We start from the raw sequence: 115,343 nt of genomic DNA on the forward strand, positions 1-115,343 counted from the left end.
TGTAGCCGTGCTCCGACAGCCGCTCGGCGAGCGTGGGAGCATCGAGCGACAGCGAGCCCCGGTAGCCGTTCGGCCGATGATCGGTCGTCAGGACGCCGATCCCGACCGAATGCGGGTGGCGGCCGGTCAGCAGCGCCGCACGTGACGGGCTGCAGCGCGGGGTGACGTAGAACGAGCTCATGCGGACGCCGCGCGAGGCCAGGCGGTCGAGGTTGGGGGTGTCCATCTCGCCCCCGAACGGCGCGATGTCGGAGTACCCGAGGTCATCTGCGAGTATGACGATCACATTGGGCTTCGTCATGAGAGGCCCTCTTCTCGAAGATCGTCTCTCAGATACGGCCGAAGCAGGATCATGATCTTCGACACCGCCTCGTGTCGTGAGAACGCCGAGGTGTCGATGAGCCACTGCGCACCCAACCCGTGCGAGAGCGCCATGATCCATCTGGCGAGGGTCTCCGCGTCCAGCCCCTCGGGCAGCCGATCCACGTCGACGACCTCGGTGACGTAGCCGATCATGCGCTCGACGAGCGACTTGTTCCGCTGCACGAACCAGTCGTGGCCCGGATGGTCCTCCGCCAGAGCCTCCGCCGACAGAATCACGAAGAGCTGGACGAGGGCGGGGTTGTCGTCGTTGAGCTCGAGCGTTCGGAAGTACGCCGACAGACCGTCGACGCCGTTCGCACGGCCAGCCGCGCTCAACCGCTCGTTGCCCGCCTCCCGCTCCTGCAGCACCGCGATCAGGAGCGCGGCCTTCGTCGGGAAGTAGTGGAAGATGCCGGCCTGAGTGATACCGACCGTCGCGGCGATGTCGGCCAGACTCACACTGTTGAAGCCCCCACCGGCGAACAGTTCGGCCGCGACGTCGAGGATCTCCTTGCGACGTGCGACGCCGCGAGCCTGCGGCGCGCGTCCGCTCGTACCTGGCTGACTCATCGAGGCCCCTTTCGAGGTTTTCTGGGCGGGAGGAATCATGCGATGGCCTTGTCCAGATCCGGCGTCGCAGCCAGCAACGTCCGAGTGTACTCGTCGCTCGGAGAGCCGAACACCTGAGCGGCCGTGCCCTGCTCGACGAGGCGGCCCTTGTGCATGACCGCGACGCGATGGCTGATCTCTCGCACCACGGCGAGGTCGTGCGAGATGAAGAGGTAGGCGAGCTTCAAGTCGCGCTGCAGCTCCTTCAGCAGCTCCAGGATCTGCGCCTGGATGGACACGTCGAGGGCGGAGACGGGCTCGTCGAGGATCAGCAGCTGCGGATCGGTGGCGAGAGCCCGCGCGATCCCGATGCGCTGGCGCTGCCCACCTGAGAAGGCCCACGGGTAGCGGTCCAGGTACTCCGCTCCGAGGCTGACGCGCTCGAGCAGCTCGACGGCGCGCCCACGCAGGTCCTTCCGCGGCACCCCGGCGACCTGCAGCGCTTCCTCGATCGACTGGCCGGCGGTTCGACGCGGATTCAGGGACGAGTACGGGTCCTGGAAGACGTACTGCACAGCGCGGATGTTCTCGTTCCGCTGCTCCGAGCCCACATTCAGGATCGAACGACCAGAAATCAGGATGTCGCCCTCGGCGAGATCGTTGATACCGACGATCGTGCGCGACAACGTGGACTTTCCGCAGCCCGACTCTCCCACGAGCGCCAGAGTCTCGCCCTCCCCGATCCGCAACGAGACGCCGTCGACGGCATAGAACGCAGTGGCGCGTCGGAGCAGCCCCCGTCGCTGCGTGCTGACGTCGACCCGCAGATCCCGCACCTCGAGGACCGAGGTCGTCGCCGGTTCGGGGCTGTCGTCCCGCAGCGGAGCATCCATCTTGGGGATCGCCGCCATGAGCCCGACAGTGTACGGGTCGGCGGGCCTCCTCAGCACCTGGGCGACCGGACCGCGCTCGACGATGCGGCCTCGGTACATGACCACGACGTCGTCGCACAGCTCGGCCACGACGCCCATGTCGTGCGTGATGAAGACGATGCCGATTCCGAGGTCATCGCGGAGGTCGCGCAGCAGGTCCAGTATCTGGGCTTGGACCGTCACATCCAGCGCCGTGGTCGGCTCGTCGGCGATCAGGATCTCTGGATCGTTGGCAAGTGCGATCGCGATCACGACCCGCTGGCGCATCCCACCGGAGAACTGGTGCGGATACCTCTCCGCTGCTGCTTCCGGGTCGGGGATCCCCACCTTGTGGAGCAGCTCGATGGCGCGCCTTTCGGCATCCGCTCGGCTGACGCCGTGGATGCGCATCGCCTCGGCGACCTGCTCCTTGACCCGGAGAACCGGATTCAGCGCCGATTGAGGGTCCTGGAAGATCATCGCGACGCGTGTCCCGCGGATGGTCTGCATCTCCTTGTCGGGCAGCGACACGACATCGCGTCCAGCGAGCTCGATCCGTCCGCGGGAGACGCGTCCGGGGTGCCGGACCATCCGCATGATCGCGCGGGACGTGACGGACTTGCCGGATCCGGACTCTCCGACGATGCCGAGGATCTGACCGGGTCGGAGCTCGAACGAGACGCCATCGACCGCAAGAAGGGTGCCGGAGGGCAGGTCGAAGGTCACCTGAAGGTCATCGACGACGAGAATCGGCGCGGCGCTGCTCTCATTGCTCATTTGCGGTTCACCGTTTCATTGAGTGCGTCGGATATGAGACTGAACGACATCGCCAGCAGGATGAGCACGATCGTCGGACCCAGGATGTACATCGGCGCCTGTTCGATGAAGCGCATCCCGACGTTCAGAAGCGAGCCGAGCGAGGGCTCTGGTGGCTGGATACCCAGACCGATGATGCTGAGGCCCGACTCTATGAAGATCGCGACGACGACGAACAGTGCCCCACTCACCAGGATCGGGTCGATGGAGTTGGGCAGGATGTGACGCACCAGGATCGTGCCCTTGCGAATGCCGAGCGCTCGGGCCGCGATGACGTACTCGCGGTTCATCTGCTCCAGCAGCGCCGCGCGCGCCTGGCGCCCGAAGAACGGCAGCCCCCCGATCGTGATCGCGACGACCAGCGCACCCCAGCCGGCCCCCATGATCAGCGCGATGCAGATTCCGAGCACGATGCCGGGGAAACCGAGGATGATGTCGAGCAGACGCTGCACGAGCGATCCGGCCAGCCTCGACAGGGCGCCGATGAGCCCCAGCGTCGTCCCCAGGACCATGCTCAGCGGCACGGCCACGAGGATGATGGTGAAGTCGGTGCGAAGACCGTAGATCGTGCGCACGAGCAGATCGCGACCGAGATCATCGGTGCCGAAAGCGTGCGCCAGGCTCGGGCCTGCGAGCGAGTTCGCGCTCTGCTGGTCGTACCCATCGGGAAAGATCAGCGGAGCAAGCAGAGCCAGGGCGGCGAGAAGGGCCAAGACGATGAGTCCGCTCATCCCGCGTGGCGAGCGGAACCCGGCGAGGTAGCGACGCAGAGTCGCATTCGGGGTCAGTCGTCGTTGGAGTCCCTCGATCGTGCGGACGGCGTGCGTCGACGGAACGGTCGACTTCTCCGTCTTGCGGAGGCGGGGAGGAAGCTCTGACATGTCACGCGTCCAATCTGACTCGCGGATCGAGGGCAGCGAGCACCATCTCCGTGACGAGCTGCGAGATCACGGCGATGAGCACCGCACCGATGATCAGCACCTGAAGGAGCTGATAGTCACGGCTGTTGACGGCTTGGAGGGCGAGCTGGCCCAGCCCATCGCGGGCGAAGATCGCCTCGATGATCACGGAGCCGCCCAGGAGATCACCGATGCGGACGCCGATGGCCACGACCGCGGCACCCAGGCTCGTCCGCAGCACGTGCCGGTAGGTGATCCGCTGGGAGGACGCGCCCTTGGCGCGGGCCAGATCGACGAACTCCTCACCACGAGTGGTCAGCAGCGTCGTCTGGAGAAGGCGCGCGATCCCCGGGGCCTGGGTGAGCCCGAGGGCGAACGCCGGAAGCAGGAGGTACTGAAGGCCGATGCCGAAGTCTTCGAGCAGTCCGACCTCGCCGCTGACTGGCAGGATGCGCCATGCGACGCCGAAGAGCACGATGAGCAGCAGACCCGCCAGGAATGCGGGCGTTGCTATCAGCAGGGTGTTCGTCGAGTCGACCGCGAAGCGCCCGACCTTCGAACGAACCGATCCGCCGAGGATGCCGAGACCGAGACCGATGACGACCATGAAGAGGGCGGCGAGCAGTGCGAGCTCGATCGTGCTCTCGGCCCTGGCCAGAATGAGCTCACCGACCGGACGGTTGAAGATGTACGACATGCCGAGGTCTCCGCGGAGGAGACCGCCGAACCACGTCAAGTACTGCATGACCGGATGCTGGTTGAGACCCAGCCGCTCCCTGACCTCGTCGATCTGCTCGGCACTGGCGTCCGGCCCCGCGATCGTGGACGCGGGGTCGCCTGGTACGAAGCGGGGCAGGAGGAAGGCGATGACCGAAGTCGCGAACAGGACGAGGATGACGGATGGCAGCTTGCGGAGCAGGAATCTGATCACGATCGATCACGTCCTCGGCTGTGCACGATGCGACGTCGACCGGCGGAACGGCGGCCGTCGACAGGCAGGAGCAGCACGTCAGCAGTGCGGGCCACGAGGGGTCCTTTCTTGAATCGGGGCGGCCGCGAAGAGCAACTGCCCCGATATGTCACTCGGAGAGGAAGGCAGTGCCCGCGCGGAGATATGCACGGTTGGACCATTCGAGGTCGTGAACATCGGTCGAGACCACGTTCTCGCCGTCGACGCGCACGAGATTCGCCGTGAACGCCTCGTCGACCATGTACTCGGTCAGCTCCAGCAGGGCGCCCGATCGCGCCTCGTCGTCCTGAGCGTCCGCGAGCGCATCGCGAAGCTGCGCATACTCATCGGTCCAGAAGTGCGAGGAGTTGCCCTCGCGCAGCGACGGCAGGACGTTGATCAGCGACACGGGGCTCAGTCCGTTGAGGCCGTGGAGAGGAAGGAAAGCCGCGCCGAGCTCCCCCGCGATCTGCTGCTCGCCGAACGCCGCGTTCTCGACCACGTTGATCGAAGGCTTCAGCCCGACCTCTTCAAGGTTGCTGCGCACGACCTCGGCAACGCTCGTGTTGGCGGGAAGCGAGATCACGGTGATCTCGACCGTCGCTCCCTTCGCCCCAGCGGACTCGATCATCTCGGTCGCCTTGTCTGGGTCATACGCGTACGCGTCGTCGAACTCCTCCGGATATCCGGGTGTGTCCGGAGCCCAGAAGAGGTTGGTCGGGGTGGCAGAGCCGCCGAAGACCTGATCGGCGATCCGTTCACGATCGATCGCGAACTGAACCGCCTGGCGCACGTCCTTGGATTCGAACGGCGCCTCATCGATGTTCAACCCGAGGGGATACACCGCTCCGCTGGTCGGCGTGGTCGTGAACCCGGCGTTCGACGACATCGTGCGCACGTCCTGAGTGTTCATGCCGATGGCGAGCTGGCTGCGCTCGCTGCGGACGGCGTTCAGCATCGCGGTGCTGTCGGTGATGACGGAGATGTCGATTCCGTCGACGTATGCCGGCTCACCCCAGTAGTCTTCGTAGCGCTTCAGGGTGATCTCAGAACCGGGCGACCAGTTCTCGAACGTGAAGGGTCCGGTTCCGATGACGGCCGAGCCGTCGTCGAGACCCGACTCCGCAGTCTCGCTGTCCATGATGAACGCGTACTCGAACAGGTCGAACAGGCTCGGGCTGGGCTCATCGAACGTCAGCGTGAGAGTCGTGTCGCCGGTCACCTCGATGGCCGAGATGCCCTCCGAGACGAACGCGACCTGGGAGCTGGACGCCGCGTTGTACTCCAGTGAGTACTTCACATCCTCGGCCGTCAGCGCCCTTCCGCTGTGAAAGGTGACGTCGTCGCGCAGCACGATGTCGATCGAGAGCCCGTCATCGGCGATCGTCCAGTCCTCGGCGAGGAGCGGCTGCGGCTCGCGGTTCTCGTCATAGGCCGTCAGCGTCTCGAAGACGTTCGCCGCCCACGAGGCGTTGCCCTGCCGACCCGCCTGGAGGTTGTTCGGCTGGGCGTCCTGCGCCTGCGCGACGGTCAGGATTCCCCCAGCGACGGGCTCGGCCGCGCTCTCGGTCTCGTTCTGCTGCTGAACGGCGGACGCGCAGCCTGTGACTCCCAGGGCAAGGGCTGTCAGTCCCGCCAGAAAGATCGCTGCGCGGTGGTGTGTGCTGTGACTGGTCATAGTCGGCAGTGCTCCTCATCATTGAGAACGGATGCCGAAAACTTACCAACCACTTAGTAAGTTATCAACCCGGCGCACGATGGATCGACCGTTTGGCCTCCTCTGTGACTCAGATTCGTGCGTTGCGGCTCGCGAGCATCGCCTCGAACGCCTCGATTCGCGGGTCCCCGGTCTCGCGCATCCACTCCGCCAGCGCCTTCCGCTTGGCATCGAGCTCCCCGCCGAAGCCGGACTCACCCGCCAGGTTCTCGAGGCTGTGCGGATCGAGGCGGAGATCGTAGAGCTCCTCCTGGGCACGGTGCTCGTAGAAGTCCGTGCGCGCAGCCATCACGGGGTCGCTTCCCGCAGCCTCGAGCATCGCGGGCCAGGTGCGACCGAGCATGTTCTCGGCCCGGTACGACTCCCCGGACTCCGCCCATCCGTTCCAGATGTATCCGAAGCGATCGTCCTGGACGCAGCGCATCTCGTACCGACGCTTTCCGGCGGTCTCGTGGAAGACGGTCACGATGTGATCGCGCGCCGGCTCATCGCCTTCGCGAAGGAGCGGAAGAAGGCTTCTGCCGTCCACTTCGCCGCTGTCGATTCCGGCGGCATCGCAGAAAGTCGGGAAGAGGTCGAGCGAGGACACGAAGGGCGCGTCGAGCCGGATGCCGGGGCGCACCTCCCCCGGCCATCGCACGATGAGCGGGGTGTGCGTCGACTGCAGGTAGCAGTTCGCCTTCGCGAAGGGGAACGCCATGCCGTTGTCCGAGAGGAAGACGACGAGCGTCGATTCCGCCGCCCCGGATGCTTCCAGCTCCCCGAGCACCGCCCTCACCACGTCGTCGCACCGCCGCGACGAGCTGAGGTACTCCGCGTACTCACGGCGCACGTCGGGAAGATCCGGCAGGAAGCCCGGGACCGGGCCTGCGTCATCCGCCGAGTACACCCGCGAAGGAGCGGGGATGGTCGCGGCCTGCTCCTCGTCGAAGTACCGCCCAGCGCTGTCCGCGCCGTGAAACGGCCGGTGCGGGTCGTGCGCGTTCACCATCAGGAACCACGGCCGCTCGCCCGCATCGGCGAGGAAGGCCGCCGTCTCCTGTGCGTATCGCTGTGGGTCGCGTCCCATCCCGAGAGCCGCCATATCCACCGCAGTGTCCCAGCCGAACCGCTCGATCGGCTGCAGGTGCTTCACTTTGCCGAAGATGCCCGTCACGTACCCCGCGTCGGCGAGCAGCGTCGTGAGAAGAGTGACGGAGTCGTCGATCGGTTCGAAGCCCTCGGCCCCGTTCCGATGCGGCCAGAGCCCCGTCATGATGGCGGATCGGCTGGGTTGGCAGACCGCAACGGCGACGTGAGCACGACCGAAGACGGCGCCTTCCTCCGCAAGGCCGTCGAGGGAGGGCGTCACTCCTGACGGGCCCCCGAACGCACCAGGGGTCGTGCCCTCCATGTCGTCGGCAGTGATGAACAAGATGTTTGCCATTGCGCTCTCCTCATCTTCGAAGCAGTGCACTCACCCGATCTCGCCGGGAGACCGGAAGCTCGAGATCGACGAATACCACTATGTGATTAGTACCGTACTGAACACGGGACACTGCTGCACCTTTGTCGGGCTGGACTATGTGACTAGTAGTACCGACGCAGCGACGATCGATCAAGGCCGTCGCACGCAGGACAACGGGGGTGCGCGACGAATCGCACGCGCGCACCGACGTCGTCCGCGTGTCCGACATCGTCCCACCGTGCTCACGCCAGCGGGACCGGAGGTGCCGGAGCATCTGCGCCGCACGGAGAACCACGACACGCGCATGAGGCGGAGGCACCGGACCTGCATGCGCGACCGCCCTCAGTGCATGGTGCGGTGATCGTGCTCGCCCTCAGCGCACTGCGCTGATCCCATGCGGTCCGCGCTCGCGAGCGGGCGACCGCCAGCCATCTCCCAGAACGCCGCGACCGTGTCGAACATGTTCACCGAGGTCGGGTCGACGTCCCAGCGCACTTGGAGACCGTCGAGGAGGGCGATAAGCATGTCCGCCACGGTGTCTGCATCAGCGGTCGGCGCGAACCCGCCTTCCGCCTGCCTTACGGCGATGTCGCGGGCGACTCGCTGGCGCACCTGTGCGTTGCGCTGGCGAAAGTACTCGTGCGCCGGGTGCGCGGGCTCAGTCGCAGCCGCGGCGAGATTCACGTACAGGTGCACGAGGCCCGGAACGCTCTGGTTGTGACGGGCGAGGATCAGCACCCCAGGCAGCTCCCCCTCCCCCGGGGAGCCCACATGGTTCGCATCGATGGCATCACGTCGGCGCAGTATCTCGACGTAGAGCCTCTCCTTCGACCCGAAATGGTGCAGGAGACCCGCTGGGGTCATCTGCACCGCGGCGGCGATGTCGATCAGGGTCGTGGCACCGAATCTCTTCGTCGACACGACTTCCAGGGCGATGTCGAGGATGCGCTCCTGCGACTCGCCCCTCCGACGGCGGGGTCCGCGCGTCATCGCGACATCGGCTCCTCCTCCGCGCCGTTCCTCAGGGGCACGCGGTGTCCGAACCCGTAGAGCTTCTCGAAACCGCCTGCGACATCGGGCATCGAGGCCTCAACGTCCGCCATGCTTCGCGGCAGGTCGAACGGCAGGCGCCCCTCCGGCATGATCCGGCCGGTGAGCGCCTCGAGCAGGGCCGCGTCCGAGGTGCCGTAGACGCCCACCAATGCGCTGGCGAGAGGAACCAGTGGAGTCAGCACCGCCGGTCGATCCAGATGGACCGCCACCACGACAGGCGCGAAGGCGGCGAGGTCAGCGAGTCGGAGAATCACCGCCTCGTCGAACTCCAGCGAGCCGGCGTGGAAGCTCGCTTCCAGCATGTACTGGTCGCGCGGCTGATAGGGCGCGGACAGGCGGACAAGAACGACGTCGGCGGCCTCCGGCGATGAGACTGCGCGGAGGCCCGCAGCCTCGATGTCGTCTTCGCTGATCCCCTCTGCGAACACGGAGGTCTCCGGCCGAAGCGGCAGCAGGGCATCCCGTCCCGCGGCTGCGCCGTCGTTCTCGAGCACCGTGACGGAACGCGCCTGCGTGCGGCGTCCGAGGGCGCGGGCCTCATCCGTCCCGACTCGAGCGTCCGCTCGCGCCTCGTCGACGAACGGATCGTCGAACAGCCCGAGCGCGAACTTCACCCGCAGGAGGCGGCGCACAGACTGGTCGATCCGCTCCTCCCTGATCGTCCCTTCTCTGACGAGCTCCACGATCACCTCAGGGCTCTCCTCACCGCCGAACTGATCGCAGCCCGCTTCGACGACCTTCGCCATCCGCTCCTTCTTCGAGAGGTGCTCGACGCCCCAGGCGCGTGCAGGGAGCGACCGTCCCGCGAGGTGCGACTCGGTGATCAGCCCCCAATCCGTGCAGACGACGCCGTCATAGCCGAGCTCCTCCCGCAAGATGCCGGTGATGATCTGCCTGTTGAATCCGAAGCCGACCGATTCGACCGACTCGCCGTTGCGCACCAGTCCGATCGGCATGCCGTAGTACGGCATGATCGCGCTGACTCCTCTCCGGATGATCTCCCGGAAGGGACGCAGATGCTCCTCGAATGCGCCGCCGGGGTAGACCTGCTCTCGGCCATAGGGATAGTGGGGGTCCTCGCCGTCGCGCTGGGGGCCACCGCCTGGGAAGTGCTTCGCCATGCAGGCAACCGACTCGGAGCCGAGCTCCGCCCCTTCGAAGCCGTCGAGGTAGGCCTTGGCGAGACGCGCCGTGAGGTCGGCGTCCTGTCCGAACGTCCCATACTGTCGGGCCCACCGAGGCTCCGTCGCGAGATCGATCGTCGGATGCAGCGCAGCACGCAGGCCCACCGCCCGGTACTCATCCCTGGCGATCCGCGCGAAGACGCGCACCACGTCCTCATCGCCGAGGGCCGCGAACCCCAACGGCTCCGGCCAGGCGGAGAAGTTGTCGGCAGTGAACGACGCGCCGAAGTTCTCCGCGAACGAATGCCGCGGGTCTGTTGCAATCGTGACGGGAATGCCATGCGGTGTCCGCGTCCGCGCATACTGCTGGACCTCATTGACCCAGGCTGCCGTCTGCGCCGGGTCGGGCAGCACGTGGACGTTGAGATGGTTCACGTACTTGTCGCCGAGGATCTCCTCGATTCCATGCTGCCCGTCGCGAGGCGTGTCGTCGCTCATCGAGCCGCTCGAGGGGACAGGTGTCACCCTCTGGAACATCAATCCGGCCTTCTCTTCGAGGGAGAGTCGCCCCACCAGATCCTCGACGCGCGCATCGACGTCCAGTCGTGCATCCATATAGGGGGCTGATACGCCGCTCGAGTTCGCATCGGGTGCGGTCATAGGTGGGCTCCTCCAGCGATCGGCAGGGTCGTTCTCGGTTCGGCGAACCTCACGAGAAGCTTACTGAATCCGATTCAGTAAGCGACCCCGAGGACGCCTCGCCGTCCCGGATCGGCGACACGAACGAGACGCCGACAATCGGGTTCTGCGGTTCTGACAGCAGATGCCGCCCGAACGTGACGCCTTCCTCGCCGCCCCCTCCGACCCGGTACAGGAACGATCGATCGCGTCCGCACCGCGTCCGGCGAACACGCGAAGAAGGGCCCGACCATTCGGCCGGGCCCTTCTTCATTCCTGTGCGCGAGGGGGGACTTGAACCCCCACGTCCGTAAGGACACTGGCACCTGAAGCCAGCGCGTCTACCAATTCCGCCACTCGCGCGAGCCGAGCGCATGCGCTCGTTCTCAACCTGAAGATCCTAACACGGCGCGAGGTCTGCGAACGAAACCGCCGCGTCGTACGGGACACCTCCGCCGCGGTGGCTCGGAGCCCACAGGTCACCGGCGAGGACGCGGCGCTCGGAGATCGGCCTCCGAGGCACTGCAGAATCCCCGGGGCACTGCAGAATCGGCGCGGAAACGCAGCGCCTCGGAGATTCTGCCGCGACTCAGCGCCCCGAAGGCGCCACCAGGATCGCTGCCGCGGCCTGCGCGCGCAGCGATCTGCGCCTCTTCAGGCTGGTTGACACCGGCCATGGCTACGATGGGCCAAACGCGGCCCGACGAAGGAGAAAGCGCTTGGGACTTCTGGACAGCTTTGAGAAGGGGCTCGAACGCGCCGTCAACGGCGCATTCGCGAAGACCTTCCGCAGCGGCGTTCAGCCCGTTGAGATCGCTTCCGCTCTGCGCGGCGAGCTCGACAGCAGTGCTGCCGTGGTCAGTCGCGACCGCATTCTCGCGCCGAACGACCTCACCGTCTGCCTCAACCCGACGGACGCCGACCGGATGAACCGCGTCGGCCCCGCGCTGAACAGCGAACTCGACGAGATCGTCAGCAAGCACGCGGCCAAGCAGGGCTACAGCTTCGCAGGTCCCGTGCGCATCGCGATCCGGCCGGATGACGACATCCCCGCGGGCACGATCCGGATCGAGTCGGGGACCGCCGAGGGCGCGCAGGTGTCGTGGCAGGCCGTAGTCGAGATCGCCGGCCGCCAGCACGTGCTCACCGCCGCCCGCACCGTGATCGGGCGCGGCAGCGATGCCGACATCACGATCGCCGACACCGGAACGAGCCGCAAGCATGTCGAGATCCTCTGGGACGGCACCAGCGCAATGGTGCGCGATCTCGGCTCGACGAACGGCTCGAAGCTCGACGGGGCGCCTGTGAAGAAGGCTCCGCTGGCATCCGGGTCTGTCATTCGCATCGGTCGCACCGATATCGTCTTCCGTGTGGTCCCCCGCGCAGCTTCCCCTCGCCGATCTGCGCACGACGCGGCGACCCGGATATTCGACGCACAGGAGCGGCCATCGACATGAGCGACCTCACCCTCCTCCTGCTGCGCGGCGGCTTCCTGCTCGTCATGTGGCTGTTCGTGCTGGCTGTGGTGTTCGCACTGCGCGCCGATCTGTTCGGATCCCGCGCCCGAAAGCTCCCGGAGCCGCAGGCGGCGCGCGCGGCGGCGCCCGCCGCGCCGTCCACTCCCCCGACTCCGACACCCAGTGTGGCGACGTCCGGCCCTGCCACGACATCGACGGTCAGCCGCATCGTGATCACCTCCGGCCCGAAGGCGGGCCTCGAGGTTCCCCTCGGAACCGACCCTCTCACGATCGGCCGATCGAGCGAGGCCGGACTGGTCATCCGCGACGACTACACCTCGGGTCACCACGCGCGGCTCGTGCTGTGGGGCGAGCAGTGGATGATCCAGGACCTCGATTCGACGAACGGCACCATGCACGACGGTGTGCGAGTGGCGTCGTCTGCGCCCGTTGCGGTGCAGACGGGTGCGCCGATCAAGGTCGGGGCGACAACCTTCGAGTTGCGGAAGTAGCCCCACCCGCATGGTCTTCGAGGGCTCCAGCGCCGCGATCTCCCACACGGGCAAGGTCAGGTCGAACAATCAGGACTCCGGCTATTCCGGGTCCAACCTCTTCGTCGTCGCCGACGGCATGGGCGGGCACGCGGGCGGCGACGTCGCCTCGAGCGTCGCCGTGCACAAGCTCGAGCCCCTCGACCACGCCTACGAGTCGCCCCAGCAGGCCGAGATCGCCCTGCGCGAGACCGTCGCCTCCACGGCGGGCGACCTGATCGAGATCGCCAAGCGCCGCCCTGAGCTCGCGGGTCTGGGCACCACGGTCAGCGCGATCGCGATGGTCGACGACTACGCCGTGATCGCGCACATCGGCGACTCGCGCATCTACCTGTGGCGCAACGACTCCCTCACCCAGGTGACCACCGACCACAGCTTCGTGCAGCGCCTGGTCGACTCCGGTCGGATCACTCCGGAAGAGGCGCGCTACCACCCGCGCCGCTCGGTGCTGATGCGCGTGCTCGGCGACATGGATGCCCACCCAGAGGTCGACACGATCATCATGCCGACCCAGCAGGGCGACAGGTTCGTGCTGTGCTCGGACGGCCTCTCCGGCGTCGTCGACGAACCGCATATCAACCGCACGCTGCGGCGCGACGACACCCCTGGCCGCACGGCGGACGCCCTGCTCAAACAGGCACTCGACGGCGGCGCGCCGGACAACGTCACGGTCGTGATCGTCGACGTCGGCGGGCGCCATCCGGTGCTCATGGGCGCCCCATCCGTCGTCGGCTCCGCCTCGAATCCGCAGGGAATCAAGGTGCCGTCCGCTCGCCGCCCGACGATCGGCACCGGATGGCTGCACCCTCGCAGCCAGGCGGCGAACGAGCCGAGCCACTTCGAGCCCGACTCCGACTATCTCGAGGAGCTCATCGAGGAGGACAAGCGCCGCGCCAGGCGTCGGCGCATCGTCGGCGTCTCGGCGATCGTACTGATCGCGGCCGCCATCGCCGTGGCGTTCTGGGGCTTCACCCAGTGGACGCAGACGCGCTACTACGTCGGAACCGACGAGAACAGCGTCGTGATCTACCAGGGCATCCAGGCCACCGCCGGCCCGATCTCGTTCTCCTCGACGTACGAAGACACCGACGTGCCGCTTGACGGGCTCTCCCCGGCGAACCTGCGCATCGTCGAGCAGACGATCACGGCGCACTCGCTCGAGCACGCGGAGGAGATCGTCGAACGCCTGCGCGCGAACCTGCCGGCCGACGACGACTCCGCCGAAGTGGATCCGGAGCCGAACGACACACCGGATCCGGATGGCAGCTCGACGCCCGAACCGACCGAGACCCCGGGAGGTGAGGACGAATGAGCGAAGACGTCGCCGCCGACACGGCCGTGCTGAAGGCCCTGCGCCGCGTACGCAGGCCGGCGCCGCGCCGCAACCGGGAGCTGCTCCTGCTGCTGTTCTCGATCGTGCTCTCCACCGGAGCGATGGCGCTGGTTCAGCTGGGTGCGCTCGGCGAGCTGGTGTACGGCGAGCTCATCCTCTCCGGCCTGCTCGGGCTGCTGGCGCTCGCTCTGCACGTGGTGCTGCGCATCAAAGCCTCCAACGCCGATCCGCTCGTGCTGCCGATCGCATTCCTGCTCACGGGTCTGGGCATCGCAGAGATCTACCGCATCAGCCTCTCGGGCACGAACCCGAGCGCCGGCACCAGTCAGATCGTCTACGCGGCCGTCTCGATGGTGCTCGCGGGGGCGCTCGTCTGGCTGCTGTCGAACTACCGCCTCCTGTTCCGCTACACCTACCTGTTCGGCCTGGCCGGCATCGTTCTCCTGCTGCTGCCGTTCATCCCCTTCCTCAACGGCGGCGGCAACGCCAAGGTGTGGATCTCGATCGCGGGCGTCAACTTCCAGCCGGGAGAGATCGCGAAGATCTGCCTCGCGATCTTCTTCGCCGGCTACCTGGTGCGCACCCGCGAGAGCCTCGCCACGACGGGCAGGCGCGTACTGGGCTTCACGTTCCCCCGTGCCCGAGAGCTGGGACCCGTGCTCGTGATCTGGCTCGTCTCGCTCGGCATCATCGTGATCCAGCGCGACCTCGGCACGGGCATCCTGATCTTCGGCATGTTCGTCGCCACCCTGTACGTCGCGACGGGCAAGACCGGATGGATGCTGATCGGTGTCTTCCTCGCCTTCGGCGGCGCGTTCGTCGCCTCGCGATTCATGACGTACGTCGGCTGGCGCTTCGACAACTGGCTGAACGCGTTCGACCAGGAGATCTACGACCGCGAGGGCGGCAGCTATCAGCTCGTGCAGGGCATCTTCGGTCTCGCGCACGGCGGCTTCTTCGGCACCGGCCTCGGCCAGGGCCGCCCATGGCTGACGCCGGTTTCGCAGAGCGACTACATCATCCCGTCGCTGGGCGAGGAACTGGGCCTGGTGGGCATCTTCGCGATCCTGTCCATGTACCTCGTGCTGGTCGGCAGGGGCCTGCGCATCGGCATCGCCGGGCAGGATGACTTCGGCAAGCTCCTCACCACGGCACTTTCCTTCACACTGGCGCTGCAGGTGTTCATCATGGTCGGCGGCGTCACGCGCGTCCTGCCGCTGACCGGTCTGACGACGCCGTTCCTCGCGGCCGGCGGTTCGTCGCTGCTGGCGAACTGGATCATCCTGGCGCTGATCCTGCGCATCAGCGATGCCGTACGCCAACAGCCGAAAGCGGTGATCGGGTGATGCGTCGAACGACGATCCGGATGGAGGCGACTGCATGACCAAGGAACTCCGCCGCCTCACGACCATCGTGATCCTGATGTTCATCACGCTGTTCGTGTCGACCAGCGTGATCCAGGCGGTCACATCCGACAGCCTCGCCGCTCACTCGGAGAACAAGCGCACGCTCTACGACAGCTTCGAGGTGCAGCGAGGGTCGATCATCGCGGGAGGCGAGGAGATCGCCTCGTCCGTGCCCAGCGACGATCTGTACGCATGGCAGCGCCGGTACGAGCAGTCGCAGATGTGGTCGACGGCCACGGGGTATCTCAACCCGGTGCTGCGCTCGGCGACGGGTCTCGAGAGCGCGATGACGCAGGAGCTCTCCGGAACCGGCGCATCGGCGGCTTTCGCCCGTTTGGAGCGCGTGCTCACCGGGCAGGACCCGCGGGGCTCGTCCATCAAGCTGAGCCTCGACCCCGCCGCGCAGCGCGCAGCGTACGACGCGATGACGAACGCCGGGTACACGGGCGGCGTCGTTGCGATCGAACCGGACACCGGCCGCGTTCTCGCGATGGTGTCGACGCCGGGGTACGACGCGAACCAGCTGGCCGTGCACGACGACGCGGCGACGAACGAGGCGTACGACGCGCTCGTCGAAGATCCGTCGCGTCCCCTGCTCAACCGGGCCATCGGCGGCGATCTGAACCCGCCCGGATCGACATTCAAGCTCGTGATCGCCTCGGCGGCGCTCGCCTCCGGCGACTACACGCCGGACTCGAAGCTGCCGAACCCGGCGTCCTACGAGCTTCCTGGCACGTCGACGACGATCAGCAACGCCAGCCGCGGAACGTGCGGTCCAGGCGACAAGGTGACGATCGCCGACGCGCTGCGGCTGAGCTGCAACATCCCGATGGCCGAGCTCGCCGCGAAGCTGGGCGATGAGGCGATCCGGGAGCAGGCGGAGAAGTTCGGCTTCAATGCCGACTTCGAGATCCCGCTCGCAGTGACGCCGTCGGTGTACTCGACCGAGGACCTCAGCCCCGACCGCACGGCGCAGACGGGCTACGGCCAGCGCGACGTGAGCGCGACGCCGCTGCAGATCGCGATGGTCACGGCGGGCATCGCGAACGAGGGGAAGGTCATGAACCCGACGTTGGTCGACGAGGTCGTCGGCCCGGACCTGTCCGCGCAGCAGACGACGCAGCCGACGGAGTTCGGCGAGGCGCTCGCTCCGGACCTCGCCGCGGAGATGGTGGAGATGATGACGGCGAACGTGAGCAGCGGCGTCGCTTCGAATGCAAGAATAGACGGGGTCGACGTGGGCGGTAAGACGGGCACTGCGGAGAACGGCGAAGGCGAGCCGTACAGTCTGTGGTTCACCGGATTCGCGCCATCGGACGACCCGGAGGTTGCAGTCGCGGTCGTTGTCGAAGACGGCGGCGGTCAGGGGCAATCAGGTTCAGGAAATGCGATCGCGGCGCCTATCGCGAAACAGGTCATGGAGGCGGTGCTGGGCAGATGAGGCCAACACAGGGTGTGACGTTCGGCGGTCGCTATGAACTGAGCTCGCGCGTCGCGATCGGCGGCATGGGCGAAGTCTGGGAGGCGACCGATCACGTCATCGGGCGCACCGTGGCGATCAAGATCCTCAAAGACGAGTACATGGGGGATCCCGGCTTCCTCGAGCGCTTCCGCGCCGAAGCCAGGCACGCCGCACTCGTCAACCACGAGGGCATCGCGAGTGTGTTCGACTACGGCGAGGAGGACGGCTCCGCGTTCCTGGTGATGGAACTTGTGCCCGGTGAGGCTCTCTCGACGATTCTCGAGCGCGAGACGTCGATCGAGCCGAATCGCGCGCTCGACGTCATCGCACAGACCGCTTCCGCCCTGCAGGCCGCGCACGCGGCGGGCCTCGTGCACCGCGACATCAAGCCGGGCAATCTTCTGATCACCCCGGACGGCCGGGTCAAGATCACCGACTTCGGCATCGCTCGCATCGCCGATCAGGTGCCGCTGACCGCGACCGGTCAGGTGATGGGCACCGTGCAGTACCTCTCGCCCGAGCAGGCGTCGGGGCATCCGGCGAGCCCGGCGACGGACATCTACTCGCTCGGCATCGTCGCGTACGAGTCGGTGGCGGGCAAGCGCCCGTTCACCGGCGAGTCGCAGGTCGCCATCGCGATGGCGCAGATCAACGACCAGGCGCCGCCGCTGCCTGCGGAGATCCCGCAGCCGGTGAGGAACCTCATCTTCGCGATGATCGCCAAGAAGCCGGAGGATCGTCCGTCGTCGGCGGCCGCCGTCTCACGCGCCTGCACGGCTCTGCGCAGAGGCGACATCTCCGCGGCTGCGGCCGCCGTTCCGGCGATCGCAGACTCCGCGGCGCTGGACGACGACAGCTTCACGCAGCTGCTCGACACGTCGGACGGCGAGAAGACCCAGCTGCTCCCGGCGACCAACCCGCTGCCCGCGCCCGTGAACGGCGCCGAGGACGAGGGTGCCGAGGACGAAGACGAGTCGGAGGAGCCGAAGAAGAAGCGCAGCCCGTGGACGTGGCCGCTGATCGCGCTGATCGCGCTGCTGGTCATCGCAGTCGGCGGCACGATCTGGGCGCTGGTGTCGAACGCGCTGAACGCGGACCCCGCACCGACATCGCCGAGCGCCACGACGACCGAGACGACTCCGCCCGACGTCGACGTGGCCGCTCTGGATCTGATCGGCAAGACGTGCGATGAGGCCACCGGCATCATCGAAGTCGAGGAAGCCGATATCGAGCTGACGTGCACGACAGGCGACGCAGCGACCGAAGAGGGCCAGGCGGGCACCATCTACCAGCTCTCCGACGACGGCAGCGTGCCGGCCGGATCGCAGGTCGAAGCAACGGTGTACGGCGAGATGGCGACCGTGGACGTCGACGCGCTGGGCCTGGTCGGTCAGTCCTGCGACGCAGCCACCGGGATCGCCGAGGACGCAGGCATCACGCTGACCTGCGCCACCGGTGATCCGGCGAGCGAGGAGAGCGAGGTCGGGAACGTCTACCGGCTCTCCGAGAGCGGCAGCGTGCCGACGGGAACGACCGTTCAGGCGACGGTGTACGACGATGTCGAGGTCGTGGACCTCGGCGCGCCGGCGAACGCGCCGGCGCTGAGCGCGACTCAGTTCGAGAACGGCGAGACCGGAACGGTCAGCTGGACGGAGTACCGTCCGGATGGCGCCACCCTGACCGGGTACATCGTGACGCTGACGAACGCCCAGTTCAGCAACGGGCAGTCGACCCAGAGCTTCGACCCAGGCGAGCTGAGCGCGGACTTCACCGTCACGGGCTCCGCCGGGCGCAGCATCGAGGTCTCGTACGTCGCCGTCTTCGAGGAGAGGGAGTCCGGTTCCTCGCCGAGCAGCCGCGCCGACATCGTCGCTCCGGCCGATACCGACACGGATGGCGACGATCTCGGGCTGTGACCCTGACGGGTCCTCTCCCCCTGCACTCTCACAGGGGCAGTCGCGTGCGCTCGGTTAGTCTGTGAGCTGGTCGTCGAAGGGGGGAGCCTTCTGTGTCGCCTGAGAATCGTGTTCTCGCCGGTCGTTACCGCGTCGAAGACGTCATCGGCGAGGGCGGGATGGCCACAGTCCACCGCGGCACGGATGAGAAGCTCGGCCGGACCGTCGCGATCAAGATCCTGAAGCGCGAGCACGCCGGTGACAAGGTGTTCCGCCACCGCTTCCGCCTGGAGGCCCAGTCAGCCTCGCGCATGGCTCATCCGTCGATCGTCCGCGTCTATGACACCGGAGAGGTCACCGAACGGATCGGATCGCGCGACGTCACCACGCCCTTCATCGTCATGGAGTACGTGCAGGGAACGCGGCTGTCGGATGTGATCGCCCGGGGCCCCGTTCCCAGCGCGGATGCCGTGACCTATGTCGACGGTGTTCTCGAGGCGCTCGCCTACGCGCACCGCGCCGGCGTCGTGCACCGCGACGTCAAGCCCGCGAACATCATGGTCACCGACTCCGGCGTGAAGGTGATGGACTTCGGCATCTCGCGCGCTGTCTCGGACAACGCGGCGACGGTCGCCGAGGCGGCCGCCGTGCTCGGCACCGCGAACTACTTCTCACCGGAACAGGCCAAGAGCGAGACCGTCGACGCTCGCACCGATATCTATTCGGTCGGCGTCGTGCTCTACGAACTGCTCACGGGCCATCCGCCGTTCCAGGGCGAATCCCCGGTGGCGGTCGCCTACCAGCACGTCAGCGAGACTCCGGCCGTACCGAGCCACGAGAGCCCGGACTCACCCGGTGCGCTCGACGCCGTAGTGCTGCGCGCACTCGCGAAGGACCCGTTCCAGCGCTTTCCCGACGCCGCATCGTTCCGCGAGGCCCTCGACGCGGCCGCCGCAGGGCGCGAACCGTCCAAGCGTGCGATCGGCAAGCTCACCGACGCGCTGTACGGTGCGAATCCGCGGCATGCGCAGGAGACGCAGCGCTCTCTGCGCCAGCTCTCCTCCGATACCACCATGGTCCGCACCCAGTCCGGCCCGCCGGTGGCCTGGGTCTGGGCCGCCGTGGCGTTCATCGCGGTGATCGTGATCTCGATGTTGATCTGGGTGATCAGCCTGCAGCCGTTCTCCGCGGAGCCCACCAACGCCGTGGTCGTGCCCGAGCTCGTCGAGATGCAGCGCGATGAGGCCGTCGACGAGCTCGGCGAGCTCGGCCTCGCCGTCGCGGCGGTGGCGGAGCCGAGTCGAGAAGTCGAGGAGGGCTTCGTCATCCGCACCGACCCTGTCGCAGGCACCTCGCTGCGGCCGGGCACCCGCGTCACGGTCGTCGTCTCGGGCGGCCACGAGGTCGTGGCCGTGCCCGAGCTGGTCGGCATATCGCAGAAGGCCGCCCAGCAGGAGCTGAAGGACGCCGGGCTGAAGGTCGGCATCGTCTCTCCGCGCAACGACCCCGAGGCGGAGAAGGGCCAAGTGCTCTCGGCAAGCTTCGGCGCAGGTGATGAGGTGCTGATCGGTTCGGCGGTCAACCTCGTCGTGGCCACGGGTGAGGTGGCGATCAACGACTACACCGGCTTCACCGTCGACAGCGCCACCAGCGACCTGGAGGCCCTCGGGCTCACCGTCACAGCGACCGCCGACGACTCGTGCGCTGCCGCCGACCCGACGACCGTCGTCGCGCAGTCGATCAGCCCCGGAGACACGAAGATCGCTTCGGAGATCAGCCTGCGCTACTGCTCGGGCGAATAGCGCCGGTGGCGGCTCAGGATCCGGGCCGCATGAGCGGACTCCCCGGCAGTCGGCGCTGCGCGTCGTCGACGCCGATCACGTGCTGAGACAGCCGAGGTGCGCATGGGCCCCGTGGACGCCCTAAGTCAGATACCCGGAGATGACCGCGGAGGCCTCGTCGATCACGCCGTTGTCCGGCACGTAGTTCGAGGCGATCCACGGGAACGCATAGAAGAACAGCCCGTACAGCACCGCAGCGATCAGAAGGAGCAGGATCAGCAGCCGCACCCACCACGGACCGGGAAGCACACGCCACAGCGCACCGTACATCAGCCCGTACCTTCCGTCAGCGATTCCGGCTCGCCTTCCGAGCGCGGCTGGAACGAGTCGAACACACCGTAGGCGACGATGCGCTCGGCGAGCGAGTACTTGGGTGAGCACGCCGTCAGCGTGATGTAGCGCTCGTTCGCAGGCACCTCGGGGCTCTGCGGCACGTCGAGCAGCACGTCGGTCTCGTCCGGACGCACGTACTCGAGGGTGCGGAAGCGATAGGTGTACCAGCCGGCTTTGGTCTCGACGACGATCGCATCACCTGCGTGCAGCGTGGCGATCTCCGCGAACGGCTTGCCGAAGGTGGTGCGATGACCGGCGAGCGCGAAGTTGCCGACCTCACCTGGCATCTCGGTGTCGTTGTAGTGCCCGATGCCGATCGGATCGAGCGTGATGGGCCGCGTCGTGCCGCCCGCCATCGGCATGGCGTAGTCGTCTCCCCAGCGGGGCACATACATCACGCCGAAGCGTTCGCCCTCACCGGGAGGAGCGACCGTGGGCGGTTCTGCATCGCCCCCCTCGCCGTCGGCAGCACCGGCGTCGTCGTCGGACGACGGCTCCTCCTGCGCCCACTGCTGCGAGAGCTCCTGCCCCTGCTGATTGCGCTCGGCGCCGTAGATCATGTCGCCGATCCAGAGCTGCCAGGCCACGAACAGCAGCAGCACGACGCCTGCCGTGATGAACAGTTCGCCGATCACGCCGATCACGCTCACCCTGCGACGCGGCTTCCTCTGCTGGCGCACCGTGACGCGCGACAGCGGCTGGTCGGTCATGGTCACCATCTTAGGGTGCTCAACCTCTGCGGTTCCGCCACGGCGACCTTCCGGTTCCGCGGCGGACGCATCCCCCAGTAGACTGTCGGCATGGCACGCGAGACCGACGAGACACCAGAGCGCCCCGCTGGCGCCGGCGCCCCCAACCCCGTGTGGTTCAAGCCCATCATGGTGGGGTTCATGCTGCTGGGGCTCGTATGGATCATCGTGTTCTACCTCACCGACCAGCAGTTCCCCATCCCCGACATCGGCGCGTGGAACCTCATGATCGGTTTCGGCATCGCCTTCATCGGCTTCCTGATGACGACGCGCTGGCGCTGACACGCGCTTCGAACTGACCCCGCCCGCTGTGGCGGGGTTTTTTCGTGCTTCGTGCCGAAGGGCGCGTCATCTCGGCACCAACCAGTCCACAGCACCTGAACGAACTACATCCGTGTGATTCATCCACAGCCCTCTCCCCAGGGGTGAATAACACGCGTGTGATTCTCCCCAGATGGGGAGAATCCTGTGGATAACTTCGGGGAGAACCATCGCAGACGGTGGACAAGTCCGCACGCACCGGTGGACAATCCTCGCCGTTCCGTGGAGAACCGGTGGATACCGGACGTACCGCATCATCTGGCATGAGCGTCTGCAGCGGCTCCGCGCGAGAGCACCACGGTCGCCGTGCCTGCTGCGACGAGAATCAGCCCTGCCGCCGTCGCGAACACCGACGCACCCGTTCCTCCGCTGGTGAGGAGGAGCAGTGCCGGGATCGCGGCGCCGCCGCCGGAACCGCAGGCGACGAGGAGCCCCGTGGCCTTCCGCGCGGCGTACGCGTCCACACGCGCCAGACCGATGCCGATGATCAGCGCATAGCAGGGTCCCAGCGCCATCACGCCCACGCAGAGCGCAGCAACCACGAGGACCGGCAGAGCAGACGCGAGTGCCGCGGTTGCGAACGCCGTCGCTGCGATCACGCCGAATCCGCGCAGGCAGGCGACGGCGGTGATACCCGCGCCGATGAGTCCGGTCGCCGCATAGCGGCCCGCCGACAGCAGAATCCAGAACGCCGACGTCCCCAGCGCCGCCCACTCCGGATCGACGTCGACCAGATCCATGGGGAGTATCGACGACCAGCCGGCGAACACCGTCTCCACACCGACGTAGAGGAACAGGGCGATCGCCGCGGGCAGCAGCGCAGATGCCGCTCCTCCTGCTGTGTTCGTCGAAGCGAACGAACCCTTGATTCCGTTCCCGACCGTCGTGCACGCCAGGATGATGTGCACCACGGCGATCCCGGCGTATATCAGCCACGGCATCCCGCGCAGCGGCGTCAGGAACAGAAGCGGCGTCAGCGCGGCGACGGCCGCCACCGTCCCGGTGAGCGCAGACAGCAGCTGCGGCGTGCCCGCCGCCGCTGCCTCCCGCGCGCGGATCGTCGCCCCCGCTTCCGTCAGCCCGAACCCGATTCCCGCCGACGCCGCCGCCAGCACGAAGCTGAGCGGCTGCGTCGAAAGGCCGGCCATTGCTGCGAACGCGACGGCTTGGATGAGCGCACCGATGCGAATCATCACGGCAGAACTCACCCGGCTGCCGAGCATCGAGCTGAGGATCACTCCCGCCAGCAGCCCGAAGAACAGAGCCGGCACGGCGGCGAGATACCCCTCAACGCTCTCTCCCGCCGTCGCTGCGACCATCGGCAGCCCCGCCGGAATCGACGCCGTCGCCGCACCCATCGCCGCGAAGACGACGAACAGGCGCCTCATCGTTCCTGCCCTCTGTCCGTCAGGCTGTCGCCTCGGCGAGCAGCTCGAGCACGTGGCGGTAGCGCTCACCGGTGGCTCGTGTCATGCCGATCTCGCACGTGCGGTTGCACGAAGCGTGCGCGTCGGCGCCCAGCTCGACCACCTCAGCCGCTTCGGCTGCTGTGGCCGATGCGGTCAGCTCCGGATGGAGCATGCCCCTGTCGCCGGCGAAGCCGCAGCACCCCCACGCATCGGGGACCCTCACCTCGCCTGCCACCGCTTCGGCGATGCGCACCAGGTCGTCGTCCAAGCCGGTCTGCCGCGACGAGCAGGTGGGATGCAGCACCAGGGTTCCGACGCGGCGCGCGGGGCTCACGCGAGGAAGCACCTCCTGAGCGGCGAAGGCGACCGCATCCTCGACGCGGACGCCCGCCTCCGCGAGGAGTCTGCCGAAGCCCTCGGTGCAGCTCGATGCATCGCTGACCACCGGCAGCCCGCTCTGCGACACCGCCTGCACTATCCGGTCGACGGTGCGGCGCCGGTTGATCCGGTAGCCGGCGCTGTGACCCTTCGACGACCAGGGCGTTCCGCAGCAGGTGCCCTCCACGCCGTCGGGCACGATCATCGCCAGCCCCGCCCGCTCCAGCAGCGTGACGAAGGCGTCCGTGACTCCCGTCCCTTCGCCCTCGGGGCCGAACATGCTGTTGACGCAGGCGGGAACGTACACGCCGGACGGCTCGACGCTCTCCGCCCCGACGCGACGGCCGAGGCGCCGCCTCGATGGCCCGCCGCCTGGCAGACCCGCGTCGTAGCGGGGAACCGCATCATCACCCAGCACCGCGCGACCGGCCGTGGTCACGGCTGTCACCGCCGGTGCTGGCAGCCGCGCAGCAGCGCTCAGCGCAGCCGACCCGGCACGGGTCACCGGCCCCCAGGCCGCCGCCGCGGCGCGCCAGACCGTGCCGCCCACCGGATCCGGCTTCTCGCGCCGCAGTCGCCTGACCAGATCGCCGGTGTCGATCTGCACCGGGCATGCCGTCCGGCACATTCCGTCGACGGCGCACGTCTGCACCCCGGCGAACTCGTAGTCGCGCTCCAGCTCGCGCGCCGTCTCCTCGTCGCCGCGCTGCCGCGCCGACTCCGCCGCCCTGCGCACCACGATCCGCTGCCGCGGGGTCAGCGTGATGTCACGGCTCGGGCACACCGGCTCGCAGTAGCCGCACTCCACGCAGCGGTCGACCTCCTGCTCGACCGACGGATTCAGCTTGATGTTCCGCATGTGCGCGTCAGGGTCGTCCTCGATCAGCACCCCGGGATTCATCACGCCGGCCGGATCGAACAGCCGCTTGATCTCGCGCATCACCTCGTACAGCTCGTCGCCGTACTGTCGTCGCACGAAGGGCGCCATCGCCCTTCCCGTGCCGTGCTCGGCCTTCAGATTGCCGCCGGCCTCGAGCACGAGATCGACCATCCCGTCGGTGAAGCCGGTGTACCTGCTCAGCGCGTCTTCGCCCTCGAAACGATCGGTGAGCATGAAATGGATGTTGCCGTCCTTGGCATGGCCGAAGATCACCGAGTCGTCGTAGCCGTAGCGGTCGAGCATGTCCTGAAGCCCCTCGCAGGTGTCGGCGAGGCGGTCCGCGGGCACCACGACGTCTTCCAGCAGAGCCGTCGTCCCTGTCGGTCTCGCCTCCGCCACCGAGGCGTACAGTCCCTTCCGGAAGCTCCAGGCCCTTCCCCGTGCCACCGGGTCGGAGCGGAAGCTCACGGGCGTGCGCAGTCCCGACCCGTTCAGCAGTTCGGCACCGGCCTTCGTCAGCTCCGTCAACTCGTCCTCGTGATCGGCGCGGTACTCGACCAGCAGGGCCGCCTGCGATCCCGGATCGAAGCCGAGGATCTCATCCGGTGCCCCCGCCAGTCGCTGGCCGACGGCGAGCGACGCGGAGTCCATCAGCTCCAGAGTGGCCGCGCCGGAGACGACCAGCTCGGGAAGCCCTCTGGTCGCGCCGTCGAGGTCGGAGAACACGGCCAGCGCGGTCGACACCCGCTTCTGCACGCGAACCGTGCGGAAGGTCGCCTCTGCGACGAACGCGAGCGTGCCTTCGGAACCGATCACCAGGTGGGCGAGAAGCTGCGTCGGCGACTCATGGTCCAGGAAGGAGTTGACGCCGTAGCCCATGGTGTTCTTCAGAGCGAACTGCCGTTCGATGCGCGTCACGGAATCCGGATCGGAGAGCACGCGCCGCCGCAGCCGCATGAGGCCTTCGGCCAACTCGGGTTCGCGGTCGCGGAGCTGGCGTTCGGCATCGGGGTCTGCTGTGTCGATCGTCGTGCCTGAGGGAAGCACGACCACCATCGACTCCAGCGTGCGATAGGCGTTCTCGACGACGCCGCAGGCCATGCCGCTGGAGTTGTTGGCGATCACTCCGCCGATGGTGCACGCCGCCTCGCTCGCCGGATCGGGCCCGAGCCGACGACCGTGGCGGAGAAGGCGAGCGTTCACCTGCGCCACCGTGGCACCGGGCTGCACGCGGACGCGGCGCCCGTCGTCGAGCACGTCGATGCGACGGAACCGCTGCCGCGTGTCGACCATGATCCCGGAGCCCGAGGCCTGACCCGAGAGGCTGGTGCCGCCGGAGCGGAACGTCACCGGTGTCCTCCTCCTGCTCGCCGCCGACAGCAGCGCGGCGACCTCTGCGGCGTCGGCCGCGACCACGACGGCCGACGGCGTGAGCAGGTAGTGCGAGGCGTCGCCTGCATAGGCTGCGCGATCGATCGCGCGCGTGCGCACTCTTTCCGATTCCGCGACGGTCGCCGCGACCTGCGGGTCGATCGCCGCGATATCCATGGCGGTCATCACACCTCCAGAGATGCGCCGGGAATGGCGGCGAGCAGTTCCCGAGTGTAGTCCTGCTGGGGTGCGCTGAAGATCCGGGCGGGTGTGCCCGACTCGACCACCCGTCCGCGCTGCATCACATGCACCTCGTGGGAGATCATCTGCACCACGGCGAGATCGTGGCTGATGAACAGATAGCTCAGCCCGAGTCGCTGCTGCAGATCGACGAGCAGATCGAGGATCTGCGCCTGCACCAGCACATCGAGCGCCGACACCGCCTCGTCCAGCACGACCAGCTCGGGCTCCAGGGCGATCGCCCTGGCGATCGCGACGCGCTGGCGCTGGCCGCCTGACAGCTCATGCGGCAGCCGGTCGAGCACCTCGGCGGGCAGCGCGACGTGCTCGAGCAGCTCCAGCGCCCTGGCTCGGCGAGATCGGCGGTCGCCGACCCGATGCACGCGCAGCGGTTCGGTGATCGACTCGGCGACGGTGTACCGCGGGTCGAGCGAGGCGAAGGGGTTCTGGAACACCGGCTGCACGCGTCGGCGCATGGCGAGCAGTCGGCGGCCGCGAAGCGATGCGAGGTCGCTGCCGCCGATCTCGATGGTGCCCTCGCTCGGAGTCTCCAGGCCGAGCAGGATCTTCGCGGTGGTCGACTTGCCCGAACCCGATTCCCCCACGATCGACACGGTGCGGCCGCGCGGGATCCGGAACGACACATCGCGTGCCGCCCAGAACTCCTGTCCGCGGGCCCTGCCGCGCAGCGCGTAGCGGCGCCCCACACCCGACACGGTGACCAGCGCTTCACCCGACGGCTCTTCGTCCGGCTCGGCCACCAGCGGCTCGGTCGCCAGGCTGGGGGCCGCGGAGACGAGCCGGCGGGTGTACTCGTGCTGAGGGTGCTCGAGGATGCTCCCGGCCGGCCCCTGCTCGACGAGCTCGCCTCGGTACATCACCAGAACGCGATCCGCGCGCTCGGCCGCAAGAGCGAGGTCGTGCGTGATCAGCACCACGGCGGTGCCGGTGCGGTCGGTGAGCTCCGTCATGGTGTCGAGGATGCGCCGCTGCACCGTCACGTCGAGCGCGCTGGTCGGCTCGTCGGCGATCAGCAGTCGCGGCTCGCACGCCAGCCCCATGGCGATCAGCACGCGCTGGCGCATCCCGCCGGAGAACTCGTGCGGATACTGCTGATAGCGCTGCTCCGGGTCGGGGATGCCGACCCGCTCGAGGAGCTCCAGCACCCTCGCGCGACCGTCGGCGCCCCGACCGTGCACGCTCAGCGCCTCGAGGATCTGCGCACCGACGGTGTGCACAGGGTTCAGGTTCGACATCGGGTCCTGAGGCACCAGCCCGATCCCGGCGCCGCGCAGTGCGATCATCTCCCGTTCGGAGAGCGCGGTCAGCTCCCTCGCCTCGAACCGGATGCTCCCGCCCGATACGCTGCCGTTGGCCGCCAGCAGCCGGTTGATCGACGCGGCGACGGTGGACTTGCCGGATCCCGACTCTCCGACGATGGCGACCGTCTCTCCAGGCGCCACGTCGAAGCTCACGTCCCGCACGGCCGAGAACGGGCCGGCAGGAGTGTCGAAGGAGACCTGCAGGTTCCTCACGGAGAGCAGGGGCTGGGTCGCCGCCGTCTGCGGTTCGGTCATCGTCGTGCTCCCGTCGTCGGATGGAGGATGTGATCGGCGGCGGCCATCGCGTCGCGCCACATCTGCTCCACAGGTGCCAGTCTTGTGCGTTCAGGGACCGGATCGCCGTGCAGTCGGTTGGTGAGCATGGCCACGCGGACCGGTGGATCACCGTGCTCGGCCGCCGCCGCGGCGACGAACGCACCGGTGAACCCCGGATGGCCGACGAACAGCCGGCGGCGTCCGCGCCATGGCAGCAGATAGGTGCGCATGCCTCTGCCCTGTCCGGGGTCGTGCTCGATCGTCATCGCAGCGGCGGTGGGAGCGTCGATCCCCAGCCGCGCCGGTTCCGCCAGCGCGTCGGCGACTCGCAGCAGGCCGTCGGCGTCCGCGAACCATCCCGCATGGCCTGCGGCGCCGCGATAGGCATGGAAGGCGTTGCCGTCGCCGATCTCGTCGCGGACGACGCCGCGACGCCATCCGAAGGCGTCCGCAGCCGCCGTGACCGCGTCGTTCGCATCGGCGGCGATCGGATAGGGATCGCCGCTGCGCACCATATCCTCCTCGATCGCGTCGCCGTCCGCTCCGGCGAACGCGGCGCGGCCGGAGAGCGGGCCTGCGGCGACGACGGTCTCCGCGCCGAGCGGATCGAGAACCAGCGCGCGGACGGCGTCGGCGAAGGACAGACCGGTCACCGCGGACACGACCCCGCCGACGGCCTGCATGCCGAGATCGGAATACGCACGTCGCTGGTCGCGCGGCGAGCCCGGCGCCACCCGCAGCGCGGCCGCAAGCGGGTCGGCACCGGCATCGGGAAGCAGATAGACCGGCCACCACGGCGCGACTCCGCCGCGATGCCGGAGAAGCTCGTCGACGGTGGCATCGGCGTGAACACCGGCACGTCCGCCCAGCAGCCTGCCGAGTGCGTCGTCCGCGTGGAGCTCGCCCCGCGAGATCAGCGCCTGTGCGGCCAGAGTCGTCAGCGTCTTGCCCACAGAGGCGGTGTCCTGCACGTGATCGACTCTCGCGTGCTCACCCGAGCGCAGATCGGCCACGCCCGACGCGGCCGTCTCCCCATCACCGCCTTCGACGATCGCGAACACGGCTCCCTCGGGCGCGGAGCGTGAATCGGATCGCGGCGCGATCAGCCCATCCGCCACCGGCTGCAGCAAGGCGCTCTTCCGGGGCGTCCTCCGAACCGGGTCGCTCATGCCGCCTCCTCGAGGAGGCGGCCGAGGCCCAGACCCGCAGTGATCGGCAGCCGGATCGTCGCGCCGTCGTACCTTGCGCCGCCGGCGAGCGGAGCGCCATCCGTCCACAGACCTCCGTCGAGATCGTGCACGGCGTCCGGAAGCGTGACGGCGAGGTGCGCCGCGGCTGTCACGCCGACCACCGACTCCAGCATGCAGCCGACCAGCACCCCGGTGCCCGACGCCGTGGCGAGCTCCATCATCCGGAGGGCCGGTGTGATTCCGCCGGACTTGGCGAGCTTGATGTTGACGAGGTCGGCCGCGCCCATCCGGATCAGCTCCCGCAGATCGCGCTCGTTCCAGCAGCTCTCGTCGACGAGCACCGGAGTGCGCACCGCGGCGGTCACCTCCGCGAGCGCCTCGATGTCACCGGCGGGCGTGGGCTGCTCGACCAGCTCGACTCCCAGGCCGTCCTCCTCCCAGCCGTTGAGCAGCCGGATGGCGTCTGCCGCACTCCATCCCTGGTTCGCGTCGACGCGCAGCGCCACCTCTGCGGCCGGGCCGGATCTGAGCGCGCGCAGCACTCGATCATCGCGGTCGGGGTCGGTGCCGAGCTTGACCTTCAGCGTCGTGAAGCCGTCGCCGACGTGCTCGGCCGCCGCGGCGAGCACGTCGGCCTCCCGAGCGGCGGACAGCGTCATGTCGGTGACGACGGCGGCGGAGCTCCCTGTCGAGAGCAGGCGGTGCAGCGGCATGCCTTCGTGCTGCGCCAGAAGATCCCAGAGGGCGCAGTCCACGGCCGCCCGTACCGCGGCATTGCCGATCAGCGCGGTCTCCGCCGCTGCTCCCCAGGCATCGCGATCGCGGAGCTCGAACCCACTGACCGCGTCCTGCAGCGGGCCGGTGATCGCTGCTTCCGCACCGGCAGCGCCGGTTCCGGTGACCCGCCAGCTCAGCGCGACCTCTCCCCATCCGGTGCGGCCTTCGTCGTCCGACGCGCTCACGAGGACCGTGTCGAGCGCATCCGCCCGCCGCACCGCCGTCACGAAGGGGTGCCTCAGCGGCAGGCGCACACGATGCGCGCGCAGGGCGGCGATGCGGGTCATGTCCGTTCCGTCCGCACACGCAGGAAGGTCGGCGCCGCCATCGGCTCAGGGAGCCGCAGCGGTTCTGCACCCGGAGTGAGGGTGCCCAGCGTTCTCGGCGCCGCAGCTCCTGTGGCACTGGGGACGTTTCCCGCCGCTCCGTGCCAGGTGAGATGCCCGAGCAGTGCCATCAGCACCGCCTCCTTCTCGTCTGCGCCGATGCCCAGGTCGTCGGTGCGACCCACGCGGGTGCCTGGCAGCCCCTTCGCCAGCCCTGACATCAAGATGTCGTTGTGCACCCCGCCCCCGGAGACGAACAGCTCGTCGAGACGTTCCGGACGCAGTGCCTCGACGACAGTGCGCACGGTGAGTTCGGTGAGGGTGGCCACCAGATCGGCGTCGGAGGGCTCGCGTCCACCGAGCGCGTCCTGCACGTACCGCAGGTGGAACAGCTCCTTGCCGGTGCTCTTGGGCGGCGAAAGCCGGTAGTAGGGGTCGGCTAGCAGGGCGGAGAGCAGCTCCTCGTCGACGGTGCCCGAGGCGGCGATCGCGCCGCCTGCGTCATATCCGTCGGGGTGCAGACCCCGATCGACGACGACGGCGTCGATGAGGGCGTTGGCCGGGCCGATGTCCCACGCCCGCGCCGAGCCCGGGTCGACAGCGCCCGAGACGACCGTGACGTTCGAGATGCCGCCGAGGTTCAGCGCCCCGGCAGAACCCCGCCCTGCAAGCAGCAGCGCGTCGATCGTGGACGCCAGCGGCGCACCCTGCCCGCCGGCGGCGATGTCCCTGATCCGGACGTCCGACAGCACGGGAGCCCCGGTCCGCTCGGCGATCCATGCCGCCTGACCGAGTTGCAGGGTGCCGAGCACCTCAGCGTCCGAGACCCAGTGGAACACGGTCTGGCCGTGCGACACCACGAGATCGACGGGGCCCGCGGCCTCGATCGCCGTGACGGCGGCATCCGCGAAGGCCTGCCCGATCTCGGTGTCGAGACGGGCCACCTCCGCCAGCGTGGTCTGGGCCGGTGGAAGCGCCCCGACCAGTCGTTCCCGCAGAGGGGCGTCATAAGGCGCTGATGCGTGATGCCTCACCGATGCCGACAGTCCGTGCTCCGCATCAGCAGACGACAGCGCGTCGAAGTCGACGACGGCGCTGTCGATGCCGTCGTGCGATGTTCCCGAGATCAGCCCGAGTACCCTCATCGCCGATCCTTCCCGGTCAGTGCCTGCCGCAGTCGGCCTCCGGCGGAGGAGAGCTCCTGCCTCGCCTCGTCGACCCGAAGCCCGCGCATCAGCGACAGGATCGCGACCGGCACGGCGTAGTCGGCGGCCCGGAGCGCGGCGACCGCCGCGTCGTGATCGACCTCGGCAACGCGCATCACCATGCGTGCCGCCCGCTCGCGGAGCTTGTCGTTGGAGGCGCTGACATCGATCATCAGATTGCCGTAGGTCTTGCCAAGCCGCACCATCACGATCGTCGAGAACATGTTCAGCACGAGCTTCTGCGCCGTCCCCGCCTTCAGCCTGGTGGACCCGCTGACGACCTCAGGCCCCACCACCACTTCGATGGCGTGATCGACGCTGGCGCTGAGCGGGACATCCGCGTTGCACGACAGGCCGACGCTCAGAGCGCCCAGCTCGCGAGCGCGACTCACCGCACCGATAACGAAGGGCGTGCGCCCGGATGCGGCGACCCCGACCACCGAGTCCAACGGCCCGACGCCGGCGTCGTCCATCGCCGCGGCGCCCGCGGCCTCGTCGTCCTCTGCGCCCTCGATCGCGTCGACGAGCGCGCGCGGCCCGCCGGCGATGATGCCGACGACCAGGTCGTGCGTGGAGAAGGTCGGCGGTATCTCCGACGCGTCGAGCACCCCGATGCGCCCGGGCGTCCCGGCACCGACGTAGAGCAGTCGGCCTCCGCGCGACATCCGCTCGCTGACCTGCTCGATCGCCGCCGAGATGCGCGGCAGCTCGTCGCGCACGGCGAGCGGCACGGTCTGATCGGCTTCGTTCATCAGAACCGCGAGATCGGCGACGTCCATCGCGTCGATGTTCGCGAAACGCGGATCGGCCGATTCCGTGGCTGGTTCGTCGAGAATCATTCCCTACCGTCCTTTGCGGTTCGGGTCGAGGGCGTCGCGCAGCCCGTCGCCGAGAAGGTTGAGCCCGATGATGAGCAGGATGAGCACGGCACCTGGCGCGAACATGGTCCACGGTGCGGCCACGACGAGCGTCTGGGCGTCGAACACCATCGAGCCGAGTGAGGCGGCGGGCGGCGGAGTGCCGAAGCCGAGGAAGCTCAGCGACGCTTCCGTCAGCACCGCCCACGACAGCGACAGCGTGATCTGCACGATCAGGATGCCGGTGATGTTGGGCAGGATGTGGCGCAGCATGATGGACGCGGAGTTCATGCCGGTCGCGCGCGCCGCGCTGACGTAGTCGATCTCGCGCAGCGACAGCACCGGCCCTCGGGTGACGCGCACGAAGATCGGCGTGTACACGACGGCGATGGCGACCGCAACGGTGAACCAGGTGCGTTCGAAGACTGAAGCGAGGGTGAGCGCGAGCAGCAGCGGCGGGAAGGCGAACAGCACGTTCGTCAGACCGCCGATCAGGGTGTCGGATGCGCCGCGCAGGTATCCGGAGACGATGCCGCCGACCGTCCCGACGACGGCGGAGAACAGCACGGCCACCAGGGCGACCACGGCGGAGTTCGCCACACCGGCTGCCACGCGCGCGAGCACGTCGCGGCCGAACTGATCGGTGCCGAACACGTGCTCCCCTCCCGGCGGGAGAAGTCGCGCAGTCGGATCCTGCGCGGCGGAGTCGTAGGGCAGCAGTCCGAGGGAGGAGGCGAGCGCGAGCACGACGAGCAGAACGATGATGATGAGCCCTGCCAGCCCGCTGGGGCTGCGCAGCAGCGCACCGGCGATGCCGCGACCGACACGTGCGGCCGCGGGGGCGGAAGCGGTTGTCAAACTCATGCGGCACGCACCCTCGGGTCGATCCGGCGGTAGAGCAGGTCGGTGAGCAGATTCACCACGACGAACAGCAGTGCGATGACCAGCACGGTGCTCTGCACGACGGCGTACTCCTTCTGGTTGATGCCCAGCAGCACCTGTCGCCCGACGCCGGGCAGCGAGAAGATCTGCTCGACCACGACGGCACCGCCGAGCAGGTAGCCGAACTGCATCCCCGTCATGGTGACGATGGGCACCAGCGCGTTGCGCAGGATATGCCGCCGCTGCAGTCGGCGCGGCGGCACTCCCTTCGCCTTCGCAGTGCGGATGAAGTCGAGTCCGCTCACTTCGAGCACGGCTGTGCGTGTGGTGCGCATGATCGGGGCGGCGATGCCGAAGCCGAGCACGACGGCTGGCATCAGCATCTGCTGCAGGTTGAGCAGCGGGTCCTCCCAGAGCCTGGCGTAGCCGAGGCCGTTGGGGTTGAACGCCCAGGCCTGTGCGGCGATGCCGAGCAGCGTGGTCGCCAGCAGGAAGGCCGGGATGCCGAGCCCGGCGAGCCCGACGCCCTGCCCGAACCAGTCTCGGATGGAATCGGTTCTGCTGGCGGCGAGCATGCCGATCGGGATGCCGACCACCAGCGCGATGACGATGGCGAGGATCGCCAGTTCGAGCGTGACGGGGAGTGCCTGCAGCGTCATGTCGAGCACGCTCTGCTGCGCCCTGGACGAGTAGCCCAGGTTCCCGGTGAAGATCGCTCCGATCCAGGTGAAGAACTGGGCGATCAGCGGCTGGTCCATTCCGTAGTAGGCCTCGAGGGCCGCGCGCTGCTCCGGTGACAGTGCGGCGGCCTCGGTGCCGTAGGCGGCGGTGATCTGGTCACCGGGAATCGCCCGGAGCATGAGGAACACCGCCGCGGCGACGCCGGCGAGCGTCATCACGGCGCCGCCGAGTCGCCGCAACGGCGGCGAGGAGAGGAGTCTTCTCATGATGTCCTTCTCTCCGGCCGCCGGGCTCGAGGCCCGGCGGCCGGAAGGCTCGGCTACTGGATGGTGACGTTGCGCAGGTTCTGCAGCGAACCGTTCGCCATCGGTGTGAACCCGGCGACGTTCTCGGCTGTCGCCGTGTAGTTGTAGCTGGTGAACAGCCATACCCAGGCTGCCTGGTCCTCCAGCTCGGCTGCGATCTCGTCGTAGATCGCGACCCGCGCATCCGGATCCTGCTCCGCCTTGCCCTGCGCGAACAGGTCGTCGAGGCTGTCCGAGCTGTAGCCGGCGACGGTGTTCAGATTGCCGCCGCTGGTGAAGTAGCGCCCGTACATGGCATCGGGATCGGGCTGGCCGCCGTTGAGCGCGACAGCCAGCTCGTAGTCGGCGGCGACCCAGCGATCGACGTAGGTGCCCGACTCCAATGGCTCGATCTCAAGGGTGATGCCGACTTCCGCGAGCTGTGCCTGGATGTTCTCGGCCTCCGCGACTGCGGTGGAGTAGCCGTCCTGCATCACGATGGCGTGCAGCGTGAGACCGTCTTCGTAGCCCGCATCGGCGAGGTGCTGCTTCGCCGCGTCGATGTCCGCCTCGGGGCAGGGGCGTGCCGCTGGATCCGACTTGAATGCCGGCGATGTGATGGGGCCGGTGACCTCCCCGGCGCCGAGGGCTGCGGTGTCGAGGACCTCCTGCCGGTCGATGGCGCAGGCGATCGCCAGGCGCACGTCCGCGTCGTCGAGCGGGGCCGTTCTGGCGTTGATCTGCAGCGCGTGGTAGCTCAGCTGCGGGGTCTCGGCCACCTGGACGGTTCCACCGATGGTGTCGGAGACGAGCTGGTCGTCGAACACGGCCATCTGAACGCTGCCCGCCTGAAGAGCGGAGACGATCGCCGACTGGTCGGGGATGACTCGGAACTCGACTGCGTCCACCTCTGGCTCCCCGCCCCAGTGGTCGGGGTTCGCAGACAGTGTGAGTGACTCGTTCGCGGCGCGATCGTCGAACACGAACGCTCCGGTTCCGTTCGGCTCCGACTCGAGTGCGTCGAGATCGGCGTCTGAGGGAAGGATCGCGGTGGTCACCACGGCGAGCTTGGAGAACAGCGCCGCGTCCGGCGCGGACAGGGAGAACTCCACGGTGTGATCGTCGACGGCCGTCATCTCCTCGACCGCGGCGAGATTGGCGGCGGAGACGGCAGCGGTCGCCTCGTCCTTGATCGCGGTGTAGGAGGCGATGACGTCCTCGGCGTCGAAGTCCGAGCCGTCCGCGAAGGTGACGCCCTCGCGCAGATGGAAGGTGACCGTCGTCCCGTCGTCACTGGTCTCCCAGTTCTCGGCGAGACCGGGGACGACCGCGAGGTCGTCGTCGAACTCGGTCAGCGTGCCGTAGAGGTTCTGCAGCACGTTGATGGCCTGGAACTGCGTCGCCGTCCACGGCAGCAGCGTGTCGACGTCGGTCGTCACACCGACGACGAGGTTCTGGGGCGCATCGCCGGTCGGATCGCCGGATCCCGCGGGCGAGCCGCACGCGGAGAGGGCGACGAGACCGGCCGCGCCGATGGCGAGGGCCCCCGTGACCGTGCGGCCCCGATTGTGTCGAAACATGGAACAACTCCTGATCTGCTGTGATGAGGAGCGTGCCGTGACGCACGCTCTGGTGCTGCGAAGGTCTGGGTGGTGCGACTTAGTCAATTATTTACTCACAGATGTTCCGCAAAGTAAATAACTTTCTTGCGGCCCACTGGACGATGCTCGCGAACCCTTCCCATAACGTGGAGCCATCATGGTGACTCCTTCGCCCCCTGCCCCCGGCACGCTGCTCTCGACCGTGCGCGGCGCCCTGCCCACGCTCACGCCCGCCGAGCGGCGCATCGGCGAGCTGCTGCTGAAGGAGCCGGAACGTTTCGCACGCAGTTCCATCAGCGAGACGGCAGAGCTCGCTCGCACCTCGACGACGACGGTCGTGCGCTTCTACACCCGCATCGGCTACACCAGGTACAAGGATCTACGTCACGACCTGACCGAAGAGGCGCTGCGAGAGCGTCTGTCGGCTGGCGAGGTCCCCTCTGAAGCCAGCGACATCGCTCGAGACGACGCGCTTGATCAGGTGGTCGCCAAAGTCGCCCGTGACGAAGCGCTGTCGATCGGCGACACCGCCGAACTGATCGATATCTCCGCGCTCGGCAAGGCGGTCGCCGAACTCGCCGGAGCGCGCCGCATCGACGTGTTCGGGGTGGGTGCCAGCGCGATCGTGAGCATGGACCTGCAGCGCAAACTGAGCCGCATCGGTCGGATAGCGATGGACTGGCCGGACGCGCACGCCGCGTGGACGGCTGCCGCCGTGCTCGAGCCCACCGACGTCGCCGTCGCCGTCTCACATTCGGGAGCCACACACGACACCGTCGAGTTCCTGCGCCTCGCACGTGAGCGCGGAGCATCCACCGTGGCGATCACCAACATCCTGACATCTCCGCTGTCGAACGAGGCGGACGTCGTCCTGCACACGTCCGCCCGCGAGACGGCCTTCCGCTCCGGTGCGCTGGGCAGCCGGATCGCCCAGCTGATGGTCGTCGACTGCATCTTCATCGGCGTCGTCCAGGCCGACTACGATGCCGCCGTGTCAGCGATCCGGCATACCTACGACGCCGTCCGAACGCGCGGCACCCGCCGCTGATCCGGCCGTTGCAGCGGATCAGCGGCGCCCCAGCGGATCGCCTCAGGTCAGCGCAACGTAGCCGAGGACGGGCTGCAGGCAGAACAGGGCGACGAGGCCGAGCCCGATGGCGCCGAGTCCGAGGTACTGCTTCGAACGCTGGTCACGCCGGCGCGTGCGAGTGAATACGAGGCCGCAGAGCGCACCGACCGCGAGACCGCCGACGTGCGACTGCCACGACACGTTCATCCCCGGGATGAAGCCGAGCACGAGGTTGATGCCGAGCACGACGATCATGCCCGTCATGTTGGCACCCAGGTGCCTGCCGATCACCAGCAGACAGCCGAACAGGCCGAAGATCGCCCCGGATGCCCCGACGACGGGCGTCGTGATCGCCAGGAGGGCTGCTGCGGCCGAACCGCCGGCCGTGCTCAGCAGATACGTCGTCACGAAGCGCCCAGTGCCGAGCAGCGGCTCGAGCTGCCGACCGATCATCCACAGCGCGAGCATGTTCAGCAGCAGGTGCATGAAGGAGCCGTGCGTGAGCGCCACGGTGAGGATCCGCCACGGCTGGAACGGTCCCAGCTCCGGGGCCATGCCGACGAGCGCGGGAATCGTGGGATAGATGTCCGGGGCATCGAACATCAGGAACCGCTTGATCGACAGCCCGCCCGCCGAGCCGGCCCAGTCGACGAGGAACAGCACAGCGGTGAGGATGAAGATCCACATCATCCCGCGGGTGCCGCCGCCCGTCAGCGCCGCGACCCCGCCGCCGCTGCCCCGCCATCGGCGCTGGGCGCGCTTGACGGCGGGGCTGCGGTTCCTGCGCTGCTCCTTGATGCACTCGGGGCAGATGAAGCCGACCGACGCCTGGGTCTGACATTCGCCGCAGATGGTCCGCGCGCACCGCTGGCACAGCACGAAGCTCTGGCGCTTCGGATGCCGGTAGCAGTAGTTGTCGCGGTTGCTCGCGAAGTCTCCCGTGCTCACGTGCGGTCAGCGCTCGCGATCAGACCGCGACGACGTCGACCGAGGTGATCACGACGTCCGAGGTCGGACGGTCCTGCGCACCGGTGGGCACTGCCGAGATGGCGTCGACGACGCGCTTCGAGTCGTCATCGGCCACCGCACCGAAGACGGTGTGCTTGCCGTGCAGGTGCGGCGTCGGGCCGGTCGTGATGAAGAACTGCGAGCCGTTCGTACCGGAGAGCTTGCCGAACGCGTCGGGGCGCTTGCCTGCGTTCGCCATGGCGAGCACGTAGGGCTCGTTGAAGCCCAGTTCCGGGTGGATCTCGTCATCGAAGTTGTAGCCGGGACCGCCGATGCCCTGACCGAGCGGGTCGCCGCCCTGGATCATGAAGCCCGAGATGATCCGGTGGAAGATGACGTCCTTGTAGAGGGGGCCTTCGCCCTTCTCGCCCGTGCGGGGGTCGGTCCACTCCTGCGAGCCGTCCGCGAGGCCCGTGAAGTTCTTCACCGTCTTCGGCGCGTGGTCGCCGTAGAGGTTGACGACGATGTCGCCGTGGTTCGTGTGGAGGGTTGCAACTGCGGTGTGAAGAGCCATGTCGCCCATTCTCTCAGGTTCCGACTATGGGGTTGCTCTGATCCCTGCGAGATTCGTCACTATCCCGGCGCGGTGACGCTTCCCGTGGCAGGATATGGATTGACCGGTTCCGTCAGCGATCAGGGAGGGCACTGTGAGCCTCAGCCCGAGCAAGAAGCAGAAGAAGGAGCTCAAGAAGCTCCAGAAGTCGGCAGCAGAGCTGTGGGAGAAGCAGCAGGTCGTCGCCGGCGATGCCGCTGCCCTGGCACGCGTCGCGGGGAAGCAGGCCAAGCGCTTCGGGCGCGAACGGCTGGCTCCGGCCGCTCAGGAGAAGTACGAAGCATACCTCTCCCCCTACGTCGAGAAGGCCCGCCCCTACGCGGAACGCGGCTACGCGGCGTCCAAGAGGACTCTCGACAGCCGCGTCGTCCCCGCCGTCGGTTCCCTCGTCGGCCGTGCGGCCGGTGCATGGGACGCGGCGCGCCAGGCCAGCGGCCGCGCTGTGGTCGTCGAGCCGCCGAAGAAGAAGCGCAAGGCAGGCCCTGTACTCGCCGTTCTTCTGGGCCTCGCCGCCGCGTTCGGCATCGCGTTCGTCGCGTGGCAGACGCTCCGCGCCGATGACGAGCTGTGGGTCGCCGACGACCCGCTGTCGGCCCCAGACGCATAAGACGCTTCGAAAGCCCCACCGTCGAGCGGCTCGCCGCGACGGTGGGGCTTCTCGTACGCCGGATGCCCGCACGGCATCCGTGATCGCACCGGCCGATAAGAGGGGAATCGGATGACCGATCGTTCCGATCGCGTGCGCGCGGCCGCCGAGTCGCTGGGTCTCGACGTGCGGATCGAGCAGACTCCGCGTGCGACATCTCTCGAGGAGGCGGCGCGGCTGCGCGGAATCACCCCGGCCGACATCGTGAAGTCGTTGGTCGTGAAGGGAAAGGGCGACTCCTACTATTTCGCCCTCGTCCCCGGCGACCGATCGATCTCGTGGCCGAAGCTGCGCGGCGTCGTCGGAGTCAACAAGCTGCGGCTGCCGGAGGCCGAGCTGGCACTGGAGGCCACCGGGTTCGAGCGCGGGACGATCGTTCCGCTCGGCTCCACGACGGCGTGGCCCGTATATGCCGATGAGCGCATGCGGGGCAAGCACGTCTCGATGGGAGCAGGCTCCCACGGCAAGGCGCTCTACGTCGACGCCGACGCCCTGATCGATGCCCTCGACGCGACGATCGCCGACATCACCGACGCGATCTGATCGTACGCGGCACTCTCACCGCTCGTCGCGGAGATCCGACACGTCGAACGGGCGGGTGATCGGCGGTTCCTCGGCGCCCGCGGGCTCAGCGACCGGATCGGGAAGGGGCTCGGTCGGGATCTCGCGCGGCTCGGCCGGAACGATCTCCAGCGGTGCCGTGCCCGCGCCGGAGGTCGGCCGGGCTGCGGGGAGGAACCGCATCTTGCGGTCGGACAGGCGCACTCGGAGCGGCGCGCCGAGGAAGATGCCGAGCGTGGCGCCGGCGGCGAGCGCGATGCCGATCATGATGACGTCGAGCAGCCCGCCGAACGCGACGAGCAGGTGATCGGCCTCTGAGCCGGACTGCACGATGCTGAGGAGCGCCCTGAACAGTGCGGCACCAGGCACGAGCGGGATGATCGCAGCCGTTGTCACCGCAACGGACGGCACGTGCAGCTTCACTGCGAGCACCGAACCCACCAGGCTCGCCAGCAGCGCGCCGCCGAAGGCTCCGGAGGCCGAGGGCAGGTCGACGAGTCGCTCGAACGCGAACGAGCCCACCCACGCCAGTGCCCCCAGCAGCGTGCTGACCCCGATGATGCGGGGGCCTCCTCCGTTGATGACGGCGACGGCGGAGGCGATGACGAGTGCGCCGACCAGCTGGAACGGCCACGGGCCCATCATGATCTCGTTGCTGGGAACGGGGATGCCGACCCCGAGGCTCTCGGCGACCTGCAGTCCGACGAGGATCCCGACGACCAGCCCCATCGTCATGATGGTGAGATCGAGGATGCGGCCGGTCGCCGTCAGCGAGAAGCCGTCGATCGCGTCCTGCGCCGCTCCGACCACGGCGACACCGGCCAGCATCAGCACGATGCCGGCGGCGACCACCAGGTTCGCTCGCACGTCGACGAACGGCTCGACACCCATCCGGCCGAGCCAGGCGACCAGTGCGGTCACGGCCGTGAGCACGATGCCGCCGGCGACCTGGCTGAAGAAGACGGGCACACGCGCCCTGCCGAGCCCCATCTGCGCCGCGGCGACGACCAGGGCGGCGAAGCCGGCTGACAGCAGCACCACCCAGCTCGCGTGGAACATCAGGGCGACGGCGACGGCGAGCAGCCCGGAGACGACCACGACGATTCCCTCGCGGTACATGAAGGGAATGCGCCGGACGCGATGGAACTCCGTCACCGCATCGTGCAGCTCCATGCCGCGCTCGATCTGATCGACGAGGGCCTGCAGCCGCTGCAGCTTCTGATGGTCGGCGCCGATCGACTGCACCACCTGCATCAGCGTGACCGGCGAGCCTGCGCCGTCGCGGTGGTCGGAGACCGTGATCGACGTGAACGTCACGTCGACGTGCGCCTTCTTCAACCCGAACGCACGAGTGATGCGCAGGGTCGCCTGTGCGACCTCCCGCGCCGACGCACCGATCGACAGCATCGCCGCGCCGATTCGCATGGCGAGGTCGATGATGCGGTAGGCCAGGGCGTCGTCGACGATCGGGATCGCCTCGGTCATCCGCCGCTTGGCCGGGTCGGTGACGAAGGCGCGCTTGACGCCTTCGAAGACCCTGCGCGCGTGGTGTTCCCTGCCCATGGCTAGAGCGTATCGGCGCGTTGCTGTGGGGTCGACCGGGGCTGGCCGTGAGGCGGCTGTGGGCCCGCTCTCAGTGTGCCCAGCGGCGTGCTCCGGGCGAGTCCGAGAACCGCCTACTCGCCTGCGTGCACCTCGACGGGGTAGGTCATCTCGATGCTGTCGGCTGGAACGCCGATCATCGGTGACAGCATCTGGCGCATCAGCTCCTTCGGCACGAGGCACTCGGCACACGCGTCCGGTCCCGCCGTGATGACCGCCTTCGCCGCCTCGTCCGCGACGTCGAGCGACAGATGGTAGTCGTCGGCCTCCAGCGAACCCCGCAGCGCGTCGATCTGGCTCTGATCGATCGTCATCGGTTCCTCCTCGCCCGCGGCATCCGGCTCCGCGGATACTCAGAAGCTAGCCGCCGTGCGCCCCACCCGGAACCGCCTCTTCCATCCGCCGGAAGCCCACCCCTCCGGTGCGGCGGATCGCAGTTCCGGGCCCGGCCTCGCTCAATCCGGGGCGGCGAAGTGCACCGAGCTTCAATCTCTGGTGCGATCTGCCACACGGGAGCGACCGATCCGGATGACCGGGAGCAGCGCGGAGGGGTCCTTTGCGCGGGCGGCGCCCCACCAGACGCCTGCGCCGTAGGCGAGGTCGTCGAGGCGGCGCGCGATGAAGAAGCGGGGGAAGTCGAGGCGGGGGCGCAGGCGCAGGTACTCGACGGCCGCGTCTCCCACGGCGGCGAGCGCGACGAGACGGCGCACCCGTTTGGAGAACAGACCGGCGATCGCGAACGCCGGCCACCAGTGCCGCACCAAGAGCGCCGACCCCTGTTCGAGCGCCGAGACGACGCCCTTGCCCGCCAGCTCGGCGGCGAGGACTCCGCGGCCGGTCGTCTCGCGGGCCCGCGAGCCGGGGTCGTCCGCCGCCGCGCCGCGCGGCAGTCTGCGGGCGATGTGCACCGCAGCACCTGCCGTGATGGCGCAGGCCCCCGGCAGCGACCACCGCTTCCCTGCGGCGAGCACGGCGATCACGCCGGCAGTCCACGGTGCCAGGACGGCCGGGGCGGCGAAGCCCGGGTGCCGCCGCGCCAGGGCGGCCGCACCGGTGCCGTAGACGAACTTGCGCTCGAGCCAGGTCCGAACCGTGCCTCGGTGCTCATGCGCGACCCTCGCACGGGGTTCGTATCGCACGCGCCATCCGGCCTCGGTCAGTCGCCAGACCAGGTCGACATCCTCCGCGACGCGCATGCCCGCGCCGAAGCCGCCCCGCCCATCCGGGCCGCGCAGTGCGGCCACACGACCGACGAGGCACGTCGACGACACCCACGCCATCGGCGACTGCGGGCGCACGAGCGAGGGGCGGGGGCCGTGGTCGAGCGACGAGCGAGCCTCCTCGTAGCGGAGCACCCACGAGTCCTTCGGGCCCTCCCACTTGCGCTCGCTGCGCAGGGCTCGCACTCGTGGTGCGGCGAGCGCGAGCGCGGGATCGACGAAGTGGCGGAGCACGCGAGCGACGGCGCCGCGGCCGAGCACGACGTCGATGTCGCAGAACACCACGAACTCGGTATCGACCATCCTCAGGCCGGCGTTGCGCGCCTCTGCGGGGCCGCTGTTGCTCTCCAGCGCGACGACCTCGGCGCCGTGCTCACCCGCGATGCGCACGATCTCCCCCGCATCCCGAGCAGCCGATCCGTCGTCGACCACGATGATCCGGATGGCGCCGAGATCGGCCCTGATGCTGCCGAGCAGACGCTTCAGCTGGCGCGGGCGTCCGTACGCGGGGATCACGACGGTGACCTCGCCCGTGTCGGGGGGCGGCAGGGTGTCGGGGTCCGGATCGGCATGTCCGGCCTCGACGAGGTGCGCGGCGAGCGAGCGGGACGTGCGATCTGTGACCTCGAGCGCACCGTCGCGGAGCAGCCCGCGGGCGGCGCGCTTGAGCCTGGTCGCCCGCGTCGGCACGCCGCCCACCAGCACGGCGCCGCCTTCGGCGAGGCGGGTGCGCGCGCCGAGCCGCACGACCGCGCCGTCAGGAAGGGCGCGCGCCGGGGCCGGCCTCGGCGCCGCCGCAATGCGATCCGCCATGCTCGTACCGCGTCTCATGCGTCGCCCTCCGAGAGTCTCCTGCGCCGACGTTCGAGCCGTGCCGGTCCGCACGCGCCCCGACCGATGCGCGACTGCGCCGTGCGCACGCCGCGAGTCGTGCGCCGTCGTCCGGGACCCTCGTGCGATGCTGATCGCCGCAGCCTCGATGAGCGCATGAACTCCATCATGCGTCCTCACCCGTGATGCGCGCGACCACGGCCCGTACGATCGCCTCGAGCAGCCTGGCGCCCTCGGCCGCCGTCGCCCCGGTCGGGTCGCCCAGCACCCCGTTCGGCGACACGCCGGCGACCCCCGCCTCGCGCAGCTCCGGCAGCACGTCGCGCAGCGGGCGGGTGTCTCCCTGCTCTGCGAGCTCGCGCCGCACGAGGTCAGGGGCGAGGTGGAGCAGCAGCGAGGTCTCGATCCGACCGGCGTGGGCATCGGCTGCCGGCAGTCCGGTTTCGCCCTCCCACGGTGCGCACGGCACCCATCCCGCACTGCGCCCCTCGTATTCGAGGCGATCGACGGCCGCACGCGCTGCCTGCACGTTGCCGCCGTGCCCGTTGACGAACACGATGCGCTCGGCCCATCCGGATGCTGACCTGCCGTACTCGATGAGCAGGCGCTCCAGCGCCTCGGTGCCGATCGACACCGTGCCGGCGAACCCCTCGTGCTCGCCCGATGCCCCGTACGAGATGGCGGGCGCGGTGACGACCCCGTGCCCCTGTTTCCGCAGCGACTCGGCTGCGGCGAGCGCGACGGCCATCGCAATGCGGGTATCGGTGTCGAGCGGCAGATGCGGGCCGTGCTGCTCTACCGCCCCCAGCGGCACGATCAGCATCGGTCGTGCCGCCCCTACCTCGCGGCTCGTGCACTCCGCGAGGAGGTGGCGAGTGCCGCCGCTCGTCGTCATCCCCTCAGTCTGCACTCTCGCGGCCGGTCCCACGACGCGACGGTCGGCGTGCGGAAGCACCCCGCCCCGTCACTCGCCGAACACCGCACCCAGCGACGGGGCGACGTCGCGATGATTCCGGATGACCCGCAGTCGGCCGCGTCCGGATGCCGCCAGCTCGCGACCGAGCTCGAGGTCGTTCTCGCCATCGGCGTCGAGGAGCACGTCGAGCCGGGGCAGCCGTGCGGCGAGCGGACGAGGATCGGGACCTGCATTGTGCACGCAGTCGGACAGCAGGAGCACACGCGATTCCCGCGCCGGTGCGCGTTCGAGCTGGCGCGCGGCGAGTTCCAGCGGGAAGGCGACGTTGGTGAGGCCCTGTGCGGGCAGCCGGAGCACCCTGTCGAGGATCTCGGACGGCCGCACCAGATCGCCGAGGCGGTGGACGATCGCCGCATCGGACCAGAACGCGATCACGGCGAGCGCATCGTGCGCCAGCTCCCCGGCGAGCGCGCCGACGGTCGCCGCCGCCGTGCGCACCCGTTCGCCTCGCATGGAGCCCGACACGTCGAGGGCGAGCACCGCGCTGCGCCTGGTGCGCATCCGGTCGCGCACCACGATGTCCTCGTCATCCGGCACCGGCCGTGCGGTGAGCACCTCCAGCGTGCGGTCGAGGTCGATGTCGTCGCTTCCGCCCTGGTACGGCAGACTGACGAGCCGGCCGGCGCCGCGGGGCGCCGAGACGTCGATGCGGGGGCGCGGTATCGACAGCCTGGCCGCGATCTGCTGGGCGCGCGACCGAACCTCCGGATCGGGCTCGACCGTCTCGGCCTCGGCGCCGACGATCGCGCCCTCCTCATCCGTGAAGTCGCGTCCGTCGCCGCCCGCTCCTCGTGGTGCTGCGTGCGACGGATCCCCTCCCCCGGTCGCACGCAGGGTCGAGCCCGCGCCGCCGCCGACCGCTTCGAACACGATGGGCGCCTCATCGAGCTGCTTCGGCTTGCGCCGCAACGTGCGCGTGGGGCTCTGACGCGCCGACTCGCGCCGCAGCGGAGAGTCCGCATCAGCCTCTCTTCATCCGGGTGCGGCAGCGCGCGGCTCCAGGATGAAGCGGTCCTCCCAGATCTCACGCAGCACGCGCTCCGGCGTCGTCTCGGCAGCCTCGTCGACGTGGATGCGGCCAGACAGCGACAGGATCATCGCGTCGTGCACGAGCTCCGGGTACTCCTCGGCGTCAGCGGCGGCGATGCCGCGCAGACCAGCCAGCTCCGACGCGACCAGGGTGCAGTCGATCGCTCCGCGCACGCTCGAGCCCTGGCGCACATCCGGATGCCTCCTGCTCGCGCGGGTGACCGCCACGGCGTCGGCGATGAGCCGCTCGCCGAGCTCCCCCTCCGCCCGGGTGCGCAGCGTGACGATGCCGAGCTCGGCGTGCTCGTCCTGGTAGTCGACCGCAAGACGATTGAGCCGGTCGTGCATGCTGGTCGACAGGCGCGTCGTGCCGACGCTGTCGTACGGGTTCATCGATGCGACCACTCGGAAGGTCGGCAGCGCCGTGACGGTGCCGACCCGCGGCACCGCGATCGATCGGTCGGCCATCGCGGTGAGCAGCGTGTTGAGCGTGTCCTCTGGCGCGCGGTTGAACTCCTCGATGTAGAGGAAGCCGCCCGCGCGCATCGCCTCCACCAGCGGACCTTCGACGAAGTTGTCGGCGCTGTAGTCCTCGCGGAGCACGCGTGCCGGGTTGTGGTGGCCGACGAGCTTGGCGGGTGTCAGGTCGGCATTGCCCTCGACGAACACCAGCGGTATACCCCATTCAGCGGTGATCGCCTGCAGGATCGTCGTCTTGCTGGTTCCGGGCGGGCCCTCCAGCACGAGGTCGCGGCCGGCCGCCACGGCCGCGAGCGTGAGCTCCAGTTCCCGCCCGCGGCCGACGAGGTGCGCGGCGATCCGCTCCCTGGCGTCCCTCGTGCTCTCTCCTGCGATCGTCACGTCAACTGGTTCCCCGCGTCGACGGGCAGCGGAACGCCGGTGATGTAGCGCGCCTCGTCGGAGGCGAGGAAGAGCAGCGCGTTGGAGATGTCGATCGACTCGACCCACGGGATGGGCAGCGGGATGACGCGACCGGATGACTCTGCGAACTCCTCCTTCGTCGCGTCCTCCTTCCCGGTGAACAGCTTGTAGATCGTCTGGTTCTGAATCATGTCGGTGTCGACCTGTGTCGGGTGGATGCTGTTGACCCGGATGCTGTCCGGCGCCAGCTCCATGGCGAGCGTGCGCATCATGCCGACGAGCCCGTGCTTCGCCGAGACGTAGTGCGCCATGTTCGCGTAGCCGCGGATGCCCGCCTCCGAGCTGGTCAGCACGATCGAGCCGCCGTTCCCACCCGCCTTGATGTGCGGAATCGCCGCCTTCACGCTGTGCCAGACGCCCGACAGGTTGATGTCGATCATCGTCGTCCATTCGTCCTCCGGCATGTCCTCCGTGCGGTTCGGAGTCCCCGCGACACCGGCGTTCGCGCTGACGATGTCGAGCCGACCGAGCTCGGCGACGCCTTCGTCGACAGCCGCCTTCAGCGCGGCGAAGTCGCGCACATCCGCCTTCTTGGCGATGATCCTCCTGTCCAGCGCCTCGACCCGGCGCACGGTCTCGGCGAGATCCGCTTCCGTCGCACCGGTGTGCGCGTTGTACGGAATCTCCTCGCAGACGTCGACCGCGATGATGTCGGCTCCCTCCTGCGCGAGCCGGACCGCGTGCGAGCGTCCCTGCCCGCGCGCCGCGCCCGTGATGAATGCGACCTTTCCCTCAACTCTTCCGGCCATGATGGCCCTCCTTTCTCGGATGCTCACCGATCCTCCGGCGCCTGAGGCGGTCAGGTGCTTCACCGCAGCCTTGTGCGGTGCCAGTCGTCGCGCGCATGGCGCCGGGGTCCCGGCGCATCGGTTGTTCCTCCCCGTTCGGCGGGCCTTCCGGCCCGGGAAACGCAGGAAGGGCGCCGCTCACGCGACGCCCTTCCGTGCTCATCCTGTCGAGCAGCAGCCCCCCTCATCGGCGGCACCGCACCCGCATCCGGATACTCCGGCTCGCCCCCCGGATCCGGGTTGCTCCGCCCCCGCACGCGCCGCGAACTCCGCGGCGAACCCGGCGAGCGGGCTCTCATCGCAGTCCGATACCGGCGGCGCCTGCGGACCGCCGGAGCGCCGCCCTGACAGACGCGCGGGTCTGAGACCCGCAACAGGGCTCTCGTCACATGCCGATCTCGGCGGAGCGTCCGGCCGCGTGGCCGAGAGCGTCACGCGCACCGGCCCCATACCGCTCGGAGCGGCCCCCTGACGGGGGCGCGGCGGCGTCGTGCGGTGCGAGTGGTCGCCGCTGGGCTTGGGCTTGTCTCCCTTCATGTCCCTGAGTGCGGTCTCGCCGTGCCCGACCACGCATTCGGGATCAGGGCCGTCCAGCGGCAGTCCGGTGAAGAACTTCGCCGCCATGCACCCGCCCTTGCATGAGTCGAAGAACTGACACGAAGAGCACGCCCCGCCAGACTGCGGCTCGCGCAGTCGGGCGAACAGCTCGGACTGCTGCCAGACCTCCTTGAATCCGCCCGGCTCGCGCACACTTCCCGCGAGGAACTCGTCGTGGATCGCGAACGGACAGGCGTACACGTCGCCGATCGGGTCGATCAGGCACACGACACGGCCGGCGCCGCACAGGTTGAGGCCCTCGAGCTCCTGGCCGTACGCGGCGAGGTGGAAGAACGAGTCGCCCGTGAGCACCTCGCCGTCGTGGGCGACCAGCCAGTCGAACAGCTCCTTCTGCTGCTCGGGCAGCGGATGCAGCTCGTCCCACACGTCAGCCGCGCGGCCGGAGGGACGCAAGCGAGTCAGTCGCAGCTGGGCGCCGTAGCGGTCGGCGATCTCCTTGAACTCATCGAGCTGCGGGATGTTCTGCCTGGTGCACACCACCGAGAGCTTGAAGTTCTTCATCCCGGCCGCCTGCATGTTCGCCATCGCCTGCAGCGCCATCTCGTAGGAGTTCGGCCCTCGGATCCAGTCATTCACCTCGGCCGTGGCTCCGTCGAGCGATACCTGCACGTCGACGTAGTCGTTCTTCGCCAGCTCGGCCGCGCGATCCGGTGTGATCTTCACACCGTTCGTCGAGAACTTCACGCCGACGCTGTGAGAGGTGGCGTAGTCGATGAGTTCCCAGAAGTCGGGCCGGACGGTGGGCTCGCCGCCGCCGATGTTCACGTAGAACACCTGCATCCGCTCGAGCTCGTCGATGATCTCCTTGCACTCCTCGGTCGACAGCTCACGCGGATCACGACGACCCGAGCTCGACAGGCAGTGCAGACACGACAGGTTGCAGGCGTACGTGAGCTCCCAGGTGAGGCAGATCGGTGCGTCGAGGCCGTACTCGAAGTGGTCGACGAGCCGCATCGGCTTCGGCGGGGATTCGGCTCCGGATGTCGGTGCTGCGTCCACAAGTGTCATGCGTCACGCTCCTGAATCATGTTCGAATCGGCAAGAGTCCGCACCGCGCCGACGTACGGCGCGGTCGACGCCGCTGGCACGCCCTGGGCCTCGATGGCCTCGCGGACGCTGGCGTGATCGCCCAGCGCCCTGACCACGTCGAGCAGCGTGCGGTCCTTCAGGAACGACAGCTTGCGCGTTCCGAAGTGGTACAGCAGCGCACCGAACGACTCAGGGCGCACGGCGACCTGCGGATGCAGGCGCCACGGCCGGTCGGCGTCGAACGCGGTCATGATCAGTACACGCCGCACATGCCGTCGATGGAGACCTCTTCGACGAGAGACTCCGCCTCGACGACCTCCGTCTCCTCCGGCGCGTTGTCACGGAACTTGCGAACAGTGGTCATGGTGTTCCTCCTTCGTCGCCCCCATTGGCGACCTCAGCCCGCCCTCGTCGGCGGAGATCCGTTGCGTCCTGACCGAATCGCCGATCGACTCGTGCCGATGAGGGCTACTGTCGGTGCTAGCGATCACGTCGGACCGTGCTCGCGATGCTAATGGCACTGGGTGCCGAATGGGAAGAGGGGTCGCATGAATTCGATGCCATCCGTCGCCGCGCGCCCCGGCAGGGCGCGCGCCACGAGCGCCGCCGAGCTCGGCGAGATCGGGCTGTCGCTGATCCTCGAGCGCGGCTTCGACACCGTCACGGTCGATGACATCGCCGCGGCGGCCGGCATCGGCCGACGCACGTTCTTCCGCTACTTCTCGTCGAAGAACGACCTGCCGTGGGGCGACTTCGACGCGTTGCTCCAGCGGATGCGGACGCACTTGGCCGAGGTGCCCCGCGACGCACCGCTGGCCGTCGCCCTGCGTGAGGCCGTCGTCGAGTTCAACTCGTTCCCGGTCGACACCCTGCCGCAGCACAGGCTCCGGATGGCGGTGCTGCTCGAGACGCCGACACTCGTCGCCCACTCGGCTCTGCGCTACGAGTCGTGGCGCCGAGTCGTCGCCGACTTCGTCGCGGAGCGTCTCGACCTTCCGCCGCGCTCTGTCGGCGCCGAGGCACTGGCACGCGCTTGCCTCGGCATCTCGCTGGCCGCCTATCAGCAGTGGCTCGGCGATCCCGACGCGGTGCTCACCGATCTCATCCGCGAGGGATTCGACGAGATGAGCGCCGTTTTCGGCGACGCTCCGGATCACCGAGGCGGCGACAGGTAGCCCGTGTCTCACGATCCGTCGCCTGCCGCGCGTTCCTCCGACGCTCGCCGCGGCTTCGACATCGTGATCGTCGGCGGGGGCTCCGCCGGCGCGGTGCTGGCGGCCAGGCTCAGCGAGGATCCCGCTCGGCGAGTGCTGCTGCTCGAGGCGGGCCCTGCCCCGCGCACGCAGGCGGAGATGCCGGATGCCGTGCTCGACGGCACGACGGTGGCGGCGTCCGTACCGGGGCACGCGCTGGGCTGGACGTACCGGGGCTCTCTGCTGACCCGGGATGCCGCACACGGCATGCGCATGCCTCAGCGGGAATACGATGTGGTCAGGGGGCGCCTCATCGGCGGCAGCGGCGCGATCAACGGCGGATACTTCATCCGCCCTCGACCCACCGACCACGCCGAGTGGGTCGCAGCGGGCGGCGACGCATGGTCGACGGAGAATGCGCTGCCGCTGCTGCGCGCAATGGAGTCCGACGTCGACTACGGCGAGACCGCGCTTCACGGCGGATCCGGCCCGATCCCCGTACGCCGAGCGGACGGACATCCGGTATCGCAGGCATTCGAGGCGTCGTGCCTGGCAGCCGGCTTTGCGAGCGATCCGGACAAGAACGCGCCAGGGGGAAGCGGTGTCGGGCCGGTACCGCAGAACGTCACAGACGGGGTGCGTCGCAGCCCCGCGATGCAGTACCTGCTGCCGGCGCTGAACCGCGAGAACCTCGAGGTGCGCGGCGGGGTCACGGTGACGCGAATCATCGTGCGCGGCGGCCGTGCGGTCGGCGTCCAGGCCTCGGCGCGTCGGAGTTTCGAGGTCATAACGGGCGGGGAGATCGTGCTGGCCGCGGGTGCGATCGCGACGCCGCAGCTGCTGCAGCTGTCAGGCATCGGCCCCGCAGACGATCTGCGTGCCCACGGCATCCGGTGCGTCGCCGACCTTCCCGTCGGCGAGGCGCTCTCCGACCACGCGAGCATCACGCTCTCGATGATTGCTCGCACGGCGCCGCCTGCCCCAGAGGGGTCGCCGTTCCCCACCGCACTGCATACGTCGGCGCCCACCGGGGAGCCGTTCGAGCTGCTCGTCGGGGCGCGACCGCTCGACGAGATCGTTCCCGGCATCGGGGCGCCGAGCGCGCTGCCCGTGATGGTGAACCTTCCCTCGACCGGACGGGGTTCGATCACGCTGCAGTCGGACGATCCGGCCGTGCCGCCGCTCATCCGGTACGACTACCTCGCCGAGGAACGCGACCGTGCGATCGCACGGCATGCCGTGCGCATCGCGGCCGACCTCATCCGATCGCGCGAGTTCGCGGTTGTCGTGGAGAACGACGATGCCCCCGACACTCGGCTGCTCACCGACGACGGCGCCCTCGATGCCTGGATCGCGTCTCGCATCGGCACCACCGTGCACACCTGCGCCACCGCCCCGATGGGCACGGTGGCAGACGGCGCCGGCCGCGTGCTCGGCATCGACGGCCTGCGCATCGCCGACACCTCGCTGCTGCCGACCGCCCCCGCCCGCGGCCCCGCCGCATCCGCCGTGCTCGTCGCCGAGACGATCGCCCGCGCCATGCGCGCCACGTGATCTCCTCTTCTTCGAGCCGTCTTCAGCGGCCTGCCGCGCGGGAACAGGAGGCGTGACGGCTCCGTGGTGCGAGAACGGCGCCTCGCGCTGGGAGCGGAGGTGGCACACAATGGGGTCACCACATCAGAGCGAGGTCGATCATGGCGGACGCGTCCTCCCCCTCGGCACGCGGAGCCGGTGATTCCGCGCCCGACGAGCCTGGTTCAGGCACGCCGACCGAAGCTCCGTCCGGCGACGGCCGGCCCACCGCCGCCGGCAGGGTGCTCGCGGTGCTCGACGCCTTCGACGCCGGACACCTGGTGCTGTCGCTGACAGACATCTCCCGCCGCGCCGGGCTGACGCTGTCCACCGCGCATCGCCTCGTGCGCGAACTGCGCGATTGGGGAGCGCTCGAGCGCAGGGCGGACGGGTACTACGCGATCGGCATGCGGATCCTCGAGTTGGGCTCGCTCGAGCCGAAGGGACTGCAGCTTCGGGAGGCGGCGCTGCCGTACCTCGGAGATCTGCACTCGGCAGTCGACAGCGATGTGCACCTCTCTGTCATGGCGGGCACCGACGTCGTCTACGTCGAGTCACTCCGCTCCCGCCACGGCGCGCCCGTGCTCACTCGCCTCGGCGGACGCTGGCCGCTGCATGCGACCGCGACGGGTCTGATCCTGCTCGCGCACGCGCCGGACGAGCTCCGCGAGCACATCCTCGCCGAGCCCCTGCAGGCCTACACCGCGCGTACGATCACGGACCCCGAGCGACTGCGCAGCACCCTGTCGGATGTGCGCAGCAGCGGACACTCCTTCGTCGACGAGTCCATCACGGTCGGTGCCGTCGCCCTCGCCGTGCCCGTGCGCGACCGCCGCAACCGCGTGGTCGCGGCCGTCGGCGTGGCACTGCGCCGCGGCAGCGTCGACCCGCAGTCGGTGCTGCCCGCGCTCACGATGACCGGCCATGCGATCTCCCGCGCGCTCGGAGCCCCGCCTACGCGCTGACGACCTCGATCATCCGGCGCACTGCGAACTCGTAGCCGCGGGTGCCGGCTCCCACGAAGACGCACGAGGCGATGCCGGAGAGGTAGGAGTGGTGCCGGAACTCCTCGCGGGCGTGCACGTTCGAGATGTGCACTTCGGCGAACGGCAGGGCGACGCCGGAGAGGGCGTCGCGCAGCGCGATCGAGGTGTGGGTGAAGGCGCCGGGATTGATCACGACTGCGTCGCAGTCCTCCCGGGCGGCGTGGATCGCATCGATCAGCTCGCCCTCGTGGTTGCTCTGCACCGCACGCACCTCGAAGCCGAGCTCGCCAGCCGCACGGGAGGCGAGCGCGACGACGTCGTCGAGCGTGTCGTGGCCGTAGGTCGCCGGCTCCCGCGTGCCGAGCAGGTTGAGGTTCGGCCCGTTCACCAGGAGGATCCGCTTGTTCACACCACTGTCCCTTCGCCGCCGCGTCGCTCGGTTCAGGCTATCGCTCTTGTTCGGCATCCGGAGCGCCGCTAGCCTGGTGAGATGCCGACCGATCCGCTCTTCGTCGCGTTGCTCGCCGCCTGCGTCGTCGCGGCTGCGGCACTCCTGGTGGGCATGGCACTGGCCATCGCACAGGCGCTCCGCGACAACGAGTTGCCGCCCCTCATCCGATGGTCCTGGGCCGTTGCGGTCATCGCGTTCCCCGTGTGGGGGGCGATCGCATGGTTCGCGTGGACGTCGCTCGACCGACCCGGCGCCTCCGCTCTGACGCGGGTCGTCACCACGTCCCGGTAGCCAGGAATCCCTCGATCCGCTCGCGGTGCGGGGCGGGGTCCATTCCCGGACAGTGGAGCGCGCTCACACGTGCGGACTATCCGTCGTCGGCTCGAGTGAGCTCGTGGGTGAAGGCTTCGACGAGCGTGCGCTCGTCCGGGAGTGCTGCGTCAGCTTCTTGCTCGAGCTGGTAGCGACTGACAGCAACAGGTTGGGCGGTCGACGCGAGCGCGTATCGGACGACTGTGTCGTTCTTGCCCGCGACGAGGAGAATCCCGACCGTGGGTCGATGCTTGTCGTGGTTGCGGAGCCGATCGTCGACGATGGTGACGTAGAAACCGAGTTGTCCCGCGTCGGCCGGTGCGAACGTGGTGGACTTGAGCTCGACGACAACATAGCGCAGCTGCTCGATGTGGAAGAACAGCAGGTCGACGTAGAAGTCCTCACCGTCGATGTCGAAGTGCATCTGGCGGCCGACGAACGCGAACCCTGCGCCGAGTTCACGCATAGTGTCGAGAATCCGGTCGACCATTCGCTGCTCGAGCTCTCGCTCCGAAGCGTCACCATCGACGGCGAGGAAGTCGAGGGCGTATGGGTCCTTCGTGAGCTCCTGCGCTTGCTCGGAGTCCGACCGACCAAGTGCACCGGGAAAGTTGGTCGGCGCGGCCGCTTCGCGCTCGTGAAGGCGTGTCGCGATCTGGTGCGCGAGCACGGCTCGGCTCCAGCCGAAGTGAGCGTCCTTGGCGGCGTACCAGTCGCGCAGTGCCTGGTCGTCGAGCTTGTCGAGCAACACGATCACATGACCCCACGGCAATTGTCCAACAGGTCGTTGGACAATTGCCGTGGGGTCCGGCCATGCCTCCGCGAATCCGCGCATGTAGAAGAGATTCGCGCGGGAGAACCCCTTGATGGACGGAAACTCAGCACGCAGATCGGCAGCGAGCCGCGCGAGGACCCTCGAACCCCAACCCTGCTCAGTCTGCCGGTCGAGGATCGTACGGCCGATTCGCCACCACAACTGCAGAAGTTCGGCGTTGGCCTTCCGCTGCGCCCGGAACCGCGCGGTATGGACCTGCCTCTTGACCTCCTCGAGCGTGGCCGCATAGTCATCCGGGATCAGGTTCGTCATGGCGTCACGGTACGTGCGACCGGCGACATTCGTCGTGACGCGCCGCATGGAACGACTGAAGCCCTGATCAGAGCGGCCCGATCACATGACCCCACAGCAGTTGTGCAACGGGGCACTGCACAACGCCATCATGCTCTGAAGCGGGGTCACCACGTCCCGGTAGCCAGGAATCCCTCGATCCGCTCGCGGTGCGGGGCGGGGTCCAGTCCGTGCTCGGCGACCCACGCATCGTCGTAGTACGTCTTCTCGTACCGCTCGCCGCCGTCGCAGATCAGCGTGACGACGCTGCCGCGCTCGCCCCGCTCCAGCATGCCGGCGATCAGCTCGAATGCGCCGCACAGATTGGTGCCCGTCGACCCGCCCGCCCAGTGTCGTGACCGCTCTCGCAGCATCCGGATGGCGGCGATCGATGCCGCGTCGGGAACCCGGATCATGTGGTCGATCACGCTGGGAATGAACGACGGCTCCATTCGGGGCCTGCCGATCCCCTCGATCCGGCTGGGCATTCCCGTGCCGTAGTCGGCCGCACCGGTCTCCCAGCCACCGTAGAACGCCGAATTCTCCGGATCGACCACCGCCACGCGAGTGCTGTGGCGGCGGTAGCGCACGTACCGGCCGAACGTCGCGCTGGTTCCGCCGGTGCCCGCCCCGACGACGATCCAGCTCGGCACGGGGAAGCGCTCGAGGGCGAGCTGCTGGAACACGCTCTCGGCGATGTTGTTGTTGCCGCGCCAGTCCGTCGCGCGCTCGGCGTAGGTGAACTGATCGAGGTAGTGCCCGCCGCACTCGGCAGCGAGCCGCTCGGCCTCCGAGTACATCTCGGGCGGGTGGTCGACGTAGTGGCAGCGACCGCCGTAGTACTCGATCAGCTCGATCTTCTCCGTGCTGGTCGAACGCGGAACCACGGTGACGAACTCGAGCCCCAGCATCCGGGCGAAGTACGCCTCGCTGACGGCCGTCGATCCGCTCGACGCTTCGATGAGCGTCGTATCGCGGCCGATACGGCCGTTGACGAGACCGTAGAGGATGAGCGATCGGGCGAGGCGATGCTTGAGCGAGCCCGTCGGGTGCACCGACTCGTCCTTGAGGTACAGGTCTATGCCCCACTCCGGCGGCAGCGGAAACACGTGCAGGTGGGTGTCCGCGCTGCGGTTCGCATCCGCCTCCAGCAGCCGCACGGCCTCGTCGGCCCATCCGCTGCGCGTATCCATGCGTCGAGCGTAGCCGGTCGGCTCACCACGGCGAGGGGTCTCGGCGCCGTCATCGGCCGAGGTCGTCCCGCCCGTGCGAGGAGTCGCGCACCGCCAGCCAGGGCACCGTGGTCGCCCTGCCCGCGCGGGGAGTCGCGAGATGGGCGGGTTTGGTTCATTTCGGCGCCGATGACGGGGCATTTCGACAAACCCCAGGCAGTTCGGTGGCGGGACGCGGCGGGCTACGCTCGGGTGGGGTGTCACGAGGTGTTTGCGCGGCTGTCGGCGAGCATTCATCCTGGCGGGCGAGAATCGCATGTTGGCCACTTGGAGCAGGGGAGGTGCGCGATGGACGAGGAGTTCGACGAACTCATCGAGCGGATGAATGAGGCTCTCCGAGAAAGATCGCTGACCGCCATCCAAGCCACCCTCACCGAGCAGGATCCGCACGACATCGCGCGCCTGCTGGAGCGCGAGGACACCGACGACCGAGCGATCATCTACCGGCTGCTGCCGCGCACCAGGGCCCTCGAGGTCTTCGAGCTGCTCGAACCGGAGATGCGAAGCGAGCTGATCCTGGGCCTGCAGGACGAGGACGTCGCGCGTGTGTTCGAAGAGATCGATCCGGATGACAGGGCCCAGCTCCTCGACGAACTCCCGGCGGGCGTCGCCACGTCGCTCATGAAGGGCCTGTCGCCGACCGAGCGCGCCCTGACGGCGCCGATGCTCGGCTTCGACGCCGACAGCATCGGACGCTACATGAGCACGGAGTACGTGCGCCTGAACGACGAGATGACCCTGGGCGATGCGCTCACGCACGTGCGGCATCGCGGGCTCGGGGCTGAGACGATCTACCAGCTTCCCGTCACCTCGCCGCATCGCCGCCTGCTCGGCGTGATCAGCCTGCGACGGCTCGTGATGGGCGACCCGAGCGCGCTGGTGAAGGACCATATGCGCGATCCGGTGTTCGTGCACGCGACCGACGACGCGGAGTATGCGGCGCGCGAACTGATCGACGCGCAGCTGCTCGCCGCGCCGGTGCTCGACAGCGAGGATCGCCTGCTCGGTCTGCTCACCAGCGACGACGCGCACGCGATCGTCGAGCGCAGCGAGGATCGCCGGGCCGCCAGGCAGGGTGGTGCCGAGCCGCTGCGCCGCCCCTACCTGACCGCACCGATGTGGGGACTGGTGCGCTCGCGCGTGGTGTGGCTGCTCGTGCTGGCCGTGTCGGCCGTGCTGACGGTGCAGGTGCTCAACATCTTCCAGCACACGCTCGACCAGGTCGTCACCCTGGCACTGTTCGTGCCGCTGCTGACCGGAACCGCGGGCAACACCGGATCACAGGCCGCGGTGACCGTCACCCGTGCTCTCGCTCTCGGCGAGGTCAGACCCCGCGACATCCTGCTCGTGATGTGGCGGGAGGTGCGGGTCGGCCTGATGCTCGGCGCGCTGCTTGGCACGATCGGGTTCGCGGCGGCGAGCCTGGTCTTCGGGCTCGAGTTCGGCGAAGTGATCGGCATCACGCTGCTGTGCGTGTGCACGCTCGCCGCGACGGTCGGCGGCGCCATGCCGCTGATCGCGCGCGCCGTTCGCGCCGACCCCGCCGTGTTCTCGACGCCGTTCATCGCGACCTTCTGCGACGCCACCAGCCTCATCATCTACTTCCTGATGGCGACCTGGCTCCTGGGCCTGTGACGGGTCCGGATGAGCGGGCCGCGCGGTCCGCTCATCCGCCCGTGATCATGTCCCACGAGATCTTCGCGATCAGCGCCGCGATCACGAAGATGAACACCACGCGCACGAACTTCGATCCCTTCGACAGCGCCATCCGCGCGCCGATGTAGGCACCGACGAGGTTCGCCGCGCCCATGGCGAGGCCGAGCCCCCAGAGCACGTGCCCCGCTGGGATGAAGAACGCCAGCGCCCCGATGTTCGTGCACAGGTTCGCGATCTTGGCGAAGGCCGAAGCAGGCATGAAGGCATAGCCGAGCACGCTGACGAAGAGAATCACGAAGAAGGAGCCGGTTCCCGGCCCGAGCGCGCCATCGTAGGTGCCGACGAAGAACCCGACCATGGTCGCGGCGGCTACGTGCTTCCAGCCGTGCCAACGGCGATTCGTGTGCACACCCATCTTCGGCTTGAAGACGGTGAAGGCGCCGACGCCGATGAGCACGACGAGGATGATCGGGTCGAACGCCTCCGCAGGGATCAGCGTCGCCAACGCGGCGCCGAAGACGGCACCGGCGAGCGCGGCGAGCGCCAGCGGCACCGCCGTGCGCGGGTCGGGCTTCATCCTGCGCGAGTACGTGGTCGCCGCGACCGCCGTTCCCATCAGGCTGGAGAGCTTGTTGGTCGCCAGCGCCTGCAGCGGCGCGATGCCCGGCGCGAGCATCAGGGCGGGCAGCTGGATGAGCCCTCCCCCGCCCACGACCGCATCGACCCATCCGGCAGCGAGCGCCGCGACGAGCAGAAGGACGAGGGTGAGCACGTCGATCTCCGGCACCAGGTGATTCTAGTCGTCGCCGCATCCCGCGCTTTCGCGGCGTACGCTCTTGGGACAGGCAGCAGTACTGCGCGCACGTGAGGAGGAGACGTTCATGCCGATCCTGGATTCCCGACTTCCCCTCGTCGCCGCTCCGATGGCGGGCGGTCCTTCCACCATCGCGTTGGCACGCGCGGTCGCCGAGGCGGGAGGGTTCCCCTTCCTCGCCGGCGGCTACCAGAGTCCGGATGCCCTGGCCGAGCAGATCGCGCAGGCGCGGTCGATCGGCGGCGGTTTCGGTGTGAACCTGTTCGCGCCTGCGCCGACCGAGATCGACGAGGACGCCTTCGAGGCCTTCGTCGACGAGATCGCGGAGGAAGCTGCGCGATACGACATCGTGCTCAGCCCGGAACCGGTCAGCGACGACGACCGGCTCGACGACAAAGTAGCCATGCTCGTGGATACGCCGGCTCCCGTCGTGTCGTTCACGTTCGGGCTCCCCGGCGCCTCCGCTCTGCGCGCGCTGCAGTCGGTGGGAACTACGGTGCTCGCCACTGTCACCACAACGGACGAGGCGAGGCAGGCAGTTGACTCCGGAGTGAACGGCCTCGTGGTGCAGGGCTCGTCCGCGGGCGGTCACAGCGCGGCCTTCGACCCCGCACGCGACCCGCGCCCGCTCGACACCGCTGAGCTCGTCCGCCGTGTGAAGCACGAACTCGAGGCTCCCGTTATCGCGGCAGGCGGCGTCGACGGCCCGGATGCCGTGGCACATCTTCTCGAAGCGGGCGCGGAAGCTGTGTCGGTCGGAACGCTGCTGCTGCGCACCGACGAGGCCGGAACCTCCGACGCGCACCGACGGGCGCTCGCCGACCCTTCCTTCACGGAGACGACCATCACACGCGTGTTCACGGGGCGCCCGGCGCGCGCGCTGCGCAACGGCTTCATCGACCGCCACCACGACGCGCAGATCGCCGCCTACCCCGCGGTGCACCACCTGACGAAGTCGCTTCGGAGGGCGGCGGCCGCGGCTGGCGATACCGATCGGCTGCATCTGTGGGCGGGCACGGGCTGGCGCTCGGCGCGCGCCGGATCGGCCGCGGACATCGTGCAGTGGCTCGCAGGAGACGACTGACACACGATCAGACGTCGTCCTGGCCGTCAGTCGTGGGCAGCCAGCCGGGATTCTGAAGAAATTTCTCGCGCGTTCGGAGAAAAATGTGGGCAGTACTACCCACCGCGTGAGGATTGCACGGCACGACGTCGCAGAGATTGAGACGAGTTCGGTTCACATTGCACGCATCAACGTGAATCGGGATTCATCATCTCTTCCGCGTGACCCGCGCATCTGCGGAGCAGAGACGCCATCAGCGCCAGAGAATGTTGCATTCGAATGAATCATTCTGACTGACTGCCCACCCTGCTGCCCATGGGTACTTGGGTAGTTTTGCCGATTACAACGAACTGATATCGTCCATTTGGATTGTCCATGTTCTTTCCACCGACACACAGGAATCAGTGAAGTGAAATCAACACACCGTAAGTGGCTCACGGCCACTGCGGCGACAGTCGGCGCGGGTGCGCTGGCCTTCGGTGGTGCGGTTCTTCCCGCCGCCGCCGAAGAGTCGCCAGCAGAAGACATCACGACCCTCGAAGTCCAGACCGACAAGTACGAACTCGCTGCTCAGCGACTTGAGGCTTCCACTGGCAAAGAAACAACTGCCGAAGAAGTGAAGCAGCTCGAGGAGACCACGGAGATCGAGGTCTCCACCAAGGGCTTCCTTCTCCAGGTCGACCCGAAGGCCGCGACGGTACCGAACCTTCGGAGCGCCGCCGCATTCGAGAATGGCGGCGCCGCCATCCCCGGCACCCCGACCGACGGCTCGCGCCCCGACGCACCCTTGACGATCTACCTCGACTTCGAGGGTGAGACTCTCGAGGACACGCACTGGAACACGGAATCCGGTCAGGAGACGCTGACCCTGGGGCCAGCCGCCATCGCAGCGCAGGCCGATGAGGTCTGGGCCGGTGTCGCCGAGGACTACGCGCCGTTCAACGTGAACGTCACCACCACGCGGCCGAGCGACGACGCCCTCTACAAGACGTCGGCAGATGACGACCAGTACGGCGTGCACGTCATCATCACTGATTCGTACCCCGATGAGATTCCGGGCGCGACCACGTCTTCCGGGCTCGCATGGCTCGACGCAGTCGGCTCCGAGTACCTCACTGGCGCCCTCGTCTTCACAACCGGCGTCGGCGGCGGCGACCCGGCCAATGCGACCGCGCGCAGCGTTGCCGACACCGCCTCGCACGAGGCCGGCCACAACTTCGCACTCGAGCACGCGGGGCACAGCTCGGACGAGTACTACTACCCGACCGACGGCGTGTGGGGCCCGATCATGGGCGCCACCTACGAGGTGCCCCTCAGCCAGTGGACCGACCGCAGCTACGACGGCGCCATCCACGATCAGGATGATCTGGCAACCATCACCGACCGCTCCGCGAGCGGAGAAACGTTCCTGGGCTGGCAGAACGACGCCGGCGAGGTCTTCGAGGGCGGCAATGCCTGCCCCAGCGACCCTGGCATGGACCCGGAGAACCCGCAGCCCGGCGACTCGATCTTCCCCGTTGACGGCAGCGGTGAATGCGGCGATGACGAGTACTTCGCAACCTTCACCTACACCGACCGCGCGGACTACGCGGCCGACGAAGTGGGCGACAGCATGGACGACGCGACGGTCCTCGACAACGCCGACGGCACCTTCGAGGCCGCGAGTGTCATCGAGACCACCGACGATGTCGACGTCTACAGCGTGACCACCATCGGCGGCACTGTCTCCGCCGAGGTCGAGGTCGCAGACCTGCACCCGAACCTCGACGCGAAGCTCACGCTGAGCAACGAGGCAGGAGAGGTGCTCGCCGACAACGACCCTGACGCCACACGCGACTCCGCAGATGCCGCCAGCGGCCTCGGCGCCTCCGTCTCGGTCGATGATCTGAACGCCGGCACGTACTACCTGTCCGTCGAGGGCGTCGGCTTCGGCGACCCGAGCACCGCCACCGCCGACAACGCAGGCGGCTACAGCGACTACGGCAGCCTCGGCAACTTCACCCTGACGGGTGAAGCCGCTCCGTTCGAGGCCGACCCGATCGTGATCGACACGCCTGCCGACGGCAGCGAGGTCACCGGCGGCTCCGACGTGGAGGTATCCGGTACCGCGACCCCGGGTGCCGAGGTCGACCTGACTGTCGCCAGCGACAACGGAAGCGGAATCGCTGCGTCGGCCACGGCCGACGACAGCGGTGCCTGGACTGCGACCGTCACCGCCAACGACTACGGCGAGACGAGCATCACCGCATCGCAGACCGTTGAGGGAATCGACGTCCCCGAGACCGACTCGGTCACGGTCGTCGCTCCCGTCGAGGCCCCGGTCATCCAGAACCCGACCGACGGCTCGACGACCGACGACACCACCCCGACCGTCACGGGCACCGGCATCCCCGGCGCCGAGGTCACGGTCACGGTGAACCCGACGGTCACCGCCGCGGTCGACGCCGATGGCAACTGGGAGGCCACCCTTCCGGAGCTCGCCGACGGCGAGTACACGGCAACGGCCGTCCAGACCATCAACGGTGTGACCAGCGACGAGTCGGCCGCCGTGACCTTCATGGTCGAGGCGCCGGACAACGGAACCGACGGCGGCACGGACGGTTCGACGGACGGCAGCACGGATGGTTCCACCGACGGTTCGACGGACGGTTCCGCCGACGGCACGGACAGCAGCGACGACACCGACCTGGCCGTGACCGGCAGCGACTTCAACGTCACTCCGTTCGCGCTCCTGGCGGCAGGCCTGCTCGTCATCGGCGCTGGCACCGCAGCGTTCGCCATTCGCCAGCGCAAGCTGGCGATGAACAGCTGATCGCAGCAGTTCTGTAGGCCACGGCCTGCACACGTGGGGGCGGGAATCGCGAAGGCGACTCCCGCCCCCACACCTGTATATGGGGTTCTGCCGGTATCATGAAACACCCATCCGGCACCCAGACCTCTCGCCCGTTCGGGCGGGAGACCGATCAGAGGGGGCTGATATGACCGAGAACGCTGAGGGCAGCCGCAGAGGCATGATCATCACCGTGGTCATCGTCGCAGTCGCCGTTCTCGCGGTGATCGTGTTCGCCGTGTCGCAGCTGTGGGCGAATGACGACGATGCGGATCCGACCGGTTCCGACGGAACGACGATGCCGACGGAGACCGCCACTGCCGATCCGGAGGACGAAGGAGACGACGTGAGCACGGACGACGGCAGCGACTCGACCGACACCAGCGGCGAGGATGCCGCCACGACCGAACCCGGCGAGGTGACCGGCACGAACAAGGTCCTTCCCGAGAGGATGAACGGCCAAGAGGCCATCGACGCCCTCGGCGACAAGATCGACTTCGTCGCCGAACGCAACAACAAGACGGTCGACGAGCTGAAGGATCTGCTGCTGCGCGACAAGTCGGCGCACATCTCGACAGGGGGCTTCATCGTCTACATCGACAGCAGCACCAAGGACGGCTGACGCACAGCGGGTCGAGGATCGCGCCACATCCGAAAGTCGGTGGCGACGCGAGCATGCAAAGGAGCGCACCGTGACCGAGTCACGACTTCTCGCCGGCGCCGTCGACGAACTCGCACGCCGCACGCACCTGCCCGTGGCCTTCGGCGGACTGATCGACGGCTCCGGCGTGACGAGGGTCACCGCGTTCCGCGGCAACCGCACACCCTCCCTCTACGGGCTTTCTGTGGAGCGCGATCGCGGACTCGGCGGCAGGGCGGTGACGGAGCTGCGCCCGCGCATGGCGCGCGACTACGCCTCCGCCAAGCAGATCACGCACGACTACGACACGTACATCCTGGGCGAGGGCATCGGCACGCTGCTGGCCGTGCCGATCATCGTCGGCGGCGCCCCTCGCGGTGTGCTCTACGGCGGCGTGCACGGCAGCTGGAGCATCGGCGGAGTCGCGGCCGCACCGGCCGTGCAGATCGCAGAGCGGCTCGCTCACGACCTCGCCGGGCAGGACGGCGCACGCGAACTCGCAGAGCGAGAGCGGGCGCTCGAGCAGATCAGGTCGACGCCTGAAGCGCGTCCGGAGCCAGGACTGTCGACCGTGCAGCAGGAAGCGCTGCGCGAGAGCTACGCGGAACTGCGACGCATCTCGTCCGAGATCGACGACGCCGGGCTGCGCCAGCGACTGCACGAGGTCGAGCGCCACCTCGCCTCGCTCTCCGGTGCGAGCGCCCCGACTGCGCCCCGCACCGATGTGCGCCTCTCACCGCGCGAAACCGACGTACTCGCGTGCGTCGCCCTCGGCTCGACGAACGCGGAGATCGCCGGCCAGCTCAGTCTCAGGGAGAGCACGGTCAAGGCCTATCTGGGCTCTGCGATGTCGAAGCTCGACGCGAACACGCGTCACTCCGCCGTCACCGCCGCCAGGCGCATCGGGCTGCTTCCCTGACCGCCTTCCCACCCCCGCGGCCGCGCGCAGCCGTTCCGACACCGGAGCGGCGAGGGGATGGCTGGTCAGCTTTCGGCGAGATCCTCCGCGCCGGCGTCGGCGAGCGCGATGCCCGCGCTGCCATAGAGGTGGAACACGGTGTTCGCTCCGTGCGCTCGGAGCTCGTCGACGTCATGCTCGTAGCGGGCGATCGCGGCGACGGAACCAGCGAACCCGCTGTTTCTGAGCAGCTCCAGCGCCTCGAGGTTGGAATGGTGGAACGGCATCGCGAGCACGGCGAGGCGCACCTCTCCGCTGCGAACGACCCTGCCCCAGAAATCGGAGTCGGTCGCGTCGGCCTGCACCACCTCGAGCCCTTCATCGCGCAGCACCTCCACGCGCACTGCGTCGTGCTCGACGCCGAGCGCCTCCAGACCGTGCTCGTCGTGGAGCCTGAGCAGGGCTGCGCGACCGACGCGGCCCATGCCGAGAACGACCACCTCGGCGTCTCCGACGTCGATGGGACGATCATCCGGATGCAGCTTCGACGGATCCTGTCTGGGCATCCGAGCGGCGAACCATTCCGCGATCACCGCACCCTTGCGGTTGAGCACGGCGGACACGACGAAGCTGCAGGCGACGGCGACGGCGAGCACGGTGAGCCACTCCTCGGAGATCAGGCCGACGGAGGCGCCCGTGACGGCGACGATCAGGCCGAACTCGGAGTAGTTCGCCATCGACAGCGCGGTCAGCCATGAGGTGCGGTGTCGCATGCCCGTCCACCACAGCAGGCCCACGTACATGACCGTCTGAAGCGGAAGCAGGAGCAGGAGCAGCCCGGCGATGGCGAGGTGCTCGAGAGTGGGGACGCCCCCGAGCCCGATGTTCACGAAGAAGGCGACCAGGAGAAGGTCCTTCACGCTGAGCAGACGGTGCGAGAGATCGCTCGCACGGGAGTGGCTCGCCAGCAGCACACCCATCACGAGCGCACCGAGGTCGCCTTTGAGGCCGACTGCCTCGAACAGCACGTAGCCGGGCACGAGCGCGGCGAACAGCCCGAACAGAACCTGCAGCTCGGGCGGCTCTATCCGGTCCCACGCCCTCCTCAGCAGCCAGGTTCCGGGGATCAGTGCGACCAGCGCGACGGCCCACGGGCTCGGCGCGGTCCCCTCCGCGATGCTGAGGAAGACAACCGCGGCGATGTCCTGCATGATCAGCACGCCGATGGCGATGCGCCCGTACAGTGCCGTGGAGTCCGAGCGATCGTCGAGCACCTTCACGACGAACACCGTCGACGCGAACGACAGCGCGAACCCGATCACGGCCCATGTGCCCGCTCCGGTGCCCGTGAGCATCCCGAGGCCGAACGAGGCGATGAGGCCGACGAAGCCGACGCCGATCGCTGTCGAGACCACCATGTGCACGGCGTTGGTCAGCCAGACCTCCTTGCGCAGCAGCGTGCGCAGGTCGAGCTTCAGACCGATGGTGAACAGGAGCAGCGTCACGCCGAGATCCGCCGCTTCCTCGATCACCGGCAGTTCCGCGACGCCTGCCGCGGAGAGCGCGAACCCTGTCGCAAGGAACCCGATCAGCGGCGGCAGCCGCAGCAGCACGGCCGCCAGACCCGCGGCGAGCGCCACCGCGAGGTAGAGCGCCGCTGTCGTGGTGAACATGATGAAACGCTACCGGATGAGGGCGGAGGGAGACCGTCCGGTGACCATCACCTGTCGTCGGTGATCGGCTTGCGCACGGCGTGCGGGACGCGCCAGCGGAGCCAGAGGGAGAGAAGGCGCAGCACGAACACGAGTGCCGCGACAGCGAGACTGACCCATCCGAAGTGCCAGTCGGCGGTCCACATCACCGTGACGAGGGCGGCGCCGAACATCGCGGGCAGCGCGTAGAGGTCGCGTGGGTCGAACAGCTGCGGGTCGCGGTTGGCGACGACGTCGCGCAGCAGACCGCCGCCGACACCGGTGGTCACGCCGATGAGCGCTGCGGCCACCGGGTTCATGCCGTGCTCGAGCGCCTTCACCGCTCCCGTCGTGCAGAACAGTCCGAGCCCCGCGGCGTCGCACACCAGCAGCGGGCGTGTGAATCGGCGCATGTGGCTGTGCAGCACGTACACGATCGCCGCTGCCAACAGCGGAGGCAGAAGGAAGATCGGCTGGTCGAACGCCGTCGGCGGCACACCGAGCACGAGGTCCCGGATGACGCCGCCGCCCAGCCCGGTGAGGGAGCCGAGGAGCAGCGAGCCGACGATGTCGAAGCCCCGCCGCGCCGCGAGCAGCGACCCTGACAGCGCGAAGAAGAACACCCCGAGGAGGTCCAGCGTCAGCGCCATAGGGTTCCCCTCCTTCTCGTGACGACACAGAGCCTACGCGGTGCGCACGGGAATCCCGCGCGCACCGCCATCACCGAGAACCCCGGCCCCGCATCCCGCTGCCGAGATGCGCACCTTTCGTCGAGATGCGCACGTTTGAACGTGGTTTCGTCGAAAGAGTGCGCATCTCGCGGGCCGCGCGCGGGCACCGCGACAGCATCCGCCCTCAGGTCAGCTGCAGACCCGTGATGCACGTCGCATCATCCGGTTCCGATGTGCTGATCGTCGCGCTTCCTGTGCTGCCCTCGTATGTCACCGTCACAGTCGCTTCGACGCCGCGCGGCACCCAGAACCCGACGAAGCCGTTGTCGTACGACGATCGGGTCTCGTCGACGAGCACGTCGCCCGATTCGTCGGTCAGCGTGACCAGAAGATCGGCGTCGCGAAGCTCACCGAGGCACGTCGTCAAGCTGTGGAAGTGACACTCATGAGTCTGCTCGCGGTAGGGGGCGACGGCGACGTAGACCTCGTCCTCGGGCATCGGCATCCGGACCTCACGGTCCTGATCGTCGGTGAGCACCAGTTCGTCTGGCAGCACCGACGCGATCAGACCGGCAGGGCGCTCGGCGACCGGCATCGTGTCGAGCCGTTCGATCACCTGTGCGGCGTCGAGGCCGTCCAGGTCGTGGTCTGTGAGGAGCACGCTGTCGGACGTCTTGCCGTCGGTGGTGGCCGGCTCGGCATCCGACGCCGCGGCGCATCCGGAAAGTGCGAGCGCGGCGACGGCGAGCACGGCGGCGGGAAGAGCGAACGCCCGCCTGCGTGAGAAGATGTCGTGGTTCATGCGGCCATTCCTCCGTGGGATCTGCGACGGACTGACGACGGGGCACTCGCCTCGAGGCATCGAGTCCCTCGCACGCAACGCGCACCAGTCGTGCGTGTGGCCGAGCATACGCAGCCCGCCTGACAACCCAGGATGTCTCGCGCCGTCTTCGGCACCGGACTCGCGCGGCCGCCGAGCTCACCCGTCGCATGTGGCCGATACGATGGCCGCGTGATGATGCCGAACCGCAGAAAGCCCATCCGATCGCGAGCAGGAATCGCCCTTGTTTCGGTGGATCCGGCACACTCTTCGCCTATGGCGAGACCGCCGAGATCACGATCGAGTAGCTCCGGATGGGCCGCACGCGCCCGTCGCGCTGGCAGACTGACCGCGACCAAGATCGAAGGAGCCCGCTGTGCTCGACCTCGCCTTCCCGTTCACCGGGCGCTGGCTGACGCAGAACAGCCCGGCCGATCGAGTGCCCAGCCATGGCACGACACGGTTCGCCAGCTCCCACGCGATCGACTTCGTACCGGTTGACGCTGAAGGGCGCGGCGCTCGATTCTCCCTCGCTTCGCTGCTTCGGCCCGAACCGCCTGAGCACTTCGTCGGATTCGGTCGCCCGGTGCTGGCCCCGGCCGACGGGACCGTGGTCTCGGTCCATGACGCCGAACCCGACCACGCAGCGCACCGTGGCTTCCCGTCCGTCGGCTACGCGCTCACTCAGTCCCGTCGGGCTGATCGCGGCTGGCAGCACCTGGCGGGCAACCACGTGCTGATCCGGATCGACGGCGCGGTCGTCGCCCTCTGTCATCTGCAGCGCGGCAGCACCCGGGTTCACGTCGGAGCACAGGTGCACGTCGGTGAAGAGGTCGGACGCTGCGGGAACTCGGGCAACAGCACGGAGCCCCATCTGCATCTGCAGGCGATCGACCGGCCGGACCCGGATCGCGCCGATGCGGTGCCGTTCACCCTGCGCGGACGCCTGCCGCGGAATCGGGGGATCGTGGTCGCGTAACCGGCACCCGTCACTCGGTGACGTCGAAGTCCCGCACCGGATGGCTGAGGCCGTTCACGATGACCTCGAGCCCGTGTGTGCCGGGGCGGATCGTGCGCGTCGTCATGTTCTGCCGCAGCAGCTGAGACTTGGTCAGGGCCACAGTCTCCCCCGCGGGCAGCATGGTCCGGCCCAGCTTGAACACCCTGCGACTCATGCCGCCGTCGGCACGCGGTGAGTGCATCGCGTAGTCGACGATGGCCTCAGCGTCGTGCGGCGACCTGATCTGAACCCGGAAGTCGAGGCTCTCACCCAGCGCGACCGACGAGGGCACGTCGACATCGATCAGTTCGATGGTCTGTCCTGGAGCGATTCCGACCAACTCCATCGCACCAGGATGCCCAGCTTTCACCAGGGTGCGGGTGGCGTGCCGCACGACGAACGCCAGCTCCCGGGGTTCCTGCCTCTGCTCCACCTGCCAGCGCTTCAGCGTCTGGAGCACGAGGTCAGGATCGGACTTGGACAAGTCGTTGACGTGATTGGCGACCGAGCGGGTCACGAATCGCGTCGGATCGGCGTGCAGCTCGTCGAGCAGACCGAGCGCGCGCAACGGACCCGAAGTGAGCCCATGCCCCCATGGAAGGCGGGGCCTGGTGCCTTCCGAGCACAGCCGGCGCACGTGATAGTGCTCGTCACGGCTCCATTGCTCGAGCGCCGCGTAAGTTTCATCCGGGAACTGATTCAGGAACGCACGGATCGCGTACTCGGCGGAGAATCTGGTCGTGATCTGCCTGAGCGCTTCGAGCGAGCGATCCAGATGCTCGCCGCTGCAACCGTAGGCCGCCACGAACTCGCCGTACGGCGCATAGATGAAGTCACCGAAGTCGCCGTCGCCGAGGGTCGGGTCCGCCTGCTCGGGCAGCGCGCTGACGAGCACGCGCAGTGCTTCGGTGAAATCGGCGGGGAGCCGTTCTCGCAGGCACGTGGCGATCCAGCTGATGCGCTGCTTCAGCTCCAGTTCCGGCAGCCGCGCCACTACCGCCTCGGTGAAGGCCTCCGCATCGAACTCATCGTGCGCCGAGCGGATCTCGGCGGCGATGGCTGACACCTTCTCGCGGTTGAAGAGCTGGTCCTTCAGCGGTTCGCGGGGTGTTGCAGGCTTCGGCACACTTTCACACTACTGCGGCTGCTGCGCAGCTGGAACGACAGGGGACGCACCGCTAGGCAGCCGAGCCAGAAGGCGAAGGGCCCCGCAGAGTCGGCGTGGTGTCGGGTCAGTGGCCCGCTCCTCTCGCAGTCCCCGTCACCGGCGACGACCGATCTCAGTATGTGCTCATACCCCTTGCCGGATGACATGACCAGGAGAGTCATCACCACGACGGGCACCTCCCCCGAGGCCGCCACGCCAGGGGCGGTCTCGGGGGGTGAGGTACGCGCGCAGCGCACGGCCCTGTCGGCGAGCGTGCGTTATTGAGTGCGGGCTCTATCGGCCGAGGTGGTACCGTTCGAGGAACTCGATGATGGCGTGGGCCGCCAGCTCAGGTTCCTGCTCGACGGGGTAGTGTCCGGAGCGTTCCATGACGAGGCTGCTGACATCTGCTGCCAACGGATGCAGCCCTTCTGCGACGGCGGAGCCCATTGCGTAGCGGCCACCTATCGCGAGCACGGGGGTGCGGATCTGGTCGTCTCGGATCCTCCCGACGTCGACGATGTCATCGCTCCGCGTGCGGTAGTAGCCGAGGCCCGCTTCGAGCACTCCGTCCGCCTCATACGCGTCGATGTAGGAGCGAAGGACGGCAGGGTCAAGCCCTGCCGGTCCGGCGCTCTGGTGCAGGAAGGTGCCGTAGTAGGCGTCCTCTCGTCCCGATACGAGTTGCTCGGCAAGACCCGGCACACGGTTGAACGGGCCGTGCCAAGACGGGTACTGCTCTGCGCCCGGTGTGGGGATGTCCACGCTGATGCCGGGCAGGATCTCTTCCTCGACCACTAGTGCGGTCACAGCATCGGGCATCGCAGCGGCCAGGAGGATTGCGACGGTTCCTCCCCAGTCGTGACCTATGACCGCGAACCGCGTGAGTCGTTGTTCGATGAGCTGTTCCCGCAGCTGTGCGGCAAGTTCGCTCTTCCTGAAGCTGTGGATGCCTTCTGGCACAGCGCCGAGTCCGGGCAGGGTGATCGGGATCGGCGTGAACCCCGAGCTGCTCAGAAGCGGCAGCAGGTTCCGCCAGTGCGCTTGCGTGACAGGCCAACCGTGCAGGAGCACGACGGATGGTTCGTGTGGGGAGGAGCTCACTGTTCCATGATCCCCGCTACCACCGACTCTCCTGGTCCGATGTCCACCGTCGGCTGATCCAAGGTTGTGTTCGAGCGCCCGGTTAGCGCCGTTGGGCTATGCAGGCGGACCAGTCGCGCGAGCCGCCCTGGCTTCTGTTCCATTCTTGACGTGCCCTGAGTCTCGTTCCGCTCCGTTGTGAGGATCCGGTCTCGTCAGAGAGGACCAGCAGTGCCTCGTCAGTACTCATCCCAGTTCCCTGAGCGTGTGCTCGCGCTTGTCCACGAGGGCCGCGATGCCAGCGGGCCAGCGGTGGAGTTGGGCATCGCATCAGCGACGATCTATCGGCAGCGCCTCAGCGTCGACGCGAACGAGCCCACGCCGCGAACTGCACAGGGCGCAGCCTTCAGCGGTGCCGCGCAACGACCGCGACCCGGCAGGTGAGCGCGATCAGCGGCTGCGTCACCGTTCTGCCCGAACCAGCTGAACAACGACCAGCGCCGCGGCGGGTGCGAGCAGCACAAGCGCCACGGTGTTGACCACATGGAACCCGCCCCACGCGAGAATCGGGCCAGCCAGCGCCGCCGCACCGGCGCCGGCATAGTTCATCCCGGCATCGGTCACGCCCTGCAACGGCAGCTTGACGCTGACGTCAGGATTCGATGCGAGCACGGTGGACGACGAGATGATGCACGCCGACCAGCCGATGCCGAGCACCACGAGAGCAGCCGGCGTCCAGCCTCCGCCGAGCGATGCGGCGACAAGACCGAGCACCAACGCCGTGAGCAGGAGCACAACGCCACCCGCTGCCGTGCGAACCGCCCCGATCCGATCGACGCACCAGCCGAACAGGGGGCTGAGCGCGTACATCCCCAGCACGTGCAGGCTGATGACGACGCCGACGACCGTGAGCGAGTCACCGTGGTGCTGCATGTGCACGGGAGTCATCACCATGACCATCACCATCACGGAATGCGCGCACGCGGTCAGCACAACCGCCATTCGGGCGTGTGGGTGCGCGAACGCCCAGCGCAGCGCCGCCATGGCAGAGATGCGGGCAGCCCCTGTGGCGGAAGCAGCCGCCACAGGCGGCTCGTCGCCCACGGGAGCGACGGCATCTCCCGAGCCCCGCGCCGCAGCGACGCCATCGGTGAGCTTGCGCACCCGGTGGCCGCCGTAGAAGATCACGATGACCATCGCGGCGCACGCGATCGCGATCGCTGAGAACACGTACGGCCCGGCCAGCTCGGGCAGACCGAGGGAGAAGCCGAGTTCATTGCCGAGGTTGGTCAGGTTGGGCCCCGCAACAGATCCGATGGTCGTGGACCAGATGACGAGCGACATCACACGTCCGCGCGCGGCTGCGGAAGCGTTCTCGCCCGCAGCGTAGCGCGACTGCAGATTCACGGCCTGAGCCGTGCCGAACATCGCCAGGCCGATCAGCAGCAGGATGAACTGTTCGATCAACGCCGCCGTGATGACGGTGACGGCACCGAGCAGGGCGATCACATATCCGACAGCCAGCGCCGCCCGCCTCCCCGCTTTCGCAGCAAGGGTGGCCAGCGGAATCGCGGCGACGGCAGCGCCGAGCACGCTCATCGCCTGTGCGAAGCCCGCGAACTCCGTGCCGGCCAGATTCTCGGCCATGAGCCCCGCAACCGCGATGCTCGATGCCACACCGACGCCACCGAGCAGATTCGAGGCGATCAGCACCCCGATCCGCGTACGTGCGAGCGCAACCGGCGGTGTGGCGTGCACTGTCATGTCATCTCCCGTTCCGGCCTGGTTCGCACCTCCAGGCTCAGTGCTCCGACTCGCGCACTGCTCGCATCGTATGCGCTGCGCCGTGATAAATCGCTCCGCCGGCTCGCAGGGCCGCGGCGACGTGCACGACCTCCGCGAGCTCTTCGTGCGTCGCACCCGCCTCCGCAGCGGCGGCCGAATGCGCATCCAGACAGCCCGGGCACTGGGTTGTGAGCGCCACGGCGACGGCGATCAGCTCCTTGGTCCTTCTGTCGAGCGCGGTGTCGCTGCCCAGCACGGCCTGGTTGAACGCCGCGAAAGCCGCGTGCATCTCGGGTGCCCCGGTGCGAAGCCGCGCGGACACGGGCTTCGGATCCGTACTCATATCGTTGTCCTCTCTCGCGACTCGGTCGACACGGGCACCGGCGCATCCGTCCCCGGGAAGTGGCATTCGACCTCCCGGCCGGCCGAAGCGTGGCGGGGCGGGGCGACCTCGGCGCACACTTCCTGCGCGATCGGGCACCGCGTGCGGAAACGACATCCCGACGGCAGATTCATCGCCGATGGCGGCTCCCCGTGCAACAGGATGCGCTCTCGTCGCTTCTCGGGATCGGGCACCGGCGATGCCGCCAGCAGAGCGCGGGTGTATGGGTGCTGCGGATCCGAGAAGATGCTCTCAGTCGGCCCCACCTCGACGAGTCGCCCCAGATACATCACCCCCACGCGCTGCGCGATGTGGCGCACGATCGGCAGGCCGTGCGCGATGAAGAGGTACGACAGCCCGAGTCGCTCACGCAGGTCCACCATCAGGTTCGTGATCTGCGCCTGCACCGACACGTCGAGTGCCGAGACCGCCTCGTCGGCCAGAACGAGCGACGGATTCATCGCGATCGCCCTCGCGATGCCGACGCGCTGTCGCTGACCGCCCGAGAGAGAGCGAGGACGCGCAGTGCGCCTGCCCGGATTCAGGCCGACCTGTTCGAACAGCTCCGTCACTCGCTCGTCGAGATCTCGTCCGCGCAGCCTCTCGATAACCTTGAGCGGCTCCGCCACGATGTCACCGACGGACATTCGGGGATTGAGCGAACCCAACGGATCCTGGAACACGACCTGCATGCGTCGCCGACGTGCCCGCAGCTGCCGACGAGGCATCGTCGTGAGCTCCTCGCCTTCGAACTGCACGTTGCCCTCAGTCACGGGCAGCAGGCCCACCGCGAGCCGCCCGAGCGTTGACTTGCCCGAACCCGACTCGCCCACGAGTGCGAATGTCTCGCCGCGACCGATCTCGAGCGACGCGCCGTCGACCGCCCGCAGGACGGCTCGGTCCCCGAACGGCTTCTTCCCGGACTTGACGGAGAACTCCTTGGTCACATTCTGCAGCCGCAGGATGGACTGTGCGGACGAGGTGGTCATGCTGCACCCTTCGTCGTCATCGGGTTCCAGCACGCGACCCGGCTTCCACCGACGTCTCGCGCGGGGGGCGCCTCATTCGCACAGCGCTCGGTCGCGAAAGCGCAGCGCGGGTGGAAGGCGCAGCCGGTCGGCAGCGCCGACGGATCCGGCACCGATCCGCGGATCGCCGGCAGGCGCGTCGGTCGTTCGCCCGTCAGCGGCGGAATCGAAGCAAGCAGGCCGGCCGTGTAGGGGTGCGAGGGCCGCGCAAAGATGTCCTTCGGCGCCGCGTCCTCGACGACCTGGCCCGCGTACATGACGACGACCCGGTCCGCAAGGTCCGCGGCCACCCCCAGGTCGTGCGTCACCAGCAGCACCGCCATGCCCTCTTCGCGGCGAAGTCGATCGATCAGATTCAGAATCTGTGCCTGCACCGTGACGTCGAGGGCCGTGGTGGGCTCGTCGGCGATCAGCAGGCGGGGCCTGGCGAGCAAGGCCATCGCGATCATCACCCGCTGGCACATGCCGCCGGACAGCTGATGCGGATAGCTTCCGAGCACGCGAGGACCATCGTGGACACCCACCTCGGCGAGCGCCTCCACAAGGCGCTCATGTTCGGCTCGACGCGTCAGACGCTCGCGCCTGCGCAGCGCCTCTCGCAGTTGGAACTCGATCGAGTACACGGGATCCAGCGAGCTGAGCGGCTCCTGGAACACCATCGTCAGCTCGCGCCCGCGCAGTCGTCGCACACGTTCGGCGGAGAGATCGGTGAGTTCCTCGCCCGCGAGCTCGATCCTTCCGGTCACGTCCATTGCATCGTCGAGCTGAGTCAGCCCCATGATCGTGCGAGCCGTGACCGACTTGCCCGAGCCCGATTCGCCCACGAGGCAGACGATCTCGCCCTCCCTCACCTCGAAGCTCGCATCACGGACGAGAGAGAGCGGCCCCGCTTGCTTCTGCACGGTCACGCCGAGATCCTCGATCCGCAGCAGCCTGTCAGCGTCGGTCTGCCCAGCTGTCACGCGCTTCTCCATGGTCGTCACATCAGTCGACATTGAACCTGTCCCTCAACCAGTCACCGGCCAAGCTCACGGCGATCACCGTGAGCGTGAGAACAATCCCCGGAAAGGTGGTGATCCACCAGGCAGACGCCAGATACGGTTGTCCCAGCGCGAGCAGCTCACCCCAGTCGGGGACGTCCGCTCGCGCACCCAGCCCGAGGAAACTGAGTGATGCGGCGGCCACAATCGAGACGCCCACCGTGACGGTGGCCATGACGATCGATGGTGCCAGCGCATTCGGCAGCAGGTGGCGCCACAGGATTCGCCAGGGCCCGAACCCCACTGAGTCCGCCGCCTCGATGAACAGCCGTGAGCGCACGGTCATCGCCTGACCACGCATGATCCGGGCGAAGCCCGGCACCGCCGAGATCCCCACGGCGACGATGAGATTCTGCATGGATGCACCGAGCCCGGCCGCGATGATCATCGCCAGAAGCACCCCAGGGAAGCACATCAGCATGTCGATGAAGCGCCCGACGATCATGTCGACCCAGCCGCCCGCGTAGCCGGCGACAAGGCCCAGCAGGGTGCCGATCACGAACCCGACGACCGTCGCCGAGATCCCGATGACCATGGCCGTACGCGCACCGTAGGCCAGCAGGGTCGCGATATCGCGTCCGAAGTGGTCGGTGCCGAACGGATGGCCGGCGACGCCCGGAGCCCGCATCGCACCGGCGGGATCGAGCGCGGTCGGATCCGCCGTCGAGAACGCCTGCGGCACGACTGCCGCGATCAGCACGACGACGAGCCATGCGAGCGCGATCCACAGCGTCACGAGGTCGGGCGTGATGCGCAGGCGGGACCGCGCGAGGATCCCACCGCGAGCAGCGGTCAACGGGTTGGCGACGGCGGTCATCACCCCACCTCCACGGGCTCGGGCTCCGACTTCGCATGCGCCGATTCCTGCGCTTCGATCATGCGAACGAGCATGTCGGGAAGATCGTCAGGGTCGAGCGGGGCGAACACCGGGACAGGATCAGGGGTGAACTCTGCGCCGCGCGCCATCACGAATCTCAGATCGTGCAGCGCGGCGATATCGTCACGAGGGTCGCCGTGCACGGCGATCAGGTCGGCTGCGAGCCCGGCGTCGATGCGCCCCGCAGCGTCGTCGATGCCCAGAACTCGTGCCGACACCGACGTCGCCGACAGCAGCACGTCGCGGGGTGTCATTCCCGCGGCCACCATCGACTCGAGTGCCGAGACGAAGGCCCAGTGCGGATTGTGGTCGATCCCCGAGTCCGTCGACGCGATGATGGTCGCTCCGGCACGATACAGGTCTCCCAGCGCCCACCTGCGCCCCGGCAGCAGCCGCATGAAGTCCTTCATCCGGGCTGAGCAGGTGGGCGACACGGCGGTGGCGGATGCGGCGATCTGCGCACCCAGCTCCTCGTCGTACCCGTCCGATCCATCCTCCGTCTGGAAGGAGCAGTGCTCGATCGTGTCGACGCCCGCAGCCAGCGCCCTCCGAATGCCTTCGACCCCGTGCGCATGCGCGGCAATCGTCTTGCCGAGGCGGTGAGCCTCGTCGACGGCGATGGCGAGGTCGTCCTGCGGGAACTGCGCGTGCCATGGGGCGGAACCCGAGGTCATGTTTCCGCCCGTCGACATCACCTTGAAGCAGTCGACCGTTCCCTTGTGAAGGGTCCGAACCATGCGACGCATGTCCTCCGGCGAGTCCACCTCGCCGTTCATGAACCAGCAGTGCCCACCCGTGACGGTGATCGCGGGGCCAGCGACCAGCATCCGCGGTCCGTCGGCCGTGCCGTCGAGGATGGCATCGCGCACGGCGACCCCGAGGAGGTCTCGCGAGCCGAGGTCGCGCGCCGTCGTGACTCCGCAGCTCAGCAGCTCACGAGCGCTGCGCAGCATTGTTGCGACCTGCCTCGCATCGTTCTCGGCCATCATCCGGTCGACGGGGTTCGGCCCGCCGTCGAAACCGAGATGGACGTGCGCATCGATCAGACCGGGAAGCACGGTGACATCGCCCAATGCAGTCACATCGCCCCCGGCGAACTCTCCCGGCAGTTCTGACGCGGGTCCCACCCATACGACGCGGTCGCCATCGATGACCACGCCTCCGTTCTCGAGCGTGTCGAGACCTGCTCCGACCAGGACTCTCCTGGCAGTGATGATGCGCATGTCTATGCCTTTCCGACGACGGCGCGCACGCGCGGATCGATGTACGCGTACGAGATATCGACAATGAGATTGATGACGACGTAGAGGACGGCGATCACGAACACCACGCCCTGCACCATCGGGTAGTCCTGCCCGTTGATGGCTTGGACGAGACTCTGACCGATGCCCTGTCGTGAGAACACGGCCTCGACGATGACCGCACCCGCAAGGAGAGCGCCGAGCTGCAGCCCGACGACGGTCACCGTCGGGATCACGGCGTTGCGGAGCACGTGGATGCCGACGACGGCTCGCCGACGCAGGCCTTTCGCGAACAGCGCCGTGACGTAGTTCTCACCGAGCACCTCGATGACACTGTTGCGCACGACGCGGGTGACGGTCCCTGCGGCGGACAGGCCCAGCGTGATGGCCGGCAGGACGAGCTGAGCGAACGAGCCCGATCCGGTCGCGGGAAACCAGCCGAGTCCGAAGGAGAAGGCCATGATCAGCAGAAGGCCGAGCCAGAACGAGGGCATCGACGTGTTGATGAGACTCAGCACCCGGATCAGGGCGTCGGCGATGCCTCCCCGTTGGATTGCGGCGGCCACACCGAGCAGGATTCCCACGCTCGCCGAAACTGCCGCCGCGGCGAGCGCGAGCTGCAGTGTGTGCGGCAGCTGCTGGGCGATCGTCGCGGAAACCGGCTGTCGCGTGGCATAGGAGGTGCCGAAGTCGAACGTCACCACGTCACGGAAGAAGATCCAGAACTGTTCGATCATGGAGCCATCAAGACCGAACTGCGCGCGCAGGTTCGCAACCGTCTCCGGTGAAGCATCTGCGCCGCCGAGGATCGTGGCTATCGGATCACCAGGAAGCATCCGCAGAGTGATGAATATGATCACCATCACTCCCAGCAGCGTGGGAATCGCTGCGCCGATTCGCGACAGGACGACTCGGAGCATCGGTCAGCTCACCAGGTATGCGTCGAAGAAGATCGGATAGCCCTCAGCATCGAACCTCAGGCCGGCCATACCATTCAGCACCAGTGTGTACGTCGGCACGTAGATGCCGACGGAGCGTGCATTGTCGACCACGTCCTGTTGCAGCTGCGATACGATCTCGAGACGCTCGTCGGCCAGGGATGACTGGCTTTCAGCCGCCAGATCCGTCATCTCGGGGACATCGGTATGGCTGAAGTTGAACCCGGTCAGACCCGGGGTCGGAATGAACCTCGGGTCGTACATCTGGTAGAGCACGTTGGGGTCGACCGCGACGAGCGACAGACCAGCGATGTCGAAGTCACCGCTCTGAAGCAGCGACTGACCTTCCGCCTGAGCGAGAAACGCGAGCTCGACCGCGAATCCGACGTCTTCCAGATTCGCCTGGAAGAGAGTCGCGAGGTCCTGCCGCTTCTCGCGATTCGGGCTGCTCTCGAAGTAGGTGATCGACAGCTTCTCGCCCTCCTTGGTGCGCACTCCATCCGCGCCGAGCTCCCAACCCGCGTCCTCGAGCAGCTGCCCGGCGGCGGCGGAATCGAAGTCGAAAGAACCCTCGACCGAATCGTCGTATCCGATGGTCGTGGGAGCAAGCGGTCCCCACGCTCGGTCGTATGTTCCGAGATAGAGCGACTGCACGGCGGCATCGATGTCGAGCGCTGCCCGTGCCGCCTCGCGCACGGCCTGATCCGCGAACACTCCGTCGGCGTTGAAGTGCAGCTGGTACGGCGCGCCCGACTGCTGCTGCGCGATGTAGGTCAGCCCCTGGTCGCCCTTGATGCTCGCGACTTCCGTCTCGGGAACATTCCCGATGCCCTGCACCTCCCCCGATCTGACGGATCCCACGCGCACAGTGGCATCCGAGATGATCTGGAATGTCAGCGTGTCGAGGTACGCGGAACCCTGATGCTCAGCGTTGCCCGGCGCCCACGCGTAGTCCTCGTTCTTGGTGAGCACGACGCGATCCTGCGGCGTGTAGCTGTCGAACACGAACGGCCCTGAGCCGGTGGGGTTCAGCAGATAGTCGGCGGGATCTGCCGCGGCGGCCGCCTCTGGAGAGTTCATTCCCAGGAACGGCGACGTCAGATTGTTGAGGAACGCCGAGAACGGAGCGGACAGCGTCACGGTTGCGCTGAACTCGTCCGTCGCCTCACACGATTCGTATGGCCCGACCAGCCCGACCGCGTAGATGGAACCGGCTTCAGGGTCGACGATCCGGTCGAGATTGAAGCACAGCGCCTCGGCGTCCCATGGCGTTTCATCCCAGAAGGTGACGTCGTCACGCAGCTCGAACTCGTACGTGAGTCCGTCGTCGCTGACGCCCCATTCCTCCGCAAGCCACGGTTGCAGCTCTCCCGACTCGTCGAGATACAGCAGCGAATCGAACATCTGCCGCAGCACACGGGCGTCTTGCGCCGCAGGTGTGACATTGGGATCGAATCCGAAGAAGGCGCTGTCTACGGCGAAGACTGCGTCCCCGCCCTCGACGGGAGGCCCGGCGGATGCGCCTCCGCCTCCGCTGTCGCCTCCCCCGGCACACCCCGCGAGAGCAAGCGCTCCCGTGATCGCAACGGCGGAAACAAGGTAGCGACGTACTGCCATGATGGCCTCCCGAGGCAAGGGCACTGCATACGAAACTTCGACTTGGCGTGTGACGCTACCAATCAGAGTTGAGCCATGCAATAGACTGTTGAAATCTGCAACACTGTGTTGACACACTTGAAACACGAACCGGTACATGCTGGTTATGACCCAAGGAGAGCCGATGACAGAGACCACCCCGAGCGGCCGGAAAGGCATCGCTCGCGCCGGAAAGCAGGAAGAACGCGACTATCTGATCCGCATCTTCTCCGAACTGGTCGACCCCCTCGGGCATTCACTGCCCTCGTCGGTCGAGGTGGTCTTGCACGATCTCGCCAAGCTGCCCAACTCGATCGTGGCGGTGCACGGCGACGTGACCGGCCGAAGAGTGGGAGATCCGGCAACCGACCTGCTGCTCCAGCGCGTCGCGGCAGGAGACTTCTCGCACGCCGTCGGATACTCGACCCAGCTTCCCGATGGCCGCTCGCTGCGGTCGACGACCATGATTCTGAAGGACAGTTCAGGCGAGCCCATCGCCGCGCTCTGCCTCAACGCGGATGTCTCCGTGTGGCACCGAGTCGCACGCATAGCCGAAGACATGGGCGGCGTGCTGTCGCCGGTGCCCGACGTGCCACGGTCTCGTGCGGACCCGGAGTCGGCCGGCGAGCCTCGAACGGCATCTGAAGAGGTCTTCCCTCGGGATGTCGACGAGCTTGCAGCGCACCTGATCCATCAGGCGATCCACGAGCAGAGCGCCCCCGTCGAGTTGATGCGCAAGGAGCACAAGCTGGCCGTCGTGCAAGCGCTGAAGCAGCGCGGCATGTTCATGCTGCGGGATGCGGTCGAGATGATCGCGACGTCACTGGGAGTGACCCGATTCACGATCTACAACTATCTGAACGAACTAGACGACCAGGACGCACAGGCCGGAGACGAGCCGTCCTCCAAACGAAAGCGAGCTTCACGATGACCACCGCCCTCTTCGACACAAGCACCTTCGACTCCATCTCGGCTGAAGACCTGCGCGCGACCGGAAGTCTGAAGTGGACGATGTTCCCGGGGAAGACCCCGGCGTTCGTCGCGGAGATGGACTTCGGAATCGCGCCACCGATCACACGAGCGCTGCACACCGCGGTGGATGTCGGCGCCTTCGGCTATCTGCCCCCCGCGTCAGCCACCGCGATGAGCGATTCCTTCGTCGACTGGGCAGCCTCCCGCTACGGGTGGCGCGTGTCACCCGACGACGTGAAGCCGATGCCGGATGTCATCGCCGCCCTGGAACTCGCGATCGATCACTTCTCCGCTCCCGGATCCGCCGTCGTGCTTCCCACCCCGGCCTACATGCCGTTCCTCACCGTGCCGGAGGCGCATGACCGTCGGATCATCCAGGTCCCGATGATCCGTACGCAGGACGGTTGGGAGTACGACCTCGCCGGAATCGACCGCGCGTTCTCCGATGGAGGAGGGCTGCTGATCCTGTGCAACCCGCACAACCCGATCGGTCGCGTGCTGCGTCACGACGAGATGGTCGCGATCGGCGACGTCGTCGAACGCCACGGTGCTCGAGTGTTCTCCGACGAGATCCACGCGCCGCTCGTGTACGACGGCGCCGCGCACGTCCCGTACGCCGCGGTGAACGATGTCAATGCCGGTCACACGATCACCGCCACTTCAGCCTCGAAGGCGTGGAATCTTCCCGGCATGAAGTGCGCACAGGTCGTGCTGTCCAACGAGGCGGATCGCGCGTACTGGGCCGAGCACGGTCGCAGCTTCGGCCATGGAGTGGCGAATCTCGGGGTGATCGCGAACACCGCCGCATACTCGGCAGGCGGACAGTGGCTGGACGGGGTGCTCTCCTACCTGGACGGCAATCGGCACCTGCTCGCCGACCTCCTGGACGAGCACCTGCCGGGAGTCGAGTACACCGCCCCGGAGGGCACCTACCTCGCATGGTTGGAGTGCGGTCCCCTGGGCATCGAGGGCTCGCCTGCCGATTTCTTCGCTGAGCACGCCGAGGTCGTCACGACCGACGGTTCGATGTGCGGCGACGGCTACGAGACCGCCATCCGGTTCAACTTCGCGATGCCGCGCCCGATCCTGCGTGCGACCGTCGCCGCAATGGGTGCTGCCGTGCGCAAGCTCAGCTGACCGCCCACCTCCGCAGACACTCCCCAGCTGTGCCGCGGCGCGCTCACCCCCTCGTCAGCCGCAGCATCGCCCACGACACGGGCGGCAGCACGACGCTCACGGTCTCGCCCTCGACGGACGCACTGTCGTTCGCACGCGGTACCACAGAATCCGGATCGTCGGCCGTCGCCTGCCGCATCGGATCGGGATGCGCGAGCGTGATGGCCTCCGCGAGGCGAAGCTCACCTGCGCCGCGCACGTCCACCGTGAGATCGAGCTCTTCGTCTGTGGAGCGGTTCACGGCGAACACCACGACATCGCCCGTCTCCGGGTCGTGGGTCGCGACAGCGTCGAGCACCGGGGACGCACCGAACTTCGCTGTGTCGTACGTGGGCGCGTCGATCGCAACCCGAAGAACCTGTCCCGCCGCGTGTCGGGCGGTCAGGGAGAAGGGATGAAAGGTCGTCTGACGCCAGCTGCGCCCGCCCGGTTCGGTCATGATCGGCGCGATCACGTTGACCAGCTGGGCGAGCGATGCCGAGTGCACCCTGTCGGTGTGTCGAAGCAGCGAGATCAGCAGATTGCCGACCACGACCGCGTCCGCCACGTTGTACTTGTCTTCGAGGAGCACGGGGGCGACCGGCCAGTCGTCGCCTTCTGGGACCTTCGATTCCGCCCGGTTCTGGTACCAGACGTTCCACTCGTCGAACGAGATGGCGATCCGCTTGTCGTGCTTCCCCGAAGCGCGAACCGCATCCGCAGTGGCGGCGACGGACTCGATGAAGTGATCCATGTCGATCGCCGAGGCAAGGAACGACCCGAGGTCGCCGTCCTCTTCGTAGTAGTAGGCGTGCGCGGACACCATGTCCACCTGCTCGTACGACTCGCTCAAGACGATCCGCTCCCACTCGCCGAAAGTCGGCATACCGGATCCGGATGATCCGCACGCGACAAGGATGAGATCCGGATCCATCATGCGCATCGCGCGCGCCGTCTCGACCGCGAGCCTCCCGTACTCCTCGGCCGTCTTGTGCCCGATCTGCCACGGCCCGTCCATCTCGTTCCCGAGACACCACATCCGGATGCCATACGGCTCCTGGGCTCCGTTCGCACGGCGCAGATTCGCGAAGTGCGTATCGCCGGTGCCGTTGCAGTACTCGAGCAGGTCGAGCGCCTCCTGCACACCACGTGTTCCGAGGTTCACCGCCATCATCGGCTCGACGCCGGCCGAACGGCACCAGGTGATGAACTCGTCGACGCCGACCAGATTCGGATCGGTGGAATGCCACGCGAGATCCGGACGCCGAGGTCGTTCGTCCACCGGTCCCACGCCGTCCTCCCATCGGTACCCCGACACGAAGTTGCCGCCCGGGTACCGCACGGTCGTCACCCCGAGCTCACGCAGGAGATCGATGACGTCGCCGCGGAAGCCGTCGGCGTCCGCGGAGGGGTGCCCTGGCTCGTAGATTCCGGTGTACACGCAGCGGCCGAGGTGCTCGACGAACGAGCCGAAGGTGCGCGGACGCACAGGGCCGACGACGAAGGCGGGGTCGACCGTGACGGAGGCTGTCAGCATGGAGGGTTCCTTTCGGTAGGAGTCGGCGCGAAGCCGATGGGAGAGATGATCTGCGTCTGGTCGAGCACCTCCTGGGCGGGCACGCCGTTCTCGAACGCCTCGTTGAGCGTCACCGTGCGGAAGAGGTTATCGACCGATGGCCAGTCAGGCGCCGTGAACGACTCCCAGTGGCCGATGCCGCCGGAGACCTCGTTCAGCACGTCGAACAGGTTCGTCTGGAAGTACTCGTTGAACTTGTTCTCGGGGTTGTGCGTGACGGCTTCGTCCTCCCACACCGACATGTTCACGGGGTCGAAGCCGAGCTCCTCCCACACCGCCACGTTCGCCTCAGGCGAGAGCTTGGCGAAGGCGAGCCATTCGGATGCGAAGTCGGCGACCGGCGACCCGGCGAGCGCGGCCGTTCCCGTGCCGCCGCCGCCGATGGTCCGAACGTCGGAACCTTCGATGACCGGGGCGGGTACGATCGCGATCTTGCCCGCGAGATCGGGCATGTAGTCGACGAACCGCGAGGTGTACCAGGCGGGATACACGACCGCGGCGTAGTCGCCGCTGTTGATCACGCCGAAGGCCTCCTCGTCATCCGGACTGCCGCCGGGGATCGTCGAGATCGCACCGGCCTCCTGCATCTCCTGCATCATCTCGATGGTCTCGACGGCCTCCGGGCTGTTCACCTGAGGCTTGCCGTCCGCGTCCATCCACTCACCGCCCAGTTGTGCGGTGATGAGCGGCTCGACGAAGTTGACGCCCGTCTCCGCGACGCCGAATTCCTTCCCTGTGCTGTCGTGATAGCTCGCACCCGCCTCGCGGAAGTCGTCCCACGTCTCGATGGTCGTGTAGTCGATCCCTGCCCCTTCGAGCAGCTCCGCGTTGTAGAACGCGACGAACGCACCGACGTGCGTGGGGAACGCGTAGACCGAGCCGTCCTTCGAGTAGAGGTCGAGACGCGCCTGCACGACATCGTCGGCATACGGACCCGCCGCTTCGGTCAGATCGACGAGCGGCGGGTTGTCTCCCTGCACGAAGTTCGCGAACTTGTTCACCTCGATGTCGACGACGTCGGGGAGGCCCTCCCCCGCATTCAGGCCGAGTTGAAGCTTGTTGTGCATCTCCTCATAGGGGTAGATGGTGATCTGCAGATCGATCTCCTGTTCGGGATTCGCCTCGTTCCACGCATCGGCCATGGCCTCGTAGAACGCCGCGTGGACCTCGGCGAACACCCACATGTCGACGACGGTCGAACCGTCTTCGTTGACGACGGGCTCCTCGGCACCGCCGCTGCACCCGACGAGCGAGATGCCCGCGATGGCGAGCACCGCGGTCGTCAGATGAATCCTGCGCCTGTTCATATTGGTCTCCTTTGATCATGAACTGTGAGGAACGAACGGGGGCCGCTCACCCCTTGACCGCGCCGGCGGTCATGCCTTCGATGAAGTAGCGCTGGAAGGCGAGGAAGAGCAGAAGGACGGGAATCAGCGAGAAGAAGGCGCCGACGATCAACAGGTCGTAGTTGTTTCCGTGCGGTGTGAGCAGTGCGTTCAGACCGATCGGGAGGATGAACTTCTCGGAGCTGCGCAGCACCAGCAGCGGCCAGAGGAAGTTGTTCCAGCACAGCATGCCGTTAAGGATCGCCATGGCCGCGACGGCTGGCTTGGCGATCGGGAGCACGAGCCGGAAGAAGATCCCGAACTCGGACACCCCGTCGACCCGGCCGGCCTCCACGAGCTCGTACGGCACGCCCAGGAAGTACTGACGGAAGAAGAAGATGGTCATCGCGTGGGCGAGGAAGGGCAGGAAGATCACCGTGAAGGTGTCGGCGAGCCCGAAGTCGTTCACCTGCACGTACAGCGGCAGCATGATCATCTCGAACGGCACCGTCATCACGATCAGCACGGCGATGAAGACGGCCTGCTTCCCGCGGAACTCGTACATCGCGATGCCGTACGAGACGAAGGAGCTGACCAGAAGCGTGAGCACGACCTGCACGGCGGTCAGCCACAGGCTGTTCCAGAACCAGATGAAGTAGTCGCCGGACTCGGTCAAGAGCACGCGATAGCTGTCGAGGTCGAACGACGCGAAGTCGATGGCGAAGGTGACGCCGCTGCGCAGCAGCGTTCCGCCGTCCTGGAAGGTGCCGAGGAAGATCGCGATGATGGGTATCAGCGCGATGGCCGCCATCACGATCAGGAAGGCGGACTGGATAGCCCCCGCCCAGCGGATCGGCCAGGGTGGTTTCGGCCGTTCGTTCCCGACGATCGGGATGCTCGTGCGCGTCTCGCTCATCGCGCTTCCTCCTTCCGGAAGGTGCCCGTCAGCGCGAGCTGCGTGATGTTGATGGTGAGCACCACGGCGAGCAGGACGACGCCCACGGCCGCGGCGAAGCCCATGTCGTTCTGCTGGATGCCCTGTCGGTACAGGTATCCGACGATCGTCAGACCCTGATTGTTGGGCGACTGGTTGCCGGCGTAGAGCATGAAGCTCTCGGTGAACATCGCCAGGCCCCCGTAGATGCTGATCGTGACCACGTACACGATCGTCGGACGCAGATTCGGCACGGTGATCTGGAAGAACTGAGCGACCCGTCCGGCCCCGTCGATCGATGCCGCCTCGTAGTACTCCCGCGGAATCGACTGCATCCCGGCGAGGAAGTACATCGTGTTCACGCCGGTCCATCTCCAGAGCGCCAGAATCAGGAGCACGACGAGCCCCGGCACGTCCTCGCGCAGCCAGCGCACCGGATCGAGGCCGATCGCGCCGAACACCTGGTTGATGACGGCCGTCTCGCTCTCCGAGAACATGAGACGGAACACGAGACCGGCGACCACAAGGGAGGTCAGCGCAGGGACGAACAGCGACGCCTTGAAGAACGACTTGACCCGGTCGCTGCCGATCTTCGAGTTGAGAATCGCGGCGAGCACCATCGGAATCGGCACCAGAAGCACCATCGTCAGCATCATGTAGCGGAAGCTGTTCCACATCGCCTGCCAGAACACGCGGTCGCCGACCATCCGCTCGTAGTTCGCGACGCCGACGAAAGACTCCTGGCCGTACAGCACCTCGTGGAAGCTCATGAAGAAGGAGCGACCGACCGGGACCGCCCAGAACACGAGCAGCGTGATGATGAACGGCAGCACGAAGAGATACGGAGCGGCCTTCTTCGAATAGAGCAGTCGCTTCATTGCAGCTTCCTGGGTGAGGGAGTCGGCATCATTGCCGGAGTTCACATTACAGCGCTGTAAATGCGGACGCAAGAGCATGCCAGTTTCTCGCTGATACAGTGGGATGTCAGCGAATCCTTCCCCTCTCCGAAATGTGGATCAACGTTGTAAGAAGCGATCCCGGATCTCCGATGGCTAGAGTGGTCGGAAGCGAAGCGGAACGCGGTGGAGACGGCAACGGGAGCGTGATGGCATCGACAATGCAGGACGTCGCGCAGCTCGCGGGCGTGTCGATGAAGACTGTCTCGAACGTCATCCATGAGCACCCGCACGTCCGCCCCTCCACACGAGAACGCGTTCGCGCGGCGATCGACGAACTGGGCTACCGCCCGAACATGTCCGCCCGCGGCCTCCGATCAGGCCGCACCGGTGTGATCGGCCTCGCCGTGCCGGCCCTTCGCGAGAACTATTTCGCCGAGCTCGCCGATGCGGTCATCCGAGCGGCCGACCGTCATGGGCTGAGCGTGCTCGTCGAACAGACCAGCGGCGAGCGTGACCGCGAGATCGAGGTCCTCACCGACAAACGGGCTCGTCTCACCGACGGACTGCTCTTCAGCCCGGTCGCGTTGGGGCAATCGGACGCCCCTCTCCTCGATACGGCGTTTCCCCTGGTACTGCTCGGCGAGCGCATCTTCGGCGGACCGACCGACCACGTCGCCATGCACAACACCTCGTCCGCTCGCGCGGCGGTCGAGCACCTGATCGACATCGGAAGACGCCGGATCGCCGTCATCGGAGCGGAACACGATGCGGACGACGAGGCGAGTTCCGCCAGGCTCAGGGTTGCGGGCTATCTCCAGGCGCTCGAAGGCGCGAACATCCCGGTCGATCCGGACCTCATTCGCCACGGATCGCACTGGAGTCGGGACACAGGTGCGATGTCGATCCGAGACCTGCTCCGCGACGGCATCGGGTTCGACGCGGTCTTCGCGCTCAACGACTCGCTGGGGCTCGGCGCTCTCCGCGCGCTCGGCGAAGCCGGGCTGCGCACGCCCGAGGACGTCGCGGTGATCGGCTTCGACAACATCGACGAGGCGCAGTTCACCGTTCCGTCGATGTCGAGCGTCGACGTCGGCCGCGATCAGATCGCGACCGACGCCGTCGACATGCTCATCGAGCGGATCGAGAACAAGGCGCACGGCCAGCGACCCCGCACCGTCAAACCCGACTACAGAATCATTCGGCGCGAGTCGACCGGGTTTCCCGTCAACGGCCGCTAGGGAGTGAACGAGGAACCGTTCCCGAGACGAACAGGTTCGGCAGCAAGTCGATCAGCGACTTCTGCCGGACGTCCGAGCTGTGCAGCAGTCGTGGACCCAGGGCGTCGGAGTCGTTGCGCGATCGGGCTGCCGAGCACCTCCTTCTAAGCGTTCGGGGTGTCGCCGTCGCCCATCACCACGACGACCATGGGTTCGATCTCGCCCTCAAGTGCGAGATCGTCTGAGATCTGTGCGGCCCGGCCGGGTTCTGTCATGGCAGGCTCGTGGCTGCTGCGGACGCTTCGTGCACGCCGGCGACCAGACACGTGCCCCGCACAGCAGAAAGCCCCGCGTGACGCGGGGCCTTCCTTACGAGTCACTGTCTCAAAGTCCTCGAGTGGAGCCTAGGAGATTCGAACTCCTGACATCCTGCTTGCAAAGCAGGCGCTCTACCAACTGAGCTAAGGCCCCGTGCGGGTATGAAATTGGAGGGTGGGGCTACCAGGACTTGAACCTGGGACCTCTTCATTATCAGTGAAGCGCTCTAACCGCCTGAGCTATAGCCCCGTAGTGATGGCGTCTCGGCTCTCACCGATCAACCTACAAGAGTTTACCCAATGATCCTGCGCGGTGCGAATCGTGCGCCTCCCGGCCGTGTCGCACCGCGCAGCGAGGATCAGTTGGAGGTGAATCCGACCAGCAGACCGCCGGAGACCTTGACTGCGAGATTGTAGATTCCGGCCATCACGGCGCCGAGAACGGTCACCACGATGAGGTTCAGGATGGCGAGGACGCCGGCGAACGCCATCACCTGCGGCAGGCCGATGAACGACGCGATCTGGATGTCCGCAAAGCCCGCGATGAATTCGTCGAGCTGGTCGATGATGTGCATCGTGTCGATGATCATGTAGATCAGGAAGAACGACACCACGGTCACGATCGCGACCACGATCGCTGCCAGGAACGACAGCTTGATGGCCGACCAGAAGTCGATGTACACCAGGCGCAGGCGCACCTGCTTCGATCGCGGCTTGCGCGAGCTCTTCTGTGCCAGCTTGTCGGCTACCGTGCTCATTCGTCCGTGCTCTCTTCGGTGGTCTCGGGAGCTGAGGTCTCAGCGGCATCCGGATCTTCGTCCGCCGCCTCGTCGTCTTCACCCAGTCCGCGCTCGCTGTTGCGGGCGATTCCCAGGATCTTGTCGTTCTTGTCAGGCCGTGCGAACAGCACGCCCATCGTGTCACGCCCCTTCACGGGGACCTCGGCAACGGCCGAGCGTACCACCTTGCCCTTGGCGAGAACCACCAGAACCTCGTCCGTCTCCTGCACGACCAGGCCGCCGGCGAGAAGCCCGCGATCGTCGTTCATCTTCAGCGCCTTGATGCCGATGCCGCCTCTGCCCTGCAGGCGGTAGTCGTCGATGCCGGTGCGCTTGGCGTAGCCGCCGTCCGTCACCGTGAACACGTACGTGTCGTCTCTTGCCACGGATGCCGAAAGCAGGTTGTCGCCGTCGCGGAACGAGATGCCCTTCACACCGCTCGTCGCCCGCCCCAGGGGCCGGATGGACTCATCGCTCGCGTCGAACCGCAGCGACATGCCCCGCTCCGTGATCAGCAGAATGTGGTCGTCACCGTTCACCAGCATCGCATCGACGAGTTCGTCGCCCTCGCGCAGGTTGATGGCGATGATGCCGCCCTGGCGGTTCGAGTCGTACTCGCTCAGGCGGGTCTTCTTCACTAGGCCGTTGCGCGTGGCGAGTGCCAGGTACTCGGCATCCTCATAGCTGCGCATCTCGATGACTTCGGCGATCTGCTCATCCGGCTGCATGGCCAGCAGGTTCGCCACGTGCAGGCCCTTGGCGTCGCGCCCGGCCTCCGGCAGCTCGTACGCCTTCACTCGATACACGCGACCGGTGTTGGTGAAGAACAGCAGCCAGTGGTGCGTCGTGCTGACGAAGAAGTGCTCCACCACGTCGTCGGCCCTCAGCTGCGCACCGCGCACGCCCTTGCCGCCGCGATGCTGCGAGCGGTAGTTGTCGCTGCGCGTGCGCTTGACGTAGCCCTCGCGGGTGATCGTGACGACGACCTCCTCCTCCGCGATGAGGTCCTCCATCGACACGTCGCCGTCGAAGCCCATCAGGATCTGGGTGCGACGCTCGTCTCCGTACTTGTCGACGATGCCCGTCAGCTCGATCTTGACGATCTCGCGCTGGCGTGCATCACTTGCGATGATGGCCTTGAAGTCGGCGATCTTCGCCTCGAGCTCGTTCGCCTCGTCGATGATCTTCTGCCGCTCCAGCGCCGCCAGCCGACGCAGCTGCATCGACAGGATCGCATCGGCCTGGACGTCGTCGATGTCGAGCAGGTCCCTCAGCCCCTCGCGCGCTTCATCGACGGTCGGCGAGCGCCGGATGAGCGCGATCACCTCGTCGAGCGCGTCGAGCGCCTTGAGGTATCCCCGCAGCACATGCATGCGCTCCTCCGCCTTGCGCAGGCGGAACTGCGTGCGGCGCACGATGACCTCGAGCTGGTGCGCGATCCACAGCGTGATGAAGCGATCCAGCGGGAGCGTGCGCGGCACGCCGTCGACGATCGCGAGCATGTTCGCGCTGAAGTTCGTCTGCAGGTCCGTGTGCTTGTAGAGGTTGTTCAGCACGACCTTCGCCACGGCGTCGCGCTTGAGCACGACCACGAGGCGCTGGCCGGTACGCCCGGATGTCTCATCCCGGATGTCCGCGATGCCCTGCACGCGCCCCTCGCGCGCGAGCTCGCCGATCTTCACGGCGAGGTTGTCGGGGTTGACCTGGTACGGAAGTTCGGTGACCACGAGGCAGGTGCGCCCCTGGATCTCCTCGACGTTCACGACAGCGCGCATCGTGATGGAGCCGCGTCCGGTGCGGTAGGCCTCCTGGATGCCCTTCGTGCCCAGAATGTGGGCCTTCGTCGGGAAATCAGGCCCCGGGATCCGCTGCATCACGCCCGCAAGGAGCTCCTCACGCGGCAGGTCGGGGTTCTCGAGCACCCAGAGGGCCCCGTCTGCGACCTCGCGCAGGTTGTGCGGCGGGATGTTCGTCGCCATGCCGACGGCGATGCCGACAGACCCATTCACCAGCAGGTTCGGTATCCGCGCTGGCAGCACGGTCGGCTCCTGCGCTCGGCCGTCGTAGTTGTCCTCGAAGTCGACGGTGTCCTCGTCGATGTCGCGCACCATCTCGAGCGCGAGCGGGGCCATCTTCGTCTCGGTGTACCTGGGCGCCGCTGCTCCCTGGTTGCCCGGCGTGCCGAAGTTCCCCTGCCCCGTCGCCATCGGATAGCGCATCGCCCAGGGCTGCACCAGACGCACAAGGGTGTCGTAGATCGCACTGTCACCGTGCGGGTGGTACTGGCCCATAACCTCGCCGACGACGCGAGCGCACTTCGAGAACGACTTGTCAGGCCGGTACCCGCCGTCGTACATGCCGTAGATGACACGGCGATGCACCGGCTTCAGGCCGTCGCGGACATCGGGCAGCGCTCGCCCGATGATGACGCTCATCGCGTAGTCGAGGTAGCTGCGCTGCATCTCCGACTGCAGGTCGACCTGATCGATGCGGCCGTGGTTGTGGCCCGCGTTCGGGTCAGGGCGCGTTTCGTCGCTCATGTGTTCTGTCTCTCTTCGCTACCGGCCGTCGATCAGATGTCGAGGAACCGGACGTCCTTGGCATTGCGCTGGATGAATCCGCGGCGCGACTCGACGTCGTCGCCCATCAGCACGGAGAAGATCTCGTCGGCTCCCGCCGCATCCTCGATCGTCACCCGACGCAGCGTGCGGGTCTCCGGGTCCATCGTGGTCTCCCACAGCTCCGAGGCGTTCATCTCGCCGAGACCCTTGTATCGCTGGACGCCGCCCTCGTTGCTCTTCGGCAGACGCCATCCGCGCGCCTGGCCCTCCTCGATGAACGCATCGCGCTCCCGATCCGAGTACACGTACTCGTGATCGGCGTTCGTCCATTTCAGGCGGTACAGCGGTGGCATCGCCAGGAAGACGTAGCCCGCCTCGATCAGTCCGCGCATGTAGCGGAACAGCAGCGTCAGCAGCAGCGTCGTGATGTGCTGGCCATCGACGTCGGCGTCGGTCATCAGCACGATCTTGTGATACCTGGCCCGCCCGATGTCGAACTCGGGGCCGATGCCCGTGCCGAAGGCCTGGATCATCGCCTGGACTTCCTTGTTGCCCAGTGCCTTGTCGATGCGCGCCCGCTCGACGTTCAGGATCTTGCCGCGCAGCGACAGGATCGCCTGCGTGGTGGGGTTGCGGCCATCGACAGCCGAGCCGCCGGCCGAGTCACCCTCGACGAGGAAGATCTCGCTGATCGATGGGTCCTTGCTCGTGCAGTCCTTCAGCTTGTCCGGCATCGCGGCCGACTCGAAGACGCTCTTGCGCCTGGCCGTCTCGCGCGCCTTGCGTGCGGCGAGACGGGCACTCGCCGCGTCGATCGCCTTGCGGATCACGTTCTTCGCCTGCTGGGGGTTGCGCTCGAACCAGTCGGCGAGCTGCTCGTTCACGATGCGGTGCACGAACGTCTTCGCCTCGGTGTTGCCGAGCTTCGTCTTCGTCTGCCCCTCGAACTGCGGCTCGGAGAGCTTCACCGAGATGACTGCGGTGAGCCCTTCTCGCACGTCGTCTCCGGTGAGGTTGTCGTCCTTCTCCTTGAGCAGGCTGTTCGCGCGAGCGTATCGGTTCACCAGCGACGTCAGCGCCGCACGGAAGCCCTCCTCGTGCGTGCCGCCCTCGTGCGTGTTGATCGTGTTGGCGTACGTGTGCACATTCTCGCTGTACGACGTCGTCCACTGCATCGCGACCTCGAGCGCGATGTGTCGCTCGGTGTCCTCCGACTCGAAGTCGATGATGTCCTCGTGGACGCGCTCGACCTTCTTGGACGTGTTGATGTAGTCGACGTAGTCCATCAGCCCGCGCTCGTACATGAACACGTCGTGGCGCTGCTGAGACTCCGGCGCGCCCTCCTCGGTCTCGACCTCTTCGGTCGACTCCGGCCGCTCGTCGTACAGTTCGATGCGCAGTCCCTTGTTCAGGAACGCCATCTGCTGGAACCGCGTGCGCAGCACCTCGTACTCGAACTCGACGGTCTCGGTGAAGATCTCCGGATCCGGCCAGAACGTGATCGTTGTGCCGGTCTCACTCGTCTCCTCGCCCTTGGCGACTTCCCCTTCGGGGAACCCGCCGCCCGAGAACGATTGCCGGTAGACGTTGCCCTTGGTCTTCACGACCGCGTCGAGCCGGCTCGACAGCGCGTTCACGACCGACGAGCCCACGCCGTGCAGGCCGCCGGAGACCGCGTACCCGCCGCCGCCGAACTTGCCGCCGGCGTGCAGCACCGTCAGCACGACCTCGAGCGTCGACTTGTTCTCGGTCTTGTGCTTGTCGACCGGGATTCCTCGTCCGTTGTCGACGACGCGCACGCCGCCGTCCTCGAGAATCGTCACGGTGATGACGTCGCAGTATCCGGCAAGCGCCTCGTCGACGGAGTTGTCGACGATCTCGTACACCAGGTGGTGCAGACCGCGCGGCCCTGTCGACCCGATGTACATGCCGGGCCGCTTGCGAACGGCTTCCAGCCCTTCGAGCACCTGGATGCTGTCGGCCCCGTACTCGTGCTGGCCGGCGTCCGCCGGGGCGGCGTCACCCCCTGCAGCGTTTTCGGGCTCGCTCTGCGGGGTGTCGCTCGTCATGAATAGGTACTCCGATCTCGGTGGGAACCGAGGTCCAGCTTACCTGGTGGATGGCTTCCACAGGGCACAGACGGGCCCTTAGGCGCGAGAAAAACCGCGCTCCCCGGGCCCCGATGGTTCACCGGCCCCTTATCGCCGCTACAGGCCCGCAGAGCAATCCGGATCACCCCCGCCGTTCGCGACGAGGTCTCTCACCCGTATGTGTCCCTCGGGCCGCGGCCGGGCACCGTGCGCGGGCCCCACTTCCAACTCGGCGCGTCGGGGCCGACGAAGCGGACCGCGTCGACGCCTGCCTCGGGGAACCGCGTGCTGATCTGGGTCAGGATGTGCGCTCGCATGAACTGCAGATTCTTCGCCCACGCCGTCGAGTCGCACTGGATCGTGAGGGTGCCGTTCATGAGGGATGTCGGCTCGGAGTGCTGCGCGGTCTCGGTGCCAGCCACGTCCTCCCAGCGCCTCACCAGATCCTCCTTTGCCAGCTGCCCGCTCCAGCCCGACTGCTGCGTCAGCTTGTCGAGGGCGTCGCCGAGGGGCTTCGGGTCGCGCCCGGCCATGAACGGCTGGTTGCCGTCGTCCTCGGTGCTGCGCTTTCGGCGCCGCGACCGTTTGGCGTACTTCGACGGCTCCAGACCCCGCAGCCTCAGGTAGGTCGCCAGCGTTTCTGGAAGCTCGGGCGTGTCAGCCATCGTCGCCGCCCCTGTCAGCCGGATGCGTCGCGTCCGCCGTTTCGGCGGGGGGATCATCGACGAGCGGGCCGAGAACGCGACCGTGATCGATCCGGATGGCGCTGCCGCGCAGCGGCTCGGGCACGTCGCCGGCGACAGCTGCCGTCACGACGACCTGCTCGTAGTCGGCGACGACTCCCGCCAGCCTGGCACGGCGATCGGCGTCGAGTTCGGCGAACACATCGTCGAGGATCAGGATCGGATCGCCGCCCTGCGACTCCCGGCGCAGCAGATCGGATGCGGCCAGGCGCAGCGCCAACGACATCGACCAGCTCTCGCCGTGCGACGCGTATCCCTTCACGGGCAGCCCTCGCACTCGCAGCAGCAGATCGTCGCGGTGCGGACCGACCAGGCTCAGCCCACGTTCGAACTCGGCGGAGCGCCTCTGAGCGAGCGCCGCTCGGAACTGCGCAGCGGTCGGTCCCTCCGCTTCGCCTTCGGCGTCGTCGCCCTCCTCCGGATCGGCGCCGTGGATCGAGAGCGTCCACGACAGCTCCGGCCGGTGATCGGCGCCGGCGACACCCTCGTATGCGCGCGCGAGCGGCGCCTGCAGATCCTCGGCCATCTTCACCCTCGCGTCGATGATCTCCGAGCCGAGAGCGACGAGCTTGTCGTCCCATACGTCGAGCGTGGGGAGAGCGGATGCCTTCATGCCGCGGGCCCTGGCCGACTTCAGCAGCGTCGTGCGCTGCTTCAGCGTGCGGTCGTAGTCCGACAGCACCGCCGCCATGCGCGGCGTGCGCTGGATCAGCAGCTGATCGGCGAACTTGCGCCGCTCCGACGGGTTACCCCGCACGATCTGCAGATCCTCCGGGGCGAACAGCACGACCTGCGCATAGCGCGGCAGCTCCCCGGGGCGCACCGACGTGCCGCCGATCCGTGCCTTGTTCGCGCCCTGCTTGTTGATCTGCAGCTCGAGCGTCACCGTCCGCACCCCGTGGCGCAGCCTGGCCCGTACGAATGCGGCGTCCTGTCCCTCCCGCACGAGCGGGGCATCGGCGGAGACCCGATGCGAACCCAGCGTGGCGAGATACGCGATCGCCTCGGCGAGGTTCGTCTTGCCCTGACCGTTCCGCCCCACGAGCACATTCGGCCCCGCCCCGAGCGCCAGCTCGGCCTCCGCATAGTTGCGGAAGTCCTTCAGGCTGAGGTGCTCGACGATCACGCGGTAACCCTAACGATGACACCCGACATCCGACTCGCTGAACTGAGTCGAGCGAGCACGGTCATGAGTACGTGCCGACGACAAGCGCAGCCGGCTCAGCGAAGCAACAGGTTCGGTTGGAGAAGGTACTTGAAGGAGTCCTTCGCCGCCTCGTCGACCGAGGTCTGACTGGTGACGAGGATGGGACTGAGCTTGTTCGCGTTGTCGCTCGACGTGAACGTCACGCGCACGAACGGGCTCTTCACGGCGCCGAGCGACTCGAGCAGATACTGCGGGTTGAGCCCGATCGTCACATCCTCGCCCTGCAGGTGCGCGTCGACCGTCTCGGATGCGCGGGCCTGGTCGCCGCCCGATGCGTCCATCGTCACCGACTGGTCGGCGAACGTGAAACGCAGCGGTGCGGAACGGTCGAGCACGAGAGCGACGCGGCGCACCGCCTCGACGAAGTCGGCAGTGTTCACCACGGCGTAGTGCTCCGTCTGCTCGGGGAACAGCCGACGGACCGGCGGGAAGTTGCCCTTGATCAGCAGCGACGTGACGGTGCGGTTGCCCGACGTGAACGCGATGATCTCCCGGTCACCAGTCCCCGAGAAGGCGATCGAGATGTTCTCGCCGTGCGAGAAGGTCTTTCCGACCTCCTGCAGGGTGCGGGCGGGTACCAGAGCGGCCTGATCCTGTTGTCCGCCGTCCCAGTCGATGTCACGCAGCGCGACGCGGTACCGATCGGTGGCGACGAGGCTGAGCTGGTTCTCCTTCACCTCGAGCTGCACACCCGTGAGCACCGGAGTGACGTCGTCCTTCGATGCGGCGAAGCCCACCTGCGCGATGGCAGTGGCGAAGTCCTCGCCGGGCACCAGGCCCGATTCGCCTGTGACCTCCGGGATAGCGGGGTATTCCTCGACGGGCATGGATGCGAGCGCGAAGCTGGCGGAGCCGCAGGTGAGGGAGACGCCGCCGTCCTCCTCCGTCGAGATCTGGATCGGCGCGTTGGGCAGCCGGCTGGCGATGTCGCTCAGCAGCCGGCCGTGCACGAGGATCGTGCCTGGCTCGTCGATGGTGGCGCTGATGGTTGTTCGGGCGGAAGCCTCGTAGTCGAAAGCCGACAGCGAGAGTTCGCCGTTCTCTGTTGCCTCGATGAGCACACCGGCGAGGATCGGCTGGGGGTTCCGCTGGGGCAGAAGCTTGACGACGAACGAGACAGCGTCGCTGAACACGTCGCGGTTCACGTGGAACTTCACTGGGTATCCCTTCGCTCCCACGCTTGGGGTCTGCCGTGCCTCGGCCTGCGTGGGAATCCCATGCTAGTGCGAACAGCCGATTCGTGTGATTCGGGTTCGGATCGACGAGGTCATCGGATTGAGCCCCTCTAAGAGAACTTCTCTGTAGTGATCCTCACAGCTGTGGATAATGTGGATAACTCTGTGGAGGCCGGTTGCGAGTAAGGAACTACATCTGTGTGAGCTGTGGAGCGGCTGCGGATGATTCGTGAGCGTCGCCATATGCGCGGAATCGGATGTCACAGCGCGGTCCACACTCGCTCAGCGTGTCACTCACAGGCCGATTCGCGTGTCTCCACAGTTATCCACAGGCTTTCCACACTGGGGAGAGCGGTTTATACGGCTGAGCGTCATCCCCTGTCAAGGTTGAGTTCCGGCATACGTCACATGCCGTTCGCCGCACGTGTCCCCGGGGCGGGTCTTCGGAGCGCAGGCCGAGTGAGGGCCCACGCAGCGCGTGACAGACCCAGAATCGCTTTCAGAGGCCGTCTCAGCCCCGGACGCCCTCTGCGCGCACGTTTCCGCCGCCGCATCGTGGCGGAAACGCCTGTGGAAAGTTCCAGGAACGCCGAGAACGCCCGCTGTGCGCGATTCTGAGCCCCATGAGCGGCGTCGCGCTCTCGGATGCACGGCTTCCCCCGCCCTGTGGTCGGGCGCGTCCCTGCGACCGGTCCGGAGGAGCGCGGTGCCTATCGCTTGCTGAGCTGGGTGGTGATCTCGGAGACCTGGTTGTAGATGGAGCGGCGCTCCTTCATGAGGTCGGCGATCTTGCGGCACGCGTACATCACCGTGGTGTGGTCGCGGCCGCCGAACAGCTGGCCGATCTTCGGCAGCGAGAGATTCGTGCGTTCGCGGCACAGGTACATGGCGATCTGACGCGCCTGGGCGATGGACTGCGAGCGGGATGAGCCGTAGAGGTCGTCGACCGTGAGCTTGAAGTAGTCCGCCGTGGTCGTGATGATGTCCGTCGGTGAGACGACGTTGTCCTCGGCCTGGTCGACGATGTCGCGCAGCACCGTCTGCGCGAGAGGTACGTCCACCTCCGAGCGGTTCAGGTTCGCGAACGCGGTGACCCTGATCAGCGCACCCTCGAGCTCGCGGATGTTGGTCGAGACGTTCTTCGCGATGTACTCGACCACGTCATCCGGTACTGAGAGCCGCTCGGCCTGCGCCTTTTTGCGGAGGATCGCGATGCGCGTCTCGAGGTCGGGCGCCTGCACGTCGGTGATCAGGCCCCATTCGAACCGGCTGCGCATCCGGTCCTCGAAGCCGGTGAGCAGACGAGGAGCCACGTCGCTGGTGATCACGACCTGCTTGTCGTGATCGTGCAGCGTGTTGAAGGTGTGGAAGAACGCCTCCTGCGTCTCGGCGCGGCCCTGCAGGAACTGGATGTCGTCGATGAGCAGGATGTCGACCTCGCGGTAGCGGGCGTTGAACGCTGCGCCGCGGTTGTTGGCGATCGAGTTGATGAAGTCGTTCGTGAACTCCTCGCTCGACACGTACCGCACCCGCATGCCCTCGAACATGCCGAGGGCATAGTCGCCGATCGCGTGCAGCAGGTGCGTCTTGCCGAGCCCGGAGTCGCCGTAGATGAAGAGCGGGTTGTACGCCTTCGCCGGCGCCTCGGAGACTGCGACCGCCGCGGCGTGCGCGAAGCGGTTGGATTGGCCGATGACGAAGTTGTCGAACGTATAACGGGGGTTCAGTCGAGTCTCGCCGCGGCTCGCCGTCGACGGTGCAGCTGGCGCGGACCCGGATGGCGGTGTCGGATTGTCGGCGACCGGTCGCGGTGCTGTCTCGGTCTGCTGCGGCGTCGGGTGCGGTTCGTCGTACGTGTCGATGATCTCGGGGTTCACCGCGACGCGGAAGGTGTGCACCTGTTCGCCCACGGTGGAGAGAGCCTCCATGATCGGCGCGCGCATGCGCTTGTTGATCTGCGCGGCGGTGAGGTCATTGGGGACCTCGACGTAGACGGTGCCGCCCATGACTCCCTGCGGGATCGCGAGGCTGAGGAAGCCGTGCATCTGGGGCGTGACGCGATCATCTGTCTGCAGCTCGGCCAGAACCCGGCTCCAGACCGGTACGTCCGGCACCTCCTGCGTCGTCATTTCTCCCCCTGGAACTGATGTGACCGCGGCGCAGACGCCGCAGGCGGATCGCACATGCGTCCGCCGGATGACAGGCGGCGGATCCGGTTCTGGAACGTCACACGAGCATCGGCCTCCGCCTGTGGATAACTTGCCCTAGGCTAGCCAGCGAAGCGCGAGAGAGCAAACCTTTTTCACCCCGTCGCGCGCCGCGTTTCGAGGTGCCGGGCGTGTTCCTGTCGGGTCGGGCCCGAGGCTGTGGAGATACTGTCAGGTTCGCCGTCGCATTTGCTTTGGACGTGTGACCGGGCGTAATCTATGGCGGTTGACTTATGCCCGTTTCGGGCACCCGTAACGATGTCTCCGGCTGTTCATACGATCCGGTGACACCTTCATCCGGAGAGAACCTATGAGCAAGCGCACGTTCCAGCCCAACAACCGTCGTCGTGCCAAGAAGCACGGCTTCCGCGCCCGCATGCGCACCCGCGCCGGTCGCGCGATCCTCGCCGCTCGTCGCGGCAAGGGCCGCACCGAGCTCTCGGCGTAAGCACTTCGCCAGTCCCGACGTGCTCGCGAAGGCGAATCGTCTCACCCGCGGGGCCGACTATCGACGCGTCTCCCGTCGGGGGCTGCGCAGCGCCGGGCCCCATCTGGTGACGCACATCGAGTTCACCGACGAGCCTCGGCCGGCACGATTCGGATTCATCGTCACCAGGGCTGTGGGAGACGCTGTGCGCCGCAACACGGTGAGGCGCCGCCTCAAGGCGATCTGCGCGGAGGCGCTGCCCGATGTGCGAGAGGGCGCGGACATCGTGATCCGCGCCCTTCCGTCGTCTGCGAGGGCTCCTTTCGCCGAGCTGCGGTCACAGGTGCTGCGCGGTTTGAAACGTCGAGGCGCTTTCGAGGCCGTCTCACCCGGAGGCCGACCGGAGCCTGCCTCGTGAGCGTCCTCCCCGCCACCAGCTACGGCACAGCACATCTCGCGTCCGGCGGTCTGCGTGCCGTTCCGCTGCTCCCGCGCAATGCGGGGATTGCGCTGCTGATCGTGTACCGCGCCACGATCTCCCGCATGTACGGCGATGTGTGTAGGTACTTCCCCTCCTGCTCCGCGTATGCCGTGGGCGCAGTGCAGCAGCACGGCCTCGTGAGAGGATCGGTTCAGGCGCTCGCGCGCATCGCGCGATGCCACCCGTGGGCCGAAGGCGGCGTCGACGACGTGCGGCCCCATCAGAACTTCCGCTACGACCTGACACCCCGCGGCTTCGTCGTGCCGCGGCGAAAGGACTGACCCTTGGACATCCTGGGCAGCATTCTCGTTCCGATCCGGTTCGTGATCGAGATCATCCTCGTTGCGTGGCACTGGGTGTTCACGCACATCGGCCTGAACGATGACAGCGGTCTGGCCTGGGTGCTGGCGATCGCCGGCGTGGTGATCGTGGTGCGGTTGGCGATCTTCCCGCTCACGGTGAAGCAGATCAAGAGCCAGCGCAAGATGATGGAGATTGCGCCGGAGATGCGCAAGGTCCAGGCGAAGTACAAGGGCAAGAAGGATCAGCTCTCCCGCGAGGCGATGAGCCGCGAGACGATGGCCCTGTACAAGAAGCACGGCACGTCGCCGGTCGGAGGCTGCCTGCCGATCCTGATTCAGATGCCGATCTTCTTCTCCCTGTTCTGGACGCTGCGTGACATCCAGACGTGGCAGGTCGAGGGCATCGGCGGTTGGAGTGCACGGGCCGACTGGTTCCCGCACATCTTCACGAATGACCTTGTCGAGCAGTTCGAGAGTTCGAAGCTGTTCGGCGTGGCACCGCTCAGCATGACTCTGACCGACCACTTCAACAATCCGGTCGCCACGTCTTCGATCGCGATCGTTCTCAGCATCATCCTCGTGGCGCTGATGATCGCTTCGCAGTTCTTCACGCAGCTGCTGATCGTGTCGAAGAACCTCTCGGACGAGGCCAAGACAGGCCAGGCGTACCAGATGCAGCGCATCATGCTGTACATCATCCCGTTCGCGATGATCTTCTCCGGCGTCTTCTTCCCGCTCGGCGTTGTGACCTACTGGTTCTTCAACAACCTCTGGACGATGGGTCAGCAGTTCCTCGTGATCCGCGAGCTGCCCTCCCCCGGTTCTGAGGCATGGCGTGCTCGTACCGCTCGCCTGGAGAAGAAGGGCAAGACTCTCGACACCAAGGGCAAGGTCGTCACGATCGAGGAGTACGAGCGCGAGCAGGAGGAGCTGCTGCGCCAGGCTGAGGCCGAGCGGCAGCAGCGCGCCAAGCGCCAGCAGCCGATGAGCAAGCAGCGGGCGAAGAAGCAGGCCCAGAAGAACAAGGGCGGCGAGAGCGCCTCCTGACCGGCCCGGGCTTCCCGCGGTTGGTTCGAAACGACCCGATGAACGAGGAATCACGATGACCAGTACTGACCCCGCTGCCGTGTCTGAGCCGACGGTCGAGGATCTTGAGCGCGAAGGTGATGTCGCGGCAGATTTCCTGGAAGGCCTGCTCGACATCGCCGATATCGACGGCGACCTCGACCTCGATGTGCGTCAGGGGCGTGCCTATGTGTCGGTGGAGTCGGAGGACGCGTCACTGAGGGCGGTTTCGGACCCTGACACGGTGCAGGCGCTGCAGGAGCTCACGCGGCTCGCGGTGCAGAACCAGACGGGTCGCTTCTCGCGTCTCATCCTCGATGTCGGTGGTTCGCGCGATGTGCGTCGTCAGCAGCTCGAGAAGCTGGTCGATGCGGCTGTCGCGAAGCTCGACGAGGGTGCGAGTCAGGCGTCGCTTCCGTCGATGTCGTCGTATGAGCGCAAGTTGGTGCACGACATCGCAGCCGATCGAGATCTGGTCTCCGAGTCGTACGGCGAGGCGTCGCAGCGCCACACGGTGCTCCGCCGCGCCTGACGCACTTTCTCTCGGAATCGACAGGGAATCCCTGGTCAGGGCTATATTTTCAGGTCGGATCGACGAAGGAGCTGGTCGTGGTGGATGGTGGAACGTCCGGGAACGTCGTCGAGCATGAGCCGGCGGCGGCTGGCGAGCTGTTCGGTGATCGCATCGATCTCGCTCGCCAGTTCGTGCGCGCTCTGGTGGAGCACGGCGAAGAGCGCGGTCTGATCGGGCCGCAGGAGGCTTCGCGGATCTGGACGCGCCATGTGCTCAACTGTGCGATCGCTGCTCCGCTGTTCCCAGCTGGTGGCCGTGTCGGTGACGTCGGGTCAGGGGCCGGGCTGCCCGGTATCGTCCTGGCGATTGCGCGCCCGGATGTCACGTGGGAGCTGATCGAGCCGATGGAGCGACGTGTGGTCTGGCTCGACGAGCAGGTCTCCGCTCTGGGACTGGACAACGTGACGGTGCATCGTGCGCGGGCCGATGAGGCCGCGGTCGAGGGAATGCTCGACGCGGTCACGGCGCGGGCAGTGTCGGCGATGCGCACACTGATCCCGTGGACCGCTCCCCTGGTTCGTGACGATGGTGAGCTGATTCTGCTCAAAGGACGGTCGGTCGATGCCGAGATCGACGCGGCTCAGAAGGTGCTGCGCAGGCATCGGGTGACCGATGTGCGTGTGGAGGTTCTCGGCGAGGGTCTGCTGGATGAGCCCACGCGCGTGGTGCGGGCGGTCGTCCGCGCGTCGTGAGTGCGCCGGCCGCGGCGCTGTTCGTCGCGGCTGCTGCGTCGATCCGGGCCGGTTTCCTGTTCTTGGTTTCGGTCAGTCCGCGAGCTCGAGGACGACGATCTCCGTGGGGGTGCGTCGTCGTGAGGCGAGGTCGTTCAGGCCGGGTTCGTTCTCCTCCCAGACCGCCCATAGACGCTCCCGCTCGTCGCCCTCGGCTGCTGTCGCGCTCACCGCACGGCGATCGCCGTCGGCGAAGAGGGCGGATGCTCTCGGGTCTGCTTTCAGGTTCAGCCACCACCCGGGGTGCCCTTCCATCCAGCCGTTCATCGCGAGTGCGTGCACGCGATCGGCGCCATCCGGCAGATAGGCGATGATGGCCGTTCGCGGCTCTCCGCTGCTGCGGCCAGTCGTCGTGAGCGCAAGCGCTCCCCACGCGTTCCTCTGACCGGGCTTCCACAGTCCCCGCCCTGTTCCTCGTCTCGCGAGCCATCGGTGGATGCCCCACGCGGTCTTGATGACGAAACGCGGTGGGACGAAGGGTTCGCGCGCCATGAGTGTTCCTCCTCGGGTGGTTCCATTGTGGCACCGGGAGGAGAGCGGTGTCGTGACGTCGGGGTGAACGATAGCGACTGGGCTCGGGTGTCTTCGTCCGTGTTTCACGTGAAACGCTCCCGTCACTCCTCGGATCTGCTTCTTGGCGAACGGCGGGGGGTGCGGCTGAGCGAGACGAACGTGTGAGGGTGAGGTCTGTTCGGCTGGCACATCGCGCGGACGCGGAGGATCGGTGGTCCGCCAGCGGTCGGCAGTTGATCTGCTGGTACGTGCTGATCTCGAGGGTTCCTTGGCCTGTGACGGTTGCTCGAGGCGTTGCTCGGGGTGCTCAGGGAGTGCCGTTTCGTCGGTGCCTCGTGCCTGCCGTGCTGCAGAGCGCGTCGATGACGTGGATTGCGCGACACTCCTTGCCACTTGTGCAGGTCTCGCTGCCTGTCAGGACGGGCGAACCTTCGTGAACTGTGACGCGACGGCGTCCCGATGGTCGCCCGGTTCGCAAGCATTCGGACAATGTCGTGGTCTCACCCACGGAGTGTGTGTCAGCGGTGCTCGTGGGCTGTGACTCCAGTCGCCAGCGAACGGTGTTTCACGTGAAACACGCTGTTCCGCCTCACGCCGTCCGCATCCAGAGCCGGCCTTCCCTGCAGCTCACTGGTTGGATCACCTGGTCAGCGCGCGCGATCGGAGAGCACTGCGTTGGCGTTCGCTTCCGCTCGGAGAACAACGATCGACAGGAGTCCGAAGCTCTGGGATACGGACGCTGTGCTTGCGACGCCACATGTGTGTGAGTCCAGTTGAGAGGCGGGAGGAGTTGCGCTTGATTTGTCGGCTTCCGACGCTGAGATCTCTGCAGTGGGTTGCCCAATCGGTCGTACAGTACGTGGCTCGTCGTATCGAACGCACTCGAGCTGCGGAGCTCGCTGTGCCTGATGTTTCACGTGAAACCTCAGGCCGGTAGCTGCGGTTCTCTTCTACGGTGGCGACCGATGTGAAGACTGCTGCTACGAGAGGAGACGGGCATGCAGTCGGGTGGGCCCGTACGGTCTACGACACTTCCTGCACCGGTTCGAGACTTCGAGCGTGCGCCGTTTGACCGGCTCGGTTCGTGTGACGCGCAAGCGACTGTGAGTGCGGTGTGATCGGTCCGGCGGGGCTGACGCGCCGACGCGGGTGTTGGAGAGTCGGCGCCTCGGTGGCTCGACTAGTTTCACGTGAAACCACCGCGCTCTCTGATGTGATGCGAACAGATGACCGACCCAGCAGCAGAGCGGCCGTTGCTCCCGGCACGATCACGAGTGCCAGCCGGGAATCTCTCACCTCCGTGTTCGCTGGAGCAGATCGGCGAAATGTGCCGTCTCCTGCTGGCATACGTGAGTGGAGTGGTTGTGTGGGTGGGTGAGGGTGCCGTGCCGTGCGCTGTCGTCGGGTCGTCGGTGAGTCGGCCCGACTCTCTCTGCCAGCCGCGTTGAGGAGACTGGCGCTTGTTGCTCTTGTTCTCTTGCAGCATGACTGCTGCCAGCGTGGGCTCACGGTCTCTGTTCGGTCGGGCGCAACCCGGCGCACTCCCCCTCGTGGGTGCGGGTGGGTCGGCGCGCGGGAGGTGCGCAGCCGTCTCCTCACGGTCCTCCCTGCTGGTGAATACGTATTGTTCTCCCGTCTTGCGGTGCTCTGGTGTGTGGTTGTCGATGTCGTTCTGCACCTGCTTCTGCAGGTCGCGTCGCCGCGATGCGGTGCTCGCCCCCTCGTGTCATCCGCCGCTCTTCCCCTCGAGACGTATCGGCGGTGCAATCGTTTCTGCCCGCATGTTGGTGTGTTTCACGTGAAACACCTGCCGGACACGGTGTGTTCAGGGCCCTTCGCCCGATATGAGGCGAGGGCGGGGTTAGAGTTGTTCAGTACCCTCCCCGACGGCGAACGAAAGAGTGTGTTTCACGTGAAACAGTCCGAGAACGAGAGCACCTTCTCGCTTCCCGACGACACTCCCCTGGCGCGCGAACTCGCGGATCTCAGTGCCCGCAAGCGCCGTCTGGCGGATACGACGGTCACCTTCACCGGTCAGACGCGCGTGATGACGGTGTCGAACCAGAAGGGCGGCGTGGGAAAGACCACGACGACTGTCAACATCGCAGCGGCACTCGCCACGCTCGGCGGCCGCGTGCTCGTGATCGACCTGGATCCGCAGGGGAACGCGTCAACGGCGCTGGGAGTGCCGCACAGTGCCGACACTCCCAGCATCTACGATGTCCTCATCGATGAGTTCGCCATCGCCGATGTCATCCAGGAGACAGCCGAGCATGACAACCTCTTCTGCGTCCCCAGCACGATTCACCTTGCGGGCGCTGAAATAGAACTGGTGTCGCAGGTCGCCCGCGAGCATCGCCTCAAGACGGCGCTGGAGGAGTTCCGCTCATCGCAGGAGAAGCCGTTCGACTTCATCCTGATCGACTGCCCGCCGTCGCTCGGTCTGCTGACGATCAACGCCTTCACGGCGACGGATGAGGTGCTCCTCCCGATCCAGGCGGAGTACTACGCCCTCGAGGGGCTCAGCCAGCTGCTGGCGAACATCAAGATGATCCAGAAGCATCTGAACCCCCAGATCCGGGTGTCAACGATCCTGCTGACCATGTACGACGCACGAACACGTCTCGCGCAGCAGGTCGCGGACGAGGTTCGAGAGCACTTCCCCAACGAGACGCTGGACGCGGTGATCCCCCGATCCGTGCGTGTGTCGGAGGCGCCGAGCTTCGGGCAGACCGTCATCTCGTACGACGGCGGCTCCGCCGGCGCCGTGGCATACAAAGAAGCGGCGGTCGAGATCACCAACCGCGTGGCAGGCAACAACGAAGGAGCGTCGTGATGGCGAAGCGAACGGGTCTGGGCCGGGGAATCGGCTCTCTCATTCCCACCACGGAGAACACGAACACGCGTCCCGTCGACGTGTTCTTCCCCAACGCTCCGAAGTCCGAGCAGCCGAAGGAGAGCGCGGAGACGGTTCTTGCTCCTCCGGCTCCGGAGGACGAGAAGTCGGCGACCGCGAAGAGGACCGCAGCCTCGAAGCGTCGTTCGACATCGACGGGGAGCACCGCATCGGCGGAGAAGCAGGCTGAGTCGGCGGAGGCAGCCGACTCGGCCGCCATCGAAGAACTCGTCGAGGTTCCCGGTGCACGGCTGATCCACATCGATCCGCATGCGATCGTGCCGAACCCGCGTCAGCCTCGTCGTGAGTTCGATCCGGACTCCCTGGCCGAGCTTGTGCACAGCGTGCGCGAGTTCGGGCTGCTCCAGCCGGTGGTGGTGCGTGAGACCCGCGACGGCGCGTACGAGCTCATCATGGGTGAGCGGCGCACCCGTGCGGCCCGTGAGGCCGGCCTCGACGTGATCCCCGCTATCGTGCGCGACACGGCAGACGAGGACCTCCTCCGCGACGCGCTGCTCGAGAACCTGCACCGTGCCGAGCTCAACCCGCTCGAAGAGGCATCGGCGTACCAGCAGCTGCTCGAGGACTTCGGCACGACGCAGGACGAGCTCGCGCGCAGAATCGGGCGCTCACGGCCGCAGATCAGCAACACGATCCGCCTCCTCCGCCTCCCGGTTCCCGTTCAGCAGCGGGTCGCGGCCGGTGTGCTGAGCGCGGGACACGCGCGGGCGATCCTGTCCCTCGAGAGCGAAGACCTGATGGCGCGGCTCGCCGACAAGATCGTGAACGAAGACCTCTCGGTCCGCGCCGCAGAGACCGCGGCCAAGGCTGTTGCGGCGGCCGGTGAGACGACGGCCCCCTCCCCCCGTCCGAAGGCCGGTGCACGTCGTGCGTACCTCGACGATGTGGCCTCGCGTCTCGGGGATCGGCTGAACACCCGCGTGAAGATCGGCCTCGGCGCGCGCAAGGGCCAGGTCACGATCGACTTCGCCACGATCCAGGATCTCAACCGCATCCTCGCCGAGATCGGCGAACAGGGATACCAGGACTGAATGCGCTGGGAGACGTCGTAACGATATATCGGAACGGCATCCGGATGCCCTTCTTCGCACTCGGCGAATCCCACCCGGGCGGCGGGCCACGCGCGTACGCTTGAGCAGGTGATGCAGAACGACTCGCCCCAGCGCCGCGCCAGCGTCGAAGTGCTCCGCGCGGAGGCCGAGGACGAGCGTGACTCCCTCATCGAGGAGCGAGTTCGCGCTGGCGAGGATCCGTGGGAGTTCATGGACGACCTGCCGACCATCGACGAGCTCGTTGTGTTCCTGCTCCGCGCGGAGCACATCGAAGCGGACGGCGGACTCCGCCCGACCGCCGCGCGGAATCAGCGGGTGCTCCGGATGATCGCCAATGAGTATCCGGAGCTCACGCGCGCCGTGTGGCGCCTGATAGGACAGGAGAACACGCACCGCCGATGGGACGCGGTCGTGCGCGTGCTCGGATCCTGAGCCGTTCCTGCTGGACTCCGTACGCGTTTGTGCAGAGCGAAACGCAAACTCCACACGCTCTGACGATCTTCCGGGGTCCTGGAGCTGTCTGAGGGCGCCGCATACGCGCTCTGGGGCCGTTGTGACGGCTTGGGACGTCGGATGCGCCTCCCATGTCGTCCGACGAATCCACGGCCTCTCAGCGGCCGTGAAGGGCGGAACTGGCCCGTCCCTACGACGACGCGGGCCCGGCACTCACCTCGAGTGCCGGGCCCGCGTCGCAGCTGGGAAGGATCTACTTCAGGAACGCAGCGAGATCCTGCTCCAGCGCCGGCTTCGGCTTGGCGCCGATGATGGTCGTGGCGACCTCGCCATCCTTGAACACCTTCATCGCCGGAATCGACGTGATCTGGTACTGCATGGCCAGATCCGGGTTCTCGTCGACATTCAGCTTGACGACCGTGATCTTATCTGCGTTCTCCTGCTGGATCTGGTCGAGAACGGGCGAAACCATGCGGCACGGTCCGCACCATTCAGCCCAGAAGTCGACGAGCACGGGCCCGTCAGCCTTGAGAACGTCCTGCTCGAACGTCGCCGATGTGGTGGCCTTGGCGGTCATGTCTGTCTCCTTCATTGCGGGTTGCGGAGGTTTCACCCTGTGTCTGGGTCAACATCCGGATGTCGCGAAAATTCCCCTAGGCGGTCGTGAGTGCCGCGGCCTCTTCCGCCGCCTTCTCGGCGTCAGCCAGGTCGGCCAGGAAGTGCTCGGCATCCAGGGCGGCGACCGTTCCTGAGCCGGCTGCGGTGACGGCCTGCCGGTACGTCGGGTCGATCACGTCGCCCGCGGCGAAGACGCCGGGCTGAGAAGTGCGCGAGGAACGACCGTCGACGCGCACGACGCCGTCGGCCGTGAGGTCGAGCTTGTTGTGCACGAGGTGCACGCGGGGGTCGGAGCCGACCGCGACGAACAGGCCGTCGAGGGCGAGCTCACGGGTCTCTCCGCTGACGGTGTCGCGCAGCGTGGCACCGGTAAGACCGGATGCTCCCAGCATCTCGACGACCTCGGCGTTCCAGATGAACTCGACCTTGTCGTTCGCGAAGGCGCGGTCCTGCAGCGCCTTGGACGCGCGCAGCTCGTCGCGGCGGTGAACGACGATCACCTTCGACGCGAACTTGGTGAGGAAGGTGGCCTCCTCGAGCGCCGAGTCGCCGCCGCCGATCACGGCGACGGTCTTGTCGCGGAAGAAGAAGCCGTCGCAGGTTGCGCACCACGAGACACCGTGACCGGAGAGGGTGTCCTCGCCGGGAACGCCGAGCTTGCGGTACGCGGAACCGGTCGCGAAGATCAGCGACTGCGCCTCCTCGACGCCGCCGTTGCCGAGGTGAACGCGCTTGATCGGGCCGTCCAGCTCCAGTTCCGTCGCATCGTCGTACACGATCTCGGCGCCGAAGCGCTCGGCCTGCTGCTGCATCTTGGCCATCAGGTCGGGACCCATGACGGCTTCGGGGAAGCCGGGGAAGTTCTCGACCTCGGTCGTCTGCATCAGGTCACCGCCGATCTCGACCGAGCTGGCGATGACGAGCGGGGCGAGGTTCGCGCGCGCCGCGTAGATGGCTGCGGTGAACCCCGCGGGGCCTGAACCGATGATGATGAGCTGTCGCACGTGAGAGCCTCCCTTTAGCTGCGTCAACACATCGTATCCGCGATGCATTCCGCACGCCCCGGGATTCCTCCCCGCGAAAGCCGAGGTTCATCCGCTGGACGCCTGATCAGCCGATCAGGCCGACCACGACCACGACCAGCACGATGAACCGCCCTACCGCTTGACGACGCGGCGCAGCATTCCCAGGCCGACCTTCAGCTCGGGGGTGCGGAACGCGGCGAGGATGCCCACGTAGACGATGAGGGCGATCGTTCCGATCACGCAGGTGCCGACGGCGCCGGTGAACTTGTTGTCGAGCATCCAGCCCGAATCGCCGCCCATCAGCAGGTACGCGCCCCACGCCACCAGCCCGGCGGGTGCTGCGGCGAGGGCGAACCGCCCGAGCGCCAGCACCGCCTTGCCGATGCCGTACGGCCCGAGTCTGCGGCGCAGCAGCACGCCGGCGATGATCGCCTGGATCGTCGACGAGATCGCCTGACCGAGCGCGACGCCGGCCGTGAGGTACTGCAGCGGCAGCACGGCGTAGGCGATGTACGCGGTCACGACCACGAGCGCCGCCTGGATCGCGGTGAAGACGAACGGCGTCCGGGTGTCGTTGTATGCGTAGAACGTGCGCTGCAGCACGTACAGCACCGAAAGCGGCACGAGGCAGACCAGGAACGAGATGAGCACGAGCGCCGCATCGTGCGCCTGGTCGGGGCTGTTGGTGAACAGACGGGAGACCGGCCCGGATGCGGCCATCAGCGCGGCCGTGCCGAAGACGAGGAACAGGCCCAGCGTGCGCACCGCCTTGCCGATGTCGGCGCGCACCTCGTCGTCGCGGCCCGCCGCGGCGTGACTCGACATCTGCGTGAAGTAGGGGGTGCCGATCGCGATCGCGATGGTCGAGTACGGCACCATGAAGATCAGCCATGCGTTCTGCATGGCGAAGGTCGCCGCGCCTCCGTCGCCGGAGGCATCCGAGATCACCTGCGACTGGAGCAGGCCGGCGACCTGAGTCACGAGCATCATCAGGAACGTCCAGCCGGCGAGCTTGCCGATGGCGCGCAGCCCGACGCCGCGCCAGCGGAAATCGGGCCGGATGGACAGCCCCGTCTTGCGCCAGAACAGCACGAGCACGAGCGCCTGCACGACGATGCCGGCGGTAGCGGTGCCCCCGATCCCCGCGATCATGCCGGGCGTCCACAGCGCGACTGCCGTGAGATCGCTGCCGAACATCATGATCATGGCGCCGAAGCCTGCGATCGACACGAGGTTGTTCACCACCGGCGCCCACGCGAACGGCCCGAAGATGCCGCGGGCGTTCAATGTCTCCCCCACAAGCGCGTACAGGCCGTAGAACAGGATCTGCGGCAGGCACCAGTACGCGAACGCCGTCGCCAGTGCGAGCTGCTCCGGGGTGAACTTCGGCGCGTACAGCCAGATCAGGCCAGGGGCGGCGAACATCGCCAGGACGGTCGCGCCGAGCAGCACCACGGTCGCGAGCGTGAACAGCTTCGAGATGAACGCCGCGCCCCCATCGGCGTCGCGCTGCGATACCCGTACGATCTGCGGCACGATCACTGCGGTCAGGATGCCCGTCGAGATGACGATGTAGATGTTGTTAGGGAGCTGATTCGCGTTCGCGAACGCATCGCCTGCACGTGTGTTCAGCGAACCGATCAGGGTGACGAGCACGATCGTTCGCAGCAGACCCGTGATTCGGGAGGCGAACGTTCCCGCCGCGATCAGGGCGCTCGACCTACCGAGACTGGCCATCTGGTTCCTCTTCTGCGTGAGCGACGTCGTCTGGATGCTCATCCGGCACCGGATCATCCGGCGCAGTTCTCTTGGCACGACGCCGGATGGTGCGAATCGTGCCGAACACGACGAGGCCGACGATCAGCGCCGCGAGCCCGGCGACGCCGTAGCGCTCCCAGTCGGCTCGCACCGTGACGTGCATCGACTCCTCCGGCCCGATGAGCACGCCCGTCGGGCTCTGCAACGAGATCCGGATGTCGACGTCTCCCGAACCGAGGGTCGCCTCTACCGGCAGCTGCACCCTGGTGTTGCTGGAGGCCTGCGCCACGACCTCGGTGGAGGTGTCCATGCTCAGGCGCACGTCGTCGGGGTAGCTGAAGACCGTGACCGTGACCGGGTACGGCAGGTCGTTGCGCACCCACACGGGAAGCGGTGCTTCGCTGCTGAGCAGGTTCACGTCGCTGGGCGGCACCAGGCCGACCGCGTCGCTCAAGGCGCCGAGCGACGTCAGATGCGAATCGAACGACTCGCGCCAGGCATCCGGATGCGCTTCCCAGGCGACCGAGAGCAGCTGCAGCCGTTCGGCGCGGGTGCGCCCCAACAGCAGCTGCGGATCGCTGAGCACCGAGCTGATCTCCTCGAGGGGAGAGCCGTACTCGGCCAGCGCGGCGCTCATGTCGACCCGCAGCGGGCTTCCCGCGCCGACGTACGTCGCATCGTGACGAGTGCTCTTCGTCAGGGAGCGCAGCGTGGTGTTCGACACGTCGGCGATCGTGTTGACGACATCCGAGACCGCTGCGGCCGGCCGTGGGGCGGCCGGCGCATCCTCGTCCTCGTCCACGAGGACTCCCCCCGTCCGCTCGAGGGCGACCAACAGGTTCGCACCGTCGAGCTCATCGGAGGAGAGCCACAGCGACGCCACGGCCTTCTCGAGCGCATCGGCGCGCGCCGCGCCGTCTTCGACCGTCGCTGCTTCGCTGATCTCGGCGGAGAGGCCCGAGTCATAGACGAGCGCTTCTCCGGCGTTCGCTGCGACCGGTGCGCCGTTCGCGCCGGCCTTGGTCGTGGTCGATGGCACGAGCGACGTGCCGTCCATCGCGTCGATGCGCTCGATCGTCACGGCACCTGCAAGATCCGGGTTCGGCCAGTAGATGTCATCGGTGGCGTCGCCGATGTCGAGAAGCTCGTCGAGCGACATGTCGACGGGGTCGACGCTCGGTGTCGGGCTCGGGTCGGGCTCGGCGCCGTCTCCGCCGACTCCCGCGTCGTCGACGTCACCGGCGCCCGCGATGTAGGGAGCCAGGCTCGTCGGGGCGAGCAGCTTCTCTTCGCTCGCGGCGATCTGGGTCGCGACATCCGCGTCGCCGAACTGCAGCGCGAACCGGTCGTTCGGCAGCGCCATCAGATCTTCCAGCCACTCCGTCGCCGAGGCCGGCGCCGCGCTTCCCAGCACCCGGATCGCTGCGGGAACGGCCGGATCGACGGCAAGGGCCGCGCTGTTCCCGTCGACGGCGTCCAGCTGATTGCGCAGGCTGCCGTCGGAAGAGGTGAGGGCCTCGAGCTGGTCGGATGTGAGCAGGCCCCGCGACGATGCGGGTGCGGTGATCGGCACGACGACCGTGACCGCGGGGTCGTCGTCCGCACGCGTGAGCACGGCCGAATCGGTGAGCTCCTGCGCGAAGCCGGCTGTGTCGGGCTCGAAGCGGGCCACGACAGGATAGACGCCGTCGTCATCGTCCGAGACGTCGGCCGTGATGTCGACGGAGAGGGTCTGCCCAGGAGTGATCTCCTCGGTGTTCACGTACGCGAGCTGGACCATGCTGCCGGTGGCCGCGCCACCGTACCAGTCGTCGAGGGCATCGGCGTCCTCCAGCGGCGACGCGGCGCGTTCCAGGACGACTCTTCCGGACGGCAGCGGGTCGCCGACGTCGGCGGTGAGCGGGTTGCCGTCCGACGGGTAGTCGATGGTGACGGTCGCCGTGAACTCGGCGGAGATGAGGCCGTGGCCTGGCAGTGTCAGGTCGAGCTTCGGCATCTGCTCCTCCTCCGCGGCCGCATGCACGACGGGCCCTGAGGACGCGGATGCGGCGGTCGCGGAGCCGACGACACAGCCGAACGCGGCGAGCACGACGAGCGCCGCGGGGAGGGGGGCGAAGATTCGCCGCCTGCGCGCGGTCGTGCTGATATGGCGACGGAGCAGTGACATGCCGTGCCCATCCTACGAACCCGGCTTGTTTCTTCCTGGGTGCATCGCCCGGGTCGGCGATACATCTCGGCGGGGTGCTGTGGGTGCGCATCGATCAGAATGGAGGCGTGACGCCGCAAACCGACACCGCTCTCGTCTCCGATCTGGCCTCTGACCTGCGGGCGGCGCGCTTCCGTTCCGAGTCGCTGCGTGCAGCGTGGGGCGTTGAGGCGGACGACGCCATCGGGCGCAGCCTTCGCCGTCCCGCCCTGCGCGGGCTGGACGGTCGCGCCGACGCGCAGGCCGTGCTCGCGCGGCTGCTGATCTTCGGAGTCGCCCAGCCGGTGGACGATGTCGACCGGGCGCTGCCCGCTCTGAGTTCCGCCGGCCTGGTCGCACTCGGTCTGGCGTCTCTCCGTGACGGCCTCGTGCATCCGGAGGCCGTGCTGCGCCCCCAGTCGTTCCACGATGACCGAGGGCCCGGTGAGTGGTGGGTGGCGAGCGATCTCGACGAGATCGCTCTCGGCGGCGGGGCGCTCGCCGAGGACCACGTGCTCGGCGTGGGCGGAGCCTCACTCACTCTCGCCGGTCTGCAGCTGCCGACGCCCGCGCGGCGCGTGCTCGACCTCGGCACCGGATGCGGCATCCAGGCGCTGCGTGCGAGGCGGTATGCGGATGCCGTGGTCGCGACCGACCTGTCGGCCAGGGCGCTCGACTTCGCCCGGCTGAACCTCGTCATCGACGGCACAGACGGGGTCGAGCTGCGGCACGGGTCGCTGTTCGACCCCGTCGCAGGCGAGACATTCGACCGGATCGTGTCGAACCCGCCGTTCGTGATCACACCGAGGGCGACGGGCGTTCCGGCGTACGAGTACCGCGACGGCGGGCTTGTCGGCGATGCGCTCGTCGAGCAGGTGTTCGCAGGCGTCGGCGAGCACCTCGTGCTCGGCGGCGTCGCGCAGATGCTCGGCAACTGGGAGACCCGCGACGGCGTGCCAGGGCTCGACCGGGTGCGCGCGTGGGCGGACGCGTCCCCCGTGCCGCTGGACGCATGGGTCGTCGAGCGCGAGGAGCTCGACCCGATCAGGTACGCCGAGACATGGATCCGCGACGGAGGCACCGTGCCGGGCAGTGCGGAGTTCGATGCCCTGCTGAGCGCGTGGCTCGACGACTTCGACGCGCGCGGGGTCACGGCCGTGGGGTTCGGCTATGTGCTGCTGCGCCGAGCCGAGGGGCGACCGAGGCTGCGGCGGTTCGAGCGGCTGGCGCAGCCGATCCCTTCGGAGGGTGCGCTGGGCACGCACCTTGCGGGGGCTCTCGCGCAGCACGACAGGGCCGCCGCGCTCGACGAGGATGCGCTCGCCGCGGCGAGGTTCGTGACCGCTCCCGACGTCACCGAGGCCCGTCACCATACCCCGGGTGAGGAGGCGCCGAGCGTGATCGAGCTGCGCCAGGGCGGCGGCTTCGGGCGCTCCGTGCAGGCCGACCCCGCGCTGGCGGGGCTGATCGGCGCCTGCGACGGGGAGCTGTCGGCCGGAGTGATCATCGATGCGATCGCCCAGCTGCTGGAGAGCGACCCCGCTGCGCTCCGTGCCGGGCTGCTCCCCGCCATCCGGGAGCTCCTGCTCGACGGCTTCCTCGCCTTCGCGGACTGACGTCCGACCAGGGTTCCTGCCGCCTCCGGTGCGTCGAGCCGCTCGACCCGGGTGTCGGCGGCGGCTCCGGTGCGCCGGATCACAACTGGTTGCATCGCCGCGCAGTGGTGGCACCCGCACGAGGTCACCGTGCCGGCAGAATCCGTGCGGATCGACCCGCGCGAAGGCGGGGCGTACGAGTACCTGATGATCGACCCGACCGGCGGCGAGTGGCCGACAGCAGGCATCTATCTCGAGGTGCGCGAGCCCGAGCGGCTCCGATTCACCTGGGGGGGCCGGATGACCCGCGCGGTTCCGATGTGCCCGTCATCACAGTCGACCTCGCTGAGGCCCCCGGCGGGTGCACCGAGATGACCTTCCATCTGGTCGGCCATCCGGATGGCCGAGGCGCGGAGCACGGCGTCTTCGACGGCTGGACCGAGGCCTTCGAAGTGCTCGACGGGGTGTTCGCCGCGGCGTGATGCGGCGCCTCGGGTGCCTCCGGTGTGCCGAACTGCGCGATCGTTCGAGTCCTGGCGCGATCCTGCGCACCGGAAGTCGGCTCGGAGCGGGAAAAGATACCCTCGAGTAATGCTCAACATGGCCGCCGGTATCGCACGCCTCGGTGACCTCGCCGCATCCGGAGTCGTCGCCCAGCTCGCCCGCGCGTTCGCCGAGGCCGGCTTCGACCTCGCGATCGTCGGCGGCCCGGTGCGCGATGCACTGCTGGGGCGCGAGACGCACGACCTCGACTTCACCACCGACGCCAGGCCCGACGACATCCTGTGCGTCGTGAAGCCGATCGCGAGCGCGCACTGGGACATCGGGCGCGAGTTCGGCACGATCGGTGCGCGGATCCGAGGCGAGCAGGTCGAGATCACCACGTATCGCGCCGACAGCTACGACGGCGAGACCCGCAGACCGTCCGTGGAGTTCGGCGACACGCTCGAGGCCGATCTGATTCGCCGCGACTTCACGGTCAACGCCATGGCGCTCCGAGTTCCCGAGACGACCCTCGTCGATCCGACCGGCGGCGTCGAGGACATGATCGCCGGCGTCCTGCGCACGCCGATCGATCCGGATGTCAGCTTCGGCGATGACCCGCTGCGCATGCTCCGCGCCGCACGCTTCGCCTCGCAGCTGGGCTTCGAACTCGCCGAGCCGACCCGTGAGGCCATGGCGCGCCTGCGCGAGAGCCTGAACATCGTGAGCCCCGAGCGGATCCAGGGCGAACTCATCCGGCTGCTCGGCACGCCCGACCCCACCACCGGCATCCGGGAACTGGTCGACTCCGGCCTGATGGACGAGTTCCTGCCCGAGATCTCCGGCCTCCGCCTCGAGGTCGACGAACACCACCACCACAAGGACGTCTACGAGCACTCCCTCACCGTGCTGCTGCAGGCGATCGAGCTCGAGCGGGCCCGCACGCCCGACGCAGAGCCTGACATCGTGCTGCGCCTCGCCGCGCTGCTGCACGACATCGGCAAGCCGCGCACGCGCAGGCTCGAGCCGGGCGGCGCCGTCACCTTCCACCATCACGACGTGGTCGGCGCCCGGATGGCCCGCAAGCGGCTGCAGGCGCTGCGGTTCAGCTCCGAGACGATCACGGGCGTGACGAAGCTGGTCGAACTGCACCTGCGGTTCTTCGGGTACTCCGAGGGCGCGTGGAGCGACTCCGCGGTGCGTCGCTACGTGCGCGATGCGGGCGACCAGCTCGAGCGCCTGCACATCATCACGCGCGCCGACGTCACGACGCGGAACAAGCGGAAGGCCGCGCGCCTGCGCGCCGCATACGACGACATCGAGGATCGCATCAGTGTGCTGCGCGAGCAGGAGGAGATCGACGCCATCCGGCCGGAGATCGACGGGAACCGCATCCAGGAGGTGCTTGCCATCGCGCCGGGCCCTGCGGTCGGCAAGGCGTACAAGTTCCTGCTCGACCTGCGCCTCGACGAGGGCGCTCTCGGCGAGGAGGAGGCCGAGCACCGGCTGCGG

Annotated in this window: 102 protein-coding genes and 3 tRNA genes (2 of these 105 cut by a window edge); 36 read left to right on the forward strand and 69 right to left on the reverse strand. The window is 67.6% G+C overall.

All coding sequences use genetic code 11. The annotated features are described in order from the left end of the window. From DZG09_RS02485 to DZG09_RS02530, 10 genes are all read right to left on the reverse strand, one after another. Positions 1-301: the beginning of an arylsulfatase gene (locus DZG09_RS02485; RefSeq protein ID WP_119696131.1), read on the reverse strand. It extends 1,259 nt beyond the left edge of the window; 301 of the gene's 1,560 nt are visible here — the first part of the coding sequence; its start codon is at positions 299-301; its stop codon lies beyond the left edge, outside the window. After that, entirely contained in the window at positions 298-933 is a 636-nt protein-coding gene (locus tag DZG09_RS02490) for a TetR/AcrR family transcriptional regulator (RefSeq protein ID WP_162893123.1), read from the reverse strand. The genes DZG09_RS02485 and DZG09_RS02490 overlap by 4 nt, the downstream gene beginning before the upstream one ends. A 35-nt stretch (positions 934-968) precedes the next feature. After that, positions 969-2,600 (reverse strand): ABC transporter ATP-binding protein, encoded by a 1,632-nt coding sequence (locus DZG09_RS02495; RefSeq protein ID WP_119696133.1) that lies wholly within the window; start codon positions 2,598-2,600, stop codon positions 969-971. Continuing rightward, positions 2,597-3,520: an ABC transporter permease gene (locus DZG09_RS02500; protein ID WP_119696134.1), complete on the reverse strand. Its 924-nt coding sequence runs from the start codon at positions 3,518-3,520 to the stop codon at positions 2,597-2,599. The genes DZG09_RS02495 and DZG09_RS02500 overlap by 4 nt, the downstream gene beginning before the upstream one ends. Before the next feature lies 1 nt (position 3,521). After that, a complete protein-coding gene (locus DZG09_RS02505) occupies positions 3,522-4,469 on the reverse strand; it encodes an ABC transporter permease (RefSeq protein ID WP_119696135.1) in 948 nt (315 codons plus the stop codon). A 148-nt stretch (positions 4,470-4,617) separates the two neighbouring features. After that, complete coding sequence (locus tag DZG09_RS02510; protein WP_119696136.1) at positions 4,618-6,165, reverse strand: ABC transporter substrate-binding protein; 1,548 nt, start codon at positions 6,163-6,165, stop codon at positions 4,618-4,620. A gap of 109 nt (positions 6,166-6,274) precedes the next feature. Next, positions 6,275-7,630 (reverse strand): sulfatase family protein, encoded by a 1,356-nt coding sequence (locus DZG09_RS02515; RefSeq protein WP_119696137.1) that lies wholly within the window; start codon positions 7,628-7,630, stop codon positions 6,275-6,277. Between the two features lie 363 nt (positions 7,631-7,993). Then, complete coding sequence (locus DZG09_RS02520; RefSeq protein ID WP_119696138.1) at positions 7,994-8,641, reverse strand: TetR/AcrR family transcriptional regulator; 648 nt, start codon at positions 8,639-8,641, stop codon at positions 7,994-7,996. Then, entirely contained in the window at positions 8,638-10,488 is a 1,851-nt protein-coding gene (locus DZG09_RS02525) for a glycoside hydrolase family 3 protein (RefSeq protein WP_119696139.1), read from the reverse strand. Before DZG09_RS02525 ends, DZG09_RS02520 begins: the two co-directional genes overlap by 4 nt. Positions 10,489-10,785: 297 nt before the next feature. After that, positions 10,786-10,869: transfer RNA gene (locus DZG09_RS02530), tRNA-Leu, on the reverse strand. A 356-nt stretch (positions 10,870-11,225) separates the two neighbouring features. On the opposite strand from DZG09_RS02530, the gene DZG09_RS02535 reads away from it, so the two are divergent. The 7 genes from DZG09_RS02535 (at position 11,226) to pknB (ending at position 20,412) form a co-directional block, all read left to right on the forward strand. Continuing rightward, positions 11,226-11,963, forward strand: a complete 738-nt coding sequence (locus DZG09_RS02535) for an FhaA domain-containing protein (RefSeq protein WP_119696140.1) — start codon at positions 11,226-11,228, stop codon at positions 11,961-11,963. Continuing rightward, entirely contained in the window at positions 11,960-12,475 is a 516-nt protein-coding gene (locus DZG09_RS02540) for an FHA domain-containing protein FhaB/FipA (protein WP_119696141.1), read from the forward strand. Before DZG09_RS02535 ends, DZG09_RS02540 begins: the two co-directional genes overlap by 4 nt. A gap of 10 nt (positions 12,476-12,485) precedes the next feature. Then, positions 12,486-13,826, forward strand: coding sequence for a PP2C family protein-serine/threonine phosphatase (locus tag DZG09_RS02545; RefSeq protein WP_119696142.1), 1,341 nt, complete (start codon positions 12,486-12,488; stop codon positions 13,824-13,826). After that, positions 13,823-15,193, forward strand: a complete 1,371-nt coding sequence (locus DZG09_RS02550) for an FtsW/RodA/SpoVE family cell cycle protein (RefSeq protein WP_119696143.1) — start codon at positions 13,823-13,825, stop codon at positions 15,191-15,193. Before DZG09_RS02545 ends, DZG09_RS02550 begins: the two co-directional genes overlap by 4 nt. A gap of 34 nt (positions 15,194-15,227) precedes the next feature. Next, positions 15,228-16,694, forward strand: coding sequence for a peptidoglycan D,D-transpeptidase FtsI family protein (locus DZG09_RS02555; RefSeq protein ID WP_119696144.1), 1,467 nt, complete (start codon positions 15,228-15,230; stop codon positions 16,692-16,694). Further along, positions 16,691-18,631, forward strand: coding sequence for a protein kinase domain-containing protein (locus tag DZG09_RS02560; RefSeq protein WP_119696145.1), 1,941 nt, complete (start codon positions 16,691-16,693; stop codon positions 18,629-18,631). The genes DZG09_RS02555 and DZG09_RS02560 overlap by 4 nt, the downstream gene beginning before the upstream one ends. A gap of 92 nt (positions 18,632-18,723) precedes the next feature. Beyond that, on the forward strand, positions 18,724-20,412 hold the full coding sequence (gene pknB, locus DZG09_RS02565; protein ID WP_119696146.1) for a Stk1 family PASTA domain-containing Ser/Thr kinase: 1,689 nt from the start codon (positions 18,724-18,726) through the stop codon (positions 20,410-20,412). Positions 20,413-20,532: 120 nt separating this feature from the next. On the opposite strand, the gene DZG09_RS02570 is transcribed toward pknB, so the two are convergent. Both DZG09_RS02570 and DZG09_RS02575 read right to left on the reverse strand, forming a co-directional pair. Next, complete coding sequence (locus DZG09_RS02570; protein WP_119696147.1) at positions 20,533-20,721, reverse strand: hypothetical protein; 189 nt, start codon at positions 20,719-20,721, stop codon at positions 20,533-20,535. Continuing rightward, positions 20,721-21,494: a class E sortase gene (locus DZG09_RS02575; RefSeq protein ID WP_119697344.1), complete on the reverse strand. Its 774-nt coding sequence runs from the start codon at positions 21,492-21,494 to the stop codon at positions 20,721-20,723. Before DZG09_RS02575 ends, DZG09_RS02570 begins: the two co-directional genes overlap by 1 nt. A gap of 90 nt (positions 21,495-21,584) precedes the next feature. On the opposite strand from DZG09_RS02575, the gene DZG09_RS02580 reads away from it, so the two are divergent. Beyond that, positions 21,585-21,815: a cell division protein CrgA gene (locus DZG09_RS02580; RefSeq protein WP_087053461.1), complete on the forward strand. Its 231-nt coding sequence runs from the start codon at positions 21,585-21,587 to the stop codon at positions 21,813-21,815. A gap of 293 nt (positions 21,816-22,108) precedes the next feature. On the opposite strand, the gene DZG09_RS02585 is transcribed toward DZG09_RS02580, so the two are convergent. The 10 genes from DZG09_RS02585 to DZG09_RS02630 are packed head-to-tail and all read right to left on the reverse strand — an operon-like array spanning position 22,109 to position 35,512. Beyond that, positions 22,109-23,242 (reverse strand): MFS transporter, encoded by a 1,134-nt coding sequence (locus DZG09_RS02585; RefSeq protein WP_119696148.1) that lies wholly within the window; start codon positions 23,240-23,242, stop codon positions 22,109-22,111. A gap of 19 nt (positions 23,243-23,261) precedes the next feature. Continuing rightward, on the reverse strand, positions 23,262-26,078 hold the full coding sequence (locus DZG09_RS02590; protein ID WP_119696149.1) for an FAD-linked oxidase C-terminal domain-containing protein: 2,817 nt from the start codon (positions 26,076-26,078) through the stop codon (positions 23,262-23,264). Then, a complete protein-coding gene (locus tag DZG09_RS02595; protein ID WP_119696150.1) occupies positions 26,078-27,709 on the reverse strand; it encodes an ABC transporter ATP-binding protein in 1,632 nt (543 codons plus the stop codon). The genes DZG09_RS02590 and DZG09_RS02595 overlap by 1 nt, the downstream gene beginning before the upstream one ends. Further along, on the reverse strand, positions 27,706-28,899 hold the full coding sequence (locus tag DZG09_RS02600; RefSeq protein ID WP_119696151.1) for a serine hydrolase domain-containing protein: 1,194 nt from the start codon (positions 28,897-28,899) through the stop codon (positions 27,706-27,708). The genes DZG09_RS02595 and DZG09_RS02600 overlap by 4 nt, the downstream gene beginning before the upstream one ends. Beyond that, on the reverse strand, positions 28,896-29,984 hold the full coding sequence (locus DZG09_RS02605; protein ID WP_119696152.1) for a mandelate racemase/muconate lactonizing enzyme family protein: 1,089 nt from the start codon (positions 29,982-29,984) through the stop codon (positions 28,896-28,898). The genes DZG09_RS02600 and DZG09_RS02605 overlap by 4 nt, the downstream gene beginning before the upstream one ends. Further along, positions 29,981-31,168, reverse strand: a complete 1,188-nt coding sequence (locus DZG09_RS02610; RefSeq protein WP_119696153.1) for an anhydro-N-acetylmuramic acid kinase — start codon at positions 31,166-31,168, stop codon at positions 29,981-29,983. Before DZG09_RS02610 ends, DZG09_RS02605 begins: the two co-directional genes overlap by 4 nt. Next, the gene (murQ, locus tag DZG09_RS02615; RefSeq protein WP_119696154.1) at positions 31,165-32,067 is read right to left on the reverse strand and encodes an N-acetylmuramic acid 6-phosphate etherase; all 903 of its coding nucleotides are present in this window, start codon (positions 32,065-32,067) and stop codon (positions 31,165-31,167) included. Before murQ ends, DZG09_RS02610 begins: the two co-directional genes overlap by 4 nt. A 3-nt stretch (positions 32,068-32,070) precedes the next feature. Continuing rightward, positions 32,071-32,949, reverse strand: a complete 879-nt coding sequence (locus DZG09_RS02620; RefSeq protein WP_119696155.1) for an ABC transporter permease — start codon at positions 32,947-32,949, stop codon at positions 32,071-32,073. Beyond that, positions 32,946-33,914: an ABC transporter permease gene (locus tag DZG09_RS02625; RefSeq protein ID WP_119696156.1), complete on the reverse strand. Its 969-nt coding sequence runs from the start codon at positions 33,912-33,914 to the stop codon at positions 32,946-32,948. Before DZG09_RS02625 ends, DZG09_RS02620 begins: the two co-directional genes overlap by 4 nt. 53 nt (positions 33,915-33,967) lie before the next feature. Next, positions 33,968-35,512 carry an ABC transporter substrate-binding protein gene (locus DZG09_RS02630; protein WP_119696157.1) on the reverse strand — a complete coding sequence of 515 codons (1,545 nt, stop codon included), beginning with the start codon at positions 35,510-35,512 and terminating at the stop codon, positions 33,968-33,970. Between the two features lie 178 nt (positions 35,513-35,690). On the opposite strand from DZG09_RS02630, the gene DZG09_RS02635 reads away from it, so the two are divergent. After that, the gene (locus DZG09_RS02635) at positions 35,691-36,581 is read left to right on the forward strand and encodes a MurR/RpiR family transcriptional regulator (protein WP_119696158.1); all 891 of its coding nucleotides are present in this window, start codon (positions 35,691-35,693) and stop codon (positions 36,579-36,581) included. A gap of 42 nt (positions 36,582-36,623) precedes the next feature. On the opposite strand, the gene DZG09_RS02640 is transcribed toward DZG09_RS02635, so the two are convergent. Together DZG09_RS02640 and DZG09_RS02645 are read right to left on the reverse strand one after the other, a co-directional pair. Next, on the reverse strand, positions 36,624-37,550 hold the full coding sequence (locus DZG09_RS02640; protein WP_119696159.1) for a rhomboid family intramembrane serine protease: 927 nt from the start codon (positions 37,548-37,550) through the stop codon (positions 36,624-36,626). A gap of 19 nt (positions 37,551-37,569) precedes the next feature. Then, positions 37,570-38,124, reverse strand: a complete 555-nt coding sequence (locus tag DZG09_RS02645) for a peptidylprolyl isomerase (RefSeq protein ID WP_119697345.1) — start codon at positions 38,122-38,124, stop codon at positions 37,570-37,572. Positions 38,125-38,257: 133 nt separating this feature from the next. Between DZG09_RS02645 and DZG09_RS02650 the strand changes: the two genes are divergently transcribed. Both DZG09_RS02650 and DZG09_RS02655 read left to right on the forward strand, forming a co-directional pair. Continuing rightward, positions 38,258-38,770 (forward strand): DNA helicase, encoded by a 513-nt coding sequence (locus DZG09_RS02650; protein ID WP_119696160.1) that lies wholly within the window; start codon positions 38,258-38,260, stop codon positions 38,768-38,770. Between the two features lie 111 nt (positions 38,771-38,881). Continuing rightward, complete coding sequence (locus DZG09_RS02655) at positions 38,882-39,352, forward strand: aminoacyl-tRNA deacylase (RefSeq protein ID WP_119696161.1); 471 nt, start codon at positions 38,882-38,884, stop codon at positions 39,350-39,352. Between the two features lie 15 nt (positions 39,353-39,367). On the opposite strand, the gene DZG09_RS02660 is transcribed toward DZG09_RS02655, so the two are convergent. The 10 genes from DZG09_RS02660 to mftA all read right to left on the reverse strand — a co-directional run bounded on the left by DZG09_RS02660 (position 39,368) and on the right by mftA (position 48,769). After that, complete coding sequence (locus DZG09_RS02660) at positions 39,368-40,933, reverse strand: threonine/serine exporter family protein (RefSeq protein ID WP_119696162.1); 1,566 nt, start codon at positions 40,931-40,933, stop codon at positions 39,368-39,370. 113 nt (positions 40,934-41,046) lie between these two features. Next, the gene (locus DZG09_RS02665; RefSeq protein WP_119696163.1) at positions 41,047-41,286 is read right to left on the reverse strand and encodes a hypothetical protein; all 240 of its coding nucleotides are present in this window, start codon (positions 41,284-41,286) and stop codon (positions 41,047-41,049) included. Between the two features lie 171 nt (positions 41,287-41,457). Then, positions 41,458-43,005: a mycofactocin biosynthesis glycosyltransferase MftF gene (mftF, locus tag DZG09_RS02670; protein ID WP_119697346.1), complete on the reverse strand. Its 1,548-nt coding sequence runs from the start codon at positions 43,003-43,005 to the stop codon at positions 41,458-41,460. 184 nt (positions 43,006-43,189) lie between these two features. Then, positions 43,190-43,918, reverse strand: coding sequence for a mycofactocin biosynthesis peptidyl-dipeptidase MftE (mftE, locus tag DZG09_RS02675; protein ID WP_119696164.1), 729 nt, complete (start codon positions 43,916-43,918; stop codon positions 43,190-43,192). Between the two features lie 69 nt (positions 43,919-43,987). Further along, positions 43,988-44,869 carry a vWA domain-containing protein gene (locus DZG09_RS02680; RefSeq protein WP_205529031.1) on the reverse strand — a complete coding sequence of 294 codons (882 nt, stop codon included), beginning with the start codon at positions 44,867-44,869 and terminating at the stop codon, positions 43,988-43,990. A 102-nt stretch (positions 44,870-44,971) separates the two neighbouring features. Beyond that, positions 44,972-45,889 (reverse strand): AAA family ATPase, encoded by a 918-nt coding sequence (locus tag DZG09_RS02685; protein ID WP_205529032.1) that lies wholly within the window; start codon positions 45,887-45,889, stop codon positions 44,972-44,974. Continuing rightward, on the reverse strand, positions 45,886-46,719 hold the full coding sequence (locus DZG09_RS02690) for a mycofactocin-coupled SDR family oxidoreductase (protein ID WP_119696166.1): 834 nt from the start codon (positions 46,717-46,719) through the stop codon (positions 45,886-45,888). The genes DZG09_RS02685 and DZG09_RS02690 overlap by 4 nt, the downstream gene beginning before the upstream one ends. A gap of 198 nt (positions 46,720-46,917) precedes the next feature. After that, complete coding sequence (mftC, locus tag DZG09_RS02695; RefSeq protein ID WP_240423641.1) at positions 46,918-48,384, reverse strand: mycofactocin radical SAM maturase; 1,467 nt, start codon at positions 48,382-48,384, stop codon at positions 46,918-46,920. Further along, entirely contained in the window at positions 48,381-48,656 is a 276-nt protein-coding gene (gene mftB, locus DZG09_RS02700) for a mycofactocin biosynthesis chaperone MftB (protein WP_119696167.1), read from the reverse strand. Before mftB ends, mftC begins: the two co-directional genes overlap by 4 nt. 2 nt (positions 48,657-48,658) lie before the next feature. Beyond that, positions 48,659-48,769: a mycofactocin precursor MftA gene (mftA, locus tag DZG09_RS02705; RefSeq protein WP_119696168.1), complete on the reverse strand. Its 111-nt coding sequence runs from the start codon at positions 48,767-48,769 to the stop codon at positions 48,659-48,661. Between the two features lie 193 nt (positions 48,770-48,962). Between mftA and mftR the strand changes: the two genes are divergently transcribed. The 3 genes from mftR (at position 48,963) to DZG09_RS02720 (ending at position 52,135) form a co-directional block, all read left to right on the forward strand. Then, positions 48,963-49,580: a mycofactocin system transcriptional regulator gene (gene mftR, locus DZG09_RS02710; protein WP_119697349.1), complete on the forward strand. Its 618-nt coding sequence runs from the start codon at positions 48,963-48,965 to the stop codon at positions 49,578-49,580. Positions 49,581-49,583: 3 nt separating this feature from the next. Then, positions 49,584-51,152 carry a mycofactocin dehydrogenase MftG gene (gene mftG, locus DZG09_RS02715; RefSeq protein ID WP_119696169.1) on the forward strand — a complete coding sequence of 523 codons (1,569 nt, stop codon included), beginning with the start codon at positions 49,584-49,586 and terminating at the stop codon, positions 51,150-51,152. Between the two features lie 140 nt (positions 51,153-51,292). Continuing rightward, positions 51,293-52,135 (forward strand): IclR family transcriptional regulator, encoded by an 843-nt coding sequence (locus DZG09_RS02720; RefSeq protein ID WP_119696170.1) that lies wholly within the window; start codon positions 51,293-51,295, stop codon positions 52,133-52,135. Here the strand turns inward: DZG09_RS02720 and aroQ are convergent. Next, positions 52,125-52,565 carry a type II 3-dehydroquinate dehydratase gene (gene aroQ, locus DZG09_RS02725; protein WP_240423643.1) on the reverse strand — a complete coding sequence of 147 codons (441 nt, stop codon included), beginning with the start codon at positions 52,563-52,565 and terminating at the stop codon, positions 52,125-52,127. The two genes, DZG09_RS02720 and aroQ, sit on opposite strands and share 11 nt — an antisense overlap. Positions 52,566-52,646: 81 nt before the next feature. On the opposite strand from aroQ, the gene DZG09_RS02730 reads away from it, so the two are divergent. Then, entirely contained in the window at positions 52,647-52,898 is a 252-nt protein-coding gene (locus tag DZG09_RS02730; RefSeq protein WP_119696172.1) for a hypothetical protein, read from the forward strand. Positions 52,899-52,974: 76 nt separating this feature from the next. Here DZG09_RS02730 and DZG09_RS02735 read toward each other — a convergent pair whose 3' ends face one another. After that, entirely contained in the window at positions 52,975-54,006 is a 1,032-nt protein-coding gene (locus DZG09_RS02735; RefSeq protein WP_119697350.1) for a PDDEXK nuclease domain-containing protein, read from the reverse strand. Positions 54,007-54,152: 146 nt separating this feature from the next. Further along, positions 54,153-55,217 carry an L-cysteine desulfhydrase Cds1 gene (gene cds1 / locus DZG09_RS02740; protein ID WP_119696173.1) on the reverse strand — a complete coding sequence of 355 codons (1,065 nt, stop codon included), beginning with the start codon at positions 55,215-55,217 and terminating at the stop codon, positions 54,153-54,155. A 327-nt stretch (positions 55,218-55,544) separates the two neighbouring features. On the opposite strand from cds1, the gene mgtE reads away from it, so the two are divergent. Then, a complete protein-coding gene (gene mgtE, locus DZG09_RS02745) occupies positions 55,545-56,891 on the forward strand; it encodes a magnesium transporter (protein WP_119696174.1) in 1,347 nt (448 codons plus the stop codon). A 31-nt stretch (positions 56,892-56,922) separates the two neighbouring features. Here mgtE and DZG09_RS02750 read toward each other — a convergent pair whose 3' ends face one another. Beyond that, positions 56,923-57,699, reverse strand: coding sequence for a TSUP family transporter (locus DZG09_RS02750; protein ID WP_119696175.1), 777 nt, complete (start codon positions 57,697-57,699; stop codon positions 56,923-56,925). A gap of 94 nt (positions 57,700-57,793) precedes the next feature. On the opposite strand from DZG09_RS02750, the gene DZG09_RS02755 reads away from it, so the two are divergent. The 4 genes from DZG09_RS02755 to DZG09_RS02770 all read left to right on the forward strand — a co-directional run bounded on the left by DZG09_RS02755 (position 57,794) and on the right by DZG09_RS02770 (position 63,178). After that, positions 57,794-58,810: an NAD(P)H-dependent flavin oxidoreductase gene (locus DZG09_RS02755; protein ID WP_119696176.1), complete on the forward strand. Its 1,017-nt coding sequence runs from the start codon at positions 57,794-57,796 to the stop codon at positions 58,808-58,810. Positions 58,811-59,198: 388 nt separating this feature from the next. Beyond that, entirely contained in the window at positions 59,199-61,601 is a 2,403-nt protein-coding gene (locus DZG09_RS02760) for a zinc-dependent metalloprotease family protein (protein WP_162893125.1), read from the forward strand. Positions 61,602-61,767: 166 nt separating this feature from the next. Beyond that, positions 61,768-62,241 carry a hypothetical protein gene (locus DZG09_RS02765; protein WP_119696178.1) on the forward strand — a complete coding sequence of 158 codons (474 nt, stop codon included), beginning with the start codon at positions 61,768-61,770 and terminating at the stop codon, positions 62,239-62,241. A 70-nt stretch (positions 62,242-62,311) separates the two neighbouring features. Beyond that, positions 62,312-63,178: a helix-turn-helix transcriptional regulator gene (locus tag DZG09_RS02770; protein ID WP_119696179.1), complete on the forward strand. Its 867-nt coding sequence runs from the start codon at positions 62,312-62,314 to the stop codon at positions 63,176-63,178. 65 nt (positions 63,179-63,243) lie between these two features. On the opposite strand, the gene DZG09_RS02775 is transcribed toward DZG09_RS02770, so the two are convergent. From DZG09_RS02775 to DZG09_RS02785, 3 genes are all read right to left on the reverse strand, one after another. Continuing rightward, on the reverse strand, positions 63,244-64,830 hold the full coding sequence (locus tag DZG09_RS02775) for a cation:proton antiporter family protein (RefSeq protein ID WP_119696180.1): 1,587 nt from the start codon (positions 64,828-64,830) through the stop codon (positions 63,244-63,246). A gap of 47 nt (positions 64,831-64,877) precedes the next feature. Beyond that, positions 64,878-65,498, reverse strand: a complete 621-nt coding sequence (locus tag DZG09_RS02780) for a trimeric intracellular cation channel family protein (RefSeq protein ID WP_119696181.1) — start codon at positions 65,496-65,498, stop codon at positions 64,878-64,880. A gap of 205 nt (positions 65,499-65,703) precedes the next feature. Beyond that, positions 65,704-66,321: a CueP family metal-binding protein gene (locus DZG09_RS02785; protein WP_119696182.1), complete on the reverse strand. Its 618-nt coding sequence runs from the start codon at positions 66,319-66,321 to the stop codon at positions 65,704-65,706. 394 nt (positions 66,322-66,715) lie between these two features. Here DZG09_RS02785 and DZG09_RS02790 point away from each other — a divergent pair, with 394 nt between their 5' ends. Then, a complete protein-coding gene (locus DZG09_RS02790; RefSeq protein WP_119696183.1) occupies positions 66,716-67,318 on the forward strand; it encodes a M23 family metallopeptidase in 603 nt (200 codons plus the stop codon). A gap of 10 nt (positions 67,319-67,328) precedes the next feature. Here the strand turns inward: DZG09_RS02790 and DZG09_RS02795 are convergent, their stop codons facing one another. The 10 genes from DZG09_RS02795 to DZG09_RS02845 form a co-directional block, all read right to left on the reverse strand. Further along, entirely contained in the window at positions 67,329-68,465 is a 1,137-nt protein-coding gene (locus tag DZG09_RS02795) for a DNA alkylation repair protein (RefSeq protein WP_119696184.1), read from the reverse strand. A 315-nt stretch (positions 68,466-68,780) separates the two neighbouring features. Next, on the reverse strand, positions 68,781-69,590 hold the full coding sequence (locus DZG09_RS02805) for an alpha/beta fold hydrolase (protein WP_205529033.1): 810 nt from the start codon (positions 69,588-69,590) through the stop codon (positions 68,781-68,783). 441 nt (positions 69,591-70,031) lie between these two features. Then, entirely contained in the window at positions 70,032-71,333 is a 1,302-nt protein-coding gene (locus tag DZG09_RS02810) for an MFS transporter (protein ID WP_119696187.1), read from the reverse strand. 37 nt (positions 71,334-71,370) lie between these two features. Next, entirely contained in the window at positions 71,371-71,697 is a 327-nt protein-coding gene (locus tag DZG09_RS02815; protein WP_119696188.1) for a carboxymuconolactone decarboxylase family protein, read from the reverse strand. Further along, positions 71,694-72,725 carry an ABC transporter ATP-binding protein gene (locus DZG09_RS02820; RefSeq protein ID WP_119696189.1) on the reverse strand — a complete coding sequence of 344 codons (1,032 nt, stop codon included), beginning with the start codon at positions 72,723-72,725 and terminating at the stop codon, positions 71,694-71,696. The genes DZG09_RS02815 and DZG09_RS02820 overlap by 4 nt, the downstream gene beginning before the upstream one ends. Continuing rightward, positions 72,722-73,759, reverse strand: coding sequence for an ABC transporter ATP-binding protein (locus DZG09_RS02825; protein ID WP_119696190.1), 1,038 nt, complete (start codon positions 73,757-73,759; stop codon positions 72,722-72,724). The genes DZG09_RS02820 and DZG09_RS02825 overlap by 4 nt, the downstream gene beginning before the upstream one ends. Then, the gene (locus tag DZG09_RS02830; protein ID WP_119696191.1) at positions 73,749-74,621 is read right to left on the reverse strand and encodes an ABC transporter permease; all 873 of its coding nucleotides are present in this window, start codon (positions 74,619-74,621) and stop codon (positions 73,749-73,751) included. Before DZG09_RS02830 ends, DZG09_RS02825 begins: the two co-directional genes overlap by 11 nt. Further along, on the reverse strand, positions 74,621-75,904 hold the full coding sequence (locus DZG09_RS02835; RefSeq protein ID WP_119696192.1) for an amidohydrolase family protein: 1,284 nt from the start codon (positions 75,902-75,904) through the stop codon (positions 74,621-74,623). Before DZG09_RS02835 ends, DZG09_RS02830 begins: the two co-directional genes overlap by 1 nt. Positions 75,905-75,906: 2 nt before the next feature. Next, complete coding sequence (locus DZG09_RS02840) at positions 75,907-76,842, reverse strand: ABC transporter permease (RefSeq protein WP_119696193.1); 936 nt, start codon at positions 76,840-76,842, stop codon at positions 75,907-75,909. Between the two features lie 3 nt (positions 76,843-76,845). Continuing rightward, positions 76,846-78,477: an ABC transporter substrate-binding protein gene (locus DZG09_RS02845; RefSeq protein ID WP_162893126.1), complete on the reverse strand. Its 1,632-nt coding sequence runs from the start codon at positions 78,475-78,477 to the stop codon at positions 76,846-76,848. Positions 78,478-78,640: 163 nt separating this feature from the next. Here DZG09_RS02845 and DZG09_RS02850 point away from each other — a divergent pair, with 163 nt between their 5' ends. Both DZG09_RS02850 and DZG09_RS02855 read left to right on the forward strand, forming a co-directional pair. Continuing rightward, positions 78,641-79,426 (forward strand): helix-turn-helix transcriptional regulator, encoded by a 786-nt coding sequence (locus DZG09_RS02850; RefSeq protein ID WP_119696195.1) that lies wholly within the window; start codon positions 78,641-78,643, stop codon positions 79,424-79,426. Further along, the gene (locus tag DZG09_RS02855) at positions 79,423-80,604 is read left to right on the forward strand and encodes a MalY/PatB family protein (protein WP_119696196.1); all 1,182 of its coding nucleotides are present in this window, start codon (positions 79,423-79,425) and stop codon (positions 80,602-80,604) included. Before DZG09_RS02850 ends, DZG09_RS02855 begins: the two co-directional genes overlap by 4 nt. Positions 80,605-80,647: 43 nt before the next feature. Here the strand turns inward: DZG09_RS02855 and arfA are convergent, their stop codons facing one another. From arfA to DZG09_RS02875, 4 genes are read right to left on the reverse strand one after another with little or no spacing between them, the layout of a single operon-like run. Continuing rightward, complete coding sequence (gene arfA, locus DZG09_RS02860; RefSeq protein WP_119696197.1) at positions 80,648-82,159, reverse strand: arabinosylfuranosidase ArfA; 1,512 nt, start codon at positions 82,157-82,159, stop codon at positions 80,648-80,650. Beyond that, positions 82,153-83,505 carry an ABC transporter substrate-binding protein gene (locus DZG09_RS02865; RefSeq protein ID WP_119696198.1) on the reverse strand — a complete coding sequence of 451 codons (1,353 nt, stop codon included), beginning with the start codon at positions 83,503-83,505 and terminating at the stop codon, positions 82,153-82,155. The genes arfA and DZG09_RS02865 overlap by 7 nt, the downstream gene beginning before the upstream one ends. Before the next feature lie 46 nt (positions 83,506-83,551). After that, the gene (locus DZG09_RS02870; protein ID WP_119696199.1) at positions 83,552-84,439 is read right to left on the reverse strand and encodes a carbohydrate ABC transporter permease; all 888 of its coding nucleotides are present in this window, start codon (positions 84,437-84,439) and stop codon (positions 83,552-83,554) included. Continuing rightward, positions 84,436-85,335 carry a carbohydrate ABC transporter permease gene (locus DZG09_RS02875; RefSeq protein WP_119696200.1) on the reverse strand — a complete coding sequence of 300 codons (900 nt, stop codon included), beginning with the start codon at positions 85,333-85,335 and terminating at the stop codon, positions 84,436-84,438. The genes DZG09_RS02870 and DZG09_RS02875 overlap by 4 nt, the downstream gene beginning before the upstream one ends. 227 nt (positions 85,336-85,562) lie before the next feature. On the opposite strand from DZG09_RS02875, the gene DZG09_RS02880 reads away from it, so the two are divergent. Next, entirely contained in the window at positions 85,563-86,594 is a 1,032-nt protein-coding gene (locus tag DZG09_RS02880) for a LacI family DNA-binding transcriptional regulator (RefSeq protein WP_119697351.1), read from the forward strand. Between the two features lie 377 nt (positions 86,595-86,971). Here the strand turns inward: DZG09_RS02880 and DZG09_RS02885 are convergent. From DZG09_RS02885 to dnaA, 9 genes are all read right to left on the reverse strand, one after another. Then, positions 86,972-87,044, reverse strand: a tRNA-Ala gene (locus DZG09_RS02885). A gap of 22 nt (positions 87,045-87,066) precedes the next feature. Continuing rightward, positions 87,067-87,140, reverse strand: a tRNA-Ile gene (locus DZG09_RS02890). 109 nt (positions 87,141-87,249) lie between these two features. Next, positions 87,250-87,648, reverse strand: coding sequence for a DUF3566 domain-containing protein (locus DZG09_RS02895; RefSeq protein WP_119696201.1), 399 nt, complete (start codon positions 87,646-87,648; stop codon positions 87,250-87,252). Next, positions 87,645-90,209 (reverse strand): DNA gyrase subunit A, encoded by a 2,565-nt coding sequence (gene gyrA / locus DZG09_RS02900; RefSeq protein ID WP_119696202.1) that lies wholly within the window; start codon positions 90,207-90,209, stop codon positions 87,645-87,647. Before gyrA ends, DZG09_RS02895 begins: the two co-directional genes overlap by 4 nt. Positions 90,210-90,241: 32 nt before the next feature. Next, the gene (gyrB, locus tag DZG09_RS02905; RefSeq protein ID WP_119696203.1) at positions 90,242-92,299 is read right to left on the reverse strand and encodes a DNA topoisomerase (ATP-hydrolyzing) subunit B; all 2,058 of its coding nucleotides are present in this window, start codon (positions 92,297-92,299) and stop codon (positions 90,242-90,244) included. 191 nt (positions 92,300-92,490) lie between these two features. Next, positions 92,491-92,985, reverse strand: a complete 495-nt coding sequence (locus DZG09_RS02910) for a DciA family protein (RefSeq protein ID WP_119696204.1) — start codon at positions 92,983-92,985, stop codon at positions 92,491-92,493. Then, positions 92,978-94,189, reverse strand: coding sequence for a DNA replication/repair protein RecF (gene recF, locus DZG09_RS02915; RefSeq protein WP_119696205.1), 1,212 nt, complete (start codon positions 94,187-94,189; stop codon positions 92,978-92,980). Before recF ends, DZG09_RS02910 begins: the two co-directional genes overlap by 8 nt. Before the next feature lie 95 nt (positions 94,190-94,284). Further along, the gene (dnaN, locus tag DZG09_RS02920) at positions 94,285-95,427 is read right to left on the reverse strand and encodes a DNA polymerase III subunit beta (RefSeq protein WP_119696206.1); all 1,143 of its coding nucleotides are present in this window, start codon (positions 95,425-95,427) and stop codon (positions 94,285-94,287) included. Between the two features lie 728 nt (positions 95,428-96,155). Further along, a complete protein-coding gene (dnaA, locus tag DZG09_RS02925) occupies positions 96,156-97,574 on the reverse strand; it encodes a chromosomal replication initiator protein DnaA (RefSeq protein ID WP_119696207.1) in 1,419 nt (472 codons plus the stop codon). A 388-nt stretch (positions 97,575-97,962) separates the two neighbouring features. On the opposite strand from dnaA, the gene rpmH reads away from it, so the two are divergent. The 6 genes from rpmH to rsmG all read left to right on the forward strand — a co-directional run bounded on the left by rpmH (position 97,963) and on the right by rsmG (position 101,193). Continuing rightward, positions 97,963-98,100: a 50S ribosomal protein L34 gene (gene rpmH / locus DZG09_RS02930; RefSeq protein ID WP_043595303.1), complete on the forward strand. Its 138-nt coding sequence runs from the start codon at positions 97,963-97,965 to the stop codon at positions 98,098-98,100. Between the two features lie 19 nt (positions 98,101-98,119). Beyond that, the gene (gene rnpA, locus DZG09_RS02935; protein WP_119696208.1) at positions 98,120-98,497 is read left to right on the forward strand and encodes a ribonuclease P protein component; all 378 of its coding nucleotides are present in this window, start codon (positions 98,120-98,122) and stop codon (positions 98,495-98,497) included. Continuing rightward, on the forward strand, positions 98,494-98,841 hold the full coding sequence (gene yidD / locus DZG09_RS02940; RefSeq protein ID WP_119696209.1) for a membrane protein insertion efficiency factor YidD: 348 nt from the start codon (positions 98,494-98,496) through the stop codon (positions 98,839-98,841). Before rnpA ends, yidD begins: the two co-directional genes overlap by 4 nt. Positions 98,842-98,844: 3 nt before the next feature. Next, positions 98,845-99,909 (forward strand): membrane protein insertase YidC, encoded by a 1,065-nt coding sequence (gene yidC / locus DZG09_RS02945; RefSeq protein WP_119696210.1) that lies wholly within the window; start codon positions 98,845-98,847, stop codon positions 99,907-99,909. A 55-nt stretch (positions 99,910-99,964) separates the two neighbouring features. After that, positions 99,965-100,459: a Jag family protein gene (locus DZG09_RS02950; RefSeq protein WP_119696211.1), complete on the forward strand. Its 495-nt coding sequence runs from the start codon at positions 99,965-99,967 to the stop codon at positions 100,457-100,459. 77 nt (positions 100,460-100,536) lie between these two features. Further along, positions 100,537-101,193 (forward strand): 16S rRNA (guanine(527)-N(7))-methyltransferase RsmG, encoded by a 657-nt coding sequence (rsmG, locus tag DZG09_RS02955; protein ID WP_240423645.1) that lies wholly within the window; start codon positions 100,537-100,539, stop codon positions 101,191-101,193. Between the two features lie 72 nt (positions 101,194-101,265). Here rsmG and DZG09_RS02960 read toward each other — a convergent pair whose 3' ends face one another. Next, positions 101,266-101,724: a nitroreductase/quinone reductase family protein gene (locus DZG09_RS02960; RefSeq protein WP_119696213.1), complete on the reverse strand. Its 459-nt coding sequence runs from the start codon at positions 101,722-101,724 to the stop codon at positions 101,266-101,268. Between the two features lie 1,933 nt (positions 101,725-103,657). Between DZG09_RS02960 and DZG09_RS02965 the strand changes: the two genes are divergently transcribed. From DZG09_RS02965 to DZG09_RS02980, 3 genes are all read left to right on the forward strand, one after another. Next, positions 103,658-104,581: a ParA family protein gene (locus tag DZG09_RS02965; RefSeq protein WP_119696214.1), complete on the forward strand. Its 924-nt coding sequence runs from the start codon at positions 103,658-103,660 to the stop codon at positions 104,579-104,581. Next, positions 104,581-105,693 carry a ParB/RepB/Spo0J family partition protein gene (locus DZG09_RS02975; RefSeq protein WP_205529035.1) on the forward strand — a complete coding sequence of 371 codons (1,113 nt, stop codon included), beginning with the start codon at positions 104,581-104,583 and terminating at the stop codon, positions 105,691-105,693. The genes DZG09_RS02965 and DZG09_RS02975 overlap by 1 nt, the downstream gene beginning before the upstream one ends. A 111-nt stretch (positions 105,694-105,804) precedes the next feature. Next, the gene (locus DZG09_RS02980; protein ID WP_119696215.1) at positions 105,805-106,146 is read left to right on the forward strand and encodes a tryptophan synthase subunit alpha; all 342 of its coding nucleotides are present in this window, start codon (positions 105,805-105,807) and stop codon (positions 106,144-106,146) included. A gap of 274 nt (positions 106,147-106,420) precedes the next feature. On the opposite strand, the gene trxA is transcribed toward DZG09_RS02980, so the two are convergent. The 4 genes from trxA to DZG09_RS03000 form a co-directional block, all read right to left on the reverse strand. Then, the gene (gene trxA / locus DZG09_RS02985; protein WP_119696216.1) at positions 106,421-106,744 is read right to left on the reverse strand and encodes a thioredoxin; all 324 of its coding nucleotides are present in this window, start codon (positions 106,742-106,744) and stop codon (positions 106,421-106,423) included. Between the two features lie 76 nt (positions 106,745-106,820). Then, positions 106,821-107,789, reverse strand: a complete 969-nt coding sequence (gene trxB, locus DZG09_RS02990; protein WP_205529036.1) for a thioredoxin-disulfide reductase — start codon at positions 107,787-107,789, stop codon at positions 106,821-106,823. Between the two features lie 153 nt (positions 107,790-107,942). Continuing rightward, positions 107,943-109,547 (reverse strand): murein biosynthesis integral membrane protein MurJ, encoded by a 1,605-nt coding sequence (gene murJ, locus DZG09_RS02995; protein ID WP_119697353.1) that lies wholly within the window; start codon positions 109,545-109,547, stop codon positions 107,943-107,945. Then, the gene (locus DZG09_RS03000) at positions 109,531-111,735 is read right to left on the reverse strand and encodes a DUF6049 family protein (RefSeq protein ID WP_119696218.1); all 2,205 of its coding nucleotides are present in this window, start codon (positions 111,733-111,735) and stop codon (positions 109,531-109,533) included. The genes murJ and DZG09_RS03000 overlap by 17 nt, the downstream gene beginning before the upstream one ends. A 107-nt stretch (positions 111,736-111,842) precedes the next feature. Here DZG09_RS03000 and DZG09_RS03005 point away from each other — a divergent pair, with 107 nt between their 5' ends. The 3 genes from DZG09_RS03005 to DZG09_RS03015 all read left to right on the forward strand — a co-directional run. Next, complete coding sequence (locus DZG09_RS03005; protein ID WP_119697354.1) at positions 111,843-113,369, forward strand: DUF7059 domain-containing protein; 1,527 nt, start codon at positions 111,843-111,845, stop codon at positions 113,367-113,369. A gap of 69 nt (positions 113,370-113,438) precedes the next feature. Continuing rightward, positions 113,439-113,723 (forward strand): SRPBCC family protein, encoded by a 285-nt coding sequence (locus DZG09_RS03010; RefSeq protein ID WP_205529037.1) that lies wholly within the window; start codon positions 113,439-113,441, stop codon positions 113,721-113,723. A gap of 216 nt (positions 113,724-113,939) precedes the next feature. Then, positions 113,940-115,343 carry the 5' portion of a CCA tRNA nucleotidyltransferase gene (locus DZG09_RS03015; protein WP_119696219.1) on the forward strand. Its footprint extends 24 nt past the window's final position, so 1,404 of the gene's 1,428 nt are visible here — the first part of the coding sequence; its start codon is at positions 113,940-113,942; its stop codon lies beyond the right edge, outside the window.

The organism is Microbacterium halotolerans (assembly GCF_003569805.1).
In the GTDB taxonomy this organism is placed as follows: domain Bacteria; phylum Actinomycetota; class Actinomycetes; order Actinomycetales; family Microbacteriaceae; genus Microbacterium; species Microbacterium halotolerans.

Coding starts and splice junctions, on each gene's coding strand:
- murJ (WP_119697353.1), bottom strand. CDS start 109,547: ATGGCCAGTCTCGGTAGGTCGAGCGCCCTGATCGCGGCGGGAACGTTC.
- DZG09_RS02660 (WP_119696162.1), bottom strand. CDS start 40,933: ATGGGCAGGGAACACCACGCGCGCAGGGTCTTCGAAGGCGTCAAGCGC.
- DZG09_RS02775 (WP_119696180.1), bottom strand. CDS start 64,830: ATGTTCACCACGACAGCGGCGCTCTACCTCGCGGTGGCGCTCGCCGCG.
- DZG09_RS02780 (WP_119696181.1), bottom strand. CDS start 65,498: ATGGCGCTGACGCTGGACCTCCTCGGGGTGTTCTTCTTCGCGCTGTCA.
- DZG09_RS02510 (WP_119696136.1), bottom strand. CDS start 6,165: ATGACCAGTCACAGCACACACCACCGCGCAGCGATCTTTCTGGCGGGA.
- DZG09_RS02500 (WP_119696134.1), bottom strand. CDS start 3,520: ATGTCAGAGCTTCCTCCCCGCCTCCGCAAGACGGAGAAGTCGACCGTT.
- DZG09_RS02635 (WP_119696158.1), top strand. CDS start 35,691: ATGGTGACTCCTTCGCCCCCTGCCCCCGGCACGCTGCTCTCGACCGTG.
- DZG09_RS02605 (WP_119696152.1), bottom strand. CDS start 29,984: ATGACCCGCATCGCCGCCCTGCGCGCGCATCGTGTGCGCCTGCCGCTG.
- rpmH (WP_043595303.1), top strand. CDS start 97,963: ATGAGCAAGCGCACGTTCCAGCCCAACAACCGTCGTCGTGCCAAGAAG.
- DZG09_RS02810 (WP_119696187.1), bottom strand. CDS start 71,333: ATGACAGTGCACGCCACACCGCCGGTTGCGCTCGCACGTACGCGGATC.
- DZG09_RS02765 (WP_119696178.1), top strand. CDS start 61,768: ATGACCGAGAACGCTGAGGGCAGCCGCAGAGGCATGATCATCACCGTG.
- DZG09_RS02515 (WP_119696137.1), bottom strand. CDS start 7,630: ATGGCAAACATCTTGTTCATCACTGCCGACGACATGGAGGGCACGACC.
- DZG09_RS02540 (WP_119696141.1), top strand. CDS start 11,960: ATGAGCGACCTCACCCTCCTCCTGCTGCGCGGCGGCTTCCTGCTCGTC.
- mftB (WP_119696167.1), bottom strand. CDS start 48,656: ATGACCGCGTTCGACGCCGACCGGCCGTGGCGCCTGCATCCGCAGGTC.
- DZG09_RS02855 (WP_119696196.1), top strand. CDS start 79,423: ATGACCACCGCCCTCTTCGACACAAGCACCTTCGACTCCATCTCGGCT.
- DZG09_RS02600 (WP_119696151.1), bottom strand. CDS start 28,899: ATGAGCGACCCGGTTCGGAGGACGCCCCGGAAGAGCGCCTTGCTGCAG.
- DZG09_RS02830 (WP_119696191.1), bottom strand. CDS start 74,621: ATGACCGCCGTCGCCAACCCGTTGACCGCTGCTCGCGGTGGGATCCTC.
- trxA (WP_119696216.1), bottom strand. CDS start 106,744: ATGACCGCCAAGGCCACCACATCGGCGACGTTCGAGCAGGACGTTCTC.
- DZG09_RS02570 (WP_119696147.1), bottom strand. CDS start 20,721: ATGTACGGTGCGCTGTGGCGTGTGCTTCCCGGTCCGTGGTGGGTGCGG.
- mftA (WP_119696168.1), bottom strand. CDS start 48,769: ATGACCACTGTTCGCAAGTTCCGTGACAACGCGCCGGAGGAGACGGAG.
- DZG09_RS02735 (WP_119697350.1), bottom strand. CDS start 54,006: ATGACGAACCTGATCCCGGATGACTATGCGGCCACGCTCGAGGAGGTC.
- DZG09_RS02630 (WP_119696157.1), bottom strand. CDS start 35,512: ATGTTTCGACACAATCGGGGCCGCACGGTCACGGGGGCCCTCGCCATC.
- DZG09_RS02850 (WP_119696195.1), top strand. CDS start 78,641: ATGACAGAGACCACCCCGAGCGGCCGGAAAGGCATCGCTCGCGCCGGA.
- dnaA (WP_119696207.1), bottom strand. CDS start 97,574: ATGACGACGCAGGAGGTGCCGGACGTACCGGTCTGGAGCCGGGTTCTG.
- DZG09_RS02730 (WP_119696172.1), top strand. CDS start 52,647: ATGCCGACCGATCCGCTCTTCGTCGCGTTGCTCGCCGCCTGCGTCGTC.
- mftF (WP_119697346.1), bottom strand. CDS start 43,005: ATGGCGGATCGCATTGCGGCGGCGCCGAGGCCGGCCCCGGCGCGCGCC.
- mftR (WP_119697349.1), top strand. CDS start 48,963: ATGCCATCCGTCGCCGCGCGCCCCGGCAGGGCGCGCGCCACGAGCGCC.
- DZG09_RS02950 (WP_119696211.1), top strand. CDS start 99,965: ATGACCAGTACTGACCCCGCTGCCGTGTCTGAGCCGACGGTCGAGGAT.
- DZG09_RS02825 (WP_119696190.1), bottom strand. CDS start 73,759: ATGTCGACTGATGTGACGACCATGGAGAAGCGCGTGACAGCTGGGCAG.
- DZG09_RS03000 (WP_119696218.1), bottom strand. CDS start 111,735: ATGTCACTGCTCCGTCGCCATATCAGCACGACCGCGCGCAGGCGGCGA.
- DZG09_RS02880 (WP_119697351.1), top strand. CDS start 85,563: ATGGCATCGACAATGCAGGACGTCGCGCAGCTCGCGGGCGTGTCGATG.
- gyrA (WP_119696202.1), bottom strand. CDS start 90,209: ATGAGCGACGAAACGCGCCCTGACCCGAACGCGGGCCACAACCACGGC.
- DZG09_RS02655 (WP_119696161.1), top strand. CDS start 38,882: ATGACCGATCGTTCCGATCGCGTGCGCGCGGCCGCCGAGTCGCTGGGT.
- DZG09_RS02495 (WP_119696133.1), bottom strand. CDS start 2,600: ATGAGCAATGAGAGCAGCGCCGCGCCGATTCTCGTCGTCGATGACCTT.
- DZG09_RS02690 (WP_119696166.1), bottom strand. CDS start 46,719: ATGGCCGGAAGAGTTGAGGGAAAGGTCGCATTCATCACGGGCGCGGCG.
- DZG09_RS02840 (WP_119696193.1), bottom strand. CDS start 76,842: ATGCTCCGAGTCGTCCTGTCGCGAATCGGCGCAGCGATTCCCACGCTG.
- DZG09_RS02785 (WP_119696182.1), bottom strand. CDS start 66,321: ATGAACCACGACATCTTCTCACGCAGGCGGGCGTTCGCTCTTCCCGCC.
- DZG09_RS02755 (WP_119696176.1), top strand. CDS start 57,794: ATGCCGATCCTGGATTCCCGACTTCCCCTCGTCGCCGCTCCGATGGCG.
- arfA (WP_119696197.1), bottom strand. CDS start 82,159: ATGCTGACAGCCTCCGTCACGGTCGACCCCGCCTTCGTCGTCGGCCCT.
- DZG09_RS02585 (WP_119696148.1), bottom strand. CDS start 23,242: ATGAGGCGCCTGTTCGTCGTCTTCGCGGCGATGGGTGCGGCGACGGCG.
- DZG09_RS02610 (WP_119696153.1), bottom strand. CDS start 31,168: ATGAGGGTACTCGGGCTGATCTCGGGAACATCGCACGACGGCATCGAC.
- DZG09_RS02875 (WP_119696200.1), bottom strand. CDS start 85,335: ATGAAGCGACTGCTCTATTCGAAGAAGGCCGCTCCGTATCTCTTCGTG.
- DZG09_RS02575 (WP_119697344.1), bottom strand. CDS start 21,494: ATGACCGACCAGCCGCTGTCGCGCGTCACGGTGCGCCAGCAGAGGAAG.
- DZG09_RS02490 (WP_162893123.1), bottom strand. CDS start 933: ATGAGTCAGCCAGGTACGAGCGGACGCGCGCCGCAGGCTCGCGGCGTC.
- DZG09_RS02815 (WP_119696188.1), bottom strand. CDS start 71,697: ATGAGTACGGATCCGAAGCCCGTGTCCGCGCGGCTTCGCACCGGGGCA.
- murQ (WP_119696154.1), bottom strand. CDS start 32,067: ATGATTCTCGACGAACCAGCCACGGAATCGGCCGATCCGCGTTTCGCG.
- mftE (WP_119696164.1), bottom strand. CDS start 43,918: ATGACGACGAGCGGCGGCACTCGCCACCTCCTCGCGGAGTGCACGAGC.
- DZG09_RS02590 (WP_119696149.1), bottom strand. CDS start 26,078: ATGACCGCCATGGATATCGCGGCGATCGACCCGCAGGTCGCGGCGACC.
- DZG09_RS02555 (WP_119696144.1), top strand. CDS start 15,228: ATGACCAAGGAACTCCGCCGCCTCACGACCATCGTGATCCTGATGTTC.
- DZG09_RS02525 (WP_119696139.1), bottom strand. CDS start 10,488: ATGACCGCACCCGATGCGAACTCGAGCGGCGTATCAGCCCCCTATATG.
- DZG09_RS02645 (WP_119697345.1), bottom strand. CDS start 38,124: ATGGCTCTTCACACCGCAGTTGCAACCCTCCACACGAACCACGGCGAC.
- DZG09_RS02520 (WP_119696138.1), bottom strand. CDS start 8,641: ATGACGCGCGGACCCCGCCGTCGGAGGGGCGAGTCGCAGGAGCGCATC.
- gyrB (WP_119696203.1), bottom strand. CDS start 92,299: ATGACGAGCGACACCCCGCAGAGCGAGCCCGAAAACGCTGCAGGGGGT.
- DZG09_RS02665 (WP_119696163.1), bottom strand. CDS start 41,286: ATGACGATCGATCAGAGCCAGATCGACGCGCTGCGGGGTTCGCTGGAG.
- DZG09_RS02625 (WP_119696156.1), bottom strand. CDS start 33,914: ATGAGAAGACTCCTCTCCTCGCCGCCGTTGCGGCGACTCGGCGGCGCC.
- DZG09_RS02560 (WP_119696145.1), top strand. CDS start 16,691: ATGAGGCCAACACAGGGTGTGACGTTCGGCGGTCGCTATGAACTGAGC.
- DZG09_RS02865 (WP_119696198.1), bottom strand. CDS start 83,505: ATGAACAGGCGCAGGATTCATCTGACGACCGCGGTGCTCGCCATCGCG.
- DZG09_RS02835 (WP_119696192.1), bottom strand. CDS start 75,904: ATGCGCATCATCACTGCCAGGAGAGTCCTGGTCGGAGCAGGTCTCGAC.
- DZG09_RS02980 (WP_119696215.1), top strand. CDS start 105,805: ATGCAGAACGACTCGCCCCAGCGCCGCGCCAGCGTCGAAGTGCTCCGC.
- cds1 (WP_119696173.1), bottom strand. CDS start 55,217: ATGGATACGCGCAGCGGATGGGCCGACGAGGCCGTGCGGCTGCTGGAG.
- DZG09_RS02845 (WP_162893126.1), bottom strand. CDS start 78,477: ATGGCAGTACGTCGCTACCTTGTTTCCGCCGTTGCGATCACGGGAGCG.
- DZG09_RS02720 (WP_119696170.1), top strand. CDS start 51,293: ATGGCGGACGCGTCCTCCCCCTCGGCACGCGGAGCCGGTGATTCCGCG.
- DZG09_RS02975 (WP_205529035.1), top strand. CDS start 104,581: ATGGCGAAGCGAACGGGTCTGGGCCGGGGAATCGGCTCTCTCATTCCC.
- DZG09_RS02910 (WP_119696204.1), bottom strand. CDS start 92,985: ATGGCTGACACGCCCGAGCTTCCAGAAACGCTGGCGACCTACCTGAGG.
- DZG09_RS02620 (WP_119696155.1), bottom strand. CDS start 32,949: ATGAGTTTGACAACCGCTTCCGCCCCCGCGGCCGCACGTGTCGGTCGC.
- DZG09_RS02545 (WP_119696142.1), top strand. CDS start 12,486: ATGGTCTTCGAGGGCTCCAGCGCCGCGATCTCCCACACGGGCAAGGTC.
- DZG09_RS02960 (WP_119696213.1), bottom strand. CDS start 101,724: ATGGCGCGCGAACCCTTCGTCCCACCGCGTTTCGTCATCAAGACCGCG.
- DZG09_RS02820 (WP_119696189.1), bottom strand. CDS start 72,725: ATGACCACCTCGTCCGCACAGTCCATCCTGCGGCTGCAGAATGTGACC.
- DZG09_RS02870 (WP_119696199.1), bottom strand. CDS start 84,439: ATGAGCGAGACGCGCACGAGCATCCCGATCGTCGGGAACGAACGGCCG.
- DZG09_RS02550 (WP_119696143.1), top strand. CDS start 13,823: ATGAGCGAAGACGTCGCCGCCGACACGGCCGTGCTGAAGGCCCTGCGC.
- DZG09_RS02595 (WP_119696150.1), bottom strand. CDS start 27,709: ATGACCGAACCGCAGACGGCGGCGACCCAGCCCCTGCTCTCCGTGAGG.
- mftC (WP_240423641.1), bottom strand. CDS start 48,384: ATGACACTTGTGGACGCAGCACCGACATCCGGAGCCGAATCCCCGCCG.
- mgtE (WP_119696174.1), top strand. CDS start 55,545: ATGGACGAGGAGTTCGACGAACTCATCGAGCGGATGAATGAGGCTCTC.
- DZG09_RS02895 (WP_119696201.1), bottom strand. CDS start 87,648: ATGAGCACGGTAGCCGACAAGCTGGCACAGAAGAGCTCGCGCAAGCCG.
- DZG09_RS02580 (WP_087053461.1), top strand. CDS start 21,585: ATGGCACGCGAGACCGACGAGACACCAGAGCGCCCCGCTGGCGCCGGC.